This is a genomic window from Psychrobacter sp. Arc9, from assembly GCF_041431295.1.
In the GTDB taxonomy this organism is placed as follows: domain Bacteria; phylum Pseudomonadota; class Gammaproteobacteria; order Pseudomonadales; family Moraxellaceae; genus Psychrobacter.
In genome coordinates this window covers 173015-288357 of sequence record NZ_JASMRK010000001.1, presented here as the reverse complement: position 1 = coordinate 288357, position 115343 = coordinate 173015, and the positions used below count along the sequence as shown (strand labels likewise).

Annotated in this window: 89 protein-coding genes and 1 tRNA gene (2 of these 90 running past the window's edge); 45 read left to right on the top strand and 45 right to left on the bottom strand. The window is 42.4% G+C overall.

Going from position 1 to position 115343, the window contains the following annotated elements; genetic code table 11:
- Nucleotides 1-938, top strand: partial view of an outer membrane protein transport protein gene (locus tag QO187_RS01145; protein WP_102094927.1) — the 3' portion only. Its footprint begins 418 nt before the window's first position; only the last 938 of its 1356 coding nucleotides appear in the window; its start codon lies off the left edge, out of view; its stop codon occupies nt 936-938.
- 558 nt (nt 939-1496) lie between these two features.
- Here the strand turns inward: QO187_RS01145 and putP are convergent.
- Both putP and QO187_RS01135 read right to left on the bottom strand, forming a co-directional pair.
- A complete protein-coding gene (gene putP, locus QO187_RS01140; RefSeq protein ID WP_298807952.1) occupies nt 1497-2996 on the bottom strand; it encodes a sodium/proline symporter PutP in 1500 nt (499 codons plus the stop codon).
- A 457-nt stretch (nt 2997-3453) separates the two neighbouring features.
- Nucleotides 3454-4326: a LysR family transcriptional regulator gene (locus tag QO187_RS01135; RefSeq protein WP_101205469.1), complete on the bottom strand. Its 873-nt coding sequence runs from the start codon at nt 4324-4326 to the stop codon at nt 3454-3456.
- A 374-nt stretch (nt 4327-4700) separates the two neighbouring features.
- Here QO187_RS01135 and leuC point away from each other — a divergent pair, with 374 nt between their 5' ends.
- The 5 genes from leuC (at nt 4701) to QO187_RS01110 (ending at nt 10435) form a co-directional block, all read left to right on the top strand.
- Nucleotides 4701-6119, top strand: a complete 1419-nt coding sequence (gene leuC, locus QO187_RS01130) for a 3-isopropylmalate dehydratase large subunit (protein ID WP_057759320.1) — start codon at nt 4701-4703, stop codon at nt 6117-6119.
- Nucleotides 6120-6261: 142 nt separating this feature from the next.
- The gene (leuD, locus tag QO187_RS01125; protein ID WP_102094926.1) at nt 6262-6912 is read left to right on the top strand and encodes a 3-isopropylmalate dehydratase small subunit; all 651 of its coding nucleotides are present in this window, start codon (nt 6262-6264) and stop codon (nt 6910-6912) included.
- Between the two features lie 136 nt (nt 6913-7048).
- Nucleotides 7049-7768, top strand: a complete 720-nt coding sequence (locus tag QO187_RS01120) for a hypothetical protein (protein ID WP_102094925.1) — start codon at nt 7049-7051, stop codon at nt 7766-7768.
- A 62-nt stretch (nt 7769-7830) separates the two neighbouring features.
- Nucleotides 7831-8934, top strand: coding sequence for a 3-isopropylmalate dehydrogenase (leuB, locus tag QO187_RS01115; RefSeq protein ID WP_102094924.1), 1104 nt, complete (start codon nt 7831-7833; stop codon nt 8932-8934).
- 379 nt (nt 8935-9313) lie between these two features.
- On the top strand, nt 9314-10435 hold the full coding sequence (locus tag QO187_RS01110; RefSeq protein ID WP_102094923.1) for a L,D-transpeptidase family protein: 1122 nt from the start codon (nt 9314-9316) through the stop codon (nt 10433-10435).
- Nucleotides 10436-10695: 260 nt separating this feature from the next.
- Here the strand turns inward: QO187_RS01110 and infA are convergent, their stop codons facing one another.
- From infA to dinB, 7 genes are all read right to left on the bottom strand, one after another.
- Nucleotides 10696-10917, bottom strand: a complete 222-nt coding sequence (infA, locus tag QO187_RS01105) for a translation initiation factor IF-1 (RefSeq protein WP_021814850.1) — start codon at nt 10915-10917, stop codon at nt 10696-10698.
- A 121-nt stretch (nt 10918-11038) separates the two neighbouring features.
- Complete coding sequence (gene truA, locus QO187_RS01100; RefSeq protein WP_102094922.1) at nt 11039-11872, bottom strand: tRNA pseudouridine(38-40) synthase TruA; 834 nt, start codon at nt 11870-11872, stop codon at nt 11039-11041.
- Between the two features lie 43 nt (nt 11873-11915).
- Nucleotides 11916-13016, bottom strand: coding sequence for an asparaginase (locus QO187_RS01095; protein WP_228153260.1), 1101 nt, complete (start codon nt 13014-13016; stop codon nt 11916-11918).
- A 163-nt stretch (nt 13017-13179) separates the two neighbouring features.
- Complete coding sequence (locus tag QO187_RS01090) at nt 13180-14856, bottom strand: FimV/HubP family polar landmark protein (protein ID WP_102094920.1); 1677 nt, start codon at nt 14854-14856, stop codon at nt 13180-13182.
- Between the two features lie 51 nt (nt 14857-14907).
- Entirely contained in the window at nt 14908-16665 is a 1758-nt protein-coding gene (locus QO187_RS01085; RefSeq protein ID WP_102094919.1) for a FimV family protein, read from the bottom strand.
- Nucleotides 16666-16775: 110 nt separating this feature from the next.
- Nucleotides 16776-17978 (bottom strand): tRNA preQ1(34) S-adenosylmethionine ribosyltransferase-isomerase QueA, encoded by a 1203-nt coding sequence (gene queA, locus QO187_RS01080; protein ID WP_102094918.1) that lies wholly within the window; start codon nt 17976-17978, stop codon nt 16776-16778.
- Between the two features lie 170 nt (nt 17979-18148).
- Nucleotides 18149-19234: a DNA polymerase IV gene (gene dinB / locus QO187_RS01075; protein WP_102094917.1), complete on the bottom strand. Its 1086-nt coding sequence runs from the start codon at nt 19232-19234 to the stop codon at nt 18149-18151.
- A gap of 506 nt (nt 19235-19740) precedes the next feature.
- On the opposite strand from dinB, the gene QO187_RS01070 reads away from it, so the two are divergent.
- Nucleotides 19741-19986, top strand: coding sequence for a hypothetical protein (locus QO187_RS01070; RefSeq protein ID WP_057759343.1), 246 nt, complete (start codon nt 19741-19743; stop codon nt 19984-19986).
- A gap of 85 nt (nt 19987-20071) precedes the next feature.
- On the opposite strand, the gene QO187_RS01065 is transcribed toward QO187_RS01070, so the two are convergent.
- Together QO187_RS01065 and QO187_RS01060 are read right to left on the bottom strand one after the other, a co-directional pair.
- Nucleotides 20072-20157: transfer RNA gene (locus QO187_RS01065), tRNA-Leu, on the bottom strand.
- Nucleotides 20158-20296: 139 nt separating this feature from the next.
- Nucleotides 20297-21070, bottom strand: coding sequence for a ferredoxin--NADP reductase (locus QO187_RS01060; protein WP_025650828.1), 774 nt, complete (start codon nt 21068-21070; stop codon nt 20297-20299).
- A 456-nt stretch (nt 21071-21526) separates the two neighbouring features.
- Between QO187_RS01060 and tsaA the strand changes: the two genes are divergently transcribed.
- Both tsaA and QO187_RS01050 read left to right on the top strand, forming a co-directional pair.
- The gene (gene tsaA / locus QO187_RS01055; protein ID WP_102094916.1) at nt 21527-22411 is read left to right on the top strand and encodes a tRNA (N6-threonylcarbamoyladenosine(37)-N6)-methyltransferase TrmO; all 885 of its coding nucleotides are present in this window, start codon (nt 21527-21529) and stop codon (nt 22409-22411) included.
- 104 nt (nt 22412-22515) lie between these two features.
- Nucleotides 22516-24315: a GspE/PulE family protein gene (locus tag QO187_RS01050; protein WP_102094915.1), complete on the top strand. Its 1800-nt coding sequence runs from the start codon at nt 22516-22518 to the stop codon at nt 24313-24315.
- A 21-nt stretch (nt 24316-24336) separates the two neighbouring features.
- Here the strand turns inward: QO187_RS01050 and QO187_RS01045 are convergent, their stop codons facing one another.
- Nucleotides 24337-25002 (bottom strand): acyltransferase, encoded by a 666-nt coding sequence (locus QO187_RS01045; RefSeq protein ID WP_102094914.1) that lies wholly within the window; start codon nt 25000-25002, stop codon nt 24337-24339.
- A gap of 253 nt (nt 25003-25255) precedes the next feature.
- Between QO187_RS01045 and QO187_RS01040 the strand changes: the two genes are divergently transcribed.
- The 6 genes from QO187_RS01040 to gspK all read left to right on the top strand — a co-directional run bounded on the left by QO187_RS01040 (nt 25256) and on the right by gspK (nt 30482).
- Complete coding sequence (locus tag QO187_RS01040; RefSeq protein ID WP_102094913.1) at nt 25256-26044, top strand: TatD family hydrolase; 789 nt, start codon at nt 25256-25258, stop codon at nt 26042-26044.
- A 233-nt stretch (nt 26045-26277) separates the two neighbouring features.
- Nucleotides 26278-26961 (top strand): TetR/AcrR family transcriptional regulator, encoded by a 684-nt coding sequence (locus QO187_RS01035; protein ID WP_057759351.1) that lies wholly within the window; start codon nt 26278-26280, stop codon nt 26959-26961.
- A 409-nt stretch (nt 26962-27370) separates the two neighbouring features.
- Complete coding sequence (locus tag QO187_RS01030) at nt 27371-27997, top strand: prepilin-type cleavage/methylation domain-containing protein (protein ID WP_371546707.1); 627 nt, start codon at nt 27371-27373, stop codon at nt 27995-27997.
- 38 nt (nt 27998-28035) lie between these two features.
- Nucleotides 28036-28506: a type II secretion system minor pseudopilin GspI gene (gspI, locus tag QO187_RS01025; protein WP_371546706.1), complete on the top strand. Its 471-nt coding sequence runs from the start codon at nt 28036-28038 to the stop codon at nt 28504-28506.
- Entirely contained in the window at nt 28503-29366 is an 864-nt protein-coding gene (gene gspJ / locus QO187_RS01020; protein WP_102094911.1) for a type II secretion system minor pseudopilin GspJ, read from the top strand. The genes gspI and gspJ overlap by 4 nt, the downstream gene beginning before the upstream one ends.
- Before the next feature lie 48 nt (nt 29367-29414).
- On the top strand, nt 29415-30482 hold the full coding sequence (gene gspK, locus QO187_RS01015) for a type II secretion system minor pseudopilin GspK (RefSeq protein ID WP_228153259.1): 1068 nt from the start codon (nt 29415-29417) through the stop codon (nt 30480-30482).
- A gap of 22 nt (nt 30483-30504) precedes the next feature.
- On the opposite strand, the gene QO187_RS01010 is transcribed toward gspK, so the two are convergent.
- From QO187_RS01010 to ychF, 4 genes are all read right to left on the bottom strand, one after another.
- The gene (locus tag QO187_RS01010; RefSeq protein ID WP_102094910.1) at nt 30505-31185 is read right to left on the bottom strand and encodes a TetR family transcriptional regulator; all 681 of its coding nucleotides are present in this window, start codon (nt 31183-31185) and stop codon (nt 30505-30507) included.
- A 104-nt stretch (nt 31186-31289) separates the two neighbouring features.
- Entirely contained in the window at nt 31290-32705 is a 1416-nt protein-coding gene (locus QO187_RS01005; RefSeq protein WP_102094909.1) for a deoxyguanosinetriphosphate triphosphohydrolase, read from the bottom strand.
- A 273-nt stretch (nt 32706-32978) separates the two neighbouring features.
- Nucleotides 32979-33587 (bottom strand): hypothetical protein, encoded by a 609-nt coding sequence (locus QO187_RS01000; RefSeq protein WP_102094908.1) that lies wholly within the window; start codon nt 33585-33587, stop codon nt 32979-32981.
- A gap of 128 nt (nt 33588-33715) precedes the next feature.
- On the bottom strand, nt 33716-34807 hold the full coding sequence (gene ychF / locus QO187_RS00995; protein WP_102094907.1) for a redox-regulated ATPase YchF: 1092 nt from the start codon (nt 34805-34807) through the stop codon (nt 33716-33718).
- A 409-nt stretch (nt 34808-35216) separates the two neighbouring features.
- Here ychF and QO187_RS00990 point away from each other — a divergent pair, with 409 nt between their 5' ends.
- From QO187_RS00990 to QO187_RS00980, 3 genes are all read left to right on the top strand, one after another.
- Nucleotides 35217-37415, top strand: coding sequence for an ATP-dependent helicase (locus QO187_RS00990; RefSeq protein ID WP_102094906.1), 2199 nt, complete (start codon nt 35217-35219; stop codon nt 37413-37415).
- 263 nt (nt 37416-37678) lie between these two features.
- A complete protein-coding gene (locus QO187_RS00985; RefSeq protein ID WP_102094905.1) occupies nt 37679-38926 on the top strand; it encodes an FAD-binding oxidoreductase in 1248 nt (415 codons plus the stop codon).
- Between the two features lie 163 nt (nt 38927-39089).
- The gene (locus QO187_RS00980; RefSeq protein WP_055124581.1) at nt 39090-39428 is read left to right on the top strand and encodes a RidA family protein; all 339 of its coding nucleotides are present in this window, start codon (nt 39090-39092) and stop codon (nt 39426-39428) included.
- Nucleotides 39429-39617: 189 nt separating this feature from the next.
- Here the strand turns inward: QO187_RS00980 and QO187_RS00975 are convergent, their stop codons facing one another.
- On the bottom strand, nt 39618-40430 hold the full coding sequence (locus QO187_RS00975) for an enoyl-CoA hydratase (protein ID WP_102094904.1): 813 nt from the start codon (nt 40428-40430) through the stop codon (nt 39618-39620).
- Nucleotides 40431-40767: 337 nt separating this feature from the next.
- Entirely contained in the window at nt 40768-41268 is a 501-nt protein-coding gene (locus QO187_RS00970; RefSeq protein ID WP_102094903.1) for a lactoylglutathione lyase family protein, read from the bottom strand.
- A gap of 107 nt (nt 41269-41375) precedes the next feature.
- Here QO187_RS00970 and QO187_RS00965 point away from each other — a divergent pair, with 107 nt between their 5' ends.
- On the top strand, nt 41376-42245 hold the full coding sequence (locus tag QO187_RS00965) for a LysR family transcriptional regulator (protein ID WP_102094902.1): 870 nt from the start codon (nt 41376-41378) through the stop codon (nt 42243-42245).
- 111 nt (nt 42246-42356) lie between these two features.
- On the opposite strand, the gene QO187_RS00960 is transcribed toward QO187_RS00965, so the two are convergent.
- From QO187_RS00960 to ppsA, 8 genes are all read right to left on the bottom strand, one after another.
- Nucleotides 42357-43493 (bottom strand): glycerate kinase, encoded by a 1137-nt coding sequence (locus QO187_RS00960; RefSeq protein WP_102094901.1) that lies wholly within the window; start codon nt 43491-43493, stop codon nt 42357-42359.
- A gap of 112 nt (nt 43494-43605) precedes the next feature.
- Nucleotides 43606-44961, bottom strand: a complete 1356-nt coding sequence (locus QO187_RS00955) for a GntP family permease (protein ID WP_102094900.1) — start codon at nt 44959-44961, stop codon at nt 43606-43608.
- A 469-nt stretch (nt 44962-45430) separates the two neighbouring features.
- The gene (locus QO187_RS00950) at nt 45431-45670 is read right to left on the bottom strand and encodes a hypothetical protein (RefSeq protein ID WP_101205444.1); all 240 of its coding nucleotides are present in this window, start codon (nt 45668-45670) and stop codon (nt 45431-45433) included.
- A 354-nt stretch (nt 45671-46024) separates the two neighbouring features.
- The gene (rplI, locus tag QO187_RS00945; protein WP_102094899.1) at nt 46025-46531 is read right to left on the bottom strand and encodes a 50S ribosomal protein L9; all 507 of its coding nucleotides are present in this window, start codon (nt 46529-46531) and stop codon (nt 46025-46027) included.
- Nucleotides 46532-46551: 20 nt separating this feature from the next.
- Nucleotides 46552-46782, bottom strand: coding sequence for a 30S ribosomal protein S18 (gene rpsR, locus QO187_RS00940; RefSeq protein WP_010198808.1), 231 nt, complete (start codon nt 46780-46782; stop codon nt 46552-46554).
- A 16-nt stretch (nt 46783-46798) separates the two neighbouring features.
- Nucleotides 46799-47203, bottom strand: a complete 405-nt coding sequence (gene rpsF, locus QO187_RS00935) for a 30S ribosomal protein S6 (RefSeq protein WP_101205443.1) — start codon at nt 47201-47203, stop codon at nt 46799-46801.
- A gap of 295 nt (nt 47204-47498) precedes the next feature.
- Nucleotides 47499-48479, bottom strand: coding sequence for an RDD family protein (locus QO187_RS00930; protein WP_102094898.1), 981 nt, complete (start codon nt 48477-48479; stop codon nt 47499-47501).
- 114 nt (nt 48480-48593) lie between these two features.
- Nucleotides 48594-50978: a phosphoenolpyruvate synthase gene (gene ppsA / locus QO187_RS00925; RefSeq protein ID WP_102094897.1), complete on the bottom strand. Its 2385-nt coding sequence runs from the start codon at nt 50976-50978 to the stop codon at nt 48594-48596.
- A 716-nt stretch (nt 50979-51694) separates the two neighbouring features.
- On the opposite strand from ppsA, the gene QO187_RS00920 reads away from it, so the two are divergent.
- The 3 genes from QO187_RS00920 to sthA all read left to right on the top strand — a co-directional run bounded on the left by QO187_RS00920 (nt 51695) and on the right by sthA (nt 54872).
- Nucleotides 51695-52591: a pyruvate, water dikinase regulatory protein gene (locus QO187_RS00920; protein WP_101205440.1), complete on the top strand. Its 897-nt coding sequence runs from the start codon at nt 51695-51697 to the stop codon at nt 52589-52591.
- 129 nt (nt 52592-52720) lie between these two features.
- Nucleotides 52721-53122, top strand: a complete 402-nt coding sequence (locus QO187_RS00915) for a DUF4377 domain-containing protein (protein ID WP_101205439.1) — start codon at nt 52721-52723, stop codon at nt 53120-53122.
- Between the two features lie 100 nt (nt 53123-53222).
- Nucleotides 53223-54872 (top strand): Si-specific NAD(P)(+) transhydrogenase, encoded by a 1650-nt coding sequence (gene sthA / locus QO187_RS00910; protein WP_102094896.1) that lies wholly within the window; start codon nt 53223-53225, stop codon nt 54870-54872.
- A gap of 101 nt (nt 54873-54973) precedes the next feature.
- Here sthA and QO187_RS00905 read toward each other — a convergent pair whose 3' ends face one another.
- The 5 genes from QO187_RS00905 to QO187_RS00885 all read right to left on the bottom strand — a co-directional run bounded on the left by QO187_RS00905 (nt 54974) and on the right by QO187_RS00885 (nt 61350).
- A complete protein-coding gene (locus tag QO187_RS00905) occupies nt 54974-56164 on the bottom strand; it encodes an ABC transporter permease (RefSeq protein WP_102094895.1) in 1191 nt (396 codons plus the stop codon).
- Complete coding sequence (locus tag QO187_RS00900; protein WP_102094894.1) at nt 56164-57471, bottom strand: ABC transporter permease; 1308 nt, start codon at nt 57469-57471, stop codon at nt 56164-56166. Before QO187_RS00900 ends, QO187_RS00905 begins: the two co-directional genes overlap by 1 nt.
- A 3-nt stretch (nt 57472-57474) precedes the next feature.
- Nucleotides 57475-58674: an HlyD family secretion protein gene (locus QO187_RS00895; RefSeq protein WP_102094893.1), complete on the bottom strand. Its 1200-nt coding sequence runs from the start codon at nt 58672-58674 to the stop codon at nt 57475-57477.
- A 48-nt stretch (nt 58675-58722) separates the two neighbouring features.
- Nucleotides 58723-59589, bottom strand: a complete 867-nt coding sequence (locus QO187_RS00890) for a YihY/virulence factor BrkB family protein (protein ID WP_102094892.1) — start codon at nt 59587-59589, stop codon at nt 58723-58725.
- A gap of 102 nt (nt 59590-59691) precedes the next feature.
- Nucleotides 59692-61350, bottom strand: a complete 1659-nt coding sequence (locus tag QO187_RS00885) for a TolC family protein (protein WP_102094891.1) — start codon at nt 61348-61350, stop codon at nt 59692-59694.
- Nucleotides 61351-61857: 507 nt separating this feature from the next.
- On the opposite strand from QO187_RS00885, the gene glpK reads away from it, so the two are divergent.
- From glpK to QO187_RS00865, 4 genes are all read left to right on the top strand, one after another.
- A complete protein-coding gene (gene glpK / locus QO187_RS00880; protein WP_102094890.1) occupies nt 61858-63468 on the top strand; it encodes a glycerol kinase GlpK in 1611 nt (536 codons plus the stop codon).
- Nucleotides 63469-63715: 247 nt separating this feature from the next.
- Complete coding sequence (locus QO187_RS00875; protein ID WP_371546688.1) at nt 63716-64228, top strand: hypothetical protein; 513 nt, start codon at nt 63716-63718, stop codon at nt 64226-64228.
- Nucleotides 64229-64494: 266 nt separating this feature from the next.
- The gene (locus QO187_RS00870; RefSeq protein WP_102094888.1) at nt 64495-65517 is read left to right on the top strand and encodes an endonuclease/exonuclease/phosphatase family protein; all 1023 of its coding nucleotides are present in this window, start codon (nt 64495-64497) and stop codon (nt 65515-65517) included.
- 236 nt (nt 65518-65753) lie between these two features.
- On the top strand, nt 65754-66446 hold the full coding sequence (locus QO187_RS00865) for a TetR/AcrR family transcriptional regulator (RefSeq protein ID WP_057759404.1): 693 nt from the start codon (nt 65754-65756) through the stop codon (nt 66444-66446).
- 115 nt (nt 66447-66561) lie between these two features.
- Here QO187_RS00865 and QO187_RS00860 read toward each other — a convergent pair whose 3' ends face one another.
- The 5 genes from QO187_RS00860 to QO187_RS00840 all read right to left on the bottom strand — a co-directional run bounded on the left by QO187_RS00860 (nt 66562) and on the right by QO187_RS00840 (nt 77750).
- Nucleotides 66562-67338, bottom strand: coding sequence for a hypothetical protein (locus QO187_RS00860; protein ID WP_102094887.1), 777 nt, complete (start codon nt 67336-67338; stop codon nt 66562-66564).
- 155 nt (nt 67339-67493) lie between these two features.
- Nucleotides 67494-72827: an SdrD B-like domain-containing protein gene (locus tag QO187_RS00855; RefSeq protein ID WP_102094886.1), complete on the bottom strand. Its 5334-nt coding sequence runs from the start codon at nt 72825-72827 to the stop codon at nt 67494-67496.
- A 139-nt stretch (nt 72828-72966) separates the two neighbouring features.
- Complete coding sequence (locus tag QO187_RS00850) at nt 72967-75093, bottom strand: hypothetical protein (protein ID WP_371546685.1); 2127 nt, start codon at nt 75091-75093, stop codon at nt 72967-72969.
- A 66-nt stretch (nt 75094-75159) separates the two neighbouring features.
- The gene (locus tag QO187_RS00845) at nt 75160-75624 is read right to left on the bottom strand and encodes a hypothetical protein (RefSeq protein WP_102094733.1); all 465 of its coding nucleotides are present in this window, start codon (nt 75622-75624) and stop codon (nt 75160-75162) included.
- Between the two features lie 269 nt (nt 75625-75893).
- The gene (locus QO187_RS00840) at nt 75894-77750 is read right to left on the bottom strand and encodes a hypothetical protein (RefSeq protein ID WP_371546683.1); all 1857 of its coding nucleotides are present in this window, start codon (nt 77748-77750) and stop codon (nt 75894-75896) included.
- 386 nt (nt 77751-78136) lie between these two features.
- Here QO187_RS00840 and aceE point away from each other — a divergent pair, with 386 nt between their 5' ends.
- Together aceE and QO187_RS00830 are read left to right on the top strand one after the other, a co-directional pair.
- Nucleotides 78137-80947, top strand: coding sequence for a pyruvate dehydrogenase (acetyl-transferring), homodimeric type (gene aceE, locus QO187_RS00835; RefSeq protein WP_102094735.1), 2811 nt, complete (start codon nt 78137-78139; stop codon nt 80945-80947).
- Between the two features lie 28 nt (nt 80948-80975).
- The gene (locus QO187_RS00830) at nt 80976-82694 is read left to right on the top strand and encodes a 2-oxo acid dehydrogenase subunit E2 (RefSeq protein ID WP_102094736.1); all 1719 of its coding nucleotides are present in this window, start codon (nt 80976-80978) and stop codon (nt 82692-82694) included.
- A 197-nt stretch (nt 82695-82891) separates the two neighbouring features.
- Here the strand turns inward: QO187_RS00830 and QO187_RS00825 are convergent, their stop codons facing one another.
- The gene (locus QO187_RS00825; RefSeq protein ID WP_102094737.1) at nt 82892-83524 is read right to left on the bottom strand and encodes an OmpW family protein; all 633 of its coding nucleotides are present in this window, start codon (nt 83522-83524) and stop codon (nt 82892-82894) included.
- Nucleotides 83525-84221: 697 nt separating this feature from the next.
- On the opposite strand from QO187_RS00825, the gene QO187_RS00820 reads away from it, so the two are divergent.
- A complete protein-coding gene (locus tag QO187_RS00820; protein ID WP_102094738.1) occupies nt 84222-85205 on the top strand; it encodes an ion transporter in 984 nt (327 codons plus the stop codon).
- 127 nt (nt 85206-85332) lie between these two features.
- Here the strand turns inward: QO187_RS00820 and QO187_RS00815 are convergent, their stop codons facing one another.
- The 3 genes from QO187_RS00815 to QO187_RS00805 form a co-directional block, all read right to left on the bottom strand.
- Entirely contained in the window at nt 85333-85980 is a 648-nt protein-coding gene (locus QO187_RS00815; RefSeq protein WP_102094739.1) for a TerD family protein, read from the bottom strand.
- Between the two features lie 97 nt (nt 85981-86077).
- On the bottom strand, nt 86078-87220 hold the full coding sequence (locus QO187_RS00810; protein ID WP_102094740.1) for a YafY family protein: 1143 nt from the start codon (nt 87218-87220) through the stop codon (nt 86078-86080).
- Between the two features lie 227 nt (nt 87221-87447).
- Complete coding sequence (locus tag QO187_RS00805; protein WP_102094741.1) at nt 87448-90288, bottom strand: ATP-binding protein; 2841 nt, start codon at nt 90286-90288, stop codon at nt 87448-87450.
- A 357-nt stretch (nt 90289-90645) separates the two neighbouring features.
- Here QO187_RS00805 and rsmG point away from each other — a divergent pair, with 357 nt between their 5' ends.
- The 10 genes from rsmG (at nt 90646) to QO187_RS00755 (ending at nt 100643) form a co-directional block, all read left to right on the top strand.
- Nucleotides 90646-91362, top strand: a complete 717-nt coding sequence (gene rsmG, locus QO187_RS00800) for a 16S rRNA (guanine(527)-N(7))-methyltransferase RsmG (RefSeq protein WP_102094742.1) — start codon at nt 90646-90648, stop codon at nt 91360-91362.
- 238 nt (nt 91363-91600) lie between these two features.
- Nucleotides 91601-92380, top strand: a complete 780-nt coding sequence (locus tag QO187_RS00795; protein WP_102078567.1) for a ParA family protein — start codon at nt 91601-91603, stop codon at nt 92378-92380.
- Nucleotides 92381-92537: 157 nt separating this feature from the next.
- Entirely contained in the window at nt 92538-93707 is a 1170-nt protein-coding gene (locus tag QO187_RS00790; protein ID WP_102094743.1) for a ParB/RepB/Spo0J family partition protein, read from the top strand.
- Between the two features lie 85 nt (nt 93708-93792).
- A complete protein-coding gene (locus QO187_RS00785; RefSeq protein WP_102094744.1) occupies nt 93793-94518 on the top strand; it encodes a MotA/TolQ/ExbB proton channel family protein in 726 nt (241 codons plus the stop codon).
- Nucleotides 94519-94583: 65 nt separating this feature from the next.
- Nucleotides 94584-95015, top strand: a complete 432-nt coding sequence (locus tag QO187_RS00780; RefSeq protein ID WP_102094745.1) for a biopolymer transporter ExbD — start codon at nt 94584-94586, stop codon at nt 95013-95015.
- A gap of 90 nt (nt 95016-95105) precedes the next feature.
- Nucleotides 95106-96890: a lipid A export permease/ATP-binding protein MsbA gene (gene msbA / locus QO187_RS00775; RefSeq protein ID WP_102094746.1), complete on the top strand. Its 1785-nt coding sequence runs from the start codon at nt 95106-95108 to the stop codon at nt 96888-96890.
- Nucleotides 96891-96956: 66 nt separating this feature from the next.
- Nucleotides 96957-98087, top strand: a complete 1131-nt coding sequence (lpxK, locus tag QO187_RS00770) for a tetraacyldisaccharide 4'-kinase (protein WP_102094747.1) — start codon at nt 96957-96959, stop codon at nt 98085-98087.
- Between the two features lie 49 nt (nt 98088-98136).
- Nucleotides 98137-98949 carry a 3-deoxy-manno-octulosonate cytidylyltransferase gene (kdsB, locus tag QO187_RS00765; RefSeq protein WP_102094748.1) on the top strand — a complete coding sequence of 271 codons (813 nt, stop codon included), beginning with the start codon at nt 98137-98139 and terminating at the stop codon, nt 98947-98949.
- 104 nt (nt 98950-99053) lie between these two features.
- Nucleotides 99054-100184, top strand: coding sequence for a DNA polymerase III subunit delta' (locus QO187_RS00760; protein ID WP_102094749.1), 1131 nt, complete (start codon nt 99054-99056; stop codon nt 100182-100184).
- Between the two features lie 111 nt (nt 100185-100295).
- Complete coding sequence (locus QO187_RS00755; protein WP_102094750.1) at nt 100296-100643, top strand: PilZ domain-containing protein; 348 nt, start codon at nt 100296-100298, stop codon at nt 100641-100643.
- A 258-nt stretch (nt 100644-100901) separates the two neighbouring features.
- Here the strand turns inward: QO187_RS00755 and ppk2 are convergent, their stop codons facing one another.
- Together ppk2 and QO187_RS00745 are read right to left on the bottom strand one after the other, a co-directional pair.
- Nucleotides 100902-101981, bottom strand: a complete 1080-nt coding sequence (gene ppk2, locus QO187_RS00750) for a polyphosphate kinase 2 (RefSeq protein WP_228153250.1) — start codon at nt 101979-101981, stop codon at nt 100902-100904.
- Between the two features lie 186 nt (nt 101982-102167).
- Nucleotides 102168-103682 (bottom strand): acetyl-CoA C-acetyltransferase, encoded by a 1515-nt coding sequence (locus tag QO187_RS00745; protein ID WP_102094751.1) that lies wholly within the window; start codon nt 103680-103682, stop codon nt 102168-102170.
- A gap of 548 nt (nt 103683-104230) precedes the next feature.
- Here QO187_RS00745 and QO187_RS00740 point away from each other — a divergent pair.
- The 4 genes from QO187_RS00740 (at nt 104231) to QO187_RS00725 (ending at nt 109140) form a co-directional block, all read left to right on the top strand.
- Nucleotides 104231-105631, top strand: a complete 1401-nt coding sequence (locus QO187_RS00740) for a 3-oxoacyl-ACP reductase (protein ID WP_102090944.1) — start codon at nt 104231-104233, stop codon at nt 105629-105631.
- Between the two features lie 324 nt (nt 105632-105955).
- Nucleotides 105956-106870 carry a MaoC/PaaZ C-terminal domain-containing protein gene (locus QO187_RS00735; RefSeq protein WP_102094752.1) on the top strand — a complete coding sequence of 305 codons (915 nt, stop codon included), beginning with the start codon at nt 105956-105958 and terminating at the stop codon, nt 106868-106870.
- A gap of 58 nt (nt 106871-106928) precedes the next feature.
- A complete protein-coding gene (locus QO187_RS00730) occupies nt 106929-107504 on the top strand; it encodes a serine/threonine protein phosphatase (protein ID WP_371546670.1) in 576 nt (191 codons plus the stop codon).
- 211 nt (nt 107505-107715) lie between these two features.
- Complete coding sequence (locus QO187_RS00725) at nt 107716-109140, top strand: serine hydrolase domain-containing protein (RefSeq protein WP_371546667.1); 1425 nt, start codon at nt 107716-107718, stop codon at nt 109138-109140.
- A gap of 61 nt (nt 109141-109201) precedes the next feature.
- Here QO187_RS00725 and QO187_RS00720 read toward each other — a convergent pair whose 3' ends face one another.
- The 3 genes from QO187_RS00720 to QO187_RS00710 all read right to left on the bottom strand — a co-directional run bounded on the left by QO187_RS00720 (nt 109202) and on the right by QO187_RS00710 (nt 113584).
- A complete protein-coding gene (locus QO187_RS00720; protein ID WP_160020873.1) occupies nt 109202-110443 on the bottom strand; it encodes a sodium:proton antiporter in 1242 nt (413 codons plus the stop codon).
- A gap of 250 nt (nt 110444-110693) precedes the next feature.
- Nucleotides 110694-112580 carry a dihydroxy-acid dehydratase gene (gene ilvD, locus QO187_RS00715; protein WP_057759459.1) on the bottom strand — a complete coding sequence of 629 codons (1887 nt, stop codon included), beginning with the start codon at nt 112578-112580 and terminating at the stop codon, nt 110694-110696.
- 248 nt (nt 112581-112828) lie between these two features.
- The gene (locus QO187_RS00710; protein ID WP_371546665.1) at nt 112829-113584 is read right to left on the bottom strand and encodes a hypothetical protein; all 756 of its coding nucleotides are present in this window, start codon (nt 113582-113584) and stop codon (nt 112829-112831) included.
- Nucleotides 113585-113817: 233 nt separating this feature from the next.
- Here QO187_RS00710 and QO187_RS00705 point away from each other — a divergent pair, with 233 nt between their 5' ends.
- Together QO187_RS00705 and QO187_RS00700 are read left to right on the top strand one after the other, a co-directional pair.
- A complete protein-coding gene (locus QO187_RS00705; RefSeq protein WP_102090949.1) occupies nt 113818-114258 on the top strand; it encodes an HIT family protein in 441 nt (146 codons plus the stop codon).
- Between the two features lie 312 nt (nt 114259-114570).
- A protein-coding gene (locus QO187_RS00700) for a BCCT family transporter (protein WP_191115093.1) crosses the window boundary here: on the top strand, nt 114571-115343 show its beginning. It continues 1273 nt past the right edge of the window; the window shows 773 of its 2046 coding nt (coding positions 1-773); its start codon is at nt 114571-114573; the stop codon falls past the right edge of the window.

Here is a 115343-nt window from a genome sequence, read left to right as displayed (position 1 = left end):
CACAGACTGCAGGTGCCATAGCACTAGCCGAAGCAAGTACTGCAGGTGAAAATACCAATGTAGAAGTTCGTAGCCAAAGCCTAACGGGTATCCTTGGTATGAAGTTCGGCGCGAATAAAAACTTCCAAATTTATGGTGGTCCAGTTGCTCAGCGTATCCAATCTGAAACCAAGCTGCGTGGCTTAGCTTATGGGCCTGCTAGTGGTTATACCTCAAACAGCAATCCTGATATGGATTACGGTTATATAGCAGGTATTGCCTATAGCAAGCCTGAAATTGCTCTAAAAGCAGCGTTGACTTATCGTTCTGAGATTGACCATGATATAGATATCTCTGAGAATTATCCTATAGCAGGTATTTTGGCTCAAGGAGCTGCTTTGCAGCAAGGAGCGACTCCAGCACAGGCAGCGGCTATAGGGGCTGCGGCTGCTAACCGGAACAGTAATTATGAGATTACAACCCCTAAATCAGTCAACTTTGATTTCCAAACAGGTATCAATCCGACTACTTTAGCAACGGCAAAAGTCCGTTGGGTACCATGGAGCGATTTTGCCATCACACCACCATTATATAATGACGTTAGTAAACGTAATTACGGCCCTGATGGTTTGGACTTGGTTGAATACGAAGATGACCAATGGCAAGTGGAGCTTGGTCTTGCCAAGCGTGTCGCGCCTGCACTTGCTATAAGTGGTACTGTGGGTTGGGATAGTGGTGCCGGTGATCCAACAACGTCGTTAGGTCCTGTCGATGGCTATTACAGCGTCGGTCTTGGTGCCAAATACAACGTGACGGAAAACTGGGCAGTGTCTGCTGGTGGTAAATACTTATGGTTCGGTGATGCAAAAGGTCGTCTACCTAGTGGAAAGATCGTTGGTGATTTCCAAGATAATGACGGCTTTATCGCTGGTGTGAAGCTATCTTATCAAGCGAGATAATTTGACTTTATAATAGCAACCTAACAAAGAGCGACCTATCATAGGTCGCTTTTTTATGGGCTTTCTATTACCTATTTGACTGTAAGTTCTCAAATATAGATAGAACAGCAAATATAATCTTTATAGTACTAATTCATATAGCACGACTACATTTTATTTGCCTAGTTTAGCTTAGTGTCCATATACAGCAAATACCCTTGCATTTAAGAACCTATACGCACTCGTACCTTACCGAATGAGTTGTTAATAACGTAGCATACTTGAGGTACACAAGGAAAAGATCTAAATAGATAATCAAATGTGATATTAAGAAAAGAAGTATTGTTGATAAAGGCTTACTTCGTAAAAGTGAGCAGCAGTTGGAATGCCAAATAGGCTAGGACAATCTGGCTTAGTATATCCATCACAGAGCTATCCATACTACTGTCTCATTGATCATAAGTTCTCTTTGTTTAATACTGTAGTAGGTTAAATATACTAAGTCGTCACTCATGAAAAAAACCTCGCCAATAGTGACGAGGTTTTTTTATAGCAATAAACTTAAGATATTACGTAAACTTATTTATTTAAGTTTAGCTCCATCTCTTTGTACTTAGCAGAAACTGAAGGTCTTGGGCCACCAGTCATGATACTAACAGCAAAGATAGCGATAGTACTTAAGATAAAGCCTGGGACGATAGCATATAACCAGCTATTCAATGCCATACCATCTACTTGGAAAGGACCATAAATCCATAGGATAACAGTCAAAGCACCAACAACCATACCGGCAACAGCACCATTACGGTTCATACCACGCCATGTCAGGCTGAAGATAACCAATGGACCAAACGCTGCACCAAATCCTGCCCATGCATTAGAAACTAGGTTCAATACTGAGCTATCTGGATTAGAAGCAAGCATGATAGATACTAGAGCAACCACTACGACAGAAACACGACCAACCAATACCTGGCGAGCTTCTGGTGCATCTTTATCAAAGAATAGTTTGTATACATCTTTGGTTAAAGAGCTTGATACAACCAATAGCTGTGATGAGATAGTACTCATAATTGCTGCTAAAATAGCTGCCAATAGGAAGCCTGAAACCAATGGATGGAACAAGAACTGAGTGAATACTAAGAAGATAGTCTCAGGATCATCCAGCGTCATCGCAGTTTTTTGTACGTAGGCACGACCAGCAAAACCAGTCATTAGTGAACCAATAAGACTCACAACCATCCAGCTCATACCGATATTACGTGCAGTCGGTACATCTCTCACTGAACGAATCGCCATAAAACGTACGATAATATGCGGTTGGCCAAAGTAACCTAAGCCCCATGCCATTAACGAAATAATACCGATAACACTCATACCGCTAGTAACGTCTAAAAGGGTAGGGTCGATGTTTCTAACCGCTTCTGTAGTGGCTGAAATACCACCAAGATCAGTAAAGGCAACGACAGGTACGATTACCATGGCAAACAGCATGATGACGCCCTGTACGAAATCGGTCATAGATACTGCTAAGAAACCACCGAATAGCGTATAAGCCACAACCACACCAGCAGTAACCCATAGGCCAGTACTATACGATAGGTTAAGTGAGCTTTCGAAGAGTTTACCACCACCTACAAGACTTGCAGCGGTATAGACGGTAAAGAATAGAATGATGACCACTGCTGAGATGACGCGTAGCATGTGCGACTTGTCTTCAAAGCGGTTGGCAAAATAATCGGGTAGGGTGATAGCGTTGTCAGCCACTTCAGTATAAACACGAAGGCGAGGTGCTACGATGAGATAGTTTAATAATGCACCTAATGTCAAACCAAGCGCGATCCAAATACTGACCACACCATCGGCAAACATATAACCAGGTAAGCCAAGTAGTAACCAACCTGACATATCTGATGCACCTGCAGAAAGTGCGGTTACTGCTGGGCCTAAGTTACGACCCCCTAACATATAGCCTTCAGTATCATTGGCTTGCTTAAAATAAGCGTAAACACCAATCCCAATCATCACTAAGAAATAGGCGCCGAGTGATATCAGCACGCCACTAGAAACTCCGTTCATATAAATTGTCCTTAACCAACATGGTTGGCTGTAATTATTTTTTAACTATAAAAGTTCTGTCCTACAAGGCGATGTCCAAAACAATATTTAAAGACAAAAAAAGCCATTAATTAAGACATAATGGCTTTTTTCAGTATCTTCTGTAGTTATATATGATTGATGTCGTTCTATGGCTAGCACTCATATAGAGATAGAGAACAATGGGAATTTCGCATTCCACTTATCTATTGTTATTGCTCGCATCTGCTATTTGTATATGAGTATTAGCAACCTATACAATCAATCAAAACCATTAAACCTACTGTTAACCATCATATCTTACTAGAAGTATTCAATATATGACTATCAGTGTCCTTGTGGTAAATTTTTGTTATAAAAACAACGTCAAGCGTATTATAACGCATGAGAGTCACAAATGCGAATAGCTTAATGGTTAGACTGTTATAGCGAGCTCTTTTTATTCAATAGGCGCAAGTAAGTCTAGTAGGGCGGTCACGCTGCTAGATTGAGTTAATTTTGGATTGATAACCACACCTAAATAGCGTTGTAATTCAATATTGTCAGCCATATCGATACGTTCCAAGTCTTGACTGACCATCGTTTGTGGTAGTACTGACCAACCAAGACCAACAGATACCAGCATACGGATAGACTCAAGAGGGTTGGTGCTCATCGTGGCATAAGGCTTCAGATTGTGCTTGGCAAACTCAGCCAAGGTAATTTGACTGGTAAAGGTATTGGCAGAAGGCAAAATGGCAGGGTAGCGCGCTAACTGCTCTAAAGTGACATTTGATTTGGTAGCCAAAGGTGATAGCGTACCCGTCATAAAATAAAGAGGGTCTGACCAGAGCGTGTGATAGGTTAGCCGCTTATCGTAGACAGGTGGAAGCGTAACAAAGGCTAAAGACAAATCACCATCTAGTACTGCTTTATGAGCTTTTTCAGAATCTACAAAGTGTACTTCTAACTGAACAGCTGGATAAGCTTGAATGAAGTGTTTCAGGACAGGTGCTAAATGATGTAGGCCAATATGATGGCTAGTACCAATGACTAATTTGCCAGAGACGATATGCTGAGAATGCTGCAAGTTGATTTTAAAGTTCTCATAGTCTTCTAGCCAACGTTTAGCATGAGGTAGCATTTCACTAGCCGCTTGAGTAGGTACAATCCCACGTCCTACCGTATCAAACAAGGTAATGTTAAACTCGTCTTCTAAGTTTTTGATACGTTTACTGACAGCAGGCTGAGTGATAAACAGCTTTTCTGCGGCACCTGAGATACTGCCAGTGTGCATAACGGTAACGAATGTCGTCAAGTTTGTGGTGTTCAAACGAATGTCCTTAGCTACTCTAGGAGCTATAAATAAAAGTTGGCTGACCCAATCACAACGTATTAGAAAAAAAAGTTTGCGTCTGGTTAAAAATCATCAATTATTATTATAGGATTTGCCTGCTATAATCACAAGACATCGAGGCGTATTGTGACATATTTATCCTAAAAAACTGGCTATTTGCCACTTAAAACGTATTTTAAGCGTTAATTTTAGTCATATGTTGGGTCTCATAAAGAAATAGTATTTAAATCTTAGATATGACAGTAATTATCAAACATTATAGATAGACATAGCATTTACATAGAATCTTTGCTTGGCAATGTGCAAGTAAGTAAAAATTAAGTAATTAGTAACCTATAAAGGATAGCAACATGGCTGGTCAAACGTTATATGACAAACTTTGGAACGCTCACGAAGTCACTAAGCGCGACGATGGTTCGAGCCTGATTTATATCGACCGCCACCTGTTGCACGAAGTGACGAGTCCACAAGCATTTGAAGGGTTGGAATTGGCAAATAGAGCGCCATGGCGTTTATCGGCTAACATTGCCAGTCCAGATCATAATGTGCCGACCGTCACTAAAGAGCGCTTAGAAGGGGTGCCTGGGATTAAAGACAAGGTATCACGCTTGCAGGTTGTCACTTTGGACGATAATTGCACCAAGTTTGATATTGCTGAATTTACTATCAATGATGCCCGTCAAGGAATTTTGCACGTGGTCGGTCCTGAGCAAGGTTTGGTCTTGCCAGGTATGACGGTTGTTTGCGGTGACTCGCATACAGCGACTCACGGAGCACTTGGTTGCTTGGCTCATGGTATCGGAACCTCTGAAGTTGAGCATGTATTGGCCACACAGTGTTTGATTCAAAAGAAATCAAAAAATATGCAAATCCGTGTCACTGGTCAACTTGGTGCTGGCGTCACTTCAAAAGATGTGGTATTAGCTATTATTGCGAAGATTGGTACAGCAGGTGGAACAGGACACGCGATTGAATTTGCAGGTCAAGTGTTCGAAGACATGAGTATGGAAGGCCGTATGACCGTCTGTAACATGGCGATTGAAGCAGGTGCACGTGTTGGTATGGTTGCGGTCGATGACACGACAATTGATTATGTCAAAGGTCGTCCATATGCGCCAAGCGAAGCACAATGGGAACAAGCGGAAGCCTACTGGCGTACACTATATTCAGACGATGACGCGGTATTTGATACTGTAGTGGAAATCGACGGTAGTCAGATTGCACCGCAAGTATCTTGGGGTACATCGCCTGAGATGGTGGTAGATATCACGCAATCTGTACCGACACCAGATCAAGCTATTGATGAAGCTCAAGAAGAAGGCTGGTTACGCGCTTATACTTATATGGGGCTAGAAGCTGGTCAGAAAATTACGGATATCCAACTTGATCGTATATTTATTGGTTCATGTACCAATTCACGTATCGAAGATTTACGTGATGCGGCAGCGGTAATCAAAGGTCGCAAAGTTGCTGATAACGTAAAAGAAGCGATCGTTGTTGCAGGCTCTGGACAAGTGAAACTGCAAGCAGAGGCTGAAGGCTTGGATACGTTATTTACTGAAGCTGGTTTTGAATGGCGTGAGCCGGGCTGCTCGATGTGTCTTGCGATGAATGCAGACAAGCTTGAGCCGCAAGAGCACTGCGCTTCAACGTCTAATCGTAATTTTGAAGGTCGTCAGGGTAATGGTGGTCGTACGCATTTGGTAAGCCCAGCAATGGCAGCTGCCGCCGCGTTGGCAGGTCATTTTGTAGACGTTCGTACGTTTTAAGTCTGATAATAAGTAGCTGACATCATGCTTGTATTAACGATAAATATATGAGCATGCTGTCAAAGATGGTAAAAACTTATTTACTATTTAACATGCTTATCAAGATCATCAGCCAGCAAAAATACAATTGATAGGAAATTTTATGCAAGCTTATAACACCCAAACAGGTATCGTTTGCCCGTTAGATCGCGCAAACGTCGATACCGACCAAATTATCGCAAAACAGTTTTTAAAGTCTATTAAACGTACAGGTTTTGGCGTAAATCTATTTGACGATTGGCGCTATCTTGACGAAGGCTATCCTGGTCAAGACAACAGCACACGAGTCATCAATCCAGATTTTGTATTAAACAAACCACGTTATCAAGGTGCTACTATCTTACTAGCACGTAGAAACTTTGGCTGTGGCTCTAGTCGTGAGCATGCACCTTGGGCACTTTCAGAGTATGGTTTCCGTACGGTAATTGCGCCTAGTTTTGCAGATATCTTTTACAATAACTGTTTCAAAAATGGCATGTTGCCGATTGTGTTGGATGAAGCGATTGTCGATACGTTAATGAAGGCGACTTTTGAGAACGAAGGCTATGAATTGACCGCTGATCTTGAGCGTCAAGTCGTTATTACACCAACTGGTGAAGAGTATGCCTTTGAAGTAGATGCTTTTCGCAAACATTGCTTGTTAAACGGACTTGATGATATTGGTTTAACCTTGCAACAAAGTGATGCTATCAAAGATTATGAGCAACAAATGATGCAAAAAACACCGTGGATATTTAACGACGTACGAGCGTAGAAGGTCATTCTATAATCTATTGCTAATAAAATATGAGTAGTCGCAACGCAGCGTTGAGTTATGGCGGTGAACTGTCTAAAATGAAGGATAGTTTTTCACTACATTTTATTATCTCTCTTGAATAGTAGCCGCCATTATGAATACAAAACGTTATGCTCTATGGACAAGTACAATTGTTGCTGCAAGCTTATTATTGTCAGGCTGTCAGCTATTGACGGGCTATCAAAAAATAAATGAGGCAGAGAGTGCTGAAGCATGGGTAGGTAAGATCCAACCCGTTACTGGCGAAGTAAATATTGCCTGTGTGGGTACATATCATTGCGAAATTGTGCAGATAGATAAAACACTCATTATCGCGCCCAACAGTCACGAGCCAATCAATCCTCAGATTATGACATCCTTACCACGTCAAGAAGGTATGGCGAAAACATCGATGAACATGGATATGACGCCACTGGTCAATAAAAATGACATAAAAGTTGTGTCGTTAGCGCCTTCAAGTATGCCAGGATTGACTAACTACTATGCACGGGTCATGCCTGCCAAACACGAAGTACATGTTAATTTTTATCCAGAGAATAACATGGGCTATGTTGAGCGTTTTGCGATGATTCATGATTTTACTGAAGCGGGTACCTATCAGTTACGTGCTTATCAAAAGAAGAGCAGCGAAAAATCAGGCAGTCTATTGGACACAGCATCACCTGAGCCTTTATGTATTGAGCTATTGCAAGGTACTCAAGTACAGCGCCGATTCTGTAAGCAACTAGACGCTGAGCATCAAGGTGAGTTTGTAGAGACTGGTATGGCCAAAGCAGTAACATCAGCACCTATAGCCAAAAAAATCGCAGCATAAAATATGAGTATAAAAAGCTCAAAAATATAACCAACCAATAAAAATATTTCAAAAGGATCAGTATGGCAACGATTTTAACATTAGCGGGTGATGGTATTGGCCCTGAAATCATGACCCAAGCCGTTGACGTGCTCAAAGCTGTCAATGATAAGTTTTCACTTGACTTAACGCTTGAGTCCGGATTAATTGGCGGTGTGGCTATTGATGCAACTGGTGAGCCTTTGCCAGATGAGACATTGGCTCGTGCTCGCGCCGCAGATGCCGTATTGCTAGGAGCAGTTGGTGGTCCTAAATGGGATACAATCGAGCGTAGTAAACGTCCTGAGCGCGGTCTATTGAAAATCCGCGGTGAGCTTGGTTTATTTGCCAACCTACGCGTAGCCAAGCTATATCCACAGTTGGCTAATGCCTCAAGTATCAAACCTGAAATTATCTCAGGTCTAGATCTATTGATCGTTCGTGAACTGACAGGCGGTATCTATTTCGGTGAGCCTCGTGGTATTCGCACACTAGAAAACGGCGAGCAACAAGGCTATAACACGATGGTGTATAGTACAAGTGAGATTCAGCGTATTGGTAAAGTTGCCTTTGAATTGGCAAAAACGCGTGCGCAAGCAGCGGGCACAGCAGCTAAGGTATGTTCAGTTGATAAAGCCAATGTATTAGAAGTCACCGAGCTGTGGAAACAGACGATGATCGAAGTGCAACAAGCTGACTATAGCGATGTGGCGTTATCACATATGTATGCCGACAATGCTTGCATGCAGTTGATTAAAGATCCTAAGCAGTTCGATGTCATGGTGACGGGAAATATGTTTGGCGATATCCTATCTGATGAAGCTGCAATGTTGACAGGCTCTATCGGTATGTTGCCATCAGCGAGCTTAGATGAGTCAGGTAAGGGTATGTATGAGCCGTGTCATGGTTCTGCGCCTGACATCGCAGGACAAGATAAAGCCAACCCATTAGCGACTATCTTATCTGTTGCTATGATGCTGCGTTATACCTTTAAACAGGAAGATGCGGCACAAGCAATTGAACAGGCAGTTAGTGATGTGCTTGATGATGGTCTACGTACGTTAGATATTTTAGATAGCAGCGAAGCTGGACTTAAGCAGGTAGGCTGTAAGGAAATGGGTCAGGCGGTCTTGGCCAAACTGATATAAGTTAATTTGCGTTTAAAGGCTATTCCTATATAGCATTTTCTGCAAGCTCATTTTGCATGTTATATACCCATAAGCTATTAAGTGGCTTATGGGTTTTTTATCGTTTATCGTTTACCGTTTATCTATTAGCAAAGCTTATTTATAAGCGCCTTATTAACAGAGACGCTGTACAACAAAGCTCCTTTTAACACAAAGCTGTTATATGCTCACAAGGTAATATGACAATATTGATGACTCGTAAAAGACTTAAAATCTTTTGCTTTTAGCAGAAGCATAAGAGTAAACGTAAGATTAACGAAATCAAGTTATATAGAATTTAAAGACTGTAGTATTTGAAAACTGAAAATAAAAATAGAATTTATTAAATGAGGAGTGTTACATGTATCAACTAACAAGAATCAGTAAAGCATTGACAGTGCTTAGTCTCTCTAGCTTACTACTGATGGGACAAAGCATTGCAGCAGAGACAACGGATAGTGTGAACGCAAATAATAGCGTTAAGGCTCCGGCAGAAGTCAGTCCAGTGACTAATGGCGTAAGTCAAAAGTTAACAGGAGATAGTAAAGCCGCGATTTCATTGAATAAGCTACTACCTACGATTAAATACACAACTGAGAACCTATCTGACAATGCAAAAAAGATAAACAATGTCACTTGGACGGCAGATGCAGATATTGATCGTAATATAGGAACGAAGCTGCAGGCTCTATTAAACTGGCATCACAATGGAGTAGGGCCTGTCGATGGCTACTGGGGCAAAAATACTCGCAAAGCCATGCAGGCATTTCAAAAAGCAAATGGCTTAGACGTAACCGATACGTTGAACAACGAGACGTGGCAAGCGCTGACCAAGAATGAGAAGCTTACGGCTCAACCAGTACTAGTCAGTTATCAGCTTACTGAAGCAGACGTGAATGTCAAAACCACAACCATACCTGCTGATTCTGTTGCCAAATCCAAGCTTGAGGGAATGTACTACGAAAGCATTACTGAGGCGTTGGCAGAGAAGTTTCATATTAGTGAAAAGTACTTAAAATCGCTTAATCCTGATGCCAGTTTTACTGCCGGTGAAATCATTACGGTATACAACCCTGGTAATCCTAATACCAAGCCTGTGCATCGCGTTGTCGCTGATAAAGCCACTGAAACACTTTACGCTTATGATGAGAACAATAATTTGATCGCTAGCTATCCGACGACAGTGGGCAGTACAGCGACACCATCACCAACAGGTACTCATACTGTCAAGGTAAAGGTGCACGAGCCCAACTACACTTATACGGCCAATGATGGTAGCAAGTCTATCATTCCACCAGGTCCTAACAATCCAGTTGGCTCGGTATGGATTGGACTTAGTAAACCAACTTATGGCATTCACGGATCGCCAGATCCTGCTCGTATCAGTCGTCAGGCATCAGCAGGCTGTGTGCGTTTGACCAATTGGGACGCGCTTAGTTTGCTAGGAGTCATAAAAAACGGCGCAACTGTCGAGTTTAGTTAGACACGGCAGTACTAAATCATAAAAAATGGACAAAAAAATACCGCTAAAATCTAGCGGTATTTTTTGTGGTAAGTATAAACAGTCAATACTAAATAACTAAAATATTGATAGGCAATAATGAGCAGATTAGCATTTTCATTATTATTATCAGTTTCACTACCCAAGCGTCATATCAGCTATCAGCGATAACGTAGCTATTCAGTTATTAGCTGTATCTTACCAATGCTAATACTTTCATAACCATATTGGTCAGTCAGTATTTAGTTTTTACCACGGTAGGTGATACGGCCTTTAGATAGGTCATAAGGTGTCATTTCAACTTTAACCTTATCACCTGTCAAGATACGAATATAATGCTTACGCATCTTACCAGAGATATGCGCGATGATTTCGTGCCCGTTTTCTAAACGAACTTTGAACAAAGTATTAGGAAGGGTATCAATGACTTCGCCTTCAAATTCAATAATATCGTCTTTTGCCATAATTTGTATCAATCAATTAAAAAATAAGCCCATATTATACGTAAGTTAGCGGATTAAAGCAATACGAACCTGCTTTTGACTTGACAGCATGTAAGTGATATGTATGCCAAATGATATTGATTTAATCAGGTAGATTTAACCAGACAGGCGTTAATGGCGCATCTGGCAATAAACTTTGGAAACGTTCAGGATAATAGGCATTGATAAAATACAATCCATCACCTGAAGCCGTAGGTGGTGCAATCGTTCGATCCTTTTTATGCAAAATATTCAAAAAGTCTGCTGGCTCTAGCTCATGTCTACCAATGGCATACAATGTACCCATCAAATTGCGAACCATGTGATGTAAAAACCCATCTGCTTGTATATCAAAAACGATAAATTGGCCATGAGCAAAAAGGTTGGCATGGCTAACCGTGCGCACTGGCTGATTGGACTGACAGGCCGCAGCACGGTAACTGCTAAAATCATGTGTACCGACGATATCAGCTGCTGCTTGCTGCATGGCTCCCAAATCAAGCGGTTCGTAGATATGAGTTACTTGGTGATTTAGTATCGCAGGGCGCTGTGCTTGGTTGAGCGTAATATAACGATAGCGACGAGCAATAGCACCAAAACGCGCATGAAAGTCAACTGGCATGGGTTGTATCCAGCGTAAAGCAATATCATCAGGGAGTAGGCTGTTCACACCGCGTAACCAGTTATGAGTAGGGCGATACGCATGAGTTGTAAAATGGGCAATCATATTACTCGCATGGACGCTGGCATCAGTACGCCCAGCTGCGATGACTTCTACAGGCTCGTTAGCCACTTTGCCGATAGCTGTCTCTAAGGCTTCTTGTACACCCAAAACCTCTCGTTGCCGTTGCCAGCCATGATAATGCGTTCCTAAGAACTCAATGGCAATCGCTAAAGTATAGGTTGGTTCAGTTTCGATAATTTCAGTCTCAGACATTAGGGTTTCTAAACTTATAAAATTGGAATTAATTTAAAGTCGCTTATCGCTTTTTGATGCTAGTGCTGGTTTGATTGACATTATTCAACCAACGCTGTCTGCGTCTGGCAGGACTGTCATAGCGAAGTAGCAACCATAGTAATCGGGCATAAATAGCAGGTGTGGTCAAACGTCCACCAGCAATGACATGATGCTCGTACTGCCAACTACCTGCCGCATAGCTATCGCTGACGCCACCAAACGGACATTGACTGGCTGATATCACCATATGTCCACGCTCATGAGCAAGGGTCAGTGTCTCTGCTAGTGCAGCTGAGTAAGGGATGTTACCGGCGCCAAATCCCAATAGAATGATGCCACATGGTGGCTGCGACAATAAAGCTTGTAGCTGGTTGTTTATCATTGAGACGTCGTTAGGTAGGCAATATAGCGCATGAACACTCGCGTTTTCAGCGCGTGTTTGAATACTGGATAGCAAGTCTTGTTGGTCATCAAGCCAATGTTGCCTACGCGTGTCAGGTAGGTTTTTTATATAGCTATTGGCTGGATAAGCAGCGCGAGAATGACCAGTAAATGCCATCAGATCATGGCTGTGAATTTTTTGTACCGTTTGAGCAGGCCATGCTTCCCCGCCAAAACTAACCTTCACGCCTGATTCACCAGCAGCGGCTAGTTTTAATGAGTCGGTGAGATTGCCCCAAGCATCGCTATGTTCATCGATGTTATAGGAGTGCAATATTTCACTGTCTAATAATGGGCGCATACTTGCGGTCAGAACAATACAAATATCACTACCTGCAAACGCTTCTGCTAAAAATGCGCCTAAGTAACTCAACGTATCCGTGCCAGTGATGAGTACAAAGCATCTATCACCTTTGGTATAAGCATTTAGTAGTAGTTGATAGAAATGGATAAAGTCGCTAGGAGTAAGTTGGCTGCTGTCTTTGATCAGGGCGTTTTCTAACCATGAGACGGTCGGTAAATTATTCGTACTGTCTTGTGCAGATAAAAGTTTTTGTAGAGTAGGCAAAAATATTTCTGCTGATAATGGCGCTAAAGGTCTGCCATAGCTACCAAAGGTACCACCAGCATAAATCAGTTGAATAGGATCGGATAGATTTTTGAGCATAACAGAAGATGACATAGTATCAACACAGTAAACAAGTATGGAAGAAAAGAGGCGCTAGAGGATTGAGCAACGATGGCTGAAGGGTTCAATAATAGATAGTATTAGAGTTAAATGCAAAAAAAATCAGCAAGCATCCCGTGATTAGGAAATACTTGCTGATGAGAGACTAGACGATTAACTACGCAGTACGTTCAAGTAGTAACTGTGCTTGCTGTTTCTGTTCACTATTACCTTGAGCTATCACCTCATTGAGTAGACGCTTTGCACTGTCATATTCACCCAGCTGCAAATATTGATCTGCCAAGTCTAACGTCACTTGATTACTGTCTAGTGACTTTACGAAATCAAAATCTGCTGCGAACCGTGATGAGAAATCTTCTGCTGACTCAGTCTCTTGAGGCGTAATAGGAGTGTCACTCTCAACTGGTGCAGCTGTAGAGACTGGGGTAGTGGTCGACGGAGTGTCAAATAGAGAATCAGCATCGTCAATATTAAAATCATCGTCTATCAGTGTATTGTCGTCAAATCTCAATGGTGCAGCAGGTGCGGTATTCGATTCTTCAACATCGCTAACATCATTAACCTCGATATCATCATTGAGTAATGGTTCCTCAAGATTAATATTTGCAAAGTTGTCTTCTTCAAGGGTCATACTCTCAGAAGCATTACTTCCAAAATCAGTATTTTCCAGAATGAAATTGTCAAAATCACTGTCGTTTTCAGTCGTAGATAGGTCGTCATTGGAGACAGTACTGATATCATCTGATGCATCTAGACTGCCCAAAGATAAAGCAAAGTCATCTTCACCGTTTTGGATAGTATCAATAGAGTGTTGTTCTGAATTCGTAGATACGTCATTAGGAACGATATTGTCTTTGTCTGTATCGGCTGCTAAATCATCGAAATCTAAGATAAAATCTTCTTCTAGTGCGGCTTTCTCATTGTCATCATATGAGAGGTTAGTGTCTATAGATGATTCATTCGAAGTATCATTAAATGAATCAAAGTCAAACTCAAAGTCACTAAGATCGTTATCTTTGTTATTACTAATATTATCGTTAGCGGAGCTCTCTAAAACGTCGTTATTTACATTGTCCAATGGTGTGACAGGCGTTTCACTTGTCGTATTAGGCGCATCGAAATCATTCTCTAGATCGCTGAGAGTCAGATCAAAGCTATCATTCGGATTTTCGGTAATAGAACTAACATTGTCGACTTTATCTGATAACTCTAAGCTGTCGATAGAATCATTTATTGCAATCTCATTTAGTGCAGTATCGTTATTACTTTCTTCAATTGGCTGATGAGCTACTGCATTAGTACTATCATTCTGACTAATAGGTAAATCGAAGTCGATAGCGACAAAATCGTCTTTGGTATTGTCTGTGGCTAGCGTTTGCACAGCGGCAGGTTCTAATTCCTCAAAAGATAGACTTCTTATCTCGTCTGCTTGAGCGATAGTCTGACTATCGTTATGAGCTCTTATAGACTCATAAATATGGTTGAAATCTTCTGGCTGGTTTATCGTCGCGTATATGCTGAGTAGTTTAAGAGACAATGCACTGTTATGAGGTTTTTCACTTAGACCACGTTTAATGGTTTCGATCGCCTTGTCATAGCGCTGCTGATCCATAAAGCGTTGAGCAATAGTGATATGGTCAAATTTATGGCTATTGCTGACATTAGTGTGGGTAGGAGTATCATAGTCTACTTTTGGTGATGGAGTAGGCGTATCTTTTCTTGCATTAATAGGCGAAGGTGATGACGATTTCTGCGCCTTATTTTTGCGCAAGAATAAAGCAGCCACTAACAGAATAAGCGCCAATCCGGCGATGATATATAGCATATTGTCCATAGTTATTCCTACGCCTGTGATCACAATCTAATGTATGAATCAGTTAGGCAATTATTGATTGCGTAATTTTTCGAGACGAGCCTGTAGCTCAGCCAATTTTTGGTTTTGTAATTGAATTTTTTTAGTATAGCTACTAAGAGTGCTACTTGTACTTGATAATCGTTGAGCCTGTGATGCTGCCTGCTGCCGCGATGCTTTAAGTGTCTCTAATATATCTGTACTCAAACCATTCCCTGTACTTGATGCTGCTTTTGCTTGAGTGCCATCTGCATTGCCATCTCGCCCAGGCGCAAGCACAGAAAATTGTGCTTTTGATAAGGTCTGTGTTTTAGTTGTCGTGGCTTTCTCAGGGCGTTTGACCGCTTGCGTACTTATAGAAGGTTTTTTAAAAGGTCTCTGAGCTGCTTTTTGCATCGCCGCTGTATTTGCTCTACGAATATATTGTCTTTGTGTATCGATAGCCGCTTCTAAGTTTTTCTGTGATGGTATAACATCGTAACTAGGCAAAATAAGCTTAGCATCTGCTTTTAATTGATCTGCGTCTTTATTGATAAAGGCATCAGGGTTTTGTGACTGAATTTGCTTCATCACAATGGAAGTATCTAGATTATTTTCTTGCGCAATCTGTTGAGCAATAATCCATAGGCTATCGTTACGTTGTACTTGGTATTGATTGATTGTCGAGCTATCTGTTGCTCTATCATTTGAAGGTACATTATTAATAGTGCTATTAGGGGGTTTCGACGTTGCATTGCCAATAGAAGCTGCCACGACGCTAGTAGCATTTTTCTCAGTATTGCTTGCGATGATACTAGGAATCAGAGTAGGTACGGGTGAGGCGTCAGCGTCTGTTTTTTTACGACTCGGTTGTATCTGCCGTGTGACTTGAATATTTAGAGTATCGAGTGGTTTATCGATCAACACTTTATCTAAGATAGGAGTGTTTTTAACACTTGCCTTAGCGCTGTCATTGATGACAGCTTTCGTAGTTTCAGTATCGTTATTTGCATTTAAGGAACTGCTATCTAAACGGTTCGCTGAACTAAGTCCGTTATCAGTATTCTTTGCATTACTGATAGTATTTTTTATATTAGAGTCGCTATTTAAGCGCCCATTATCAAGTCGACTAGGCGCGTAAGTAAAGTTGCTAGTCTGCGAAGTAGCTGTCACTGTTGGAGCTTGTATCTTAGACACTGATCTGGAAATGAAAGAATCAACTGATGCTATGTTTGCTAGAGCTGGTTTATTTGCAGCAGCGTTAGATACCGATATTAGTGGCGGCGGTGCACCTTTTCTTACGGTTAACGGTTTTGCAGCGCTTGCAGAAACATTTGGTAAATTGAGTTTCTGAGTGCCTTTAACACTGTTCTTGGAAGCATTATTAATCGGTAGACTATCGCTTAACGGCATTAATAATGTTTTTGGTACGACATTTTGCTGCCCATTATCATTGATCGATAACACCAAATCAGCAAAAGGCTTGGACACAGGCTGTGATGTGCTGATTAATACTTGACCGCTAGTCGCTGAAGTTGCTTGAAAGCGCACCTGCATTGAATCAGTCGGCGTCAAGCCCATCTGCTGATAGATAACTGGATTGGCCAAGCTCGCTGAAAAATCAGCCGCTCGTATGTCGGTAACCACGATACTTGCGCTCAAAGGTTCATGCTGAGCTGAACTAACGACTGTCTTACCGATAGTCGCGGCTTGCGCGCTTGGAATAATAGCGGCCAAACCTACAGAATAAAGTAATGCCATCGATACCGCGCGATGTACAGGAGTCAAGCGACGAGATAAATGACAAGACATGAGCAGTCCTTTACAAAATAAGTTATCTTTGCTGTTATAACAAAGTACGGTTTAGTTTACCAGTTTATTTCACAACTGTTGCGTCCAATGCATAAATGTTTAATTAATGTTCAGCTTGTTTTCTTGTCAAGTAACATCGCATCGCCATAGCTAAAGAATCGATATTCGTTTTCAATAGCATGTTGATATGCCTGTTCAATCGATGCTTTGCCAGAAAAAGCTGATACCAACATTAGCAACGTCGATTTGGGTAAATGAAAGTTTGTTAACAGTCGATCAATGACACCGAATTTAAACCCTGGATAAATAAAAATGTCCGTGTCCCCTGACCAGCTAGAAAGTGCTTGCCCATTGATAGCTGTTTTTTGATACACCGTTTCAAGGACGCGAGTCACCGTGGTACCAATAGCAATAACCTTATTGCCATTTGCATGCGTCTGATTAATCAGCTCAGCAGTTGCTTGTGGCAGATGTGCATACTCACTGTGCATAGTATGATTGAGTAGATTGTCTGTTTTAACTGGCGCAAAGGTACCAGCGCCAACATGCAATGTCACAAAAGCAGTACTGATGCCTTTTTCCACCAGCTTATTGAGCACCAAGTCATCGAAATGCAAACTTGCTGTCGGTGCAGCGACACTTGCAAGCTTAGCGGGATCATGAAACACCGTTTGATAACGAGTATTATCAGTATCGTCAGCATGACGTTCAAAGTAAGGCGGGATAGGTAGCTCGCCGTAAAGTTCTAAATCAGGCAAAATTGGCGCATCAAAGGCTAAAATAAACAAGTTGTCCTGACGACCAATCATCGCGCCACTCATATGACTATCGGCCAGTTGAAAACGTTGACCAAGTTTCAGTGCTTTGCTGGCTTTTACATGGCAAAGGGCAATATGTCCTTGGTTGACTGATTCATTATTTGAATCTTCTAAATGCAGTGTCGTTATATCTAAGTCTGAGACAGTAACCAATCGCTCAATCAAAACCTCAAGTTTACCGCCAGTATCTTTTTGACCAAATAGGCGTGCCTTCATCACCTTTGTATCATTAAATACAATCAGGTCTCCAGCATCTAATAAATCAGGCAACTTAGAAAACAAACAGTCTTCTACAGGCGTAGCATTTGTGTCAGTGTGAGCAGGCAAGTACAAAAGTCTTGAAGCAGAACGCTGCGCTAATGGATATCGCGCAATCAAACGATCTGGTAGGTCATAGTCGTAATCTTCCACGCTTAGATAATCTAAGACGTCACTATTGTTATTGGTATTAAGCGAGGCATTAGAATCGGAAGATGCAGTGTGAGTGTTGGTCATAATCAGTCTTTAAATGGATAGAAATTTTGGCATAATTGTAGCAGAAATACTGCTATAAAAGGTTGCTTTACTAAGTAGTCAAAGTGCACAAAACATATTTGAACTACTTAAATAGCCTAAGCAATGAATTTTAACTGTCCTAATGTTTATTACGTTAGTCTTTGTTTATTTTACTCAAATAAATTTAATTGAGGCAATAGTTGGGCTGCAGGTGTCAATGACGAAAAAGTAACCCCGACTAATCGGATAGGGAGCTGGCGCGGAATATCTAAGAATAATTTGTCTAACCAGTAATGAGCAGATTCAGCACTACTAAAAGCGGTAGTCAGCGTGTGCGTACGGGTAATCTGAGTAAAGTCGGCATACTTAACCTTGAGCGTTATAGTATGAGCGATGAGATTTTTTTTGTGCAGTTGCGCGAAGGCATCCGCATTTTGTTCATAGATTTGTACACGTAACGCCGTGTCATCGTTTAGGTTTTCTCTAAAAGTAGTCTCCGAACCAACAGACTTATGCAGGCGCTCAGACTTGACAGCGCGTTCATCGCGACCATGAGCGATATCATGATAAAACTGTCCTCGCTTACCAAACTCATTAATCAATACTTCGGCTGACATACGGCGTAGATCAGCACCGTTAGTCACGCCCATCGCATGTAATCGTCTTGCCGTTGCTTTACCTATCCCATGAAATCGTTCAATAGGCAGTGTACTAATAAAAGCATCAGCGTCTTCTGGTGTGATAATAGCGGTGCCGTTAGGCTTATTGATGTCAGAGGCAATCTTGGCCAACATTTTGTTGAAGGACACGCCAGCAGAAGCAGTCAATCCTGTATGTTGCAATATTTGTGTTCTTAACCAATTGGCCATCAATGTCGCTGAGCCTTTATGTACCGTGAGACCAGTGACATCAAGATAAGCCTCATCTAGCGATAATGGCTCAACATGAGGCGTTAAGCTGTACATGATATTGCGAATATCGCTGCTAACAGCTCGATATACTTCAAAACGTGGTCTGACAAATATGACTTCTGGACAACGTTTGCGAGCCTCATAACAAGACATAGCTGAGCGCACCCCAAACTGACGTACCTCATAGCTAGCTGCTGCTACAACACCGCGACCATTTGGATCTCCACCAACAACTAATGGCTTGCCCCGTAACTCTGGGAAGTCACGTTGTTCTACACTGGCATAAAACGCATCCATATCTATATGAATGATTTTACGTGGATTGGATGCTGTAAGAGTTTTCATTATTAATATTTTACATCACTCAATACTTTTATTTCAGTATCGATTATTAAACGGTAAAGGGGTTTTTCGAATATAGAACCATAAAAATATGGCAATATGCGAATAATTCATATATCAATAATTAAATATAGTGTAAAGTTAATAGTCAGATATATATGGCGTTAAAATACTAATAAATTAAATATAGTTAACATATGTTTACTAATAGATGTTCTGTATGGTACATACCTTAAGTTTTTCAGATTTTCCATACCGCCTGTCTGAATATTATCGCCTTCCATCATGAATATTATAGTTGTATGTTACAGTTCTAATGCTATCGTTTTACAATATATTAACCACGATAATCAATAGTTATGAAAGTAATAAATGGTCTTTTATAGGAATTGTATTTACCTGATAAGACATTGTTTATAGCTCATACCAAACTTATGAATTGAGTACTGGCAAATTAACTTTCTAAAAAAATAGTAATGAGAAAGTTCAAGATAATTAAGGAGCTGATGATGAGTCATGAATTAAAAGGGAGCGATTTGACACGAGCAATGCTAGCGCGGGGTGATGAAAATATATGGTGTGCGGTGTGTGATGAAAGCGATGAACAAGCGATGATGGATCAGTGTGGTAATGATTTTACCGCTTATATTGTGTCATTTAATGATGGATATTTTTATTGTAGTGCTGGCATGCCATGGAGTTATGCGGTACCGATTAAGATAAGCGCTGTCATGCCATTTGAAGTATCGATATAAACAAGCTAGGAATTTATTAAAACACAAATATAAATAATAAGCACAAAAAAACCTCCGATAAAGGAGGCTAATTTGTACTAAATAATGGTACCAGTGGTCGGACTCGAACCGACACGCTTTATAGGCAACGGATTTTGAATCCGTCATGTCTACCAATTCCATCACACTGGCATGTTAGGTGATAAAGTCTATTGTGCGAAACCTTATCGAATTGGGCTACAGTGTTCTCTGTATAGGCTGCGTATTATAGCAGCCTATTTTTTAGCGTCAAGAATTATTTATAATAATTGTGCTTTTAATCACATTAATCTTAACCGACAAAGGCGCGCTCAACCGCATAGTCCGCTTGCACGCCCATGCGTGGCGACACAGTGAGACCAAAACCATCTAAAATCTCAGAGACTTCCGCATTGAATGGCATGCTGCCACAGATCATGACACGGTCATCGTCTTTATTCATCGGTGGCAAACCAATATCTTCAAAAAGTTTGCCTGATTTCATTAAGTCGGTAACACGGCCTTGATTTCTAAATTCTTCGCGAGTAACCGTTGGATAGTAGATAAACTTCTCGCGGAACCATTCGCCAAAGATTTCATCGTTGGGTAGCTCATTTTCGAACATGTCACGATACGCCAAATCATCTGCATAACGAACGCCATGCACCAAGATGATTTTATCAAAGCGCTCATAAACCTCAGGGTCACGTGCCAAGGCCAAAAATGGCGCAAGCCCCGTACCAGTGGACAACATATAAAGGTGTTTACCGGGTAGTAGATCGTCTAAGACTAGCGTGCCGGTGGGCTTTTTGCTGACCAATAGCTCATCGCCGACTTTGATATGTTGTAGGCGTGAGGTCAAAGGGCCGTCTTGAACCTTGATAGAAAAGAACTCTAGATGGTCTTCATAGTTAGGGCTAGCAATCGAATAAGCGCGTAGCAGTGGTCTGCCATCGACAGCGAGACCAATCATCGCAAACTCGCCATTGCGAAAGCGTAAGCCATCGTCACGTGTGGTTTTGATGCTAAATAAGGCATCATTCCAATGATGAACCTCTGTAACCGTTTCGGTGCGAAGTTTTGACATAAAGTCCTCGTTAATAAGTCGCTATTTTTATCGTTAAGTGTAAATGAGTATGAAATTAGAATTTTCAATGATAGCTGTTGGACGCTAACCATATATAAGCGGGTAATTATTATTAAAATATTAAAATGACTATAAATGCTCATGCTTTGAAATATTTTTTAGCCAAAAACCAATAATATTGTGAATGTATGAAGCAAGTTACAAAGCATTTTTTTTACATTTATACAAGGAATCGTAGGCTAGTCATAAGGTTTTTGTCCTCATAAGCACTATAGGTATTGTATGAATGCAAGCCATTCTCAATAAATTTCACGCTCATAATACCAAACTTTAAAATAAAAATCTGTCTAGCAGCCACGATGTACCATGATAAAATGGAATATCGTTAGTGAGTAATTTTGTATGCTTGAGCCAATTGGCTCGATAAAGACCGTTTGTTATCAGTGGAGTGACCATATGTCTGGCGATAATGCCTTGTTGAATGACCAGCATCGAGCACCAATCATTGGCTACCATCGTGCGCCGCTCTCACAGAAGTTTGGTGCGCCAAGACAACCGAATTTGGTGGCGCTGACTAGTGTAATTGAGATGCTAGCGCCTTACGATACGCCAGCGGCATTCATTGGCTTAGACACTTTTAGCCATATTTGGATCAGCTGGCAGTTTCATCACAACTATTTATATAAAGACAATCAGAATCACAAAAACGAACAGAAACATCAAAACGACCAACTTGATATCACAGGTAGCGGTTTTCGACCACAAGTTCGACCGCCAAGGCTTGGTGGTAATCAAAAAATAGGCGTGTTTGCCAGTCGTAGTATGTATCGACCATCCGCTTTGGGATTGTCTGTGGTGAAACTTGAGCGTATTGAGGTGATACAAGGTCGGGTATTAATTATCATCAGCGGTGCTGATATGATAGATGGTACGCCCATTATCGATATCAAACCTTATGTGGCTTATAGTGATGCATTGAGTCATGCAAAAAGTGGTTTTGCGCAAACTGCGCCGCACTTGTTGGATGTGACGATTATCGAGCTGGCTTATGAGCAGTTTTTGCAAATTGTCGCCAATCAAAGTGCGCAAAATGCAGCGGTAGAAAATGCTCAAAATAAGCAATCATCAGTTAAAGCAGTCATTGATAAAACTCAAAAACAGTTAATGATGGCTGATCTAGACACTATCAAAGCCTTAATCGCCCAAGATCCACGTCCTGCCTATCGGCGCACCGAGTTAAATAAGCGTTTTACCATGCGCTATAAGTCTGTTGATGTCAGCTTTCAGCTGATAGAATCGGGACAGTTGCAAATAACGGCCGTTGTAGCAGTGACTCCTTAGCATGAAATTGGCGCACTGTATTTATGCTTTATCAAAGCCATGAAAGTGAAAGCTATAAACTGCTGATTTGTGAAATATTTATTGACCAATAAAAGAAGAAAAATATGTCTGCTCAAAAATATTCGATCGTGATTGATTTACGTTGGTGTCTTGATGAATTACTAGCAGATAGAGTAATTGATCAGCGCGGCTATAATCTGGTGATAACCAGTCGCCGTGACAAGGCGCAGCATCCGCTTCTGACGATTAGTGAGTTTGGGTTGCCTAATGGTCATGCGGATGATCATGCGCTTGATAGTCATGCTGAGAGTAAATTAACGATAGCATGGCTCAATCAATGGCTAGCGGCCAAAGCAGACATGCCACTTGTGCGTATTGATCCACTGAAAGTTGATGTGCCAGCCGTCACGCAGCTGATGTCGTTCGAATATGCGCGCTCGCAGCATATTTTACCGATTGAGGTCGCTGTAGACGAAGTGGTTATCGGAACGGATCAGCCTTTTTATACTGACTGGCACTCAAGTATTGAAAAGTTAATCAAATCAAAAAGCTATCGTACGGTCTATATCAATCCTGAGCAGATTAAACGCTATCGGCAAGAGTTCTATCAAGTCACCCAAGCGATTGCAGGCGCAAACAGTGTCCATAAACGTGCAGCTGCCGATGTGACCAATGTCGAAGCATTATTACAATTGGGTGACAATACCAACCCTGATGCCAATGACCAGCATATTGTCAGAGTCGTTGATTGGCTGTTGCAATATGCCTTTGAGCAACGAGCTAGTGATATCCATTTAGAGCCACGTCGTGAGACAGGTAAGGTTCGCTTCCGAATTGATGGTGTACTCCATACGGTGTATGAGATGCCATTGGCAATCATCGTCGCGGTGACCGCACGTATCAAAATTCTAGGACGGCTAAATGTTGCAGAAAAGCGTAAACCGCAAGATGGTCGTTTAAAGACGCGAACGCCAAAGGGGCTAGAGACAGAACTTCGTTTGTCGACTATGCCAACCGCTTTCGGTGAAAAGTTGGTCATGCGGGTATTCGATCCTGAAGTGCTGGTGCGTTCCTTCGCTCAGCTTGGTTTATCGGGTAAGCAGCTTGAAACGTGGCATGAGTTGACTGCTCATCCAAATGGGATTATTTTGGTCACCGGGCCTACAGGTTCAGGTAAGACCACGACCTTGTATAGTACTCTCAAGCAGCTAGCGACTGAACAAGTTAATGTCTGTACCATCGAAGATCCTATTGAGATGATTGAACCTGCATTTAACCAGATGCAAGTGAATCCAGGTGTCGATTTAAACTTTGCTGACGGCATTCGCTCTTTGATGCGTCAAGATCCTGATATTATTATGGTGGGGGAGATTCGTGATGCTGAAACAGCCAATATGGCAGTACAAGCCTCATTAACAGGGCATTTGGTGCTCTCGACACTACATACCAACGATGCGCCAAGTTCAATCACTCGCTTGCATGATTTGGGTATTCAGCCATTTTTGACATCAGCGACTATATTGGGCGTAATGGCACAGCGGTTGTTACGTACGCTATGCCCGCATTGCAAAAAAGCGGTAGACGTTGTGCCAGACAGTGAGATTGCCATTCAATGGCAGGAGTTGGTACAACCTTGGCGCGCACCTGCCCCAGCACAAATTTATATGGCTCAAGGCTGCGAGCATTGTCGACATACTGGTTATCAGGGACGAGTCGGCCTATACGAGATTATGCCATTGTCTAACGAATTAAAAAAACTGGTCGCAGCCGATACAAACTTAGATGTACTCAAACAACAAGCCTATCGTGAAGGTCTACAGCCATTGCGTTTATCAGGGGCAAAACGTATTAGTGAAGGCGTGACAACCATAGAAGAGGTGATGCGAGTCGTGCCTCTTAATTAACTATTGTATTTGAAGTCGTGTTTAGCGTTCCCAACGTACGTTTTGGCGAATAATTTTTGCTGGTGTGCCTGCTACCATACAGTTTGGTATAGTGACTGGTTTATTGACGAAGGCACCTGCTGCGATGATACATCCATCAGCGATAGAGACGTTTTTTGAAATAGTCACATTAGCCGCAATCCAAATATGATCTCCTAGAATGACATCAGAATGTGCTTTGTTCACTCGTACGTTAGTATCTATATCGTAGACCTTGTGCACATCGGTAGCGCGAATTTCAATACCACGCGATATCATGCAAGACTTACCAATGGTTACACTCTTGTCACGTGCCAAGATATAGCAATCAATGGCAGTGGTATGCTCACCAATATGAATGCGTAAATGATTACCAACGACTAATAATTGACCAGAGAATTTAACATGTTCTGCGATAGTGACTTGATTGTGATTACCATTAATGTCGATTTTTAATTTATTAAGTTTCCCATGACTACCAATGGTAATTCGATTGTTATCACCTTTACGAATGGTAATTGTGGAGTTGCCAATGATACGTACGTCGTTAGCTATTTCAATGTAATTACTATGGCCTTTATCTTGTAGTAAAAACCGTTGTCTATAGAGTTGCTTCGGTAACAATGTTTTGAATATATGCGGTAAAGTGATAGTTTTTTTATGATTCATATTATGGCACTTATGAGAGGTAATAAAGGTTTTAAAGCTTCGGTTTTTAAAAGACTGTTATGACGTATCGACTAAGCTCGTATCATCCATTTATTTAGAATAAATTCTATTTAGAGTATTTTTGATAGCTATTAATGTAGTGTACCGTTAAACGATACTTGAAAACAGATTCCTTCACAGCAACCAATGCAAATAAGATTTAAATTTTAATTCCCATACTTTTAATTAATAAGTTATAAAAACGAGATTATTTATGTTTACAGATACTCATTGTCACCTTAACCGTTTAGATTTGACGAAATACGATGGTAAATTATCTGGCGCGATTGACGCCATGAAAACTGCTAATGTTACCCGTGCGATGGCGATCATGTGTGATTTTGCAGAATATGATGAGATTGCCAATATTGTGAGCACCTATGGTGACGAGACATTAAATCTAGGGATGAGTGTAGGGATTCATCCTTGTGAAGATATTGATGTACTGAAATCAGCGACGGTTGAGCGTTTAGTAGAGACTGCTGATAAAGATCATGTATGGGCAATAGGCGAGACGGGGCTAGATTACTACTGGTCTACAGAAAATAAAAAAGAGCAGCAAGCCAGTCTTGCACGTCATATCCATGCCAGTCAGCAACTAAAAAAACCGCTGGTCATACACATGCGTGACGCAAAAGAAGATACGATCGATATCTTAAAAAGTGAAGGCGCTGAGCATGGTATTATTCATTGCTTTACTGAAGACTGGGAGACCGCAAAACGTGCTTTAGATTTAGGATTTTATATCTCCTTCTCAGGTATTGTCAGTTTTAAAAGTGCCCAAAATATCCAAGATGCTGCAAGGCACATGCCTAGAGACAGAATCTTGATTGAGACCGACAGTCCATATTTGGCGCCTGTGCCTAAGCGTGGTCGTCCCAATGAGCCTGCCTACGTACCCTACGTCGCGAGCTTTATCGCAGATATGTATGGTTGTGATAGTAACGAGGTCGGAGCATTAACCGCAAAAAACTTTGAAAATTTACTGGCACAGTATCGCTAAAATGGTTATGCTATGACCAGTCAGTCATTTATGTGATAGTCGTATAGCTCAATCCCCCTTAGTATCTGATTTACTAAATGTAACTATATGATTATCAATGACTATTTGTAAATATAAGCATATCCCTTTTATGGTATTTCAGCAGTTCTTGTATAGTTTTATACGCTCATTGCCAAATGTACGCACATAATTGATGGTCATATGCTTAATCTTGTCATGTTTTAGGAGAGATTATGAGTCGTCAGCACCAGTTCAAGGCACGAGAAGAGAACATCTTAGCGATGGCAGAACAATTGCTACTTGAGTCAGGCGATGGTGATATCACTTTAGACAGTTTGGCAGATCAGCTCGATTTGGCTAAAGGCACCCTGTACAAGCATTTCTCCAGTAAAGATGAGCTTTATCTGCGTATTATTATTCGTTACGAAGAGCAATTGTTTGAGATTAACCGTATTGATGACTGCCCCTCGGCAGGCGTTGCCCGTATGATTTTTCAGCAGTTATTCAACCCGCAAAAAGCCATGCTATTGAACCAAATCGAAGAGCGTCTGGCAGCATCAGTGACTGGGCTCAATCGTTTGTTTGGTGAGTTATATGATATCCGTCGCCAGCGTATGAAGCGTTTGATTGATATTATTAGCGCATACCTAAAAGATGAGCACAGTAATTTGAGTACTCGTGATTATCTATCGTCTATTTGGGCGATTGGTCAGGGCGGTGCAGGGCTCTTAAACTCAAGCTTTTACCAACGCTACTTAGGTCGCCGTGATACGCTGCGTTATGCCTTTGTTCAGCAAGTGCTAGAGTTGCCAAGCCATTATCCTGCTGATGATGAAGAGGTCATGGATGAAGATATGCAAGAGCTGGTAGAGCAAATCGATACTGAATCAGAAGAGCACCGTAATACCAACTATTAAATTAGTTATCGGTAAAGTATCTCTTAGCAAAGTAACTATTAATAAAGTAGCAAGTAATTTTTGGGTTATGAACCTTTTTCGGCTTTGATAAATCGTGTTGTAATGCTTACCATTGCAGCACGATTTGTATTATGAATTTATATATCTTCTAATATTCTTCAAACCCCCTTTCTCATTCTGCGACAATTAAAATTGGGCTTATAGGTGCAATATGCCGGTCAGTGTTAAGACGCAGTCCAGTTCAGCGGCTACTTGCTCTTTTACTCTAATTAGTCAAACGTCTCAGTCAAGCTGCTTAGATACAAGACCTACAGACCATTGTCGCAGCTGCGTCTCCATATCAAGTGATGCTTATCACTTATCATCATTCTCATCAATAAACAGTCGGCCACAGGCTGGTTTTACATTGGTGGAAATCGTGGTGGTAGTGGCTATCTTGTCTATATTTGCTGGCATAATGAGTTTGTCTGTCGGTAGCAGTGAATCCCGCAAAAACCGCGCTTTTTATGAGCATCTGACCGATTCATTGAGTTACGTTCGCCTATTGTCGGCTGAACGTATGCAGCCGATGGGTTTGCGTATGCAGGCAGATAAGCAGGGGCAGGTAGAGCCGGTCATCGTTACATTATCAAATCCATATGTCGCGTACCAGACAACAGAGATGATGTCAGATAGCGCCGACAGTCAGCCTAAGAATGCTATGGAGCTGTCGGCAGAGGTTGCTGGTCTATCAGGCTCTACTGATGAGCAAAAACCAACGCCAAGTTGGGAAGTCGAGTCGGATATCAATTTGCCTGAACTGCCCACTGGCGTGAGTATTAGAGTTCAAAGTTTGGATTCTAGCGGTTTACAGAGTACGGGACGAACCCAAACGTTACAGCCTTGGTTTAGCGATCAAAATGTACCGCAGGTATTGTGGTTTGGTACAGGACAAGCAACGCCCGTCACCATTGAAGTGCTTCACGATTCGCGTTTAGTGGGCGAGGTGATTACGATAATGCCAGATGGTAGCATGCGAATCGGACAGGGGTTATAGTGGCTAGATTATATAAACCTCCTATGACAAGCCAGCCTGTGTCACCAAGATCTATATCACTCAAGTGTGGACGCGAGAGCGGCTTTACCCTTATCGAAGTGATGGTTGCTTTGGCTATTTTGGCAGTGGTAGCAGTCGCGGCGAGCCGTGCCAGTAGTGCATATCTGAGCTCAGTTGATATATTGCGTACTCGTACGCTTGCTCACTTCGTCGCTCAAAATGCCGCCGCTGATTTGCGTATTCAAGAGACGTGGCTGACAGCCAACCGCACCCAAACCGTGAACGCTCAAGGGCGTGATTGGCAAATATCAATGACAGTCGGCGACGCCATCACACCTGCCCTAAAAGAAGTAAATATCGCAGTTGCGCCTATTATAGATGGACAGACACGCACATCGGTCACTGATATCACTGTGATGCTAAGTAATGCTGAGCAAGATACGGGCAGTTTGGATTTAAGTGGTCTAAGCACAACAGGTGATAGCGGGCAAGCAGAGGGCGGTCTGTGAGGCATCAGCGTGGTTTCACATTACTTGAGCTAATGGTTGCCATGGCAATATTTGCGATGCTAGCTGTTGCATGCTGGCAAGTATTTGATGGGGTCAACCGTGCTCGTGAGCGCGCGCAATTTCATGCTGACAATCTGGCTGTCTTGCAGTACGCCTATTTGCAATTACAGCAAGACATGGGTCAAATTATCCCTTATCAAGCGGCTACTACTCAAAGTGTCAGTGCGACGAATAACAGTCCAAGCGATAGTACTAACGCGAACACTAGCTCCCAATCAAGCGAGCAAATGAACAAAATTGCGCCTGAGCCCTTTATGAGCTTAGATGGCGAGCATATCAGCTTTGTACGCTTTGCCGATCCTGATCCAAGATATCAGAGTAGCAATAGCCTCCAACGTATCGAATATATTTTTGCGGATGAACGTTTGATACGTCGCCAATATACCAGTATGGAAGGCGGGCGTGATAGCGTCAGCTTGGACAGCGTATTGCTCGAAGGTGTCACAGCAGGGAGCTGGCAAGCCTATCTACCAGAGCTAAGTACCAGATTTCCGAGCGATGACATTAACAGTGGCAGTAGTGCAAGCGTAGCAGTAGTACAATCAGCGAATACAGCGAATTCCAAGCCAACAGCTGTTTTATTACCGAAAGGAGTCGCGGTTAGCTTTACATACCAAGACATGCCAATCACTTGGCAATGGGCACTTGCCCCGCAACCGATATCGCATAGCAATAGTCAAAGCATCGCCAATAATACAGAGGGTGGTAGCAATGATAATGCCAATAATGACAACAGCGGTAATGATGGTAGTGACAATAATAGCAGTGCGGATGATAGCAATGTAGGAACGAATAATTGAGAAGGTAGTAGTTAAAATGCATCAATTGCTCAACAACAAAGGCTATGTATGTCGATGACTGCGAACTCTCAACGCGGTGTTGCACTGCTGACTATCTTATTATTGGTAGTGAGTATTACTGTGGTTGCAGGATCAATGCTTGCTAGCCAAAAAATTGCGATTAGGCGTAGTGGTCTGTTATTCGATCAAAATCAGTTGCTGCAAGATATCGATGCAGGTCAACAGTTGGCTGTGACGATGATTCGCGCTGATAGCAACCTCAATGATACGGATAGTGCGCAAGATATCTGGGCGCAGCCTATACCACCTTATACATTGGCTAGTCACAGTGTCAGCATCGAGCTACGCGATGAGTCTGGTCGTTTTAACATTAATAACTTGTATCAAGATGGGACGGCCAATACCACTGCTTTAGCAGTATTCCAACGACTACTCACGCAACTAAATCTAGAGCCTGATATCGCTATTGCTATACTTGATTGGCAAGATGCAGACGGCGAGGTATATCAAGATGGCGGTGATGAAAGTACGGTATATGCGCAGCAGTCAAACGCTGTAGCAACAGATGCTCTGCCAAATCAGCCTTTTGTCAGTATCGATCAGCTACTAGAAGTGAAAGGGGTAAGCGCTGAGACATTAGCAGTATTACGGCCTTATCTTACCGCAGTGCCTTATTATGTGCCGATTAATATCAATACTGCCAGTCCTGTATTGTTAGCAGCACTAATTGAGGGTGCTAACAGCCAACAGATGCAATCACTGGTAGATATGCGCGCACAGCAGGCGCTGACGTCTATTGATACAGTATGGCAATTACCGATATTCGGCAGTCTAAATGATGAGCAACGAAAAGCACTAACACCAATGCTTGCCGTTGACAGCCAAGCATTTATGGCGCTTATCACAGCGATTGATAATGCAACTGTCGGACAGGCGAGAGAGCGTTTTGCCACTGTTTTGATTAGTAAAACTGTCGTTGATAATAATCAAGTAGTTAATAGTAGTGAGGCTGCTAATAATAATCAGGCGAGTAACAGTAGTGAGGCAAACGGTAAAATGCCCAAGGCAGTCAAAGTAGTGACACAGCGACTATGGGCATTTCGTCCGAGCTTTTAGCAGAGAGTATTGGGATCGACATTTAGTCTTTTAGGCGTGTTTCTTCGCTAGATTTCCAATTATAAGCCCCGTAAAAAAGCATCTGTGCTTGACGAGTACAGTTATGTAGCATCAGCTGTTTGTTCTCTTCGATTTCATTTAGATCAATCTCATCATCATGATCTTCCGTATAGGTCAGCTCTAGCCAATCAACAATCCAAGAGAAAAACATATTCACACCAGCTTCAGCCAATAGACGACGGTCATAAGCGTTGATATGGGTAAACGCTGGCTGCAACGCTAAGTCGTCGGCCAACCCTTGAGCATGTATCTTAATCAACTCATTGATGGCTTTGCGTACTGCTTCTGATCCACCATAACGCTCACTGACCAAGAACTGCCAGTAATAAGGCTGATCGCTGACCATATACAAGAATAGCTGAATACTTTTTGCGATTTGACGATCAAAGCTACGTTTGCGGCCAATCTGCAGGCTATCACTTAACGTGGCTAACGTACCGCCCAATTCCTCAATGACCAAAGCGCGCCCGAGTGACTCCATATCATCAAAATGGCGATAAAACGCCGTCGGCACAACGCCAACCTCGCGTGTTACTTGTCTGAGACTGATAGAGCTAAAAGATTGCCCTGTCATACATAAATCGAGCACAGCATTAAAAAAGGCGTGCCGAGTTTGAAGTTTTTTTTGTTCGCGACTGCTCATAATATTTCAAAATTGTCCGGTAGGTGTTTATCATACTCATTTCAACGCATAAATACGACTGAAATACGCCATTCGTGTTAATTTACTAAACCTGTATTGGTCTTTTAAACCACTGTGCCCCAATGACCCTGCAACTCTTGCGCCAGTCGATAAGCTTCATGATCATTCATACCTGTAATAAAATCCAAAATATTTAAGACATTATGATAGATATCGTCAGACAAGATGCGGCGATGTTCGTCAAGATGAGGCTGTAGTAATCTTAACAGACGTTGCTGCTCAAAAGACATCGGCGGCTGCATAGTAGCAGATTGAGACCCTGTCCAAGCGAGTGGCATAAAGGCATTCAATAGGCTATGCAAGCACTGATTGGCCATCAGCTCCATTCTTACTTTGCTCGGATGGTTAAATATTTTTTCGCGTGCCAGCTGCTTAGCTTGATTGATACCATTCTGCACACTGGTATCGCAATGGGCAAATAGGCTGCCTTGCAGCGTTCCAGTTAGCAATGCATCACTATTGGCTACAAAGGCATCGGTGACGGTATTGACCAAACGCATCATGGCTCGTGCCCGCAGTGAGGCAAGACTTTGTCTGACAGACATATGCGCTGGCAAGTTTACGCTGCTTGGACGCTCACCAATCAGCTCATAAAATATCGTGGCAACTTCGGCATAGGTTAGCATATTCAGATTGATGCCATCTTCTAAATCGATTAGCGCATAACAGATGTCATCTGCCGCTTCTAGCAAGTAAGCCAATGGATGGCGCGCAAAGCCATCGTGTTGCTCTGAGCGCGGTAAGTGCAAACACGCAGCTAACTCTTCTAACTGAGAAGCCTCGCTATAAAAGCAGCCAAATTTTTGCACGTTATAATGGTTGTCATTGACATCGTTACTGTGAGTTGCCAACCACGGATACTTCATAAAGGCGCCTAGCGTGGCACAGGTGAGCCGCATACCACCCTTGTCAGGGTGATGCTCATTACGTGCCAATAGGCGAAACCCTTGAGCATTACCCTCGTATGCCAGTAAGTCCAGTCGCTCGTTGCTGCTTAAATTTTGCAAAATTGCTTGCGGTTCAGGCTGCTTAAACCAATCACGAATCGCATACTCTCCTGCATGTCCAAAAGGCGGGTTGCCAATATCATGAGCGAGGCAGGCGGCTTGTACAATAACGCCGACATCCGCAGGCGAGATACCCGCTGGTAAACCATTGCCTAATTTATCATGTAACTTCTCTGCTGCCATCATTGCTAAAGAGCGTCCAATACAGGAGACCTCAAGCGAATGCGTCAGGCGAGTATGAATGCCGAGCTGATTGGTCAACGGATGAACTTGGGTTTTTTGATTGAGCTGACGAAAGGAGTGCGAAAACACCAGTCTGTCATAGTCTTTATGAAATTGAGAGCGAGTGCTTGTATTGGCGTTGAACTTCTTGGAAGCACCAAGACGCTGCGAGTTGAGCAGATGAGACCATTGTGTGGTAGGAGACGGCAAAGAAGTTGGTGTACTTAGCATATTAAACATCCGAAACCAAGGGAGCCTCTAGCATAGCAAAATAGCGCCCTTGGTACAGATATATAGTCAGAGAACTACTAAACGACTACGGTGTTCCCCTCCTTAAAGGTGCTATTTGTACAATCTGTAGTCGGCTGCCTTGTACTCATTTTAGACTTCTTTGACTAGAGTTAATGCCCTATAAATTGTATACGGTGCCAGTTTCGCTTAGCCTACTATTTGTAGTAATTTCACTCGCCTTGCTTGTATCCAAATTATATTGAAACGACTATATTAAGACTTTTGACAGTTAAAAAGTACGTCTTCTTTGTCGATAGCTACATCGCTGTCCAGTGTCTTCTTGAGCAATGTCGCTTTGTCTCCATTTACTCGCCATATGATGCCGTGGGTATCGTCTAATCCAATATCGCTGGTATAGATGCCCTTATCAGCATCAGTTTCACTATTAGCAGTAGCCGTTAAATCGTATTCGATACCATCGATGAGCAAATGCGCTGTCTGTGGTGTACTGTCGCTATGATAAGAAACGCCGATAGTAGCAGTAGGCTCACAAGAGAAAGGAGTGCTGTTGCTGGCATGAGCTGCATGATCGTGACCTGCGTGCGCATGTTCCTCGTGGCTATGACTTTCATGATCGTGTCCTTCATCATCGGGCCCTTCATGGTCATGTTCCATATCACTATGCTCTTCGTGGTCGTGCTCTTCATACTCTTTATCATCATGCATCTCATGATCTTGTTCATGCTCGACGTGATTATCTACTGGTGCTTCTTCAGATACCACTGCATCGGTATCGTTGTTCGGCTGACAGCCCAGTAAAGAGCCAGCCATCACACTACCTAGTATAGTAATACCTGCAAGTTTAGAAAAATAAGCCGCCATAATATAATTCCTCAAATAAGCAAAATAAAGATATGTTATAATATAACAATATAATGACAAAATAAAGCCGATGATGGAGAATATCCAACATCGGCTAATTAACTTTAAACAAGCTATACTATTTAAAGTTACACGTTAAATCTAAAGTGCATCACGTCGCCATCTTGCACGATGTAAGTTTTACCTTCTAAACGCGATTTACCAGCAGCAGCAGCGCCTTTTTCACCGTTGTATTCGATAAAGTCGTCATAGGCAATGACCTCAGCACGAATGAATCCGCGCTCAAAATCAGTATGAATTACGCCAGCTGCTTGCGGCGCTGTCGCACCAATAGCGACAGTCCAAGCACGTACTTCTTTTACGCCAGCGGTAAAGTAAGTCTGCATATCAAGTAAGTCATAGCCACCACGGATTACTTGGTCAAGACCGGCTTCTTCCATGTCCATTTCAGCTAGGAAGTCTTTTTTATCATCTTCATCGAGCTGTGCAATTTCAGATTCGATCTGATTGCATAGCGCGATTACGATAGAGTCTTCACCAGTGGCATAGTCACGAACAGCGTCAAGATATGGGTTGTTTTCAAAACCATCTTCAGAGACGTTAGCGATATACATGGTCGGCTTTAGCGTGATTAAACCATAGCTTCTGATCAGTTTTTTCTCATCAGCGTCTAGGTTAGCAGCACGAGCCGCTTTGCCTTCTGCTAGTAATGGCTCAATCTTTTTGAACACATCAAGCATGGCACCAGCGTCTTTATCGCCGCCTTTTGCTTTTTTGGTCAAGTTAAATACCGCACGTTCAACAGCTTCTAAATCTGCAAGTGCCAGTTCAGTGTTGATGGTTTCGATATCATCAATCGGGCTAACGCGGCCATCAACGTGTACGACGTTGTCATCATCGAAACAGCGTACAACGTGAGCAATTGCATCGGTCTCACGGATGTTCGCTAGGAACTGGTTACCCATGCCTTCGCCTTTCGATGCCCCTGCAACCAAACCTGCGATATCGACAAACTCCATCGTCGTTGGTAATACGCGTTCAGGATTGACGATATCAGCCAGTTGCTTTAGGCGTGGGTCTGGTACTGGCACGATACCCGTGTTGGGATCTTTGGTACAAAATGGAAAGTTTTCAGCGGCGATACCCGCTTTGGTCAACGCATTAAACAAGGTGGATTTGCCCACGTTTGGTAGGCCGACGATGCCGCAATTAAAACCCATAACATTCTCTCAATGTATTAATAAAATCAGTTGGTATAAAGTTTGGTTAAATGATAAATCAAAATTGGGCACATTGTAGCAAATTTACCTGAATAGGGGTGAGGTTGTTACGGTATATGCTCAGGTTTTTACTCGATGATAATACGCAGCTTTATGATAAAAGTAGGTCATATTTGAGGCTTGAAAATGAACAAGGCGAATCAATAGGAGTGACACATAGCTTATGTGGGCTGATAAACCCTATTTTTTAATATGGTAAACTGTCACGCACAGATAAGGGCTTAAAGTTCACGTAAATTCAGCACATATATTCTGCTACTTTTAGCAAATCATACTTATTCTAAAGTTATAAACAGTCAGACATACGCTGATAATATCGCCAAAATAAAATGTAAGGCAATTTTAGACAATGACAACCTCGATTTTTGACACACGCCACTATAAATACCCGCAAAACTTCCTTGAGATGAAGCCTAAACTGTCTCGACTTGAGCAGGCCATCAAAAAGTTAGAGGCAAACCTCATTGATGCTAATGATCAAGCAAACACGAAGTTGTTGACGCAAAGATTGGATAGTTATTTAGGATTAAAAGTAGATTATGCCAGTGAGCTCAATCCCGATCAGCTCATGGCTGCCACTACTATCGAAGGTAAAGTATTGGTGATTGCGGGGGCAGGATCGGGAAAAACCAAAACCTTGACTTACCGTACCAGTTATCTATTAGAAAATGGCGTGTCGCCTAAAGAGATATTATTACTGACCTTTACGCGCAAAGCGGCAAATGAAATCAAAGATCGCGCTAAATCTTTGCTGGCAAGTAGTCCTTCAAATCAAGAGCTATCTGATGATGCATTGGCTGAAGATAAGCTGCCAACCGACAAGGCCTTAAACAGTATCACCAGTGGCACCTTTCACTCATTTTGCAATATGCTGCTGCGTCAATACTCGGGCCTGCTCGGTATCAATCCACGATTTACGATTTTAGATACTGGCGATAGTGAGGATGCTATTGACTTGGTACACAAAGAAAAAAAGTACCCTGCCCAAACCAAAACCCAAGCCTTCCCGCGCAAAAAAACGCTGCAAAATATCATATCGACGTCTAGAAACAGACGGATTCATATTCGTGATTTAATAGAGACTAATTATCCTGATATTGCGGTACACATTCCTATCATCGAGCAATTGGCAATCGATTTTCATGAGTATAAGCGCGCCAATCACTTATATGATTTTGATGACATAATTAGCCAAGTAGTGCGTCATTTAAAAACCAATGACACCTTTCGACAGCTGCTGCAAAGCCAATATCGTTACATTATGGTTGACGAATATCAAGACACCAATATTCCGCAAAAGCAGCTAATTGACTTAATATGTGAGCCTGAGTCAGTATCGCTAATGGTCGTTGGCGATGACAATCAAAGCATCTACGCCTTTCGCGGCGCCAATTACGAAAATATTTTGCTCTTTGGTGAGACATATCCCAATGCCAAACTTATCAAGCTTGAACAAAATTATCGTAGCTCGCCGTCAGTTTTAACATATATCAATGCGTTGTCAGCACAAATCACGCTAGGCTATCAAAAGCAGCTTTACTCTGACGCACCGATAGAAGGGGAGAAGCCAATATTCCGACGACTCAGCGACGAGACAAAAGAAGCCAGCTATATAACTGACAAGATCATCACGCTAAAGCCAGAGTATGACTACAACGACTTTGCTGTATTATGCCGCACGTCTTTCCAGTCCAACTATGTGCAGCTAGAATTTATGGCGCGCAATATTCCCTTTATCGTGGTAGGCGGTATTAAGTTCATTGAAAGACGCCACATCAAAGACGTGTTAGCATTTGTCAAAATCCTCTATAATCCAAATGATACGATTGCTTGGCACCGCATCTTGACCTTGTTCAAAGGAGTAGGCGCAGTCACCGCGACACGGTTGACCCAAGCCATTACTGCTGACAATAATGCGTTTGAGCCGTTACTAGCAGCGCCGTTTGCCAAAAAAAGCGATCAGCTAAAGCCTCTATACCACACGCTCACCAATGCACAGCAAGCAGAGACGGTCGAGACAGCCATTGAGCATATTCTTGAGTTTTATATTCCAGTCTTGAAGCTGATTGAAGACAATTGGCGTGAGCGTACCGAAGACTTTCGCGTGCTAAAGAATTTAGCGACAGAGCACACGAGCCTCGATAGCTTTTTAGAAAATCTCGCGCTCGACCCACCTAATGATTCTGTCGCGGTCATGGGAAGCTCTGACGATGGACAAAGTAATGATAAAGTCACGATCTCAACCATTCATAGTGCTAAGGGGCTTGAGTGGCCAGTGGTATTCGTTAACTCGTTGGTCGATGGCATTACGCCGCATCATCGCTCGCTGGATGACTTTGAAGCATTAGAAGAAGAGCGCAAGCTGTTTTATGTGGCCTGTAGTCGTGCAAAGACGCAGTTATATTTGACCGCGCCGAATTATTTTTCCAGCTATTCTGGATACTTTGACATGGCCTCACGCTTTATCGCGGAGCTATCTGCTGATGAAGTAACAGTCGAAACAACCAAGCTGCCTGTCATAGATAACGATGATCCAATGTGGTGGTGATTTTTCATTGTCATTGACGAATGTTTTTGCTTCAAATGTCAGATAATATTGTCTTGTATTTATCACCAAATCATGGCTTCATACGCCAACTATTCCTTTTGAAAATGACCTGCAAATAAAGGTATAGCCAAAAGTATTTAATAGTAAAAATATTTCTCAGATAAGGGTTTCAAATTTATCCTAATGCGTTACTATTACCACCTAATTTGGTTAGACCCTTATATTTGATACTCTGTATTAACACCCTAAGAAAAGGATAGGTTATGCGCTATGAAGTTATCGTTATCGGTGCAGGTATGGTTGGCACGTCAATCGCGTGGCATCTACAAAAAAATAACTCAAATGTATTACTCTTAGACAAGAAATTGCCAGGGTCAGAGACCTCATATGGTAATGCCGGTTTGATTCAGCGCGAAGCGATTCATACGCATCCTTTTCCTCGTCAGCTGACAGAGATGATCCGAGTATTGCCGAACCAAGGTACTGATATTCGTTATCGTATTCCAGCCATTCTGCGTTATCATCAAGCGCTACTGCAATACTGGAAATATTCGACCCCAGCGTCTGTCAAAAAAATCGAGTCAGAGTGGCAGACGTTGATTGAGCATTGCACCAGTGAGCACCAAACCATGATTAGCGCTTCTGGTGCTGATGAGCTCATTACTCGTGATGGTTGGTTACAGCTACATCGCTCAGAAGAGACATTCAAAGAAGCACAAGCATCAGCCATTGATGCGCGTAACCAAGGTGTTGAGCATAACGTACTGAACCTTGAAGAGCTAAAAGCAATGGAGCCTCGTGCCAATTTTGAAGGTTTCGTTGGTGCGATTCATTGGTTAAATTCATGGCAAGTATCAAACCCAAGCTCACTCGTGAAAGCTTATGCAAAAAACTTCCAAGACATGCAGGGTACGATCAAAGAAAATGATGTAAAAGAAATCGTTCAAGATGGCGAAGGCTGGAAAGTTATCACTGATAACGATACCTACTATAGTGACAAATTGGTTATCGCAGCAGGCCCATGGTCTAATGATTTGATCAGACCACTTGGCTATAACTTGCCATTGTTCCCAATGCGCGGCTATCATCAGCATTTCAAAGTGACAGAAAAGAACACCATCAATCACAGTATGTTTGATATGGACAAAGGCTTTGTGATGGGGCCAATGCAGCAGGGTATCCGTATCACCACTGGTGCTGAGATGACCACGATGAATGCGCCAAAGAACTTTGGTCAGTTAAAAACCGTATTGAAGCTTGCTAAAAAAATCTTGCCATTAGAAGATGCGGTTGAGAGTGAAGCATGGGCGGGCTCTCGTCCTTGTATGCCTGATATGAAGCCAGTAATCGGTCCTGCTGACAAGCATGACAAACTATGGTTCGCATTTGGTCACAGTCATCAAGGCTTTACCTTAGGGCCAATGACAGGTCGTCTGATTGAAGAGATGATTCACGATAAACCTACATTGGTCGATCTTGCACCATTTAGTGCCCAGCGTTTTTCTAACTAAGCGCGCATCTGATATATAGTTGGTCCAGTTTAAGAGCGGTACAAGGCAACCGAGTGCAGATGTATATGTCATACTTCAAGCGAGGTTAACGCTGTAACGCTTTTATAGTGGATTGACTGTAATTAGCACAGACTTAAATTAATAAATGAAAGGTATAGACATGATTAAGAAACTACACAGCAATCAACGTATGAGCAAAACCGTAATCCATAACCAAACTATCTATTTGTGTGGTCAGGTAGGTAATGCAGAAGACGATATCAAAGCGCAAACATTGACTTGTCTAGAAAAAATCCAAACGTTGCTAGAAGAGGTAGGCAGTGACAAATCAAAGCTACTATCAGTAACAGTTTGGATCAAAGACATGGCTGACTTTGCTGCCATGAATGAAGTCTATGACCAGTGGTTTGAAGGTATTCAGCCACCAGCTCGCGCTTGTGGTGAGTCAGCTTTAGCACGTCCTGAGCTATTGGTTGAGATGATCGCTATCGCTGCTGAGTAAAGACTGCTCATAGTACCTATAGTACCTGTATTAAATAGAAATAATAAAGGCCATGATAGCGATATCGTGGCCTTTTTTATGCTTGGCAATAAGCAAGTTTAATTATCGAAAAGGAAAATGCTCGTTTTATAAACCAAGCATATTCTGTATGACGTTAGCTAAGTAATACAATGATTAGTATTATAGGAATTAGCACCCTTTCCATACCGCTTGGCGTTTCTCAATAAATGCATCAATCCCTTCACCCACATCGTCTGCCATCATATTGCCCGTCATTACTTCACTGGCATAGTCATAAGCATCTTCAACGCTCATACCCAGCTGCTTATAAAACATATCTTTGCCAGTTTTTACTGCCACCGGAGACTTGGCAGTGATTGCTGTTATCAGTGACTGTAGTGTTTGATCGAGTTGCTCTGCTGGTGCGACTCGATTGATCAAGCCATATTGCAAGGCAGTATGCGCATCGATAAATTCACCTGTGATTAGCATTTCAAACGCTTGCTTACGAGGTAGATTACGGCTGACAGCAACGGCAGGCGTGGAGCAGAAAAGTCCAACGTTTATCCCAGAAGTGGCAAATTTTGCATTATCAGCGGCAACGGCCAAGTCACAAGCGGCGACCAGCTGACATCCTGCAGCGGTAGCAATGCCTTGTACTTTTGCAATGACGACTTGCGGCATACGGTTGATGGTAAGCATCATTTTGCTACATTGCTGAAATAGAGCGCGGTGAAATGCTTCATCGTCGTGTGCGCGCATTTGTTTTAGATTATGACCCGCACAGAACGCCTTGCCCGTCGCTTGAATAACCACAACTCTGATCGTATCGTCTTGAGCGATATTGTCCAGCTCTGCTTGCATGGCAGACAGTACTTCAACGGACAACGCATTGAATTGCTTGGGTTGGTTTAAGGCGAGCGTGACGACGCCACTGTCTTTAGTGTCTTCTCTAATAACCAAAAGGTCGTCTAGGTCTAGAGTAATGTCAGATTGAGTCATTTATCATCCTTGATAATCGATTGTTTGATTTGGCAAATGCTGCTATCTATGAATTTATATCAAGCGTTTTAAATAGTAGCATGGCTCATATTCTATACAATAGATGGAGCACATAGAAAGCGCACGAAAAAAATAGCGCACTCAGATGATGAGTACGCTATTGGTTTTTCAGTCAGATATATAGTCAGTTCAATATAATTTCGATACAAGGAAACCGAGTGCAAGTTATACATTAGTATGCTTAGCGAGGATGACGCTGTAGCGGATTTATATAGACTTGACTATAAGCTAACTCTATACTAACTTAAATTTATACTAAGCTGTATTTATACTGAACCTAGTATGCGCCTTCGCTATAGATAAGCTCGTAGCTATGGCTATAAATTTCAACAATGTTACCAAACGGGTCTTCCATATAAATCATGCGATATGGCTTTTCACCAGGGTAGTAGTAACGTGGTTTTTCCATACGCTTTTTACCGCCTGCTGCAACCATACGCTCAGCCAGTTCTTCAACGTTTGGATCTTGAACACAAAAGTGGAAGATGCCAGTTTTCCAGTATTCAAAGTTGTTTTCAGGGTTTTCTTGATTTTTGAATTCAAAAATCTCAACACCGATACGGTCACCAGTAGATAGGTGAGCGATACGAAAGCTGCCCCAACCAGCACCGAATACTTCAGTACACATCTCACCGATCGGGCTATCATCTTCGATAATCTCAGTTGGTTCCATGATGGTGTACCACCCCATCACCTCAGTATAAAATTTTACGGCGGCATCTAAGTCAGGTACTGACAGACCGATGTGCGAAAAGCTTCTTGGATAAACGTTGTTCATAGTTTGTGCTCCTGTTTGCTGTATTCTTGTTTAACGTGAGGCCAGTATACAAACGCATATTCATTATGTAAAATTATCAAATATTATATAAATAATTATGAAAAGTAATGATAAATATCACATGGTTACGCACCTTTTGCACGCTTGCTGAAGTTGGGCACTTTACCCGCACAGCTGAACGTCTATATATGACGCAGTCTGGTGTGAGCCAACACATAAGTAAGTTAGAAGAGCAACTAGATACGGACTTGTTGATTCGTCAAGGAAAGCAGTTTTCATTGACCAATGCAGGTGAGCAGCTTTATAAAGAAGCAGGCGAGATATTGCAGCGATTATCAAATTTAGAACAGCGCATCGGTGAAGATCCACCTTACGAAGGATTGGTACGGTTGATGTCACCGGGTAGTGTGGGACTTAAACTATATTCGCAGCTTTTGTCTTTACAGCAGCAGCACCCAAAACTAGTGATTGATTATCGTTTTGCTCCAAATTCTGATATAGAGCGGGCACTGGCAAATCACGAGATTGATATTGGCTTTATGACGGATATCTCAGACGATGAAACAGTTAGCTGCAGGCCTATGGCACAAGAAGCATTGATACTAGTAACCCCTGCGGCTACAGTAGAGCCTAGCTGGGAGCAGCTTATCGAACTTGGATTTATCGATCATCCAGATGGTGCCCATCATGCAGGCATGCTACTGACTGCCAATTATGAGCAATTTCAGCATATCAATGACTTTGAGAAAAAAGGATTTTCGAATCAGATAGGGTTAATCTTAGAGCCCGTCAGCAGGGGAATAGGTTTTACTGTTTTGCCAGCACATGCCGTGGCTGCTTATCCAAAGCCTGAACTGATTAACAGTCATCATTTACCAGTTGCCGTTAGCGAAACGCTATATCTGGCAGTCAGAAGACAGCAGGCACTCTCTAATAGAATGCAGACGGTCATTGATGAAGTAAAAAAATGGCTATAGATATGTTGAGAATGATAAATGCACAGCTAACGAAGGGTTAATCAAAAGTTCAATAGCTGTGCGTTTAACAGAAGAGGTTTATTGGTAGATTGCGACTATGAAAGATTGCGTCTATTTTAAAGTCTGCCCAAGTTTGATACTTGCAGCGATATTAGCAGCAGTAGTTTCAATATTGTTATAAGCAGAGCCTAACACGTTATCAATCGTGTCTACTTTTTGGATACTCGGCATAACTACATCGAACTGACTGGTCTGGGCAGGTTTTAGTCCATCGACGCTGCCGCAGATAGCGATGACAGGTGTACGGCTAGCCTTAGCGATTTGGCTGATACCGCCTGCCACTTTACCCATGGCTGTTTGCGCATCGAGCTTGCCTTCACCAGTGATGACAAGATCTGTCTCTGCGATATACTGTGACAGGTGAGCCACTTCGGCAACCGTATCAAAGCCTGACTTTAGCTGAGCTTGAAAGAAAGTCATCATCGCATAGCCAAGACCGCCTGCCGCGCCAGCACCTTCAACATATTGACAGTCTTCATAGCCCTGCTGTCCACATATAGTAGCAAAGTGACTAAGTGCCTTGTCCAAAGTATTAACCTGCTCTGGACAAGCGCCTTTTTGTGGGCCAAATACTGCACTTGCACCCAGCAGACCGCATAATGGATTGGTCACATCACAAGCAACTTCAAATACCGTGTCTGATATCTTTGCATGCAGGCTAGTATTATCGAGCTTATGTAGGCTGGCAAGTGCGCCGCCCCCATGAGTGAGCAAGCTATCATTGATGTCATGAAATGTTATGCCCAACGCCATTAGCATGCCAAGGCCTGCATCATTGGTTGCGCTACCACCTAGACCAATAACGATACGCTTAGCACCTTCTTCTAACGCATCTTCGATCAGCTCCCCAACACCATAACTACTCGCAATAACGGGATTACGCTCATCAGCTGTCAGTAGATGCAATCCGCACGCTTGAGCCACTTCGATAACAGCGGTCGCGTCAGGCAATAACAGATACTTTGCCATAATCGGTCTCATCAATGGGTCATGTACTCTGACTTCTTTCCAGCGCCCGCCCAATACATAAGACAATACCGCAGAGGTACCTTCACCGCCATCGGCCATTGGCAACAGCTTATAGTCAGCATCTGGAAACACTTGGCTAAAACCAGATTGAATGGCGTGGCACACGTCCAGTGCTTCTAAACTTTCTTTAAACGAGTCAGGGGCGATCAAAATTTTCATACGGCTCTCTTTGAATATCTTAATGACACGATCATTGCGATAGTGTCATGTTTTAAAACGTTTACTTAGTAATAATCAAATAAACGTCTGTATAAATACCCAATCTCATGAACTAGATAAATACTAGGGTCAACAACCAGATAAATACGATGCTAGTCACACCTTGGATACCAGTGGCCATTGAATGAGCTTTGTACGCTTGTGCCACGCTCATACGACTAAACTGGCTAACAATCCAAAAGAAGCTGTCATTGGCATGTGAGATGGTCATGGCACCAGCACCAATTGCCATCACGCAGAACACGCGTCCAAGCTCACTGTCTAGGCCGATCTGACTCAATAGTGGGGCAACCATAGCAGAAGTAGTAACCAATGCGACTGTGGTTGAGCCTTGTGCTGTTTTTAGCGCAGCAGAGACGATAAATGGCATGAAGATACCTAAACCCAAAGCAGATAGCGTCGAACCTAGGTAGTCACCGATCGGCGTAACTTTTAGCATCGCACCAAACGCGCCACCAGCACCAGTGATCAATAGGATAGGGGCAGCTACTACCAAACCTTGCGAGATACTATCGCTGATTTCTTGCGTTTTTTTGCTTGATTTAATTAAGAAAAATGATAAGAATAAACCGATAAGTAACGCAGTCAATGGGTTACCAATGAATATCAAAATCTCCGCTACCATGCTACTGCCAAATGGTGCGCTTGGGAAATTAGCAACCGAAGACAGGCAGATTAATATGATAGGAACGATAATCGGTAGGAAAGCCATTGTCGCTGAAGGCAAGTGACTGTAATCATCACGAGTTTTCATTCCTTCAGGCATTGCTGCTGGAGCATCTACCGCATTGATATTATCAGGAGTAGCGTTAAGAAAGCGATTAGACCACCACCAACCAGCCAGTACAGCAACTGCTGTCACCACCACACCGACCATAATGACCAAGCCTAAGTTTGACTCTAGACCTAAGTTACCTGCCGCTGCGATTGGGCCTGGCGTAGGCGGGACAAAGGTATGGGTAGCGTATAGACCAGTGGCCAAAGCAATACTCATCGCGACACTTGATACATGTAGGCGCTCAGCCAAAGACTCTTTTAGAGAGTTCAAGATAATATAGCCAGAATCACAAAATACAGGTATAGAAACGACTGCACCGACGATAGACATGGTCAAAGTAGGGAAGCGTGGCCCCAATACTTTGATAACTGACTCTGCCATTACGATAGCAGCACCCGTTTTTTCAAGGATTAAGCCAATAATCGTACCAAATACAATCACAAGACCGATATAGCCTAAGATACCACCGAAACCATCAGAGATCGTTTTGGCGACCGTGTTAAGTGGTACTTGATAAAATAGCGCAACCAAGAAAGCGGACAAGATTAATACTAAAAAAGGATGCCACTTTAATTTTGCGGTAGCGAAAATAATAAAAAGAATGGTCAGCACAAGCCAAAATACAATCATCACTGTCTCAATATGGTTTATATCTTAATCGATTACCAATGCAATACAGCCAATTATATCGAGATTAAACACGGTATATAGCTTGCTAATTCTACTTTGCGTAGTGCTTGTAAGTGCTTTTACCATATCTACATTTAAACGATATTGGACCAACTATCTGCATCACTAACGATACGAAATTTTAAAGGGGCATATTTTATAGCAAATAGACGCCGCTAGGAAATAGATTCGTTAAATAGTTGGCGCTGTTGACAAAAAATTGAGAGATACTTAATTTTAAAATGACGGAAATCAGTAAGAAAACGTCGAAGACGTGTGTGGAAATACTTGTATAACTAGCAATTGCTAATACTTCAAACCAAAAAAAACTGGCCATCTATAATGACCAGTTTTTGTCTAAACAATATTTACCTACCTGAGTAATGATTATTTTTAGAATAGGTATTCTAAGGAGTGCCCTGATTGACAGTTAGGCAATCTTATCAAAAAAAGCTTTGTTATTGGTAGCAGTTGCAGTATCAAAGCTGACGTAAATGCCTTGATCATCCAACGTGGCATACCAATGATCATCATTGCCACTGGTCAGCAGCTGAAAGTATTTGTCATTGACTATTCTGCCAACTGTATACACCTCACCTTCGGAGTAGTATGCATTACCTTGAGTACAGATAAGCTTGTCATTGGTATGAATGTTATGATTTTCTTTCATATTCTTGCGCCCAATTAGTACATTAGATAGCAGTAGATTATCAATTCTGCTAATAGTAATAAAGATGATTATATAGGCAGTATCTTGTTGTTTGGTATAGCGTTTTTAAGGCAATTGTTGCATTTAGTTACTACAATATTGCATAGATAACACCGCTATCATAGCAATAGATTTTTTGAGAATCCTAAGCTGTTTAGGAATATATAAAATCCTAATTTGTCGAGATAAAGGAGTGCAAGTTAGCGTTATAAATTGTCTAAATATATAAACTCTAATGTCAAAAAGGACGCACGTAAAAAAGCCAGCAACCTAAGTTGCTGGCTTTTTGCAGACTGAGTCTAACTATATAGAAGATTACTCTTCAGAATAGTCTTCTTCAGCAGCTTCTTCTTCAGCTGAATCTTCGTTGTTACCATCTTCAGAAAGAATAGTAACTAAGATGCTAGCAGTAACGTCATGGTGTAGCTGAATATCAACATTGTATTCGCCAACTTGACGTAGAGTGCCTTCAGGTAGCTTGATTTCAGCACGGTCTACTTCTAGACCTGAGTTAGTCAATGCTTCAGCGATATCGCGAGTACCGATAGAGCCGAATAGCTTGCCTTCGTCACCTGATTTAGCACGCATGATAACATTAACGTCAGTCAATGCATCAGCACGCTCTTGAGCAACAGCGATCTCTTTTGCTTCTTCAGCTTCAAGTTCAGCACGACGTGCTTCGAACTTTTCGATGTTAGCTTTAGTCGCAGGTAACGCTTTGCCCTGAGGGATAAGAAAGTTACGTCCGTAACCTGGTTTTACATCGACAGTTTCACCGAGTTTACCAAGGTTGACGATACGCTGTAACAAAATAATTTGCATGAGTCATTCCTAGTTAGCGGTTAACCTTGATGGTTATCAGTGTATGGAAGTAGCGATAAGTAACGAGCTTGCTTGATAGCAGTCGCTAATTGACGCTGATATTTAGTAGATGTACCAGTAATACGGCTTGGTACGATTTTACCATTATCACTAATGTACTGTTTTAGCAATTCAACATCTTTATAGTCGATGTGAGTGATGCCTTCAGCAGTGAAACGGCAGAATTTGCGACGGCGATAGAAACGTGCCATGAGTATTCTCCTTTAATTAGTCTTCACTGTTGTCGTTGTCGTCATTATCGTTTTCACGATTGTCTGGACGACGAGTAGTTGCTTTGCGTGCGCGTTTTTCATCGGCATTCTTGGCTAACTGCGACTCTTCAGTGACAGCTTCGTCACGGCGCATAACTAGACTACGAATGATCGCGTCGTTATAACGGAATAATTCTTCAAGTTCAGCTAAAGTTTCACCGTCAGTTTCAATGTTGAAAAGAACGTAATGAGCTTTGTGAATCTTGTTGATTGGATAAGCCAGTTGACGACGGCCCCAATCTTCTAGACGATGGATAACACCGTTGTTGTCTTGAACTAACTTGATGTAGCGCTCAACCATGCCGACCACTTGGTCGCTTTGGTCTGGGTGTACAAGTAACACCAGTTCGTAATGTCGCATTATGACTCCTTACGGATTAGTAGCTATTAACCCTATGTTAATAGCAAGGAGATTTATAAGGTAAGCCCAATTCTAGTCATATTTTATAAAAAACAATCAAGAATAAGCTTAGTTTATAAAGCGCCGTATTATAACAGTACTCGGCAACTAACACAAAGGTTAATCACCAAGCTACTGCCAATAAAATATAAAAAGAGGCTAAATAAGCTTTGCTAAATAAAAAAGCCGCGATAGTACGCAGCTTTTTTAAGTATAACGAGCTATAAAACCAATAACTAAATTAAAATACTGTTATTCATTCAGGTTTTGATTTTTTTACCAATTGGCTACTGTCTGCTTTGACCACTAAGGTTTTGGCAAGTTTGTCATGCCAACCAATGTTTTCAGGGCTTTTAGATGCCATGTAATAATGGATAGCAATAATCACAAAGCCTAAAAAGCTGGTAAACGAAAACAGTAAGTTATAGATAATAAATAACAATAACGTACGTGTACCGATCAATTTAATGAACGAAGGCAGTCGATGCGTGGTTTGATCTACAACACGAATACCAGTGATCAGCTTGCCTAGCGATTGACCACGCATGGTAATAAATACCAATTGTAAGGCAAATAGCCCAAAGACCATCACCTGTGACATCATCAATGTGCTACTAGGAAGACTTTCCATGAGCGTCATTGAATATTGATAGGCGGCGTCCATGTCTTGAATGTTTTGGAACTTGGTATAGTCCACATCCATCTTAGTCAATGCCATTACTAGCGGCAGTATAGCCAATATATAAAGTAGGCCATTCAATGCAGTCGCCAATACGCGTGACATGATTGGCGCAAGTACCACGTTGCCGACGACTTTATCATTGTCTGCAACAGCCTTTTTGAGAGTAGACTTGTTTAATGAAACATTGTTGTGCGGCGTTTGATGACGATTGGTCGTCATGTCAGCTTTCACGTTTTTAGGACGTTCAGGCTTGCCATATAGTCTGTCTAACGATACTGACTTATCATCTTTCGCTTTATTGGTACCTTCAGGGAAGACGGTCACGTTATTGATGATAGAGTCGTTTACTTCAGGCGTGTTAGCACTGGTCGGGCGATACACCGTTTGGTTATTGGTAAGATCACCTACGCGCTGCCACTGAGCTAAGCCTTCATGCCACATCAAATCATCAAGCAATACTTCGCCAGATGCCAGCATGATGTTCAGCTGCTCCAACTGATATGGGCCAGCTTGTACGTTATTTCGAGCAAGGAAAATCTGCATAATTGCCTGCATAGTTAGTCATGTCTTAGGACATTATATTAGGGTCTATTTGAAAAAATCAAATAGACCCTAATAGTGGTATCTTTAATGACTGTGTGAATGACCGCTGTGACTAAACGTAGCGGTTTACTTCGCTTCTTCACCAGCTAAGAAGAACCAAGTATCTAATACTGAGTCAGGGTTCAATGACACTGAGCTGATACCTTGCTCCATTAGCCAGAACGCTAGATCTGGATGGTCTGATGGACCTTGACCACAGATGCCGACGTATTTGTTTTGTTTACGGCAGGCTTCGATAGCCATAGATAATAGTTTCTTAACAGCAGGATCACGCTCATCAAATAGATGTGAGACGATACCTGAATCACGGTCAAGACCAAGCGTTAACTGAGTCAAATCGTTAGAACCGATTGAGAAACCATCAAAGTACTCTAGGAATTCTTCTGCTAATAAGGCGTTGGTTGGTAGTTCACACATCATGATGACGCGTAGACCATTCTCGCCACGTTTTAGACCATTTTTCTCAAGTAATTCGATCACTTGTGCCGCTTCGCCAGTGGTGCGGACGAATGGAATCATAATCTCAACGTTGGTCAAGCCCATCTCATCACGAACACGTTTTAGCGCTTTACACTCAAGCTCAAAACAGTCACGGAAGTTATCAGACACATAACGGCTAGCGCCGCGGAAACCAAGCATTGGGTTCTCTTCTGATGGCTCGTACAGCTTACCACCAAGCAGGTTAGCGTATTCGTTTGATTTGAAATCTGACATACGAACGATAACAGGCTGATCCATAAAGGCAACAGCTAGCGTTGAGATACCTTCGACCAATTTATCAACATAGAAGTCAACAGGTGATGCATAGCCTGCGATACGCTCTTGGATTGCTTGCGCAATTTCACGTGGCAAGCTGTTCATGTTTAGCAAGGCTTTTGGATGCACACCAATCATACGGTTGATGATGAACTCTAGACGTGCAAGACCAATACCTTCGTTTGGCATTTGGGTAAATGAGAATGCGCGATCTGGGTTACCAACGTTCATCATCACTTTGAATGCTAGCTCTGGCATAGATTCAACAGAGTTAGTCTGTACTTCAAAATCAATCTGGCTTTCGTAGATGAAACCAGTGTCGCCTTCAGCACAAGAAGCAGTTACGTCTTGACCATCAACCAATAGCTCAGTTGCGTTACCACAACCAACGATAGCTGGCACACCTAGCTCACGCGCGATAATAGCAGCGTGACAGGTACGACCACCACGGTTGGTGATGATAGCAGAAGCGCGCTTCATAACTGGTTCCCAATCCGGATCAGTCATGTCTGATACGAGTACGTCGCCTTCTTCTACTTTGTCCATCTCGTTTAGGTTGCTAACGATACGCACTTTACCTGAACCGATACGCTGACCGATTGAACGACCTTCACATAATACTTTTGCGCCAGTCGTGTCGATGACATAACGCTCCATTACGTTGCTGTCTTGACGGCTCTTAACAGTCTCAGGACGTGCTTGAACGATAAAGATTTCGTTAGTATCGCCGTCTTTTGCCCACTCGATGTCCATCGCTTGGCCATAATGCTGTTCGATCGTTACCGCTTGTTTGGCAAGTGAGGTTAGCTCTTCAGTAGATAGAGAGAACTGCATACGATCTTGTTTTTCAACGTCGACAGTTTTAACTGATTTAGCGGTACTACCTTCATCACCATAAACCATTTTCTTATGCTTGCTACCTAGGTTACGACGAATAACTGACGGTTTGCCATTGGCTAGTAATTTTTTAGAGATATAGAACTCATCTGGGTTAACTGCACCCTGTACAACCATTTCACCTAGGCCGTAGCTTGAGGTGATGAATACCACTTGATCAAAGCCACTTTCGGTATCTAGCGTGAACATAACACCAGCAGCACCAGTCTCTGAACGTACCATACGCTGTACGGCAGCAGATAGTGCAACGCCTTCGTGCTCAAAACCTTTGTGTACACGGTAAGAGATTGCACGGTCGTTGTATAGAGAGGCAAATACTTCTTTAATAGCAATTAGGACGTTATCAATACCGCGAATGTTCAAGAAGGTTTCTTGTTGACCGGCAAATGACGCATCTGGCAAATCTTCAGCAGTAGCAGAAGAACGTACAGCAACAGCGATGTCTTCGCCGCCACTCATGGTTTCAAATGATTGACGTACTTTTTGCTCAAGATCTTTTGGCAGTTCTTGCTCAATAATCCAAGTACGAATCTTTTTACCAGTTTCTGCAAGTTTTTTTACATCATCAACATCTAATGTTTTTAGTTCATTGTTGATTTTGTCAAGCAAGCCGGTTTCAGTCAAAAAGCGGTTGAATGCATTTGAAGTGGTGGCAAAGCCGCCTGGAACACTAACGCCTAAATCAGAAAGATGGCTGATCATTTCGCCAAGCGAAGCGTTCTTACCACCAACCATTTCGATGTCGTCTTTTCCTAGCTGATCAAGATTGATTACAAGTGCTGTAGATTGCGCTGCCATGATAACTCCAGAAAATAAGGTTATTTAGTAAAGATTATAACGGTGAATTATACCGCCATATTAGGACAATTTCGAGGGTTTTCACCAAAAAACTTGTTAAAAATATACAAATTGTGGGGTTTGCTACATAAATTAGGGCCAGTCCAATCAAGTTTCTTATTTACTCAGATGAAAAATATCATTGTTAGTGATGATGTTATGCGCTTTCAACAGCCAATTACTACATAAAATAGATGCATTCAAATAAGCCATATTTAGAGTATTTCCATCATTTATGTTTCAATCTTATGTATCTGTATAAACAAAGCATAATAGAAGAAGCATAAAAAAATACCTCAATGAAAGGTGAATTAGCTATGACAATGAGATAAAAAACAATGTTGGTGCTAAGTATACGCCTGTAACATTGATTTCTATTAAGAGGCTAATATGCGTATAATGTAGCGCATAGATAGTTGATGCACATTGCATGGTAAATGTGCAGTATAGGTACTGAAAAAGGCTCGTTTTAAGAAGGCGGTTATAAAACTTAGTTATACGAGTTATAAAGGTAACTGTAAAAATCTAAGTAAAAGCCACACTATTAATGATAGTCAAAGTAATGCTATTAATAGTCAATAACTGCTAAACATTTACCAAGTCTGAATTATTACTAAGATCTATACCAAAAACTAAATGAAGGTCATTATTGAGTTTTCAACCGAGGTGTCAACGATATGTACTCAAGCAATCCATCTGAACAAGTTAAGTCCACTATCCAAAATCGCCATGCGCTAAACTTGGACAGCTCACAGGCGATTAGAACGGCGTTTTTTATCTCAGATGGCACAGCGATTACGGCTGAGACACTTGGACGCGCTATTTTGAGTCAGTTTGCCTCAGTTCCCTTTGAAACAAGAGTATTGCCATACGTCGATAGCTTAGAGCGTGCAGAAGATGCGGTTGAACAAATCAATATGGCCTATCAGCGCGATGGGTCGTTGCCATTAGTGTTCGATACGATCGTTAATCCTGAGATTCGTGAAAAGATCAACTCAGCACATAGCTGTAACTTAGATATGTATGAAGGTTTGATTGGCCGTGTTGCAGAAGAGACTGGCGTAGAGCCAGATGGTCATTCAGGGCATGCACATGATGATGTCGATTCTGAAACTTATAAAGAGCGTATCGATGCAGTGCATTTTGCGTTAGACAATGACGATGGTGCGCGTACTCGTCACTATAATGCAGCCGATATTATTTTGGTGGGTGTGTCGCGCTCTGGTAAGACGCCGACTTCTTTATACTTAGCATTACAATTCGGTATTCGAGCGGCTAACTATCCTTTAACCGAAGATGACTTGTACGACAATCAGTTGCCAAAAGCATTACGTGAGCACAAAGACAAGCTGTTTGGTTTGCTCATCGATACTGATCGCTTAGTAAAAATCCGTCAAGAGCGCCGTGCAGGCAGTCGTTATTCTAGCTATCAGCAATGCCAGCAAGAGCAGCGCGCGATTCAGGGTATTTATATCACGCACGGTATCCCAAGCTTAGATGTATCAGAGATGTCTGTTGAAGAGATTGCCACGCGTATTTTGCAGATGACAGGTCTCAAACGCCGTATTGGATAATGAATGTCAGCTTAAACAGTATCTGTTCAATCGGTATTAATAAGTGTTCAGGCAGCTTTAATAAATGCGCAAAAAACACTAATAAACATACATCATTTCATCCTAGATAATTATCATATAGAGAATATTATGATTTCAGCCTATCAATCTATAAAGCCATCGTTGTTGCTGGCAGGTTTAATCAGTGCAGCGACTTTACTGAGTGCTTGTCAAACATCACCATTTGCAAAGGATCCAGTACCTGAGCCGCGCTATATTCCAAGTATCGTATTGGGTGAAGCACAGACACTGACCGTCATGCCAAACCGTGTGGCCTGTGCCTCAGAACTGCCAATGCAGTGCCTGCTTGCTAAATCTAAAGACGGTAGCGTGTTTCAGATTCCTTACGACTGGATCGATGACTTCAAACCAACCCTTGGTACAGAGTACATTATTAGCGCCCGCCCACAGATTGATGAAGGGCAACAGAGCGCCACTGGTCATTGGACATTGCAAAACATATTGTCACAACGTATGGTGGGCATGCCTTAGTAGGGCGGTATTCATTTATCTACATGATACTAACTCAGCTATATATTGATTCATTTATATCTCAAACATTTACTCGATAAATAAATATAAAGAGGACATCATGGTAAGTAAAAGTGCAAGCGACGAGACCAATGATACTGGTAAAGATATTCATACCGAAGTATCAAATAAATCTAGCGGACACGTGCCAAGCCCTGAACATACCGAAGGTAAGAACAAAAAAGAAAAGATAGAGCAGACTCACGAGCAAGTGACTGATGATGTCATGCATCATCCTGACTTAGTGAATCCGCTCGATGACACACGAATCGATATTAAGTCTGGCTTTACCAAAGACTCTCGTCGTCTAAAAAGTGACGACCATGAGTATGAGTATGATGCCGTTGTTTTAGGGGCGGGGCCTGCTGGTGAAGCCGCTGCTATGAAGCTGACTAAATCTGGTAAAAGAGTTGTCGTCGTCGATCCACGTGATCAAGTAGGGGGTAACTCTACTCACGTCGGTACGATTCCAAGTAAAGCACTACGCCAATCTGTATTTAACTTGATTAACTTCCGCCGCGATCCAATGTTTACCAAGGCGATGGAATATAAGCAAGTACCGCTAAATGAAGTATTGGCCAAGGCGCGTCAAGTTATCCGTCGTCAAGTCAGTACCCATACACGTTTTTATGAGCGCAACCGTATTGAAGTCATTCAAGGTTGGGCAAGTTTTATTGACGCACATACGCTACGTATTGAAGTCGATGAAAATGTGTACGAAACCATCACTTTCAATAAAGCCATCATTACTGTCGGTAGTCGTCCTTACCGTCCTGAGATTTTAGACTTTAACCATCCACGCGTTTTTGACTCTGACAAAATCTTGCAAATGGATTATGTAGTCAAAAAAATCATCATTTATGGTGCAGGGGTGATTGGCTGTGAGTATGCATCTATCTTTACTGGTCTTGGCTACAAAGTTGATCTAATCAATAACCAAAATCAGTTGCTCAATTACTTAGACAGCGAAATCAGTGATGCCATCGCGCATGACTTTAGACAGTTCGGTGTACTTATCCGTAGTAACGAAGAGATTGATCATCTAGAAACTCATGATGATTATGTAGTCTTGCACCTAAAGAGCGGCAAGCGCATCAAATCTGATGCCATTCTTTGGTCAAATGGTCGCTCAGGTAACACCGAAGGCTTGAACTTAGAAGCCATTGGGTTAAAAGCAAACGGCCGCGGTCAGCTAAAAGTAGATGATACTTACTGTACGGACGTCGACAATATCTATGCTGCTGGTGACGTAATCGGTTGGCCATCACTAGCCTCTGCTGCCTACGACCAAGGTCGCTGTGCTGCCGCATTTATGGTTGGTGATAGTGATGCTGAGCCAGTATCTAGTGTACCGACGGGTATCTATACGATTCCTGAAATCTCTTGTATCGGTAAGACAGAGCAAGAGCTCACGGATGAAAAAGTCCCATATGAAGTGGGTCAGGCGTTCTTTAAACATCTGGCACGTGCCCAAATTATCGGTGAACGTTCGGGCGTATTAAAAATATTGTTCCATCGTGATACGTTAGAAATTCTAGGTATCCATTGCTACGGTAACCATGCTTCAGAGATTATTCATATCGGTCAAGCAGTGATGAAGTGCAAGAGCAACAATACACTTGAGTACTTTGTAAATACGACTTTCAACTATCCAACGATGGCAGAAGCGTATCGTGTGGCAGCATTGAACGGTTTGAACCGAGTCTTTTAAACCACCGCTATTTATATCGTATAAATAAAAAAGCGCCTGCACTATTAATAATATAGTAGCAGGCGCTTTTTTATGCTCATAGATTTAATTAATTTGAGGATTTATAAATAGGCTTTTCTTTGCGGAGTACGCTTTCGTAAAAATAGCAATAAAACAAAATAGAGCAACCATAAGCCAGCTAATGCGTAATATCCTATAGCGACTTGAGAGACACTGGCACCCATTTGATTAAGCTGCACAGAGGTATTGATTGCAGGCGTGGTCGGTACCAGCCAACGTATTACTTGTAATACTTGAGGCAATTGGTCTGCTGGCCAAGGGTAGCCGCTTAAGAAGAATATTGGTAAGGAGATAAAAATTAATATTTGCATACTGCGCTCACGCTGCCGGAACCATAATCCGAGCACGCAGCCGAGCGTTGCGACTGTCGGACAAAATAGTGCCAAAAATAGCAGCGTACCAAGCATGTTTTGTCCGCGTGGATAATGATGTAGCTCAAACGCCCACCCATAATAAAAGCAGCCAACGATAAAACTAAGTGAGCTCAAAGCCCCAATACGTCCCAACCAGCCACGTACACTCGTACTGTGACGGCGCTGCTCATACCATGTGCCAATCAGCATCGCAGTCGCCATCAAAAGTGTCTGCTGTAAAATAATAACAGAGACAGCAGGTACGACATAAGCACCATAGCCCTCGGTTTGGTTATACAGTGGCATAATTCGTAATGGCACAGCTTGTGTATTCTGTGCTGCAGTCGGTGCATAGGCGCCCTTAGCAATGCTTTTCTTTACCTTGATGCCTGCGGATACCGTACCTACTGCTTGAGAAAATCCCAATTGGACGTTTTTATTTAAAATAAAATAACCGCCATTACCCAGTACGCTAACGTGTGCTTGTTCTCCGGACTGAACTTGTTCTTCGAGACCAGCTGGAATCACCATATAGCCTGCAATTTGATCTGACCATATGGCTTCTTTGGCCGCCTGCTCATTGATAAATCGTTCAGTATCTAGGTATGGACTAGCACTCGCATAGCGAACAAGAGTACGCGATAAGTTGCTGTTGTCATGATCAATGATACCTACTGGCACATGATTGACCACCTCAGACGAGTAAGGCCAAGGATAGAAAAACCCATAGATAATAGGGGCAATAATCAACATCAAAAGTACGCCTTTATCGCCAAAGACGTCTTTGAAAGTTTGAATAAAGCTGCTCCAAAAACTGTGTGATGCCGGAGTGTCGGTTGATGTAGCTTTTGAGTGTGTATTATTTGATTGTGCAGACATTAGCGTGCTCCCCAACGTTCAGGATGCGCCAATGCGCGTTTGGTTAATAGTGCCGCAAGTATTAGCGCTATTATGGCTGCAAGCATGAGGCCATAGACGATAGGTAGCGATATGGCGATCGGTGCTTGCATTTGTAACTGTGCAATATGGAGTTTGAGATAATGCGTTAGCGGCAGGGCATTTGACCAATATTGCGCGCTATCACTAATCGCAATATAAGGAAAAGTAACACCGGCAAAGGCGTAAGAAGGCGCTGAAATAAATCCAGTAGTCGATAGACCCATACGTAATGAAAAAGAATTCAAAGTAAAAATAGCACCCAGCCAAAACGACAATACCATTAGGCACAGAAACCCAGCATAGACTGCCATAAGAGACATGATGTTGATATTCTGATTGGACGTTGCTAGCCACAATATCAACGCTGACCACAAGCTATATGCCAGTATAGGCCAAAAATATTTACCCAATAAACCAAATACTAAAACTGATAGGCTGACCGAATTGGGCATTTTTGCATTCGATGATGCTTTGTTATAGCTGCTATTTTGTTTGGTTGATAGCGAAGCTGTCGTTTTTGAGGCTTTAGATAAAGTTAGACTAGGTTTGCCTGTATCAATAAAACGGTACCAGCGACCGATATTCTTATCACGTAACTCGCGGCCAATCGTGGTCGCGCCAATGACCATTGCCAATATATGTAACAAGGCAGGTATGACGGTCGATGCCAAAAACTGCTGATAATTGGTTGCAGCATTGAATAAGCTAATACGCTGCACACTGATAGGCGCATAAGCCGTCATCGCTTGTGATGGCGCTACGCCTTGTTTGATCAATCGCTTAATCTCTACACCTGCGGATAATGTACTAGCGACTGCTTGGACACCTGCCTGAATAATACCAGAGTGCGTACCGTACTGTGCATTGACTTGTAAAGTCAACGGAGCAGGCTGGCTCGATAATATATTACGAGAAAAATCCTCTGGGATAATGACCACAGCATAAATATCGCGCTGTAAAATGGCAGCCTCTGCATCCGCTTGGGAGTAATACAGCTGTCTGACTGTCAAAGTAGGACTGGCCTCTAAGTAACGGACGGCAGTATTGGCAACAGCGCTGTTGTCTTGATCGATGACTCCGATAGGCAAATCGGTAATTTGAGTCTGTGAAAATATCCACCATATTAGCAGCACCGTTGCCAGTGGTATCCATACCACCATGCTAAAGTCCCAGTGATTTTTTGCCAAAAAACGGCGCTCATAGGCTGCACTGCGTAAAAAAGCCTCACTTAACTTAGTCAAGTGCATGGCTTACTCTTGGTTCTGATTGACAGGAGTAGGGTTGATACGTACGACCACGCTCATACCTGAGCGGATACGAGCATCGGGCTTAGATGGTCGTGCCTTTACCTCAAAAGTACGCACATCAAAACCATCATCGTTATTGGTCGGACGCCAAGTGGCAAAGTCTGATAGGGTCGATGTCGCATAGACGGTAAACTGTTTTGTATAAGGTTTATCCGCTGATGACAGCGCTGGGATAGTACCGGTAAATGTCTGACCAATAGCAAATTGATTTAAATAAGACTCAGTGACGTTAAGTACTACCCATTGGTCAGTGGTATCCACCAACGTCAGGAGCGGAACCCCTTGACCGATGACTTCTCCAGCACTCACAATGACATTATCGACGATACCAGCAATAGGACTTCTTAGGTTCGCTTCCTCTTTTGCTACTAGCGCTTCATCGAGTTTTGCATCGACCTGTGCGACTTGTGCAGTGGCCGCTGACTTATCTTCAGTACGTGCGCCTTCTAGCGCCAAATCATATTGTAAGCGGGCTGCTTCGGTTTGGTCTTGAGTAGCAAGATATTGAGCATACGCCTCATCGCGCTTTTGTCGCGCCATCAACCCTTCTTCGTAAAGGCGATTGACACGTTGATAGGTGTTTTCTGCCAAGTCAGACGCGGCTTTATTGGCTTGCCAAGCGGCTTTTGCTTGGGCGATTTCTTGCGGGCGAGCACCATTTTCTGCTTTGTCTAATTGGCTTTGCGCGATTTGCTTACCAGCACGTGCTTGATTAATCTTGGCATTAATCTCAGGCGAATCCATCTCAACCAATTGCTGACCTGCTGTTACCGTATCACCTTCTGTTACCATAATTTGAGCAATACGCCCTGGTACTTTTGCAGCGATCGACGTTTGCTGCATTTGCATTTGCCCTTGTAGCGTAATAACTTCTGGCTCGCTATGCGCATTACTTTTGTATAAGCCGTACGCAATCGTACCAAGGACAATCAGTATGAATAGGGCAAGTAGTGCTTTTTTCATACGCGCAGATTTGTCAGTTTTAGAGGCCCTACGATTATAAGTAGGTGTCGGTTGCTCTGGTTCAATATCAGACACGTCTTCTACAGGATCGACTGAGTTTTGTGTATCTTGAGAAGTCACTGACTCGGTTGCATCAGCTGATTTATTTGAGTCGTCTGATTCGCGTGGTAATTCTGTCATGACAATGAGATTCCTAAAGCAACAAAGTTGAAAATAAAGGGTTTATTACTAGTACACTCGAAACGCATAAGGCTTGGCGTTGTCTATGGCTTCAGAATTGAAAATAGCACCAAGAGCGACGATAAATGCTGAATAATAGAGCCATAGCATAATGACCACAGCAGCTGAAAGCGCGCCAAACTCAGCACTATAGTTATTAAAATTTTGCACATAAATTGAAAATAAGATGGACAATATAATCCATAAAACCGTTGCCAGCGCAGCGCCCGGCATTAGTTTTTTGAGGGCAACAGCATCACGATTTGGGGCTAGACGATAAAGACCCAAAAAGCTTAAGAATATGATACCTGTCAATATGGGCCACCTGCTCCAAAGCGCAATCGTCTTTGCTATCTGAGGGAAAGGGAAGTAGGCGGCTCCCAAGGGAATAATCGCGATAGAAGAGACTGCGATAATCAATACGACTACTGCTGCAAAGGTCAAACCAACTGCGCGAATCGTGCTTTGTACAAAACTACGCTCTTGAGTGATATGAAACGCAAGATTAATAAGAATAATTAAAGATTTGATACCTTTGGAGCCCGCATAAAGTGCGAGCAAGGACGATATAAGCAAGCTGAAAGTCAGGGCAGACGTGGTTGTAGAAACCAACTCGCTCAGACGGGAGTTGAGCACTTCATATACTGTATCAGGTATAAACTGACTCAAAAGCGCGATTTGCTCTTGCATCTCAGCAGGAGAAAACGCAAGACCATAAAGCAGGACAAACACAGCCATTACGGGAAAAATTGATAAGAATCCAAAGAAACCTACACTTGCACAATGCGCCCAAACATTAGAGTTATTGGCAATACGCCACGTTTCTAGTAACGTCTGTAGCCAGTTTTTTATCGATTTAGAGGTCAATTTTTTCATAAAAGCAGCTGTTCGTAATAGGGTTGGTAATAGTATTTTCGATATCGGCTTTATGGTAATACAAAGCGTTTATCAGCACGACTTATGGTTTCTCACATCAAATCATTGCTCAGTATATAAAGTAGGCAATTGAATGTCAGCGGCATTGAGATAAGCATTAAAAGCAAGTGGCGTACCACAGCTTTGCATAAGGGCAGCCAGTGACTGTACATAGTCATTAGCAGCCTGTGCTTGCTCGGTACGTGCCTTCAGCGATTGCGTTTGTGCTTGCACTACGTCAACGGTGGTATTTACACCTTCTTGTAATCCTAAGCGTCGTAGTCGTAATACTTCTGCTGCCAAATCAACATTACTTTGTAATGCTTGATAGCGTGATTGAGCATTATTGACATCGTGCCAGTTTTTTTCTACCAGTAGCAATAAATTGTCACTAACTTCAATCTCAGAGAGATCGGCCTGACGTATTTTGGCACTACTGGATGCTAGCGATGCGGCTTTATCGAGTCCGCCCCATAGTTTCCAACTGGCAGATATACCAGCGACCCAGCTTGGATCTTTCTCTACCTGACCATAACCGTATAGTAATACCGTAGGTTTGTAGCCCGTATCTGATAGCGCATGTAACTGCTGAGCCTGTGCCCGCTTGGCTGCAACTTTTTGCAGTCCGGGATGGTTGTTTAGTGCCAAGTCCTGAAAATAGCTCACATCTGGTAGAGGGCGACTAGAGACAAACAATGGCGTGGTCGGTTTAATACGGTAGTCGGTACGTAGTAGACGCTGTAGCGCAATCATGGCTAGGCGCGCGTCATTATTCGCATTGACGGATTCACTCTTGGCATCCGCAAGCGCTGACTGTGCTTCTAGTCTATCGACACGTGAGATAAAACCTTCTTCAAACAGACGCTCGGCCATATGGTCGGTCTGTTGCAATGTATCGTAAGCGTCTTCTCGTAAGTAAGCAGCGATAATCGCTAGCTGTGCCTTAAAATAACGCTCAATTAACGTATTATAAAGCTCATTTTTATCCAGTACGCTATCAGCCATCGCTTCTTGTGTACGTGCATCCGAGGCGCCAGTCAATGCGTCTGTACGCCCAGCAGTATAAATAGGCCAAACGACACCAAGACCTGCACCCGACGTAGAGCCTGAGCGCTTGAAGTTATAAGAGTCGGGAATACGCTCACCGACCAGCTCACCAAAGTCTGGTAGGTCTGCTGTAGGAGGGACTATGTTATCTACGCCATTGTTTACTTCGTTGACGATACCGCTTCTGAGAGAAGATAAATCTATATCCTCATCTAAATGATAGGCACTGGCAGATACTCGAGCAAATACGAGCGGATTGTCGATAGTTCTGAGCGCGTCAGTTTGGTATTCGCTAGCAGCAATCGCTGCTTGATTGGCAGCAATTTTAGGTGATACTTGTACCAGCAGCTTTTGCGCTTGCTCTAAACTCAAAAAGCTTGAGACGTCTAGTGCGTAGCTGTTATCGACTGTTTTATGTGTAATAGGGTCCACAAGCGTAGACAGTGCCTGCGACTCAACGTTTTGAGGGTTTGGTACTGTATGAAAAGGCGCGACAGCTGGTTTATCATTCTCAGTCAGACTATTAGCATCTATGATTTGTGTCACAGCCACTGGTGTAACATCATCTGACACTTCTATACTGTCAGCGTCAGTGCTTGCGTAAGTCATGACAGGCACGCTCATGACTGCAACTGTCATCATAGCAGTCGGTAGCGCTGATAAAATGAATTTCATAAGTCACATAAGCCATTAATTAGAATGTAAGGTATTATAAAATAAGGAACAGCACCGATAGGTTTCATTGCTCAGGATATAAAGTTGCTGAACTATTATAGACTATTTGCTAGCTAGCGAAAGAATGATGCTTAAATAAATCATTCATATTCTAATATAAAAATACGTCTATATTAAAAGTGCTAACAAGCGGTTATTCGTCATAAGAGGTACACTGTAGAGCCACAATGGTGACGGGTCAATGCTCAGTATTTTGCCGTTTTCTATTGTGCGACCAGTAGCGGTATGATAGAGGATTGATTTAATTTTTAAATATCTGTTTATAAGTAACAACATAGCCAACAAGACGTTTTCAATTCAAGCAATTTATTTTTAGTTAGATTTTGTTTTTAATCTCATTATGAAAAATTTAGGCAGTAATTAACAAATAGAAAATGCTCAATCAGTCAATGAATAGTCACTAAATGGCTATCAAACAGAATAAACAATATTAGCAGAGGATGTGTCATGGCAGGGTATATTTTAGCGTTGGATCAAGGGACCACATCGAGTCGAGCGATATTGTACGATGATCATGCGCGTCCTATCAAAATGGTACAACAGCCAACGACGCTGCAAACACCAAGAGCTGGATTCGTTGAACAAGATGCACAGCAGATCTGGCAAACTCAGATTAGCTGTGCACATGATGTTATTAATCGGGCAGGGTTGCTTGCCACTGACGTTACCAGTATCGCGATTACCAATCAGCGTGAGTCGATTGTGATGTGGGATAAGCAAACTGGTAAGCCACTGGCTCCCGCCATCATTTGGCAAGATAGGCGTACCGCAAATTACTGTAAGACGCTTGCTGCTGAAAGCGCTAGCAATAGTATGAATGACCCTGTGCATCAGAGCATTGAGAGCGTCAACATGGCACATGAAGTTCAGCGTATTACAGGCCTGCGTTTAGACCCGTATTTTAGTGCCAGTAAGATCGCTTGGTTGCTCGAAAACAATCCGAAACTTAGTGTACGAGCCAGCAAAGGTGAGATAGCGGTCGGTACCATTGATAGTTGGCTGATTTATAAGCTCACAGGCGGGGAGCATGTCATCGATGTGACCAATGCTTCTCGTACATTGTTATTCGATATCCATAAGCTGGCATGGTCAGAGACACTTTGTGACCGATTTACTATACCTATGAATATATTGCCTAAAGTACTATCGTCCGACGGTGATTTTGGCAAAACCAAAAAAGGTCTGTTTGCAAAGCAAATACCCATTCAAGCAGTATTGGGTGATCAGCAAGCAGCGCTCTTTGGGCAAGGTTGTCTTGATGCAGGCATGGCTAAGAACACTTACGGTACAGGCTGTTTTATGCTGATGAATATTGGCCAACAGCCAAAATTGAGTGAGCATAAACTGCTAACCACCATCGCATGGCAACGTAAAACCTCACCAATTCGTCCAGACAATTTGTCATTTGATCAAATCGTACAGTCAGGCAAACGCATGCTACAACCGCCCAAAAAGGAAGTCACTTATGCTCTAGAGGGCAGTGTCTTTATGGCAGGGGCTATCGTTCAATGGCTACGTGATAATTTGGGTATGATTCAGCAGAGTAGTGACGTCGAGGACCTAGCCCGTCAAGTAAACAGTAGCGAAGATGTTGTTCTATTACCTGCTTTTACTGGATTGGGCGCGCCTTACTGGCGTTCGGATATTAGCGCTAGCATCACTGGTATGAGCCGCGGCACTACTAAGGCCCATATTGCTCGCGCTGCATTGGAGGCCGTTGCCTATCAAACCTATGATGTACTTATCGCTATGCAAAAGGACAGCCCTCATCCTTTGACTGAGCTGAGAGTAGATGGTGGCGCTGCAAATAATGATTTACTCATGCAGTTCCAAGCAGATTTGTTGGGTGTTCCGGTATTACGTCCTAGAGATACAGAGATTACGGCAAAGGGCGCGGCACTACTCGCAGGTCTGAAAACTGGGCTATATGATGAATCGACAATGAAAGCTTCATGGCAGGTAGATCGCGTGTTTGAACCAAGTATGTCGGCTGATACTCGTGAGCGACATCTTGCTAAATGGCAACAAGCTATCAAAAGGTCTCTAATGCCGTTATAAGATTGATTTACTTAGTAAATTTATTGTGATAGTACATTTATAATTACTCAAAGTATGAGGCTGCCGTACACAAATGTGATAAAGATACAGGCTGTAACGCAAGATAATCGCAATACGGACACAGTTTACAAAATCGGCCTATCTGTCCTTACCTATAAATTTCTATACTTCAATTGGATTTAGTAAGACCGCTAATAATTAGCAAATAAATAATTCAATAAATAATAAATAATTTAAGGACAATACTATGAGTAACCATGATGCTATCGATCGCAGTGAAGTAAAACATATGTCAAAAGAGACAAAAGAAGATTTAAACGCAGACATCATTACCGGTGAGCCAGGTTCACATCCAGTAGGGACAGGTATTGGCGGTGTAGGCGGTGCAGCGGCAGGTGCAGCTATCGGCACAATGGCAGGTCCATTAGGTACGCTAATTGGTGGTGCTATTGGTGCTATCGTTGGTGGCGGCGCAGGTCATGCAGCAGCAGAAGCTATTGATCCAACGCATGAAGAAGCGTACTGGCGTGCAGAATACGCGAACGCCGATTACTTTAAAGAAGGGTATGACTTCGATCGCGATATGCACCCAGCTTATGCAGTAGGTTACGCAAACCGTGCTCGTTATCCAGTAGATGCACGTTTTGAAGATCATGAGGCAGATTTAGAGCGCTCATGGCACGAAGTGAAGGGTGAGTCTCGTATGGAATGGAACGAAGCGCGTCAAGCATCACGTGATGCATGGCACCGTGTATCATAATAAACGATAGGTAGTACATGGAGCTGTATGTTAGATATCCTAGTAAACGTGCGGATTAGTAATTGGCTAGTATATGAGATTACTATTTTATTGCACAATACAGCTCGATTGTTTTCTCGGCTCTATTAATAGAGTTACCTATCTACATATATGTTATTTTAAAACTTCCAAAGTTTAGCTTTGGGAGTTTTTTTAGGCATAAAATTTGCAACGTATACATATACGTGAATATTATGTACTATAATAATGAGAACGATGGGGAATATATGAGTAATAACACTGAAGGTCATAAACAGTTTTATATCGCAACGGCAAACCTGCTGAACCTTGCGAACCCTAATCGAACTTATTATGAAAATGTGCCAGCTTATAATGATAGAACCTACGAACATAAGCTGCGAGGTCTTACAGATTTATTGGCTAAAGCGCATGCTGACATTATCGCAGTACAAGAGGTTTGGGATAGTGATGCATTAGAGGCGCTGGCTGTTTCACTAGGTTTCAAGCCCGAGCATGCGGTCATTCCACTTGCAAGTAATGATAGCGCGAGTATATATACCAAAGGCATGGGTGCACAGAATACACCTGCTGTCGGTATTATCAGCAGATTTGAGCAGTTAGAAACCAGTTTGCTAGAAGATATAGCACCAAAAGCCATTATTGATGTACCTGATATCGGTCCCTATCAACGCTTCAACCGTCCTCCATTAGTGTTACGTGTTGACGCCTACGGGCAGCCCATTACAATTATTACAGCGCACCTAAAAAGCAAACGTGCTTTTTTCTTACGCGACGAAAATGGTGACCTATTAGAAGACATGGACGATCCAAATATTCGAGTTCGCGCCAAGCTTCGTAGTTTATGTATGCGCGCGGCAGAAGCGGCCTCTATCCGTATGTCTATTATAGAGCGATTGCAACATACCCGTGAACCATTGATCCTATTGGGCGATATGAATGATGTTACAGGTAGCGTGACTACTCAGTTGATGACAGAAACTGGGGAAGTTAATTATGATAAAAGTATGCGTGATGTCGCACTTTTTGATGCTGCTCGTATTCAAGCACGATATGGCTGGATGAAGGATGTTGCCTATACCCATATATATCAAGGTATGCCAGAAGTTATTGACCAGTTGTTTGTCTCAGAAGAGTTCTTGCCTGATAGTAAGTTTTCGCTCGGTTATGTCGAACGAGTTGATTATTTTAATGATCATTTGAAGTGGGACTATGCCGATAGAGTCACTGATCATGGTATTATAAGGGCGAAAATAAAACTCAATGATTAACTTTATAAAATTAGACGGTTAGCTCTATTAAATTGCTGATCGTAGTATTGTTTTTTAACCTATTCATGTCCCTTGCTTGATAATGTACAAGCGTTTATGATGCCTTTGCATTGAACATAGTAGTGACCATACAGGCTTTATATTTTAGCTGACAGTCATCATCCTTTATTTGAGGATAAATACTATTCAATGAAGATTATATTTATAAAATAGGGCGCAACATTAAGAGATTCACAATGAGTGATAACAAAGACGAAAAGATTGAAGATGTGTTGGTAGATTCGGAATTGGCAAAAAAGCTTGTACCTAATAAGTTTAAGTTTACTAGCCAACAAGGCCGTGCACGTCGTCAAAAACTATTGGCTGGTGCCAAAAAATTGAGCGAAACGCATGCTATTAACGATATTACGTTAGCAGCTGTGTGTGAAGAAGCGGGCATACCAAGAGCTTCTGCTTACCATTTTTTCCCTAATATTGAAGCAATCTTTTTAGCATTGCGTTTTTTGAATGCGATTGAAATATTAGAGATGGTAGAGACCGTCGATATTGGTAACTATGATAGATGGCAAGGGTATCTAACGGCGCTTATCGATCGTTGTATTACCATATTCCATAACGATGAGACAAAAGCCAAGCTTATCTATGACACCAATACACCTGATTTTGAAGGTGACAGTTTTGGTGAAGATATGGATCATCAAATTGTTGATCTGGTCTATAAGCGTTTGTCAGAGCGTTATGAGATGCCAAACTTCCATGATATCCAAGATACCTTGTTGATTGCTTATAGCATCGTAAATGCTATCTTTACGTTGTCTTATCGCCGTCATCAGAGTATTACTGAAGAGTATATCCAAGAAGCAAATACAGCATTTATTGCTTATTTACGTTGTTACCTACCAGAAAAGCTACCACGTAAAAACCGCTAATTGAGCTTACTTTAAACATAAAAAAGCCGACAAATATGTCGGCTTTTTCTCGTCTAATTTTTAGCATAAGATTAGAAATAATAGAGATTAATATCTCTAATAAAACAGCTATTTTTTAACGATTAGATGTCAAATCTTGTCCACGGCAAATATCATCGCTCGCGTCTAAAGGCGAGTACTGCTTATGATAACTGACTATTGACTTCTCTAGCGCTACATTGGTCTGTGAGTCATTTGCATTGACGTAAGCTTCGCGAGCTTGTTCAATCCAGCGATCAGCCATGCGAAAATGCATACCAGATTCGCGCCAGCCTCGAGCGCATTGATTGGTTGCAGCCCAAATTAAAGCCACTTCACTAAATGCCATCTCACGTGGTGCTGACGCTATGCCATCACCATCTTTAAGTGCGCTTAAAGTTGCCCATAGATCAGGACGCATTAGAGCAGAGGTAGACGGAATATCTTGATGCAAGCCCAAGTCTTGTACCGTGTCATTATCTAGCGCTTGCAATATAGGCTCTGCCATTTCTAACGCAACTTGACCCGCGGATGAGCGGCTATTCATACTGTCTTGATGAATAGCATAGTTCAACCACGCTTGCGCTTTATATGCGAAATACTGTTGAGCTACTGTCTTGTCTTTTTGTTGATAAGGTTTTAACTGCGTTACCATACAATTTAATAGGCGCTGCTGTTCGCTTTGATATCTATAAGAGCGTGTTTGAGTCTGACTATCATCGCGGCAATATTCACCCATGCTAGTTGAGTTAGCTACTTGGACAGTCTCACTCTTAGCTAAAGCTGGCTGCATAAAGGTTAACGAAAATAAAGCTGACAGTGTAACGCATACTGAGCGCTTGAAAGGTGCTGCTTTGATGGCTGAATCAAACATGGTGTAAACCTTATGTTAAGGTAATAAACGTTGGTATTATTTACCATTACTAGGGCTGACTTAATTGTTTACTGAATGACAAAATAATTTGTCATAAGACAATCATGATACTGTCATAAGATTGTACTTACGACAGTGTCATTAGTATCAATCAATTAAAATGCAGAATTGCTGCTCAGACGTTGGTTCTTACGTGGGTCTTCACGTTTGAATAAGTCTTCATCAAACTTAAAGCGCAATCTAAAGTAAGCACCTTGCTGAGTACTGTCGTCATAAGCAATATCTTCATCTTCAAAGCCCATGAAGTTATAACCAAGTGATAACCAAAGATTGGTCATTGGGCTATAACCCACTTCTGCACCAAGCATATAAGCCAAGTCATTTGCTTGATCATTCCAATAAGTACCTGCTTGTAAACCAATATCCCAGCGCTCACTGATGTCATAAAGACCGCGGCCATAAACAGCGTGAGCCGTATTATTACTAGTTAAGCTATCTGCTTCGTATTCTGTATACTTACCAGCATACCGTCCAGACAACGTCAACGGACGCGTAGGATGGTAATTACCATTCCATGACCAAATCATGGTGTCTTTTTGGTAAGCGTCATCGCCAGTATTATTATCATCCAAACGATATTCGAATTTTGCAAGCATATCTAACTGATTGCTATCGTAGTCACGATATGCAGCACCTAGCTGAAAACGATTGATAGTGCGATCGCCATCACTATAGTCAGTGCGTGAGTAGATGTCTTTGGCTAAGAAGGTAACCTCATCAGTATAGCGATAGGCGATACCAGCACTACCAAGTAGCGTATCACTTGTTTCACCCCAACGTTTTTCAAAACGTCCTGATGCTTTATAATTCTCTTTTGCAAGATATTCAACACCGATACCTGCCGCTGTTGCAGTGTTACTTTCTTCACCTTCCAGAGATTCAACACGCTCAAATAAAGTGTTTAAGGTTAAACCTTCTTGAACATACCACTTGTTTTTTAGACCAATAGCTGCTTCTGCCTCACGTGCACTAATGGCATCGCGCATGCGGTATTCGCTATAAACCTTACCATCTTTCATGTAAGTCGCGTCAAAACCAATAGTGGTACGTTGGCGCTCATCTGTATCATCAAGACCATAAGTACCAGACAGGCTATTAATCAAATCATGACGAGCATATAGACGACCCAAGTCCCCAAGTGCTGTCTCACCGCCGATAGAAGTCGCATTACGTGAGCTGTTTTCGATATCTTGCTCATACTCTGCAAATACCAAGCTATTATTCAACTTAGGTAGACGAGAGGTAATACGAGCGCGAACAGTCGTGCCTTCAATATCTTCTTCAGCGTTACTAACGCTGCTTAATGCTGACTGATTGATGATGTCATCATTAAACAAAGTGTCGTCTGTAATATCTACAACGTCTGTCGCGGCTTGAGTATTACGTGAGGCAGCAGTCGCGTCTTGTTTGTAATAACGAACCCCAATTTCACCAACGATGTTTTCGCTTAAACGATGCTCAACGCTTGCTTGCACGCCTTCGCGGCTAGCGTCAGTAGTATGCTCTTCTGTGCGTATGCCTTCTAACTTAAGAGCAGTCTGCTTATCATTTAGAGTATGAGTAACCTCTACACCAGATTCAGTACGTCCAGCAGTAAGCGGTGATGCACCAGTGGCAAAACCTTCATCAGCATCATTATAATAAGCTTTGGCAAGCGTATTTTTCTTATTATCAAAATCAAGCTCAATACGTAGTGCGTTACCTTCAACATCACTATCAGTCAATTCTGTCGCGTTGATTTGATTACTTGACTGAAAATTTGGGTTCTCAGCTTTGTTCATCGCATATTCTGCGACCAGCTTTAGCTTATTATTGAATTTAACAACACTATTAACACTAGCCAACTCTTCTTTGTTCAATGGGTCATCGCTATTCACATAGCTACCACCGATGGCGACTTTATCCGTTAGTTGCTGCTTCGCGGCAATACCACCGACCAAATAATCTTCACCGCCTTCATCAACTTCTACAGTGACACGGATATAGATAGGATTGCCTTCGATATCCTGACTAGCAATTGGTGCCGTCAAGAATAAGCTACGGCTGATAGGGTCGATCTCATAATCAGCAAAGCGAGTAAGCGTCTCACGATTGATAATCAACCCAGGGTTGTTGGCATCACGAGTAATAACTTCAACCGTTTCAGAGTTTTCTAATACCGCATCGAAGTTCTCAGCCAATGGATATGGGCCTGAAATGCCCAAACCGCGAGTCTCATTTACACGTTGGCTAGTACTGGTCTCTGCTAAAAAGGCAGTAACACGAGTATTGCTATCTTCAAATTGAGCTTTTAGACCAGTTAATGTACGGTTGTATTGACCAAGTTTGATACCTTCGTCATCATCAATCTGAGTTTTCAAATCACCATACATAGCGAACGAGCGACCTTTATCAAGGCGCACGTAAAGCTTGCTAGTAGATTGCGCATCGAAGCCTTTGGCTGATGAATCGCCATAGACAGGGTAATATTCGCCCGGCTCGATATCACGGAACAAACGCTCGCCTTTTTTATCACTATCATATGCAAGCGTTAGCAGATAGTCGCCGCGTACTTTTCCTTTGAGGAACATCGCAGCACGACCAGAAGCTGTGTAATCATCATTACCAGCAAAGTCATTTAGCTCTTGCTCAAATGCACCTTGAGCATCGGTGATGCTGCTGCCGTCAAAGTCTTTTAGTGAAATAGCACCTTCTACAATACCAACAGCAAGTAGTGGACGTAGTTGAGCAGTAAACTGTAACGGAATGATTTGTTTGCTGCTACCTGTGTCAATTACTAGCTCGCCCTTACCTGGTACGCTAGGTGCAGTTACGGGTATTAACAGCTCACCACCAGAAACAGTAATTTGAGTGCCGGCCTTGTCTTGGCTACCATCCTTTAGGTTGATACGGCCGATATTGGTATCGATAGTAATCGGCGTAGAGGCGACATAAGGACGACCATCACGATCCTTTAGGCTGATGACGATTTGATATTCACTCATGCCATCGGCTGGGACTAAGCTATCTTGAGTACGATAGTCAATCGCTTGCAAGCTATCTGGCGTCAAGACGTTGATCGTCTGTTCAGAGATGACTTTGCCATTGACGTCAGTTGCCACACCGCGCAAGGTGTTCTTGCCGCGCTGTAAATCAACAGCATAGTAATCGAAAGCTACAACACTCTGCTTTTTCTGCTCAGCAGTTTTACCGATTTGCTGCTCTGATACGGCTTTGCCATTAGCATAAAGGGTAAAGCTGCTGCCTAGTGGTGCCTGAACTTGGACCATTTGTTTATAAGTGCTAAGCTGCTGACCTTCATTTAAGTTAATGAAGGTAACATCGTTATTAGCCACTTCTTTTAAGTATTCTTCAAGCTCTTTTTCTACTGGTGGAGCAACAGTGGTTACCGTCATATCAACACGATTGGCGGCTGGATTGATTATCTCATTGACGATAGCAGAGTCACAGTTGCTACCCAGATCTAAGTCGCCATTGATGTTGCAGCCACTGGCGTCTACATTATCATCGTAGTCACGATTGTAGTCAGGATCTAGGGTTAGCTCGGTTTTTACTGCTTGCTCAAGGCTACCATTCTTAGCGCTTACTGATTTGCTACGAGCGACAAGCTCCGTATTCAAACGCTCAGTGCTATCGCCCATACCGACCACGATACCGAAATCGGCACGATGTAATTCGCCATATTTTAAGTCAACGAAACGGCTGCCAGCATCACCAGCATTGCGATTACTTTGGGTGACCATCTCGGTTGAGTGAGGGATGGTGGTGCGGTCAACTTTTAAGACGTGAGTTTTGGCACTGACACCATAGAAGTTATACTTACCTTCAGGATCAGTCACGACAAAGTTACCGTTTTCCATGTAGATACGCACGCCTGCAACGCCAAGTTCGCCATCTTCTTTTTGTTGAATGCCGTCACGGTTGATATCGTGGTAGACCTTACCGATGATGATGCCATCAGTATTCATGACGCCGCGCTCTACTTCAATCTTCCACTGTGCTTCTCTTGAAACTAAGCTTTTACCTTGTTCATTGCTAGCAACGGCAGTCGCGCGGTTGATGCCATCACCGCCTAATGATGAAGCACCGATTAAGACACGATACGTGATTTTTTTACTTTCGCCATTTGCCATATTACCTAAATTTAGCACCTGATATTTACCATCAGCTTTAAACTCAGTGGTTTGCGCTTGGTCGATATTGATATCAGTAGTTTGGTTGACACGTACACTACCATCTACATAAGCAAAACCACGTGGTAGGGCGTCTTTTAGTTGCACATCGTAAGCGGTAGAGTTGCCACTATTGGTGATATTAATGGTGTAGCTAACATAATCACCAAATTCAGCGCTTTTAACGTCGCTTTCTTTGGTGACGACTAAGCTTGGGCTATCATCGACGATATTGATTTGTGTATCTAAGTCATCGATACGTACGGTGAAGTCACCTTCGCTTGGTAGCTGCTCAGCGCCAGTGCCGACAGAAGGCGCGATACAGGCGTCTAGACTTGCAGTCAACGTATCATTTGCTAGAGTCTGAATAAATTTGTCATTGACAGCGTTGGCATTGTTTTGTGTTGGTGCTGATAGCTGATATTTACCAGTACTATTGCCCGTCTCAATCGCTTTCAATGCGTATTTGTCACCCGTCAACAAAGAGGTAATCGTGACCCATACTTGATCTGGCTTATCTAGTTGAACGTTACACTGCGCATAGCTGGCATCGATATAGACATTTTCATCGATTTGCGAGGTGGTTTTGTTTTCGTCAAACTTAAGCGTTGTAAATTTGATTTCAGGCTCAACGATGATCAGTCTATCAATCGCGTTGACACTCGATACGGATGGGTCTTCTAGAACGACAGCGCCAATTTTAATATCTGCAGTATCGCCACTTTTGCCGTTAACATCTGATAAGGCTTGCACGATAAACTGGATACTTTCACTGTGTCCAAGTTTGATTTGTGCGCTTAAATTATCGAAAATAACTTCAGTATCACCACTATCAACGACGCCGTTTTTATTTAAATCTTGATAGACTTTTAAGTTTGAGAGCGTTGGCGATACAGCCAATGTTAGCTCAACAGTCTGGTTGCTATAGCTGGTATTGCTTAGGACGTTTACCCAGTTGACCAAGGCGTTAGGCATAACGGTGAGTAACGGCTGTTGAGTGAGTTTAATACCGTATTCAGGAAGGTCTGAGGCTTTGACTTGTACTTGGTTTGAGGTGCTAGATATTGTGACGTCAGTCTGGTTATTGACGTTATAATTAGCATTTGCAGTATTGTTAATGATTTGCAGATTAGGGTTTGCTGCATCAGCTGCAATCGCGATATTTGATTGCATAAGCAACATTGCCAATGACAGCGCAGAGATCTTTGCTGAACACAATGCAGTACGATTAGACGGTGTCATGGTAGATAGAGTCATATGTCGCTTATCCAATAAAATATCAGTGAGGGTAAGGGTAGAGATTCTCTAGCTTGTCTAATTTAAAATAACTAGGTCAAGCTAGAGGAGTCCTACAAGCATCGTTTGATGCTTGTAGAATTTGGAATTCCTTATAAGATTAATTAGGTGTTACTGTCGCAGCATTAGGTTTGATACGAATTGAAAACTGTAAAGTTGCTGTACCTTTAGGAGTTAGCGGATTGACAGTAGTTGTAACGAAGCCACCTGAGGTTGTAGCTGTTGTTGTTATAGTGCCACCAGTAGTAGTGGTTACAGCATCATCTTTATAAATAGCGTTACCTGTGAACTTAGCTAGTTCATCTGAAATAATTAGATCTGTAATACTAAAGCCTAAGCCTGTCGGTGTTGCTGAAGAAGATGAATTATTTTCCGCTACGATTTGATAGATGACACATTGCCCAGGAATTGCTGATATTTGGGTATTTACTAATGTTTCACCACTATCCACTGCGCCGTTACAGTTTGTGTCTATGACTTGTTTTTTACTCAACAGTAGTCCTCTTACATAAGTATTGTCAGTTACTACTCGAGCACCTTCTGTTGGCACACTATTATCATTACCTGGTGCAAGTGGTACTAACGTTACGATAGTAGTTTCACTTGGCGTATTGTTAGTAGTATTGATAATGGCATTTGAAGAGACAACGTTGTACTTTATCGTTGCTGTGCCGTTAGCAGGTATGCCAGCAGGGAAAGCGCTGAAAATATCATATGTATTGCCGCCTACTGTGGTAGGAGAAATGTCTTTTGTGACAGTACCTATCGTTACGGTTACATCTCTGACTTGAGTATTTGCACGTTTACCAATGTTTACGTCTGTATCAGTAGTATCTCCAGTGATAGTGAACGTTAGCTCACCTGATACATCGCCTTCAACCTGATCGCCAGAGTTAGTAATAACTGACTCGTAGTTGGCTCGAGTTGTTCCATTTGTGGTTACTGGAATTTCTTTGGTAGCTGATCCCTCAATCTTTAATCCACGCTTAGTGGTTATTAAAGATTGTGCATAGTCACTACCAACAGTAGTTGGCACAGTACCATTTAAAGTCTCTGAATCACTACCACTAGGATAGTATGTGCCAGTAGTCTGAGCAGGATCGTCTTGAGTGCCAGCAGGGCTAGCATTAGTACTATCTATCACTTTACTAGTGTTAGTTGTATTTGCAGTATCGTCTAAGAGGTCTTCAACTCGGACATGGTTGACTGTAGAAGCAGCTAATACCGTCGTTGCATCAATTCTTTGGACTTTGAAAACGATAGTAATGGTGCTACCAACTTTCAAATTCGCACCGTCAATTGTAAAACCATTAGGAACTGAGCTTGAAGTACTAGTCGTAGTTGTAGTACCTACAGAATCACTACTTGTGGAGTTAGTGACAGTAATTGGTTGTAAGGTACTACCGTTTGCTGTTGCTAGTTTCAATCCAGCGGGTAAAATATCTACGATTTTGATATTTTTAGCATCAGATGCATAAGTTGCGCTACCGTCATTTTTTACAGTAATAGTATATTCTGCTGTATCGTTAATATTGTTAAGATCTAAAGAGTTTGTTACTCTCTTTACGATACTGAATACTGGTAGTTTAGTAATTGAATCATCGTTGTTAGTGATTTTCTCGTTACCAGTAACTTTGTCTTTAGATAAGTAATCACTAGTAGCAGATAGGGTTAAATCTGTAGTAGCACCACCCTTATTACCTGAAGTTTTTTCACTGATTACAATTGAAGATACATCACCAGCTTTAAGGATAATAGTGGCATTGGCAAAATCAGCACCTGACTGATTGGTTACTGTGACTAAGTCGCCAGCAGTATTACGCGTTTGGTAAGTAACTGTTATATTGGCAAGCTGTGTAGCATCTACACTACCTAAGTCCATATCATAACTATCAGTAAAGTTACCACCATTGGTCAAAGTATGATTATAGGTAATAGTACCGTTAGGAATAACAGCTATGCCTTTATTAGTATTAACGTCATTATCGCCATCAATATTAGTAGCCACTAATGAGAATTTAACTGTTTCAGTAATACTAATTACTACTGGGTTTGAATCAACTTTCTGCTGCTCTTGACCTCCAACAAAGTAGGTTGCTGAGGCAACGTTCGTAATAGAAGCAGAGCCTGCAGTAGATTGTTCACCTGCGATAGCACCCGTAGATACGCCCATCAGCGCAGCCACACCGACAGCAAGCAAACTATAATTAAAAGTATTTGATTTCATGTAATGCTCCAGAATTAAGATTAGAAATTGAAACGTTAAAAGGGTGAAGGTTTAATATCTGTTGAACTAATTAACGGTAGTATTGAGAGCAACAGCCGCTGCTTTCTTCGCTGGTAAGAGTCTGATATTCCAACGTAGCGTACGGTATTCAGAATATGGAACCTTGACCATCTTGCCATCGACATTTCTCATCAAAGGCATGTCAGCGTAGTTCTTACCATCAGTGCTAGCTTGTGCGCTCGCAGGCATCGCATCACCGGTAAATGTCATGTTTGCAGGGATAGGTAGCGTTACCATCAAGTCGTTAATATCTTTATTAACGGTATTGGTATAATTCGCTTTATACTGAATCACAGTACCTGCTGGTGCAGTACGTACTGGCGTATAGACTACTTTACCTTCTGCATTCTTTATGACTTGATTAGCTGTTAGCTCCATTTTTAGAGCATCATCAGCATGCGCTATGTTTAGTAAGCAAGTAGAAGCTACGGTTGCTAATAAAACACTACGTAAAATCTTGAAACGTTTCATATAAAATCCTTTCTTAGAGCATTACTATCATTAGGGTTTTGATGTTTTGGGTTGTAGTAAAACTGTCTACAATTTGATATGAGTATTATTTGTAGAAAGCACATATTTTTTCATTAATCTATTGTCACGCAACCAATACAATTATTCATTACAAAGACGACAAATGGCAATTCAAGGTAGCCAAACGGTAAAAGCCCTGTCTGGGTAGACAGGGCTTTTTAAGGTCAAAGAGAAAGTTAGTGATAATTCAAAGTTGCAAGAGAGAATAGCTACTGATCGTTTACAGTAGTGCCATATTTGGTATTGAAATATAGCGTGGCTTTGGTAGGGGTTGATCCAATAGGTTTATTTAAGTTAAACAGCTCAGAAGTAATAGTACCTGTTGGTAGAGTTGTGCCAGTATAGAGAGAAGTAGGATCTCCCTTAGGAACTGGCAAGGCGAAAACAGAGGTTACCAAGTTGGTTTGCGACTTTACCTGTAATTGATCGTTTATTTGAATCTCCTTTAAATCAACATGACCTCGGTTATAAGCTTCTATTCTATAAGCGATACACTTACCAGGTTCCACATCACTAGTGGGTGACTTAATACTGAAACCATTTATTGGGTTATCTGGCTGAGGGTTTGCGACAACGGTTGAGAAGTTCAGGGCATTATTACAAGTATGAACATACTGCGACTTAATAAGCACTAAAGAGGCGTTATTCGCCTGCACTTCACCAAAGTCTAAGTTGTTATAGGCATAAATATTGGTTGTTAGCGAAACTTCTTTATTATCTGAAGTCGTATCTATAATGTAGTCCCATATACTTGGCTCGCTCTCTATCAAACAAACCTTGGTTCTATTCTCTAGCTTACTAGCAGCTACTGTGAAGCTATACTTACCTCTGGAGGATGAGCTGTCAGAAACAGTTTGCGGATTTGGTGAAATAGTTGAAATACTATTACCATTACAGTCTGTTAAAAGTATATTTAACTTACTATCATATATTCCTAGCTCATCGGAGCTGTCATAAATCCCGTTAAAGTATTTACTATTACCTACAAACTTACTAGTAATATCTTGCTTAGTACCTGCATCAGCAGCGATGCCTCCATTATCATTGAATACAATGCCTGAGAAAATAGAGTTAGGCGTATGGCAATAGTTCTCTAAGCGTACATCGATGACCTGTCCGGATGGGTTAGTAATTGTGCTTGCGTTGCTGTAGCGCAATGTAACTGACTTAACAGGATCACTAAAATAAATAGAACCTTGACAACTTGTATCAAGTGCGTCTGTACAGTTGAAAGTATTAGTACTGTCAGCAGGTAGTCTTAACCCTTTGAAAGTATCAGATCCTATACTAGAGGTGTTGAACTCTATACTAGAACCACCTATGGTCTGAAACGTACTATTAATTGCCCCATTTTTTGTGATACCAGTAACTTTGACGTAGTCGTTCCAACCATTACTTGAGGAACTAGAACTAGTAATAGCTTTATCAATATCGAAGATGCTAAGTGCAACATTATTTAAAAATAGAGCTTCACCAGTTTCACTGTTTTGAAAATTAAATGTTATGTCACTATATGAAGTTGAATTAGGAAAATCCCTGACAAACCGGATTGCTTGATTGGCAGTAGTTCCTGATAAGCTAGTAGATGCAACTGTAGTATTGCTAGATTCCTTCGTGCTTAATTGTATTTGAAGAGGTATATTCGCAGAGCCATCGGTAGTCATATAACTACCATTACTTGCTAACAGTCTTGCATAGTCAAGATTAGATAAGCTACCTTTAGTTGTATTATTGGAGCAAGTATCTTTAGCAATAGGATGTATTACGAAGGCAAAAGATGTATTACTAACTAATAGACAAGTAGCAGTAAATATCAGTATTGCTGCTTGGTGTATATATTTATCGAATAAGTTCGAAGCTACTAAGTTTAAAAAGCGTTGAATTTGAAGCATATTACTTATCCTATAAACTAAAAACCAAGATGCATACTTATTTATATGCCAATTTTCTACTATTGATATAAATGTATATATTACGTATCTCAATATAGTAATCAATGTTCTTATAAAAATCATATTAAATAGATGAATGGCGTTTTTGTCATGACCAGTTACCGTATGTTGCATAGTCAAGTAATCATATTCCACAAAGCTATCAATTAATAATATTTACCTAACAACTAATCATTATTTATTTAAAAAATACTTGTTATTTCATCATTTCTCTACAGCCATAAACAACTTAACCGTAAAAGCTTATAATGGAATGTCATAGTCAAATAATGATTAAACGAATAGCTATAGCATTATGACGGTTTGGCAGATGTGTTGATTTGATGCATTTGTCGATATGAATAATACTATTTTTATAATAAAGCTGTATATCATCGCACAAAACAATGGAATGCTTGGACGTAGCAAGGATGTCGTAAGTAAACCAATCTCTCATCATGCATTTTTCAATGAAGCCCTGCCATTAGGTAGGTATGACTGATATAAAAGGATTAACAAGAATGAATTATTATAAGGATGCTGATAGCACCGAAACTCAGGAATGGCTGGCAGCCTTTGAGTCTGTGGTTAAACACGCAGACAAGGACCGTGCTCAGTTCCTCCTAAAAGCCTTATACAATATGGCAGTTCAAGAAGGACTGCCGTTCAACAGACTAGACACTGCGTACGTCAATAGTATCGCTGTTGAAGACGAGCCAATGTACCCAGGCGATCTAGGCATGGAGCGTAAGATACGTGCGCTAATTCGTTATAACGCACTCGCCATGGTCATGCGTGCCAATAAAAACGACGATGATCTAGGTGGTCACTTAGCGACATTCGCCTCTAGTGCGACACTTTATGAAACGGGTTTTAACCATTTTTTCCGCGCCGCTAGCGATCACTTCGGTGGTGACATGATCTATTATCAAGGTCACTCAGCACCAGGTATCTATGCACGCTCTTATCTAGAAGGTCGTTTGACCGAAGATCAGCTTGATAATTTCCGTCGTGAAGTAGGCGGCAAAGGTCTATCAAGCTATCCGCATCCATATCTAATGCCGGATTACTGGCAGTTCCCAACGGTATCGATGGGACTTGGCCCAATCATGTCTATCTATCACGCCCATGTACATCGCTATATGGAAAATCGTGGCTTGCTAGAAAAAGAAGGTCGTAAGATTTGGACATTCTTGGGTGATGGTGAAACGGATGAGCCAGAAAGCTTAGGGGCTATTTCTCTTGCTGGTCGTGAGAAGCTGGACAACCTAATCTGGGTAGTCAACTGTAACTTGCAGCGTCTTGATGGTCCAGTTCGTGGTAACGGTAAGATTATTCAAGAACTAGAATCAGTATTCCGCGGCGCAGGCTGGCGTGTGATTAAAGTTATTTGGGGTGGTAACTGGGATTCACTACTTGGTAAAGATCATACGGGTGTGCTCAAACAACGTATGGAAGAAGTGGTAGATGGTGAGTATCAGTTATATGAGGCGCGTACGCCTGAATTTACTCGCAAAGAGTTCTTTGGTAAATATCCAGAGCTAGAAGAAATGGCAGATGCGTTGACTGACGAAGAAATCTCACGTCTGAACCGCGGTGGCCATGATCCTGTTAAAGTTTACGCTGCCTTTAGCGAAGCTATGAAAACCAAAGGCCAGCCAACGGTTATTTTGGTTAAAACTGTCAAAGGTTATGGTTTGTCTACCCAAACGCAAGCAGTCAACAAATCGCATCAGGTGAAGAAGCTTGATCAAGAAGCGTTGATGTATTTCCGTGATCGTTTTGATTTGCCATTTACTGATGAGCAGTTAGAGACTCTACCGTTCTACCGCCCTGAAGAAGGTTCGGCGGAGATGAAGTATCTTAAAGGTCGTCGTGAGTCGTTAGGTGGTCATCTGCCAAACCGTCGTAGTGGTCATATCCCACTGAATATCCCTGAACTATCAATGTTTGATCGGGTATTAAAAGGCAGCAATGGTAAAGAACAATCTACGACCATGGTATTTGTGCGCTTGCTATCTGCGATGCTTAAAAACAAAGACATCCAAGATCGCGTCGTACCAATTGTACCTGACGAAGCACGTACTTTCGGTCTAGAAGGTATGTTCCGTCAGTTAGGTATCTACTCAGCTGTTGGTCAAAAATATACGCCAGAAGACAGTGAAGCGTTGATGGGCTATAAAGAAGCTATCGATGGTCACATGTTAGAAGAAGGTATCAACGAAGCAGGCGCAATGAGTACTTGGATTGCATTAGCAACCAGTTATTCTGTGAACGCATTACCGATGATTCCGATGTATATCTATTACTCAATGTTTGGTTTCCAACGTGTGGGCGATTTGGCTTGGGCGGCAGGTGATTGTCAAGCACAGGGCTTCTTGTTAGGTGCTACTGCTGGTCGTACGACACTTAATGGCGAAGGCTTACAGCATCAAGATGGTCATTCACAGATTCTATTCAATGTCGTGCCAAACTGTGTCAGCTATGATCCTTGCTTTGGTTATGAGCTAGCTGTGGTTATGCATGACGGTCTACGCCGTATGTATGGTGAAGGTGAGCGTGTCTATTATTACTTGACGTTGATGAATGAAAACTACGAGCAACCTGCTATGCCAGAAGGTGCCGAAGAAGGTATCAAACGTGGTATGTACTTGCTTGAAGACAATGGTTCAACACAAGTACAGCTATTAGGTTCTGGTGTTATCTTACGCGAAGTACAAAAAGCATCACAGATATTAAAAGACGAGTTCAATATTACGTCTAACGTCTGGAGTGTAACCAGCTTTAATGAGTTGACTCGTGATGGCATGGTTTGTGATGACTACAATCGTCTACATCCAATGGATGAAGAGAAAGTGCCTTGGGTTACTGAGCAATTAGCACCACACGAAGGTATTGTGGTCGCAGCGACAGATTATATGCGTAACTATTCAGAGCAAATCCGTGCTTGGTTACCAGATAACCGTCCTTATACGACTCTGGGTACCGATGGTTATGGCCGTTCTGATACGCGCGAAAACCTACGTAGTTTCTTCAACGTTGATGCGGCGCATATTGTTGTGGCAACGCTTAAACGTCTAGCCGATGAAGGCGAAGTTGAGATGCGTTTGGTTAAAGACGCGATTTCAAGCTTAGGTATCGATGTGGATCATCCACCTGCATGGCAACAGCAGTCTTACTATGATCAGTCTCCAGATGCACCAGCGCCAGGTAACGTAAATCCAAATCCTGTACCTGAATTTATCGCTGAAGACGATGATGAAATCAGTAATGAAGGCCGTGCTGAAGATCAAGCAGATGCAAACGTACTTGATGATAAAGATGTCAAATAATAATAACCATAAGACGAGGAAATAAATCATGGACATTAAAGCCCCCGATTTAGGTGTGGATAGCGCCGAAGTCAGCGAGATTATGGTAGAAGTTGGTGATGTCATTGCAAAAGACGACAACATTGTATTATTAGAATCTGACAAAGCATCGGTTGAAGTACCAAGCTCTGCTGCTGGTAAAGTAACTAAGATTAGCGTTGCTATCGGTGATCAAGTTAGCGAAGGTATGGTGCTGATTGAGCTTGAAAGTGCAGAGGATAGCGCAGAAAGCAACGATGACAATGCCGCTGAAAAGCAAGAAGCGAACAGCCCAGACGATACTAAACCAGAATCAAAACCTGAACCTGCTGCAACTGAATCAAAGCAATCAGAGTCTGCTGCCAAGCCAGACGCTAATGCTGGTAAAGCAACTACTCATGCGCTACCTGATTTAGGTGTTGATGAGGCACAAGTTTCTGAAATCATGGTGAGCGTTGGTGATACTGTTAGCGCTGAACAGTCGATTTTGCTAATCGAATCAGACAAAGCTTCGGTTGAAGTACCAGCACCAGTTGCCGGTAAGATTGAAAAAATCTTGGTTGAAGCAGGTGATATGGTTGCTAATGGTCAGGACTTTATCGTCATCATGGCAAGTGGTGCAGATGATGCTAGTGATAGTGAATATGAAGCTCCTAAGCTACAAGAGTCAGCACCAGCTAAAACAGAAGATAAATCAGCTGCTAAAACTACTGGTGAGCCAAAACAAGCTGCCAAAACGACTAATACTAATACAGCTGCTAGCAAAACAGAGGGTAAATTAACTGAAGCACAGGTCAATGAAAAATTGGTTGATGTGTATGCAGGTCCTGCTGTTCGCAAGCTAGCGCGTCAGTTAGGTGTGGATATCACACAAGTGAATGGTTCAGCTCTAAATGATCGCATTCTAAAAGAAGACTTGTTTGCACATGTTAAAAACAGTCTAACCAAGCAAAAAGCGGCACCTGTGAGCAGTAATCCTGTTAGCTCAGGTCTACCGAAGCTGCCTGACATGAGTAATGCTGAGATCTGGGGTGAAACAGAAACACAAGACCTCAGCCGCTTGCAGAAAGTCTCGATACCACAGCTCAACTACAATACTTTGCTACCGCAAGTAACGCAGTTCGATCTGTCTGATATCACTGAGACCGAAAAACTACGCGGTGAGTTAAAAGGTGGCATGAAAGCTGAAGGTGTTGGCTTTACTATCTTGGCCTTTGTGGTTAAAGCAACTGCTTACGCGTTGACCCAGCATCCACGATTCAACAGTCATTTGAGCGATGACAATACTCAGGTTATATTGCGTAAAAGTGTCAATATGGGTATTGCTGTGGCAACAGATGATGGTCTTATTGTACCGGTTATCAAAAACGTACAAGATAAAGGCCTGAAGCAAATTGCGATTGAGATCGGCGAGCTTGCAGTAAAAGCTCGTGATAAGAAGCTCAGCACCAAAGATTTGCAAGGGGCAAGCTTTACCATATCGAGCCAAGGTAATCTAGGTGGTACGGCATTTACGCCACTAGTTAATTGGCCACAAGTTGGTATTTTAGGTGTCTCTGAAGCAAGTATGCAGCCACGTTGGGATGCTAAGACACAAAGCTTTGAGCCACGTTTGATGCTCCCACTGTCTTTGTCTTATGACCACCGTGTGATCAATGGCGCAGACGCTGCTGTATTTACTCGTTATATCGCAACGCTATTAGCGGACCCACGTCGTATCTTAATCTAAAGCTAGCTAGCAATAAAAAAAGACTGCCCACGGGTGGTCTTTTTTTATGGAGATTACTTTTTTCTTGTAGGTTATTAGCTGTTTTTATAAATAATTGCTTAATAGTTAGAGTAGACAAACGGCAGTAGCCGTAATTAATAAGCACAAAAAAGCCAGCTATCAAGCTGGCTCTTATTACGCATGGTATCTTTACTAATTTAGAACTGTTTAACGAATGCTACGCCATATACCCAAGGGCTAATGTCGATTTCACCAATATCATTATCATCTAAAGTAGCATCGGTTTTGATGTCCTTGTAGCGCGCATCGATACGGAAGTATTCTGTTGGCGCAAAAGGAATATCAAGACCAACATGACCAGCCACGCCAACACTATCATCAAGTTCTAAATCACCGCCAGTAGAGACTCTTTCTTTAAAGAAAGTCGTGTAGTTCACACCAACACCAATGAAAGGCTTGATATTCATTGGCATATTTTCATAGTCAAAGTGATACTGTACGGAAAGCGTCGGTGGTAAATGCTGAGTTTTACCTGTAAGTTCAGTACCAGCAGCATCAGTTAATGTAAAATCATGATGGAAGGGAAGGGCCGCTAGTAGTTCGACACCAACGTTGTTAGCGATAAAGTATTCACCACTGATAGTAGGACGTACATCACCGTCAACATCAACAGAGTAATCAGTACCACCTGCATTGACCGTGCCATTATCACTTTTCGGATCAACATAGTGCGCACCGGCAGCAATTGACCAAGTGCCAGCAGGGACTGCAAAAGCAGTTGTCATTGTAAGTGCAGCAGCAGTAGCTAAAACTAGGGATTGTAGTTTCATCATTTCATTCCTTAACGTAATAAAAAATTATCAGCAGTTTGCTAATGAGGGATGGCATTAGCTACTGATACATAATGTCATGATTAAAGTTTAATCTGTAACATTTAATCTCTATTATAATACGAAAATCATTATTGTTGGTAAGGTTTTAAATATAAATTAGCAATGTTTCTGCAATAAATTACATTTACGTGTAATTCAATTGTCTACAGTCTATAATTAAACACAACAAAAGCTGCTTTTTAAGTAAGTGTCATTGACGTAAGTCGGTATCTCTTATTTACGATTCAACAAGAGGTGCAATATATTATGCTTGGCTATTGCAGTAACTCCCCTCTACGCTGTACGAATGCGCGTACGATGAAAATACTGAATCAGGTAGACTCTTGTTGTCCTGAATGTCACTTGTTTTTGATACCTGCGCAGGATATAAGTCAGCAGCTTCGTAGTTACGAGCAATTCTTAAGGTTCTCTATGCTATTGATTGTGTTTATACTGTTGGTATCAATCTATATTTATTATTTATATTTTGTTTAGTCAGCTGATGATATCAATACCCAACACCCAACACACCAGTTTTTATCAGAAAACCTATTAAGTGAGAATGCGGATTATTGTGAATAAGCCTTGCAAGTAGTTTATGATAGTTGCTTAATTTTATTAATACTAAATCGGTATACCACTATATAGGGCTGGCATGTTATTCCAATCTATACGGCGCTTGCGTCATTTTGTTTATGATATTTTACAAAATGAAGAACATGACACGTTATTTAGCCGTTACGTTGATTATTTTCTTATATTTCTAATTATGACTAACGTAGCGGCTGTGATAGCAGAGTCTGTCGATCAGTGGTACTACCCTTATCAAGATTACTTCACCTTATTCGAAAACTTCTCTATCATTGTTTTCTCTATTGAGTACTTACTACGTCTGTGGAGTGTGGCTGAAGCAAAGCCCGATAATACAACATGGAAACAGCGATGGGATTGGCTCAGAAGTCCATCCGCATTGATTGATTTAGTAGCCATCGTGCCCGCCTTTTTGAATTTCTTTGTCAACATTGATTTGCGTTTCTTACGTATTTTACGTTTATTTCGAATTCTAAAATTGACTCGTTATTTTGCCTCAATGCGCATCTTGCTAGTCGTTATTAGTAAGGAGCGAGGCTCATTTCAGGCTGTTATCTTTATTCTCATTATTATGATTGTGACCGCCTCTAGCGGCATTTATCTGGTAGAGAATCACGCACAGCCAGACGAGTTTGAGTCCATACCTAAAGCGATGTGGTGGGCTGTGGTGACACTGACAACCGTAGGCTACGGAGATGTCACGCCAATTACTAATGCTGGCAAAATATTGGGTGCTATCATTACGATATTGGGTGTGGGTCTTGCCGCACTACCGGCTGGTATTCTAGCGACAGGATTAGCGAATGAACTGGCTCAGCGCCGTGAAGAGCTTGAACAGCATTTTCGTGAGCAGCTCATTGATAGTGACTTTGATTTGGTACAGAATCAGATGATGATTGATAAAATTCGTCGAGAGCTAGGTTTAGATAAAGAGCAGGCACAAAATATTGTTTTACAGGTACTTCGAGAGCAAGAGCTTGAACGGCGTGAGAAGGAAGTTGAAACGCGCCAAAAGAACTTCTGTCCGCATTGCGGTGAAGTTTTATAGCGAAGTATGAGATGATTTAGAATAGATAGGTTTTTAGTAGTTAATTACAGCTAATGCTTTACTCATAAAAAGAGGTCTTGTGTTTACATAGCACAAGACCTCTTTTATATGCGATTACTAACTGCTCTTATATTCCCTGAGGGATAGGCAATGCACGTGCTAACTCATGAGCCACTTCTTGTGCTGCATTTGCTAGACCCTCTGCAGTGAGTGGTAAGTTTTGCAATGTTAAGTGCCAGTCGTCAACAGATCGACGCAAATGCGCTACCCATAACGTCGTGCAGTCGCGTGGGAGCTGCTTAAGGTTTACCTCAAAACAACGGTTTCCTTCATCGTCACTCAGATGAATTTCGCCTTTTTTCACCCTAGAGAACGAATGACCGTGGTATGAGTTGGCGATTAAACCAATATGAGTAATATGAGCAGGAATTTTTTCGAGTTCCAATCTGATTTGCTCTTGATCAAGCGGGGCAAGATACATGGCTTGTTCACCGCGATCCTTACCATTTAAGCTGTCACCTTGATGCTTGACCGACTCAGCTTTATCTCGTAATTGCTTAAACCAAACGATGTCACTGATGACGCAATTGTCATCATATAACACACAAGCCAAATCAATATCCATCGCGCTTTGATTTTTCTTAAAACGCTTAAACATGCCTTTTGGCTCAATTTTGGTAAATTCATAATTGAGTGCAAAGAACAACGTTCCTGCGTCTAGTCCCAGTCCTCGTAAACTATCTGACAACAGTGGTGATGGGGCAGTGGTCAACATAACTTTCCTTTTTTATTCTTAGTTTTTAACCGTTATCTAGATTTGGTGTTTGCTTACTTAAGGCGTGCGGATGTTAGCCTATCTCAGGTCAGTGATGTCACTCACTGATTGCTGTCGAAGACTTATCTAATACTGCTTGATAAAGTAGTTCAGGCTTAGCATCTAATAACCCACTACCAAATCCACGTAGCCACCAGACCAGCTGTGAGGTTAAATTAACAGTAGCCTTTACAGTAAGGGTGTTATCCTCATTTAGCGTCACGGTTTGATCGTCATTAAGCTTACTTTCGGTCAGACTCTTACCAGCTTGCCTAGTGAATCTAAGCTCAACAGCGGTATTCTTGCCACGCTCGTCCAATTCGCCAAACAGTGGGTGACTAAAGCCCATGCTACCTTCATCCAAATAGGTATCGAGTTGAAAGTTCTCTGGTGTTTTTGCAGCGGTTTCGAGAATCTCAACACTATCAAAACGATGTAAAGCAAAGGTGCGAATGATGGCTTCTGGATCGTCAGTACGAGTTGCCAGCAGATAGATAATCACGCCGCGCTGGATAATTGCGATTGGATTTAGGATATATTCGCTGGCTTGTAATTTGTTGCTACGAGTATAACAAGCATGGATTTGCAGCTGATAAAATAGCGCGTGGTAAATATTGTCTTTACTGTCCAAATCTATATCTGGTGCGATGAGTGGCTGTGTGGCAGGCTCAATACGCACTCTGTCTATCCAAGAGTGGGTCACTTTGCTGTTCTTGAGCTGTCGCCGTGCTAAGTCAAACCAAGGAAATAATTCATCTAAGATAACAGGTGGCAGTAACTGGGTCAGATTGGCCTCGACCATATTAAAAGCAACCGCTTGTGATAAGTTCATATGCGGCAAGCTTTGCAATGGGGCGTCTTCTTTCCAGCGCCAACCCTGAGGATTGGCATTGTTTTTTTCGATAGGGAAGCGTTTGGCAAGGGCGTTCAAATCGCGTTGGACAGTACGTAGGCTGATATCGAAGCCTGCCATCATCAGCTGCTCATAAATATGCGTGGTGCCTACCCAGCGATTGCGCTGCAGCTGTGATAGTACCTGCCATTGCCGAGCAGTCGTTGCCGCACCATGTCGATTGTCACTGATATTGGCAGCATTGGCCTCTTTTGAGGTACCAGTGTCTACAGCTGCAAGCGCACCTGCCTGCTCACTAGGATTGGACTGAGCTTGGATGTTATCAGCATCAGTAGGATGTACAGTCATTAAGAGATACCCTTTATGAAGTTACAAGTCGGTTTCTGGCACGATATTGCTCGATCAGGAACCGTTAATCATCGCAGAAAAGCAGCGTAGCGTCTAGCGACGTTCATGCATGCGTATGTTTATTTGATGGTTGCTATTCGATGATAGCTGCTCGATCTAGCTGTAGATACAACGATAAATCTAGTCGAACAGCAATGTGCGTGCGTATCGGCAGTACCGTTCAAATTTTAATTGCCATCCTCATCGACAGCTGTTGTCTCGCTATCGTTTAGGGTGTCATCAATAGGCTTAGCATCGCTTTGCTTGCTACTTTCTTCACTGCTTTTCTCATTGATTCTCTCACCTTTACGCTTTTCTTTTATTCTCTTATTTTCTTTCTTTTGACGTTTTTCTTTACGATTTTTCTTCGCTTTCTTTTTGGACTTTTCATCATCGAGGTCGTCAGTGCTTTCCTGGTTTTCATCCCACAGCATCAGACGGCTTAATACTTTACCAAATAAAGTATCTTTACGATAACGGCCTTTTTTATTCATGGTGTCGATGGGCAAACCAGTCATCAGCGTCAGGGCCTCACTTAGAGTATAGACGCCATAGATATGAAATTTGCCTCTATTTACCACATCGATAATGTCGTCACGTAGCATCAGTTGTTTGACATTGGCCATCGGAATGACAACGCCTTGATCGCCTGTTAGCTCTTGCTCGCGGCAAGCGTCGAAGAAACCTGCGATTTTAGCATTGATGCCACCAACCGCTTGTACTTCGCCTAACTGGTTCATAGATCCAGTAATCGCAAGAGACTGATTGATGGGGACGTTTGCTAACGCGGATAGCAATGCACAGCCTTCGCTAACGGTAGCACTATCGCCATCGATTTGTGCGTAGCTTTGCTCGAATGCCAGTGAGGCACTAAAGTTAAGCGCATGATGTTGACTAAACAACGCGCGCAAATAGCTGGTCATAATCAGCATACCTTTGGCGTGTAAACTACCGCCCAAGTCTACATCACGCTCAATATCAAGAATTTCACCTGTGCCAATATTGGGCTGAATGACCGCAGTAAGCCGTGCTGGCATGCCAAACTCACTATCGGCATAACTAACCACGGTTAATGCATTAACTTGTCCGATAGCATCGCCTTGCGTTTGGATCAGCTGCTGGCCGTTTTTAAGCTCGTCCCAGTATAGATCGCGCAAATATCCTGAACGCTCATCCATGTCATCGATTGCTTGAGTGACATGATCTGCCGTCACCATAGCCTCATTATTTAATCGAGCATGCCGGTTTGATTCATGCAATAGTTTAATCAATAAGTCACTGTGTAGGCTTAAACGATCTTGTTCTTCAGCTTGCAAGCTTAAATGCTCAAGTAACGTAGCTTGCGCACTGCTATTAAACGGATAAAGGTCTGCATAGTCGATGATATCGGCCATTTTTGCGACCAATGCCAATTCATGCTCAGTGGTACGAGGCACATCGTCATGAAAATCAGCTCGGACTTTGAATACGGCATCAAATTCAGGCTCAAGCTCTAGCAGCTCGTAATATAAATCTGCTTCACCTAACAAGATAACCTTGATATCTAAATCAATAGGCGCTGGTGACAGAGACAAGCTACCGGTCAGCGTCAGCATTTGCTCTAGACTTGATAGTTTGATTTTTCGTGATTGTAATGCGCGCTTTAAGCCTTGCCATGCATAAGGATGCTCAAGGACGTGGCTAGCTTCTAACAGTAAATAGCCGCCATTGGCGCGATGTAGCGCACCTGCACGAATCATACTCACGTCAGTGGTTACTGTGCCTAATTGGGTGATTTGCTCGACATGCCCTAACAAATTGAGATGGGTTGGCAAATCCTCAAAGACCACGGGCGCGCCACTGTCAGGTGTGTGACTGACAATAACATTTACTGCATAACGACTGGGCGTCGTAGCCAATACTGCTGTCACAAACTCCTCATCATCGCCATTGACGATACGCTCTACGTGAGTGACCATGTCATCAAATACAGCCTTGAGATATGCTACGACAAGTGGATGAGTCGCAAATTGCTCATAAATAGGAGTAAATAATGGCTGTAAAGCACGTTGGGCAATACTACGATGTAACGACTCGATCTCATCGTTGGCTTCGTCTTCTAGTTGCTCTAAAGCGATGGTCAATTGACTCAGACGCTTTTGCATATGGTTTTTTTGTACAAAGTTATTCAGCTCAGCTTCATACTCATTATTGCCATATGTAGAGTCTTGGTTTTCTTTACTCTCATTATCTTTATTGCTCAAGATATTAACTTTTTCGCTATCATTGAGCCTTTCTGAATCTTTACGATTGCTAGGTATTTTTATTTGCTTGTCATCATCGCTGTTGCTTTCTGTAGGCAGCTGACTAGGATGAACAAATACGGCTTTATTATCGAACGAGCGAAACGTCAATGCTAGGTCATATTGTTTGCCTTCAGCATTAAGCGCGTCATAGGCATGACTTTCTTTTTGATGGGTACTGTTTTTGATGGCTTCAATTTTGCTCTGGTATTGATCACTACGAAAGCGTTGGCTTAAACGCTTTTTTGCTTGCTGCCATAAATTATTAACTTGCTGTTGTAATAGCGAGGCTTGACCAGCTGGTAGACGTAGCGCCAATGGTGTGCGTGGATCGGTAAAATTATGCACATATACCCAATCATCTGGCGTCGGTGCCTCGGCAGCAATACGCGCTAACAGACGACTAATCACGGTACGCTTACCTAAACCGTTCTCACCAGCGGCAAATACATGGTAGCCACTGGCTTTAATATCTAGCGCTGTATGCAATGCTTTAAGCGCGCGTTGTTGGCCGAAACCAACATCTAAGTCAGGCGCAGTACGTGTATCTGTAGGCAACTCATCAGGGTCGCTATAGCGTTTTAATTGCTCAGCGGAAATGCGACAATTTTGCTGAACTTCTATGAAGATAGGGTTTAGGGTATCAGGTGCTGTTTGCTTAGTGTTTTTTGTATCGGTAGCAGGTACTACCATATTGTTAGCGTCTTTTGATACTTGCGATATAGGGGTGTAGGGTTGTTCTGTCATAGGCGTTTGAAAAATCATCTTAAAAAGTATTAAAGGGATATGAGAAGTGATTGGTTTTATCTGTTCAGGCGTATTCTGAGTTTTTTATAATCAATCATGACATCTTACAAGATATAGTCACCTATTAGCGAAGTCATTAAGCGCAGTTTTGTATCATATTTAGACAAATGCCTGAGTAAAACTGGTAAAAAACGAATGAATTAATCAACGAATTGAAGGCAATCAAAGCAGAATAACGCCTCATGATAAGCGTAGATAGTATAAGATGTCCCACATTGGCGCAATCTGCAACTATTCAATGGGCAGACTGCATGATAAAATAAACGGTTCACAAGTCAAAACTGGATAACTCGTTGTATGTCAGCTTCCGCTAAAAACTCTTCATCGTCTGCTAGTATGGGTAATACTAATATTGATCCGGCTGGTTTCGTAAAGCTTGGTTCGCAATTGCCAAAGCTGGCTAATATCTTGGCGCAAGCGATAAATGAGCTAGGTCTGCCGTTAAGTGAAACGCAGCAGCGCACGTTATTATTGTACTTAGACCAGCTTTTATTATGGAATAAAGCGTATAATCTGACCGCGATCACTGATCCAGAAGAAGCGCTGATCAAGCATGTGATAGATTGTCTGTCTATTATAACGCATTTACCCGCCGGATCGTTGCTAGATATCGGCACGGGAGCAGGGTTGCCGGCAGTTATTATTGCCATTTGTCAGCCTGAGCGCCAGTGTACTGCGCTTGACAGCAATCAGAAGAAAATTCGTTTTATTAAGCAAATCAGCAGCGAGCTTGGTTTGAGTAATATGCAGCCGATCGCATCGCGTATTGAAGCGCATGAAGCAAGCTATGCGGTGGTGACATCGCGAGCGTTTGCCAGTTTGATAGATTTTGTAGAAGTAGCGCAGCCAAGATTAGCAGATGGCGGCTTCTTATGTGCTATGAAAGGTAAAGTGCCGAGTGAAGAAGAGCTGCAAGCACTTGATAGTGATTGGCATATCAAAACTATTAAACTGACGGTGCCACGTTTACACGACAGTCGTCATTTAATTGAAATGTCTGCCAAAGATAGCTAAGCCATAAATACTTCGCAGTCATGAAACAGGTACGGTTTTTTGTGAAACACAGTTTACGTCTGTATCTAAATGACATAGTATTTAAAAGCATTTAAAATACTCGACCGTAAACTGAGTATTTTAGACCATGAATTGCTTGTTTTTAAATACTGAGCGAGTGTCGCTGTACAAGATTGAACAAAAATAATCGTACCAACCGAGTCAAAAGTAATAGACCCTAATAAAATTGAGTGAGTGTATGGAAATCATAGCAATTGCGAATCAAAAAGGCGGTGTGGGTAAAACCACAACGGCAGTAAATTTGACCGCCAGCTTGGCTGCTAAACGCAAGCATGTACTGCTGATTGACTTAGACCCACAAGGTAATGCGACCAGTGGTACAGGTGTTGACAAAAATGAGTTAGATCTTACCATAGCGGACGTTTTGCTAGATGGCGTCGCGTTGTCTGAAGCAATTGTTACCAGTCCTGCTGGATTCGATGTCATCGGTGCCAATCGCGATTTGGCTGGCATGGATATTACCTTAATGAGCAAGACCGATAGTCATGAGCTGTTCAAAACTGCGATGGCCGAATTGGTTAACGATCAGGTATCCACACAAAAACAGCCATACGATTATGTGATTATCGATTGTGCGCCTAGTTTGAATCTATTGACGATTAATGCGTTGGTGGCTACGGACAGTGTGATTATCCCTATGCAGTGTGAGTATTATGCACTAGAAGGGTTGGCTGACTTATCACAAACGATTGAACGTCTTACAGAGTTGAACCCTAAGCTGTATATTCGCGGTGTGGTCAGAACGCTATTTGATGCGCGTAATACGCTTGCTCGTGATGTCTCTACTGAGCTAGAAGCGCATTTTGGCGATATCATGTACAAGACTCATATTCCAAGGAATATTCGCTTGGCAGAAGCCCCTGCGCACGGCTTACCAGTTATTGCGTATGAGAGATGGTCAAAAGGCGCGCGCGCGTATCAAAAGTTGGCCGCTGAAGTGATGAAGCAAAGCAGCTAGTTTTTATCTAAAGTTCTTACAAAGAATTTTTAGATAAAAAGCGTCACTGATCAAGACAGTGAATGAATAGTATAAGTATAGAATACTTAACATTGTATTTAGTAAGCCGCATCATTAATCAATTGGCTTTTATTTTAGCGTTAGAGGATAGGTAATCATGGCGAAGAAAAGAGGGTTGGCTGCTAATCGGGGCTTAGATGCCTTATTAGGGTCAATCAAAAAAGAAAAGCAAATTACCGCCTCTGCCTTGCAAGACGACATGGTGGCGCGTGAAAATGCTGCGCCAGATATTAATGTGCCTGTAGATACTAATGCGCCTATAGATACTGTATCCACAGATATAGCGCCTGATATCACTCCAACAAAAGCCAGTAAAAAATCATCTGCGAAGATTACTGATAACGATACTGCTAGTGAGAATAGCACTCGCGCGCCACGTTCATCTCGTGCTACCAGCAAGGCGTCGCTCAACAAATCGCGCGGCAATAGTGCAGATACGAGCGCAACCGAAGACCAGATTAGCCTTGTGCAGATTGATGTCACACGTTTGCAAGCAGGTAAGTACCAGCCTCGTCGAGATATGAGTGAGACGGCACTTGCAGAATTGGCGTCTTCTATCGAGCAGCATGGCGTGATGCAGCCTATCGTTATCCGCCCGCTATTGGCAAACGAAGATAAGAGTGAAGCATTTGTCACTCACGAAATTATCGCTGGTGAACGCCGCTGGCGCGCAGCAAAAATGGCAGGAAAAGCGGTTATCCCTGCGATTGAGCGCGCCTTATCTGATGAGTTGGCAATTGCATTAGCACTGATTGAAAATATTCAGCGCGAAGACTTGTCAGTGATTGAGCAGGCAGCAGCATTGCAGCGTTTTCATACCGAATTTGGTATGAGTCATGCCATGATCGCTGAAGTCGTTGGCAAGGCGCGTACGACAGTATCGAATCTACTTCGTTTAAATCAGCTGCATGATACAGTAAAAGACCATTTAGCCAACAGTGCGCTAGATATGGGTCATGCTCGTACACTTTTAGCATTGTCCTCTGAACAGCAACCTATCATCGCGCAAAAGATTATCGATGGCGGTATGACCGTGCGAGAAGCAGAAAAATTGGTCAAATCCATCTTGCAGCCAGCGCCCAAAATCAATCGTGCTGAACAAGCGCAATCTCGTGATGTAGAGCGTTTAACCCAGAGATTAACAGACATGCTTGGTGCTGAAGTCAAACTAAAGCATAAAAAAGATGGTCAAGGTAGTGTTGAGATATTTTTCCACAATCAAGATCAATTGGCTGCGTTGATTAAACATATAGAAGCTCAAGCTTAATAACATTTGCGAGTTAGCCATATCTATTCAAATGCTAAGTCGCCTCTGAACAACTATTTTTGCAAAAATACGGAAGAGAGTAGATATGTGGGAGTTGGTAAAAGCAGGTGGCTGGCTAATGACACCTATCGTGGTCTGTTCTATATTGGCATTAGTTATCATTATTGAACGTAGCCATACGCTACAGTTTAACAAAGTCGCTCCTAGCAGGTTGCGCGAACAGCTAATAACTCGTTTACGTGAAAATGGCGATATTGGCCGCACACAATTGATGAATGTAAAAGAAAAGACGGCGCTTGGCGATATCTTGGCAACGGGTTTGCTTTACCGTCAGCACGGGCTAGAGTCGATGACGATGCACATGCAAAATCGTGCCAGTGTACAAGTTCATCAATTAGAAAAAAACATCAATATGTTAGGCACTATCGGTGCGATAGCGCCGTTACTTGGCCTATTAGGTACGGTACTAGGGATCATATCGTCATTTTTGGCGATTACCGATGGCGCCATGCAAGATCCGACGATGCTAGCCGCTGGTGTATCACAGGCACTAATTACTACCGCTGCTGGTATGATTGTTGCTATCCCTGCGCTGGTTGCTTATCGTTATTTTCAGCGCCGTATCATTGATATTAATGCTCAGTTTGAGACTCAAGCAGGTCTTATGATTCAAGAGCTGTATGATTATCACTTGCTTGCTAGTACGCAGCCATCTACATCTTCTAGCCGTACGTCAATAGAAGATAGTATTGTGCAAGAACGTTCATTCGGTGCGTTGGATTCGGATAAGACTAGCATAGCGGCAGTGTAGTCAATGCGGTTGCAAAGAATAAAAGTCTTAAGCCCATAAATGGTAGATGAATTAAAGAGATTGATATGCGTTTTAGAAAACCAACGGTTGAACCGCTTGAAATTAATCTGACACCGATGATTGATTGTTTACTGTTTTTAATTGTTTTTTTATTACTTGCTACCTCATTCAATCACTTTAGTCGTTTAAATATTATTCTTCCTGAAGCTGAAGGTGTCGCGTTGACAGAAAAAAACAACAGCATTGAAGTAGCTGTGCAAGAAGATGGTAGCTATTTGGTCAACGGCATTACACTTGCTAGTAGCAATGAGGCTGAATTGATCAGTATGCTACAGCAAGAAGCAGGTGGTAATCGTGATATGCTATTTGTGATTGCTGCCGATGCTAACGCTACTCATCAGTCTGTTGTGCGAGTAATGGATGTCGCAGGAAAACTAGGGTTTTTGAACCTTAATATCAGTACAGTTGTGCCACTTGGTCAACCATTACCGCAATAATATATGGCTATATTAGTGTCATAAATACTCCTATAAAACTGTGCTTTGAATGCAGTTTATTCATATCATGATACCCAAATTGAGGCTTTTATGAGCCAAACATATCAATCTGACCCAAAAACGTCTGCTAAGAAATCATCAGCGGAACCATCGACTACGCCCAAGCATAAGACTTTACTACGTCTATTAAGGTATTTAAAACCTTACTGGTGGGCATTGCTGTTGACTATTATAGGCTTTGCTATTAATGCATCGACCGAGATTGGGACAGCGAAGTTATTGCAATATATTACTGATGCGATCAAGCAAAGTGATCAGAGTAAAAGGGATTGGTTTCCCGTTCTAATTATTATGCTTTTTTTAGTTCGCGGTGTGGGTAGCTTTTTGGGTAATTACTATTCTGCTTTGATTTCACGAAATCTGGTTTATGAGCTACGAGTAGAAGTTTTTAATAAGCTGCTGCGCTTGCCAAGCTCATTTTATCTTGCCAATCCAGCAGGTACTATCTCATCAAAGCTGATATTCGACGTTGAACAGGTCACAGCGGCCAGTACAGACTCAATGAAAACCTTGTTACGTGATGGCTTGACTGTTATTGGGTTGATTGGTTTCTTGCTTTATAGCAATTGGCGTTTGACATTGATTCTATTCCTCGTACTGCCACCGATACTGTGGCTCATTCGCATAGCATCTAAGCGTTATCTCAGATTATCTAAGGGGATTCAGGAAACAATGGGTGATGTCAGTCACGTGACCAACGAAGTTATTGGTGGCTATCAGGTGGTGAAAAACTATGGTGGACAAGCATACGAAGCTGAACGTTTTGACAAAATATCTAAAAAGAACCTGCGCCAAGGCATGAAAGTGGTCGTGACTAATAGTATCAATACACCAGCAGTACAGCTACTGATGGCGATGGCAATGTCAGTTGTGGTATGGCTTGCCCTGCGTCCAGCAGTGATAGACAATATATCAGCTGGCGAATTTATCGCTTATATCGCAGCCGCAGGATTGCTCAGTAAACCCGTTCGTTCATTAACGGATATTAATCAAAAGCTGCAAAAAGGTATTGCGGCTGGTGAATCGATTTTTGCCCTACTAGATGAGCCAGAAGAAAAAGACACTGGTGTGATCAGCTCAGCCCTAACGGGTGAGATGAAACTCGATAATGTCAGTCTAATCTATCCGGATTCGACAGTGGCACTGCGCGACTTTACGTTAGATATACGTGCAGGAGAAACCGTTGCACTGGTAGGGCGTAGTGGTGCTGGTAAATCATCTTTAGTAAATCTATTGACACGCACCTTATCAACTTCTGCAGGACAAATTACTTTAGATGGTATACCAATCGAAGATATCAAACTAGAGAGCCTACGTGCTCAAATTGCGATGGTCAATCAGCAAGTGGTGCTGTTCAATACGACAGTGTTTAACAACATTGCTTATGGTAGCTTAGCGAATAAAAGTCAGTCCGACGTTGAGCGTGCCGCAAAAGATGCCTTTGCTCATGACTTCATAATGAAGATGCCAAATGGCTACCAGAGTGAAATTGGTGCTGAAGGGTTGCAATTATCAGGCGGTCAGCGTCAGCGATTATCGATTGCTCGCGCGCTACTAAAAGATGCACCGATTCTAATTTTAGATGAAGCCACCAGCGCGCTTGATAATGAGTCTGAGTATTATATCCAGCAAGCGCTCGATAATGTGATGAAAGACCGTACCACATTGGTCATTGCCCATCGCCTGACGACTATCGAATCAGCGGATCGTATTGCTGTGATGGATGGCGGCCAGATTGTTGAGTTAGGAACGCACAATGAGCTAATGCAACTGCAAGGCCACTATGCGCAAATGTATGCTCGAGATTTCGAGTAGTCAGTTTAGAAGTTTTTAGCCAATTTTCACGCAGCCATGAACCAATAAGATAAGCGATATTGATTAATGAGTATTGAGACGATAATCACCCGCGCATGGCAACGTCAAGCTGTTTGGTTGTGGTTGTTGCTGCCTATCAGTTGGTTATACGGTTTCATTACCTTATTGCGTCGTCAAGCTTATAAGGCTGGGCTATTATCAAGCTATCGAGCACCTATTCCCGTGATGGTCATTGGTAATATCAGTGTTGGCGGTAGTGGTAAGACGCCGCTGATTATTGCTCTGGTCAACTACTTACAAAAAAAAGGCGTAGAAGTAGGGGTAATCAGTCGCGGGTATGGCGGTGATACGAGTCAAATGCCTGCATTAGTTAGTGCTACCAGTTTGCCCCATGTAGTAGGGGATGAGCCGTGTTTGATTGCTCATATGACAGGCGCTGCTATGGCAGTGTGTCCCAATCGCCAACAAGCGATTGCTACTCTGTTAAAGGCAGATCCTAATTTGCAATTGATTATTGCAGATGATGGTTTGCAGCATTATGCACTACAGCGTGATATCGAATGGATTGTGGTAGATGCCGCTCGTGGGTTTGGCAATAAGCAGCTATTACCAACAGGTTTTTTGCGTGAGCCGATGTCACGATTAGAGGGTGCAAATGTTATATATCATGAAAAACCAAGTACAGATTTAACTCAGACTTCTAGAAGTGGTAATAAGATACAGTCTGCTGACCGTTTGATCATGCATTTGCAAGCTGATGAGTTGCAACACTTATGGAATTCTACATCGAGTGAAGCTCAACTAAATAGTGTGAAGCCTACTAATAATAGCCGCGTCCATGCTGTTAGTGGTATCGGCTATCCGCAGCGGTTTTTTGATACCTTAGAATCTATTGGCTTTGAGGTCATAGGCCATCCTTACCCTGACCATTATGATTTTAGTTTGGCTGAGCTTTTACAATATGGTGATTATCCTATCATCGTAACCAGTAAAGATGCGGTAAAAATCAGCGCATTATTGGCGGACTATACAGCGACACAAGCACTCAGTGATAAGTATTTAGAACTTGTCAGCAGACTATGGGTGTTGCCAGTGACGGCTGTATTATCTGAGAATAGTTATCATAATCTAGATGCGCAACTAAAGGCACTAGGGGTTCGTATCGACCATGATATGAACACCTCAGCCTCATTATAAATATCAGTTAATATTTTAAATCGCCGTATAATTTTTATAGGAATACGCCATGTCGTTCGCCACCACACCTGCCAAAACCCATATCGTGATTCCTGCACGTTTTAAAAGTACGAGACTACCTGGTAAGCCATTGCTAACTATTCATGGTAAGCCAATGATACTTTGGGTAGCAGAAAAAGCGCAGACAGCAAGTTTTGCTGATGACATGTGTATAGCGACCGATGATGAGCAAATTGCAAAAGTTTGCACCGATGCAGGTTTTGATGTGGTTATGACCAGTAGCGAGCATGCTTCAGGTACGGATCGCTTGGCAGAGGTAGCAGCTATCAAAGGTTGGGCTGAGCATGATATTGTGGTGAACATGCAAGGCGATGAACCCCTTGTACCGCCATTGCTTTTGGAACAAGTACAGGCGCTCTTGGTAGCGGATGATGATAGCGTGATGGCCACACTCTGTGAGCCTATCGATGACTATGATACGTTCCAGCGGCCATCGGTAGTAAAAGTAGTCAGCCAATCTGCTAATAACTTACAGCGTGCGCTCTATTTTAGCCGCGCACCGATTCCTTGTGATCGTGATGTTGTATTGGCTGATAATAACCAGATGCAACCACCAAAGAACGCCTATCGTCATTTGGGTTTATACGCTTATCGTGTCAGTCTATTACAGCAGTTCGTAAACTGGCCACAAACGCCACTTGAGATACTCGAAAGTCTAGAGCAATTACGTGTTTTAGAAAATGGTCAGCATATCGCTATCGCAGAAGCCGCCTGTCAGTTACCAGCGGGTGTCGATACACAAGAAGATTTAGACCGTCTAAACGCGATGAGCTTAGATAACTTTCACAACCCTACTAAGTAATAGTCTGAGCAAAGTTGCATACGATTCTAAGCTTCATACAACGCTAAAGTATTGTTATCATGGCTATACCTAAAGTACCTAATCAATGTGACAGAGCCATAACCATGAATAATTTGACAGGAAATATGGACGCACTAGATAACACAGACCGTATGTATTTTGCGCCACTATTGCCATGGCAAAAAGTATTGTGGTTACAGTTGACCGAGCGCGTACTTAAGCAGCAGTCTTTGCCGCATGCATTGCTCGCTGCTGGTATGCAAGGTATGGGCAAACGCGCCTTTGTATGGCGATTGGTCGCTTGGCTATTATGCCGTGAGCGTGGTACAAACCCACTAGGTGCTTGCGAAGTATGTGAGAGCTGTCAATGGCTCAAGTCGGGAACTCATCCGAGCTTGCAAGTATTACCACTCGTTAGTATGCCTATCAGTGCCGAAAGCGATGCGCTTCAAGAAAAATCAAATAGCGTAAAAGATAAAAAAGGCGCTAAAGCTACTAGCAATAGTGCTCTTAAGATCAAAGTAGATGATATTCGTGCTTTGCAGCCTTTTATTTATCAAGGCGGGCAAGGAATGCGTATCTGTGTGTTAGATCACGCTGAAAAAATGACAGTAGCCGCTGCCAATGCGCTGCTTAAAACATTGGAAGAACCGCAAGCGCAGGTGCATCTGTTTTTGATTAGTGATACGCCTGCTCAGCTATTGCCAACGATTAAGAGTCGTGTGCAACAGTTAGCATTACAGACAATTGAGCAGACTGTTGCTGTCGATTATATGAGGCAGGCACTAGGTCACACGATTAACCGCGAAGCCGTTGGTAACGCTGCGATTGAGCAGTTAATACAACTAGCCAATGGTGCGCCGTTAGCTGCTATCGCCTTAGCGCAAGCACCATGGTATAGCAAGCGCAGCCTATGGTTGACTACATGGCAGGCGCTACGTAGTGGTAAACGTAGTGGTGTGGCTGCAAGTGATTATTGGCAAGGTCAGCTTAATATTAAAGAGTTTATACAGTTATCTGAGCTGATGCTCCTTGATATACGCCGTGTCTGTTTGGGGCTGAGTGAACTACAAAAGGATGTCAATCTATCAACGATATTGGCGACTTATCATCCTACCGATAGCGGGTTAGAGGCATTTGCCAACAGCGTGCAGCAGACCAAAATCGCACTGCAACAAAATGTGCAAGAAAAATTTGCCTATGATAAGCTAATGCAAGAGTTGGCAGGCTTATAGAGCCATGCTTTAACGCTTAGTTAGTGTTCGAAAATTTGCAATTGTTCTTAACTATAAACTATCAATTATTTATATAAACATACTAAACCCAGTTGATGAAGGAAGCTGACTATGGCAATGCCAGGACGTGGCGGGATTTTAACCTGTCATTATGAAAGTATCGAAATGTTATATGCCAGCTATTTGTCATTTGTCAGTAATGGGGCATTATTTATTCCCTCTGACCGCGTGCAAAAGCTGGGCGATGAGGTGTTTATTGCGGTGACTTTGCCCAATTCTAGTGAGCGCTTACCGATGAATGGTAAGGTGGTATGGATTAATTCTAAAGCCCAAAGCGGTCGTCCAGCCGGTTTTGCCGTGCAGATTGGCACTGATATCGCAGGCCAAAGAATTAAAAACGAAGTCGAGCGTTTATTGGCTGGTAAGATTGACAGTTTACAGTCTACTTATACTATGTAGCATGTATATAGTCAGAGCACTTTTAAACCGCTACGGTGTTACCCGCCCTAGATGTACTTAGTGTACTATCTGCGGTCGGTCGCCTTGTAGCGATTCTAAAATTCCTTGACTATATCTATCCGCACGCTTATCTGTTGAAATAATAATGAGTTTCAAAAAAATAATGTGATAAAAAATGCCGCCTTAGATATAAGGTGGCATTTTTTTTGAGTAAGATAGTACTGGATTGAGTACGACTAAGTAAAGCAAAAAGACAGGTTAATAACGCGGTGGTACATACATATCATCTGGAATCGGCTCACGATAATACTCATCGTCGCGCTTACGTTCGGGCAGTTCTACTTCATCGCGCGGCACCTCTTTATAAGGGATCTGCTCAAGCAGATGAGCAATACAGTTTAGCCTCGCACGCTTTTTGTTATTGCCTTCGACCACCCACCATGGCGCTTCAGGGATATGAGTACGCTCGAACATGGTCTCTTTGGCCTTGGTATAATCCTCCCAACGTCGGCGCGACTGTAGGTCCATTGGTGAGAGTTTCCACTGCTTAAGCGGATCATATATTCGGCTCATAAATCGTGCATGTTGCTCATCATCAGTGATAGAAAACCAGTATTTTACTAAGCGAATGCCTGAGCGTACGAGCATACGCTCAAACTCTGGTACTGATTGAAAAAATTCTTCATATTGCGCGTCAGTACAAAACCCCATAACACGCTCAACGCCTCCGCGGTTGTACCAACTACGGTCAAACAATACGATTTCGCCTGCTGCAGGCAAGTGGGCCACGTAACGTTGGAAGTACCACTGCGTTTGCTCACGCTCAGTGGGAGCCGGCAGGGCAGCTACCCTGCACACGCGTGGGTTTAATCGTTGGGTAATGCGTTTAATGGCACCACCTTTACCAGCAGAATCCCGCCCTTCAAAAATAACGACAATACGTTCACCGCGATCAACTACCCAATCTTGTAGTTTTATCAGTTCTCGTTGTAGTCGTACCAACTCTTGAAAGTAGGTGCGTCGATCCAGTTTTTCTTGCTCGCTCATCTCACGTCCGTTAAAACGAAAGTCACGTGCATAGTCATCTATTTCATTTTCTAGTTCTTCATCATACGTATCGATTAAGTCTTGGTGCATTTTTCGACGTAAATCATCATCAAGAATGTCTTTTTCGATGCGTTCAGTAAGAATGGCTTGTTCCTGATGGTACCGATCTAGATCCTCCTCAGACGTTAGAGATTGAAAATCAGCGGTTGCAAGCGGTTCTGTCATCACCAGTTTTTCAGAGCCAAAAATGACTTGCCTCATTTTTCTTAATAAAATTTTTGTCTTACCCATAAATATTACCTTTGTTTTGCGTATCGGCTTTTTTAAGAGGCTACTATCTAGGTCGTTTCTATCATAGCAAAGTACAGACAATAAAAAATGCCCTTTAAATAAATTAAAGGGCATTTTTTTATTGATAGATATGTACTGATTAAAATAATAAGTCAGCGTATCTTTTTCACTTAAAAGTGACCAAGCTTATTTTTCTAGGATACAAGTCACGCCTTGACCACCTGCTGCACAGATAGAAATAAGTGCACGGCCCGAACCTTTTTGATCCAATAATTTAGCAGCAGTGGCTAAAACACGACCACCAGTTGCCGCAAATGGATGACCTGCCGCTAGTGATGAACCGTTTACGTTTAATTTGCTACGATCGATAGAACCTAGCGGGGCATCTAAGCCTAAGCGCTCTTCACAGAATTTCTCATCTTCCCAAGCAGCTAAGGTTGATAGTACTTGTGAAGCAAAGGCTTCATGAATCTCATAAAAATCAAAGTCTTGTAGAGTCAGACCAGCGCGCTCAAGCATACGTGGTACCGCATAAGCTGGTGCCATTAGTAAGCCTTCTGTAGTACCAGATTTACCAATGAAATCTACCGCTGCAGTTTCTTGATGGACGATATAAGCAAGTGGTTTTAGACCGTGCTCTTTTGCCCACTCATCAGTACCTAGTAGTACACAAGAAGCACCATCAGTAAGCGGCGTAGAGTTGGCAGCTGTCATCGTTGGATTGGCATTTTTTCTACCAAAAACTGGCTTTAATTTGCCCAGTTTTTCTAATGTAGTATCTGGACGCAAGTTGTTATCACGAGTCAGGCCTTTGTATGGCGTGATCAAGTCGTCAAAGAAACCTTCGTCATAAGCGCGTGCTAGGTTTTGATGACTGTTAAATGCAAGCTCATCCTGCGCTTCACGGCTGATATTCCACTCAAGCGTGGTAATCGCTTGATGATCGCCCATTGATAGGCCAGTACGTGGCTCACCGTTTTGTGGTGAGTCGATTAAGTCTTTTGGATTGAGACCCATTAGTGCTTTTAGACGTTGCTTGTTGTCTTTTGCTGCACCAAGTTTGATCAGTACTTTACGTAAGCCATCGCCGACAGCGATAGGAGCGTCAGAAGTAGTATCTACACCACCAGTGATTGCCGAATCGATCAGACCAAGTGCAATCTTGTTAGCAGAAGCAAATGTCGCTTGTAAGCCAGTACCGCAAGCTTGTGAGATATCATAAGTTGGCGTATGTGGGTTTAGCGCGGTATTTAATGTGGCTTCACGAGTAAGGTTGATATCACGGCTAAGTTTCATGACTGCGCCAGATACCACTTCACCTACTGTTTCGCCTTGCAGGTTATAACGCTCAACTAAACCGTCCAATGCAGCTGTTAGCATATCTGTGTTGCTAACATCAGCGTATGATCCATTTGAGCGCGCGAATGGAATACGGTTACCACCTAAAATAGCAACACGGTTTAGGTTTGAAGCTGGTTTGCTCGCGCTGGCTTTTTTAGCTGGAGCAGGTTTTTTAGCAGCAGTGGTTTCCACTTTTTCATCGACCACTTTTTTACTAGCAGTTTCTTTAGCGCTAGTATCTTTAGTCGAGGTGCTTTTTGCAGCGTTTTCTTTTTTTGCTGTATCTGATTTTGTATCCGTTGCTTTAACAACTGTACTTTCAACAACAGGGCTATCTGGATGATTGTTTTTATTACTCATAATATTATCCTTAAAAAGTATGGGTAGAAGTAAAAAGTGATAGGTAATAATAAAAAATAGTTAAGTTATTTTATACAAGCAAATATTATCATTTATTACGCAGTACAGCTGTTTATCATAAGGCGTTTTTATTCACTTAATGTATCTCTTTAGCAAACTATGTGACGCTTGTATGAGGTCGGTAGTAGATTCATGACCATGACGCATCGCTCTAATAGACTGGCTAGTAAGAAATATTAGCATTGCATAACAGTACGTTTGATAATATATTGTTATCAATAATTAAGTATGCCATAACCTATAGGTCAGATTTTAACATGTTATAGTGGCGCTTAATGCTGCTAAAAACGACTGGCTTGTATACTGACTTGTTTACAGATTGTTGTAGACATTATCTGTTTTTGGACTTGTTTATAAGGGAAGTGTATAGTTAGGCTAGTTTTGAGGCGATTTACTAAATTTAAATAATTACGATGTCAATGTCTCTATATAATAGATTCATTGCATTTTTTATTATTATACGAATCATTAATTATAAGGATTATATTATGTCAGACCGTTATGGTGATTTTGTTCAATCTTCTATTGGCAAAAAAGTAGCAAAAAACTTAGGTTTGCCGATGCCAACGACGCTTGATCGTTTCGAAAGCGGCGAGCGTTTGGTGCGTGGTAGTGTATTGGTTGGCCGTGCTACTGGTGATGACAAGAGTGTCAGTGAGTCTGTGGCCCGTATCCTGTCAGACGTTCATGCCGAAGTATATGTAAACAGCAGCGATGACATCAAAGACGCACTTGCTGATGCAGGCGTAGAGGCAAAAGCCAACACGGGCGGCGACGATCAATTCAAAGTACTGCTTTTTGATGCCAGTAATATCAGCAATGCTGAACAGCTAAAAGAGCTTTATGAGTTTTTCCATACAGTTGCACGCCGCGTAGAAAAATCAGGCCGTGTGGTTGTGGTTGGTCGTACGCCAGAGAACATCACGGATATTGAATCTGCAATGGCTCAACGCTCGCTTGAAGGTTTTGTGAAGTCAGTGGGCAAAGAGTTTAAACGCGGTATCACAGCGCAGCTGATTTATGTTGAAGAAGGCGCAGAGCAAAACCTAGATTCAACCTTACGCTTTTTTACCTCAGCTCGTTCAGCTTATGTATCAGGACAAGTAGTACGCGTCAGTAAAGGCAGCTCAGTCGATGTTGACTGGAACCAGCCTTTGGGCGGCAAGACTATGCTAGTGACTGGCGCAAGTCGCGGTATTGGCGAAGCTATCGCTCGTGTATTGGCTCGTGAAGGGGCTCATGTTATCTGTCTAGATGTACCACAGCAGCAAGCTGACCTACAAAAAGTTGCTAGCGAAATCAGCGGCTCTGCTTTGACAGTAGATATCACTAGTGAAGATGCTGGGGCAGAAATCGCTGACGCTGCCCAAAAACGTGGTGGCCTAGATTCAATCATCCATAATGCTGGCGTGACTCGTGATAAGACGTTGGCTAAGATGGATGAGAAAAAGTGGAACATGGTCATCGATATCAACTTGGGCAGTATCGCTAGATTGAACCGCTACTTGTTGGACAATGACGTACTGAAAGAAAACGCACGTATCGTATGTGTGTCGTCAATTTCAGGTATCGCTGGCAACATGGGTCAGACCAACTATGCCACTTCTAAAGCTGGTGTGATTGGTTTGGTTAACGCAACTGCCAAGCAATTAGAAGACAATGCTAAAGGCATGACGATCAATGCAGTCGCTCCTGGTTTCATCGAAACCCAAATGACAGAAGCCATTCCATTTGCTATTCGTGAAGCTGGTCGCCGCATGAATTCAATGAGCCAAGGCGGCCTGCCAGTAGATGTGGCTGAAACTATTGCATGGTTCGCTTCACCTGCCTCTGGCGGTCTAAATGGCAACACGGTTCGCGTCTGTGGTCAAAGCTTACTTGGTGCATAATGTTGATTAATTGACAGGTATATGTGAGAAATAAGGTACAGATAGAGACAGTAGTTGTATCACATAAGCTATTATTTCTCGTTTGTATCACATATGCTTACGAAATAATCTTTGATAAAGTGTAATAAAGCTGCCCAAGGGTGGCTTTTTTATGATAAAAACACAAGAACCAATAGCCAAACTATTTTTTGCTATTAAAGATACTCATGAGGTTGATTAAATTTAATGCTTATTAGATGATTTAATAGTAGGCTTTAGTCAATGACTGCAGATTGTCTCTATATACGTTAAAGAACTTGTTCAAGCCACACTTAGGATGTACTTATGTCAGACAAACATTATGATGCGTTGCCAAAAGCGCACACCACTTATGCCAATATTGTCAAAAGCTTATTGCCTATCGGTAATGGTGGCAAGGTCAGTAGAGACCAGTTGCCACAATCTACTTACTATGTAGATGACTTGCATATCGATCAAGAAAATCTAGATGACTATCGCAAAATTTGCGGTTTTGCTGATGATGGTAAAGTGCCAGCGACTTACTTCTCGGTATTGTCACAGACGCTGCAGATGAACATGATGGTCAAAGAGCCGTTCCCATTTGCCATGTTAGGTCTTGTTCACGTTGATAATAGCGTCACCCAGTATCGCCCGATTGGAGAGCGTGAAACGGTAGCAATGTCGGTCACTTTTGATAACCTGCGTGATCATGCTCAAGGTCAGCAGTTTGACTTTGTCACTATCGTAAAGTCAGAAGATGAAGTCATCTGGGAAGGTACATCGACTTATTTATCACGTAGCAAGAAACCTAGCAGTAAAGATAAGAAGAGCGCGCCGCGTCCGGTCATGGTCAAGCCTGAAGTAAACGAAGCAGGTGTTCATAGCATTTTTGAAGTGCCAGAAGATATCGGTCGTCGTTATGCCTTTGTCTCAGGCGACTTTAACTTGATTCATTTGCATCCGCTATCAGCACGTGCGTTTGGTTTCCCTAAAGCGATTGCGCACGGTATGTGGTCAAAAGCTAAGTGTCTTGCTCTGATGGGTGATTTGCCTGATGCTTACACAATTGACGTCTCATTTAAGCTGCCTATCTTTTTGCCAGCTGAAGTAGAGCTGATTGCTGAGCCAGTAGCCCAGCTCAAAAACGTAGATGATACTTGTGAGTTTGGACTGTATAGCTCTAAAAACAATAAACCGCATTTGGCGGGTGTTGTAACCCTAAAGAGTGACAGCAAGTAGCATAAACATCATAAAGCTTCTATTTTAACAGCCATATTTAACGTACATATTTATTATTATGACTTCACAAAACATGCCTTCAGAAGAAAATGCGATAGACGTAGATCAAACAGAGAGCTCGATAGCAACCGATACGGTCGCTGCTAACGATAGCGGCGCTAACATGCATATTATTAGTGCCGATAATGGCATTGATTTGGCCGATATCTTTGAGCCTTATTTTCGTCCAGATGCAAACACTATCGTGTGCGGTGCATTAGATGACGAAAAAGTCGCGGCTTTAGCGAAAGCGGGCGTCGAGCTGGTTATCAACTTGCAGCCTGATGATGAGTTGAGCTTTGATGAGGCATCAGCAGTTGAGCGAGCAGGTATGCACTACGAACAACTGCCTATCAGCGGTGCTAAAGAGCTAAAGCAGCTTAAGATATTGGCGTTTGATAATGTATTACGCCAACATCATGGCAAAAAAATCGCTATGCACTGTGGGTCGGGCAATAGAGTGGGAGCTGCAATAGCGCTGAGGGCAGGATGGTTGCGTGGACGTAAGATGGATACAGCGATGGAACGTGGTCGCAGTCATGGTTTGACCAAGCTTGAACAAGAAGTTCATAACCGTTTGTTAGTACCGCGTTAACTAGATTTGTGGCGTTGAATATTAGTGCTGTCTTAGACGTTGGCAAACTCTAAAAATATCATCGAAATAAATAATAAAAAAGGCGACCAATAGGTGGCCTTTTTTATTGGCTCACAATTCATTTATACTGGTTCAAATATTTTATATAGCTTGTGTATTACTATCATCTTAAAAATAGAATAATTCATATCACTGGAGCAAGGTAATAATAATGGATCATAATACAGAAAATTCTAATATATCTATAAACGCTGACTTTCAAAACAAATTACAGCAATTACTGACAGATTTACAGCTTGATGATGCACCTGCTGGCGGGGCTGTGGCCGTGTATCAAGCAGGCCAGTGTATAGCACAAGCCAGTACAGGTATGGCACGTCCTGATATGCCGTGGCAGCCTGATACGTTAGCGATTAATTTTTCTACTGGTAAAGGGGTATTGGCAACGTTGGTTCATGTGCTAGTTTCGCAGCAACTGATCGAATATGACAAACCTATTGCCCATTACTGGCCAGAGTTTGCTGCAAATGGTAAAGACCAAATTACGTTGCGACAAGTCATGTCACATCAAGCCGATTTGTTTTCGATTCAAAGTATCGATGTCGACAGCGAGACGGTACTCGATTGGGATACGATGCTGCGCCACATTGCAGCGATGTCCATTACCTCTCCCGAAGATGCTACCAAGTATGACAGCGCTTATAGTGCATTAGTCTACGGTTGGGTATTGGGCGGCGTAGTAGATGCGGTCACGAATCTATCATTCGCTGAAGCACTGCGCCAGTATCTAACAGAGCCTCTGGGTATTGCCGACAGCTGCTATTTTGGTGTGCCAGATAGCAAAGTAGATCAGGTGGCAAAATTGGCCAAAGATTTTGAAGAAACAGAGGATACGAGCTCCCAATTAAAATCGAGACGCCAAAAACCAACCTTAAAAGTAGATTCTCAAGAGACTTTACGTACTTATGCAAGCTTACCTAGTTATCATTACTGGCAACAGAAAATGCTAAATGACAAACGTGCAGCTGAGACGCAAAGTAGCCTAGATGACAGCCTAGATAGCTCTGATATTGATAACGTGCAACCTGTATTAAATACGGCGCGTATTAATAGCTTATATTTCAATACCACTCAGCTTAATCTAAAAAACTATAAGGCGGCGCTGATACCTGCTGGCAAACATGCCCTTGATTATCATAAGCGCCAGACGCTACAAGCTGTCATTCCAGCGGCAAATGGTGTCGCTTCCGCTAAAGCACTGGCAACGATTTATGCAATGCTTGCTAATGGCGGTGTATGGCAAGGGAAAACACTGATCGATAGTGCTACTTTTGAGCAGTTATCTACTCCGCAGGTTGAGGGTTTAGATGCGGTTATGCCAGCGGCTATGAAATGGCGATTGGGCTACCATAGATTATTTAGCTTGTATGCTAACAACGATGATACGGATAAGAGAATGAGTTCTGATTTATCAGGATTTGGGCATATGGGATATAACGGATCGGTTGCTTGGTGCGACCCTGAGCGCCAACTGTCATTTGCTTTTATTCATAATTTTGATACCACTATGCTCAATGACGTTCGTCAGTTTGCGCTGACAGAAGCCGTCTTGAGCTGGGTAGAAGAGATACTTTAATAACGCCAACTTCAATCGCGAATTGATTCTGTTTCAAACATAAGCAGCATTAATTTTAATGCTACTTTTTTGGTGTCATTTTAAGCAATCTTGATGCGCTAAGACCATGGATAAAGATAGAAGTCAAAATAACAATCGAACAAACAATCCACAATTTAAGCGCATCTTCATCCGCGAAGAAACCTTGATTGAGCGCATAGGAAAGATAATATAGGGTACCGATACCGCGAATACCCAAAGCCGATATCGCATATTTTTCGGTATGAGGTAAGTTCAATCCTGATAAGGCAATAAATCCACCAATCGGACGTATAAGTAGTAAGAAGGTAAAGCTGACGATATAGACGCGCCATGTCAACTCGACACCTGCCTGCAACCCTTGACCAAGGAACATACCGAAGATAACGAGCACCAATGACATCAGTAAGCCTTCTGATTGCTCAGCGAAATCATGCAGTTTTTGATGATAAGTATGCTCACACTCTGAGCGACGAAACGCAAATGCGGCCACGAATACAGCGATAAAGCCATAACTGTGTACATACTCTGCAAGTCCATAGGCTAGTAGCGTCAATGCAATAACCACATAGCCTTGCGAGATGGTAGTCTCACGGGTATGTTTAGAAAACACGACTTTAGCCAATACTTTACCAACCAATACACCTACCACTACACCTGCGCCAATCTTCCACAAGACGTCATGAGTAAACCACGACCACAGCATCTCGTAAGTAAAGGCTTTGCCTTCACTGAATGCTTCCGCAATTTTAATCGCTAGATACACAAACGGAAAAGCCAGACCATCGTTCAATCCTGCCTCTGACGTTAAAGTAAAGCGTGGTGTGTCTTCTCCTCCTGTATTGGGAGGTCCCACCTGAATGCTCGAAGCTAACACTGGATCAGTAGGCGCTAACACTGCACCTAACAAAATAGCTGCACCAAGGCTCAAACCAAACGCGTAATACCCCAAGACTGCCATCGCAAAAATACCAATAGGCATGGTAATGAGTAGCAGTCTTACTGTTGGTCGCCACAATCGCCAAGACAACTCTGTATCGATTTTAATACCAGCACCAACCAATGAGACCAATACAACAATTTCAGTCAGTTTCTCGATGAGTAAGCCGTTATCAAGTGGGTCTAAAAAGGATAAAGACGTCCACCAGTAGCCCATCATCAGACCGAAGCTGACTTGGAGCATCGGTAAAGAGATAGAGGTGCGCTTAAAAATAACAGGAAACAAGGCCCCGAGTAAAAAGGCAATCCCGCAGATTAATAAGAATAAGTTATATTTTTCAATCATAAGGTTTACGCACGTCGTTATATTTTAAGGGTCGATTTTATGAGGATAATTTTAGATATTGATGACAATTCACAGCAATAGTTGATAGTCAGTCACTGATACCCTTTATCATGACGTCAAAATAAAATAATTACCGCAAAAAATAGTTATCAAAACGACAGCTACGTTGTTTTTTGGTGAAAAAAAAGCCTGCATTGCGCAGGCTTAATACATTTTTATCAGTATGTCTAGAGCGTTGATAGCTTACAGACTAGCGCTCGACTTGGCTCACGTCACGTACGGCGCCAGTATCAGCACTGGTGGTCATAGCCGCATAAGCACGTAATGCTGGCGAGACATGACGATCACGGTTGACAGGTTTCCATGCATCACGTCCACGTGCTTCCATGGCTTCTCGGCGAGCAGCTAGGTCTGCATCACTGACTTGCATGTTGATAGTACGATTTGGGATATCGATATGAATACTATCGCCTTCTTCGACCAAACCAATCGCCCCGCCTTCAGCAGCTTCTGGGCTAGCATGACCAATTGATAGACCTGATGTACCACCAGAGAAACGACCATCGGTGAGTAGGGCGCATTCTTTACCCAATCCTTTTGACTTCAGATAAGTCGTTGGGTACAGCATCTCTTGCATACCAGGGCCGCCTTTAGGGCCTTCGTAGCGAATGATAACGACATCGCCTGCAACGATTTGATCAGCCAATACCGCAGCAACCGCATCATCTTGTGATTCAAATAGACGCGCGCGACCAGTAAAGGTCAAGATGCTTTCGTCAACGCCTGCAGTTTTGACCACACAGCCGCGCTCAGCGATATTGCCATATAGTACGGCTAAGCCGCCATCTGTAGAGTAGGCGTGTTTGGCACTACGGATACAGCCTGACTCACGGTTGACGTCGAGGTTTGACCACTCTTTTGATTGTGAAAACGCTTCTGTGGTACGTACGCCACCAGGAGCAGCAAGGAAGCGAGCGCGTGCCTCATGATTGTCAGGGTTCATGATGTCCCACTTATCGATCGCTTCTTTCATCGTGGCGCTATGGATAGTTGGCACGTCAGTCTTTAATAACTCGGCGCGATCAAGCTCAGCGAGTAATGCAAATACACCGCCAGCACGATGCACATCTTCCATATGGTATTTCTGTGAAGCAGGCGCTACTTTTGCCAGACAAGGCACACCGCGACTTAGACGGTCAATATCAGCCATCTTAAAGTCGATTTCTGCTTCATTGGCCGCAGCAAGTAGATGCAAGATGGTATTGGTTGAGCCGCCCATAGCGATATCTAAGCTCATGGCATTTTCAAAAGCGGCTTTGGTAGCGATAGAGCGTGGTAGCACAGAGTCATCATCTTGCTCATAACGACGCTTAGCAAGCGACACAATGGTACGACCCGCTTCTAAAAATAGCTCGCGGCGCAATGAATGAGTAGCTAGCAGTGAGCCATTACCTGGTAGTGCTAGGCCTAAAGCTTCGGTCAAGCAGTTCATCGAGTTGGCGGTAAACATACCAGAGCACGAACCACAAGTAGGGCAGGCTGAAGCTTCAATAGCAGCGACGTCTTCATCACTGATGCTATCATCAGCAGCGTCCATCATTGCATCGACTAGGTCAAGTTTGCGAACGGCACTGCTGTCACTACTATCCGTATTATGGCTCTTACCAACGGTACTGGCTAAGATTTTGCCTGCTTCCATTGGGCCACCTGAGATAAACACCACTGGAATGTTAAGGCGCATGGCGGCCATCAACATACCCGGAGTGATTTTGTCGCAGTTGGAAATACACACTAGCGCATCTGCACAGTGGGCATTGACCATATACTCGACAGAATCAGCGATCAAATCACGACTTGGTAGCGAGTACAACATACCGCTATGGCCCATCGCAATACCATCATCGACCGCAATGGTATTGAACTCTTTTGCAACGCCGCCTGCTTGCTCAATCTCACGGGCGACCAGTTGTCCAAGGTCTTTTAAATGCACATGGCCGGGTACAAACTGGGTAAAAGAGTTAGCAATCGCAATGATTGGCTTGCCAAAGTCGCCGTCAGTCATGCCGGTTGCACGCCATAATGCGCGCGCGCCTGCCATATTACGACCGCCGGTAGAGGTTTTTGAGCGATAATCCATGTGATATTCCTTACAAATAGGCGGGGTTGTTAAAATGTGCACCCTTAGTTTTAATAGGGATAGTGTGCTTTTTATAGAGAGTGAGTACTAGTGAATAATACTAATTCGTTACCATACCATTAGATATGAATAACTAAAAACAATATGCTAATAACAGTGAATTAATAATAACGAATTAATAATAACGAATTAATAATAACGAATTAATAATCACAAGCGATGAGCGAAAAAACCGTTATTCAAAATATCTATTCAATACGTTCTAATATGGCTTTGTCAAACCAAGGAAGATCAGCTTTGTCTGCTTCTAGTTTTACAATGGCTGCAAGCGCATGAGTAGCTAGTAGCTGCTGATAATCACTACTAGCTTCAATCGTCAACAGCGACTCGGCAGAGAGTGCTGGCGTATTAGGGTTTTGCTCGTCAATACTAATTAATATTTGCTTATTATTTTTATAGAGGACGTCTACACGACCAAAAAACTGCCAGTCTTTAAAAGCGGCAATAATAGCGTCGGCAGCATCTTTAGTATATACCTGCTGCGTCTCTTTACCCGTATTGGTCCAATGTAGTCGTACAGCCAACTGCAATGCCTCACTAAATACCACTAACGAGCCGATAATTTTTACATGCCAAGGACTGGTCAGCAGCTCCTCGTCAATACCAATTAACTTGGCAGCTTGATGAGCTGACATGGGTGTATTGAATTGAAGCAGTAGCTCAGGAGTGAGTGGGTGCGTTTGTTTGATTGCATCATCCAAACTGTCATAGTGATACAAAAAGGGCAGTGGCAAATCTTGCGTGACAGTCTTCTTTATAATTTTGCAATTGTGTATCTGCCAGCTGATGGCTTTATCAATCAATGCTTCTGCTAATATGATAGCGTTCGGATCGATGGTTTGAGTATCACTTTCACTCTCAATATCAGAGTATTCTTCCTGATTATCAAGGGTTATAGCAGTGTTATCCATATCTGGTTCAGTCGGCAAAGTAGGCAAATCCATAAACATAGCGTTGTTAAAATAGAGGGCTAATATAACATTTAAAAGGTATGACTCGCCAATAAATTAGTGAGCTAGCATGGTTGGAATATGGCTTGATATTTTTCAAATTCGGTTGTCATACTGACTTGTACTAAAGTTATATTTCGTCCACTATATGACAGATGCTTTTATCTATTTTGGATAGCTATTGAGCTATTAATTAACTAATAATAAAACTCTTAAAGGAAAAAATAATGACTGAAGTAAATCAAAAGACTGCTTATGACGACAATAATATTTTTGCCAAAATGTTAGATGGTGATATTCCATATCACAAAGTATATGAAGATGATAAAACGCTCGCCTTTATGGATATCATGCCACAAGCAGAAGGCCATGTATTGGTGATACCGAAGCAAAAAGCCGTTGATTTGGCGGATCTTGAGCCTGAATATGCTGCTGCGGTGCTAATGACGTCTAAAAAAGTTATGCAAGCTCAGCGCCAAGTATTTGAGCGTGAAGGCGTTATCCAAATGCAGTTGAATGGCTCACAAGCAGGTCAAACAGTCTTTCATTATCATGTACATCTCATTCCATCAAGTATCCATGAATTGGGTCGTCATGCAGTAACCCAAGCTGATAATAATGATTTGGCAAATATTGCGCAGAAGTTGGCGGCAGTGATTGATGCCTAGATAGGAACTAGATTGCTTCTGTTTAGGTATAACAAATACTGGTATTTACGAATTAGCGAGTGTTTACAGGTTAGAAACTATTAAAATAGAATATATATACAATCAAAAGGCAGCTAGCAAGCTGCCTTTTTTATTTTCTTGGTAATATTCATGTAACATTCGTTAAAGTCGTGTTACGAGTTGAACGCTTGTCTAGGGTTTTGGAAAAGAGTGTGATAATTATTATAACCATTCACACACATTTTCTAATCTTTGCCTTAATTAAAACTTTCTATAAAAAGGCATCGTCAACTTTTGAGGATATTATCTTTCATGAGTAAATTACCTCGTTCGACTATTTTATTACCAGTCTTTGTACCTGCAGCCATTATTATGCTGCTATTGGTCATTGGTACGGCTATCAATCCTGAAGCAGCGGGTGCTCTGTTTAGTGATGTGCTTAGTTTTACGACTGAGACATTCGGCTGGTTTTATATGCTGGCAGTGGCACTGTTTTTGATGTTCATTATTGTACTGGCGTTTTCGTCTTATGGCAGTATCAAGCTGGGCCCTGATCATGCTGAGGCGGAGTACGGATTCCTTGAATGGTTTGCCATGCTGTTTTCGGCAGGTTACGGGATTGCGCTACTGTTTTATGGGGTAGCGGAACCAGTAATGCACTTTTCTAGTCCGCCAATGTCGGATCCGCAGACTATCGCCGCGGCAAAAGAAGCGATGCAAATTGCGTATTTCCATTGGGGCTTTCATATTTGGGCAATTTATGGTGTCGTTGGTTTATCACTAGCTTATTTTGCATTTCGTCATGGTTTACCACTATCAATACGCTCGACGCTATACCCGATTATCGGTGACAGGATTCATGGCCCTATCGGTCATACAGTCGATGTGTTTGCGATATTAGGTACGATGTTTGGTATTGCTACCAGTCTTGGCTTATCAGTGTCGCAAATCAATGCGGGACTCAATTATCTATTGCCAGATATCATTCCAGTGAATACGACCGTACAGGTGATTGCCATTGCATTGGTGACCGCCGCGGCATTGGTATCGGTGTTGGCAGGGATGGATAAGGGTGTAAAACGTTT

Bases quoted from the DNA above. Each gene is read 5' to 3' on its own strand.
- rsmG (WP_102094742.1), top strand. From the start codon at position 90,646: ATGTCAGCTTCCGCTAAAAACTCTTCATCGTCTGCTAGTATGGGTAAT.
- QO187_RS01000 (WP_102094908.1), bottom strand. From the start codon at position 33,587: ATGGCGGCTTATTTTTCTAAACTTGCAGGTATTACTATACTAGGTAGT.
- infA (WP_021814850.1), bottom strand. From the start codon at position 10,917: ATGGCAAAAGACGATATTATTGAATTTGAAGGCGAAGTCATTGATACC.
- QO187_RS00985 (WP_102094905.1), top strand. From the start codon at position 37,679: ATGCGCTATGAAGTTATCGTTATCGGTGCAGGTATGGTTGGCACGTCA.
- ppsA (WP_102094897.1), bottom strand. From the start codon at position 50,978: ATGGCAGCGCAATCTACAGCACTTGTAATCAATCTTGATCAGCTAGGA.
- QO187_RS00730 (WP_371546670.1), top strand. From the start codon at position 106,929: ATGACTTCACAAAACATGCCTTCAGAAGAAAATGCGATAGACGTAGAT.
- QO187_RS01085 (WP_102094919.1), bottom strand. From the start codon at position 16,665: ATGTCTTGTCATTTATCTCGTCGCTTGACTCCTGTACATCGCGCGGTA.
- QO187_RS01045 (WP_102094914.1), bottom strand. From the start codon at position 25,002: ATGAATCATAAAAAAACTATCACTTTACCGCATATATTCAAAACATTG.
- QO187_RS00970 (WP_102094903.1), bottom strand. From the start codon at position 41,268: ATGAACAACGTTTATCCAAGAAGCTTTTCGCACATCGGTCTGTCAGTA.
- glpK (WP_102094890.1), top strand. From the start codon at position 61,858: ATGGCAGGGTATATTTTAGCGTTGGATCAAGGGACCACATCGAGTCGA.
- QO187_RS00905 (WP_102094895.1), bottom strand. From the start codon at position 56,164: ATGTCTGCACAATCAAATAATACACACTCAAAAGCTACATCAACCGAC.
- QO187_RS00930 (WP_102094898.1), bottom strand. From the start codon at position 48,479: ATGCAGGCAATTATGCAGATTTTCCTTGCTCGAAATAACGTACAAGCT.
- msbA (WP_102094746.1), top strand. From the start codon at position 95,106: ATGAGCCAAACATATCAATCTGACCCAAAAACGTCTGCTAAGAAATCA.
- rplI (WP_102094899.1), bottom strand. From the start codon at position 46,531: ATGCAAATTATTTTGTTACAGCGTATCGTCAACCTTGGTAAACTCGGT.
- leuD (WP_102094926.1), top strand. From the start codon at position 6,262: ATGCAAGCTTATAACACCCAAACAGGTATCGTTTGCCCGTTAGATCGC.
- QO187_RS00885 (WP_102094891.1), bottom strand. From the start codon at position 61,350: ATGAAATTCATTTTATCAGCGCTACCGACTGCTATGATGACAGTTGCA.
- QO187_RS00725 (WP_371546667.1), top strand. From the start codon at position 107,716: ATGGATCATAATACAGAAAATTCTAATATATCTATAAACGCTGACTTT.
- QO187_RS00780 (WP_102094745.1), top strand. From the start codon at position 94,584: ATGCGTTTTAGAAAACCAACGGTTGAACCGCTTGAAATTAATCTGACA.
- QO187_RS00860 (WP_102094887.1), bottom strand. From the start codon at position 67,338: ATGTTTGATTCAGCCATCAAAGCAGCACCTTTCAAGCGCTCAGTATGC.
- QO187_RS00740 (WP_102090944.1), top strand. From the start codon at position 104,231: ATGTCAGACCGTTATGGTGATTTTGTTCAATCTTCTATTGGCAAAAAA.
- QO187_RS00805 (WP_102094741.1), bottom strand. From the start codon at position 90,288: ATGACAGAACAACCCTACACCCCTATATCGCAAGTATCAAAAGACGCT.
- QO187_RS00915 (WP_101205439.1), top strand. From the start codon at position 52,721: ATGATTTCAGCCTATCAATCTATAAAGCCATCGTTGTTGCTGGCAGGT.
- QO187_RS01005 (WP_102094909.1), bottom strand. From the start codon at position 32,705: ATGCTAAGTACACCAACTTCTTTGCCGTCTCCTACCACACAATGGTCT.
- QO187_RS01050 (WP_102094915.1), top strand. From the start codon at position 22,516: ATGTCTGCTCAAAAATATTCGATCGTGATTGATTTACGTTGGTGTCTT.
- QO187_RS00840 (WP_371546683.1), bottom strand. From the start codon at position 77,750: ATGCAACATACGGTAACTGGTCATGACAAAAACGCCATTCATCTATTT.
- QO187_RS01095 (WP_228153260.1), bottom strand. From the start codon at position 13,016: ATGTCATCTTCTGTTATGCTCAAAAATCTATCCGATCCTATTCAACTG.
- QO187_RS00810 (WP_102094740.1), bottom strand. From the start codon at position 87,220: ATGACTGTACATCCTACTGATGCTGATAACATCCAAGCTCAGTCCAAT.
- QO187_RS00825 (WP_102094737.1), bottom strand. From the start codon at position 83,524: ATGAAACTACAATCCCTAGTTTTAGCTACTGCTGCTGCACTTACAATG.
- lpxK (WP_102094747.1), top strand. From the start codon at position 96,957: ATGAGTATTGAGACGATAATCACCCGCGCATGGCAACGTCAAGCTGTT.
- QO187_RS01070 (WP_057759343.1), top strand. From the start codon at position 19,741: ATGAGTCATGAATTAAAAGGGAGCGATTTGACACGAGCAATGCTAGCG.
- sthA (WP_102094896.1), top strand. From the start codon at position 53,223: ATGGTAAGTAAAAGTGCAAGCGACGAGACCAATGATACTGGTAAAGAT.
- QO187_RS00795 (WP_102078567.1), top strand. From the start codon at position 91,601: ATGGAAATCATAGCAATTGCGAATCAAAAAGGCGGTGTGGGTAAAACC.
- gspK (WP_228153259.1), top strand. From the start codon at position 29,415: ATGTCGATGACTGCGAACTCTCAACGCGGTGTTGCACTGCTGACTATC.
- QO187_RS01060 (WP_025650828.1), bottom strand. From the start codon at position 21,070: ATGTCAAAACTTCGCACCGAAACGGTTACAGAGGTTCATCATTGGAAT.
- QO187_RS00830 (WP_102094736.1), top strand. From the start codon at position 80,976: ATGGACATTAAAGCCCCCGATTTAGGTGTGGATAGCGCCGAAGTCAGC.
- QO187_RS01040 (WP_102094913.1), top strand. From the start codon at position 25,256: ATGTTTACAGATACTCATTGTCACCTTAACCGTTTAGATTTGACGAAA.
- ychF (WP_102094907.1), bottom strand. From the start codon at position 34,807: ATGGGTTTTAATTGCGGCATCGTCGGCCTACCAAACGTGGGCAAATCC.
- QO187_RS00815 (WP_102094739.1), bottom strand. From the start codon at position 85,980: ATGTTGACCACTGCCCCATCACCACTGTTGTCAGATAGTTTACGAGGA.
- rpsF (WP_101205443.1), bottom strand. From the start codon at position 47,203: ATGCGACATTACGAACTGGTGTTACTTGTACACCCAGACCAAAGCGAC.
- QO187_RS00955 (WP_102094900.1), bottom strand. From the start codon at position 44,961: ATGATTGTATTTTGGCTTGTGCTGACCATTCTTTTTATTATTTTCGCT.
- QO187_RS00870 (WP_102094888.1), top strand. From the start codon at position 64,495: ATGAGTAATAACACTGAAGGTCATAAACAGTTTTATATCGCAACGGCA.
- tsaA (WP_102094916.1), top strand. From the start codon at position 21,527: ATGTCTGGCGATAATGCCTTGTTGAATGACCAGCATCGAGCACCAATC.
- QO187_RS00845 (WP_102094733.1), bottom strand. From the start codon at position 75,624: ATGAAACGTTTCAAGATTTTACGTAGTGTTTTATTAGCAACCGTAGCT.
- QO187_RS00820 (WP_102094738.1), top strand. From the start codon at position 84,222: ATGTTATTCCAATCTATACGGCGCTTGCGTCATTTTGTTTATGATATT.
- ilvD (WP_057759459.1), bottom strand. From the start codon at position 112,580: ATGGATTATCGCTCAAAAACCTCTACCGGCGGTCGTAATATGGCAGGC.
- QO187_RS01035 (WP_057759351.1), top strand. From the start codon at position 26,278: ATGAGTCGTCAGCACCAGTTCAAGGCACGAGAAGAGAACATCTTAGCG.
- QO187_RS00745 (WP_102094751.1), bottom strand. From the start codon at position 103,682: ATGAGTAATAAAAACAATCATCCAGATAGCCCTGTTGTTGAAAGTACA.
- QO187_RS01090 (WP_102094920.1), bottom strand. From the start codon at position 14,856: ATGGACAATATGCTATATATCATCGCCGGATTGGCGCTTATTCTGTTA.
- leuB (WP_102094924.1), top strand. From the start codon at position 7,831: ATGGCAACGATTTTAACATTAGCGGGTGATGGTATTGGCCCTGAAATC.
- dinB (WP_102094917.1), bottom strand. From the start codon at position 19,234: ATGAAAACTCTTACAGCATCCAATCCACGTAAAATCATTCATATAGAT.
- QO187_RS00875 (WP_371546688.1), top strand. From the start codon at position 63,716: ATGAGTAACCATGATGCTATCGATCGCAGTGAAGTAAAACATATGTCA.
- QO187_RS00865 (WP_057759404.1), top strand. From the start codon at position 65,754: ATGAGTGATAACAAAGACGAAAAGATTGAAGATGTGTTGGTAGATTCG.
- QO187_RS00950 (WP_101205444.1), bottom strand. From the start codon at position 45,670: ATGAAAGAAAATCATAACATTCATACCAATGACAAGCTTATCTGTACT.
- QO187_RS01120 (WP_102094925.1), top strand. From the start codon at position 7,049: ATGAATACAAAACGTTATGCTCTATGGACAAGTACAATTGTTGCTGCA.
- QO187_RS00895 (WP_102094893.1), bottom strand. From the start codon at position 58,674: ATGACAGAATTACCACGCGAATCAGACGACTCAAATAAATCAGCTGAT.
- QO187_RS00960 (WP_102094901.1), bottom strand. From the start codon at position 43,493: ATGAAAATTTTGATCGCCCCTGACTCGTTTAAAGAAAGTTTAGAAGCA.
- QO187_RS00760 (WP_102094749.1), top strand. From the start codon at position 99,054: ATGAATAATTTGACAGGAAATATGGACGCACTAGATAACACAGACCGT.
- QO187_RS00975 (WP_102094904.1), bottom strand. From the start codon at position 40,430: ATGACTCAATCTGACATTACTCTAGACCTAGACGACCTTTTGGTTATT.
- kdsB (WP_102094748.1), top strand. From the start codon at position 98,137: ATGTCGTTCGCCACCACACCTGCCAAAACCCATATCGTGATTCCTGCA.
- QO187_RS00850 (WP_371546685.1), bottom strand. From the start codon at position 75,093: ATGAAATCAAATACTTTTAATTATAGTTTGCTTGCTGTCGGTGTGGCT.
- QO187_RS00855 (WP_102094886.1), bottom strand. From the start codon at position 72,827: ATGACTCTATCTACCATGACACCGTCTAATCGTACTGCATTGTGTTCA.
- truA (WP_102094922.1), bottom strand. From the start codon at position 11,872: ATGTCTGAGACTGAAATTATCGAAACTGAACCAACCTATACTTTAGCG.
- QO187_RS00735 (WP_102094752.1), top strand. From the start codon at position 105,956: ATGTCAGACAAACATTATGATGCGTTGCCAAAAGCGCACACCACTTAT.
- QO187_RS00920 (WP_101205440.1), top strand. From the start codon at position 51,695: ATGTACTCAAGCAATCCATCTGAACAAGTTAAGTCCACTATCCAAAAT.
- QO187_RS00990 (WP_102094906.1), top strand. From the start codon at position 35,217: ATGACAACCTCGATTTTTGACACACGCCACTATAAATACCCGCAAAAC.
- QO187_RS00720 (WP_160020873.1), bottom strand. From the start codon at position 110,443: ATGATTGAAAAATATAACTTATTCTTATTAATCTGCGGGATTGCCTTT.
- QO187_RS01010 (WP_102094910.1), bottom strand. From the start codon at position 31,185: ATGAGCAGTCGCGAACAAAAAAAACTTCAAACTCGGCACGCCTTTTTT.
- QO187_RS00900 (WP_102094894.1), bottom strand. From the start codon at position 57,471: ATGCACTTGACTAAGTTAAGTGAGGCTTTTTTACGCAGTGCAGCCTAT.
- aceE (WP_102094735.1), top strand. From the start codon at position 78,137: ATGAATTATTATAAGGATGCTGATAGCACCGAAACTCAGGAATGGCTG.
- QO187_RS00890 (WP_102094892.1), bottom strand. From the start codon at position 59,589: ATGAAAAAATTGACCTCTAAATCGATAAAAAACTGGCTACAGACGTTA.
- queA (WP_102094918.1), bottom strand. From the start codon at position 17,978: ATGACCAACACTCACACTGCATCTTCCGATTCTAATGCCTCGCTTAAT.
- QO187_RS00785 (WP_102094744.1), top strand. From the start codon at position 93,793: ATGTGGGAGTTGGTAAAAGCAGGTGGCTGGCTAATGACACCTATCGTG.
- QO187_RS00755 (WP_102094750.1), top strand. From the start codon at position 100,296: ATGGCAATGCCAGGACGTGGCGGGATTTTAACCTGTCATTATGAAAGT.
- QO187_RS00790 (WP_102094743.1), top strand. From the start codon at position 92,538: ATGGCGAAGAAAAGAGGGTTGGCTGCTAATCGGGGCTTAGATGCCTTA.
- leuC (WP_057759320.1), top strand. From the start codon at position 4,701: ATGGCTGGTCAAACGTTATATGACAAACTTTGGAACGCTCACGAAGTC.
- QO187_RS00710 (WP_371546665.1), bottom strand. From the start codon at position 113,584: ATGGATTTGCCTACTTTGCCGACTGAACCAGATATGGATAACACTGCT.
- putP (WP_298807952.1), bottom strand. From the start codon at position 2,996: ATGAACGGAGTTTCTAGTGGCGTGCTGATATCACTCGGCGCCTATTTC.
- QO187_RS00705 (WP_102090949.1), top strand. From the start codon at position 113,818: ATGACTGAAGTAAATCAAAAGACTGCTTATGACGACAATAATATTTTT.
- QO187_RS00965 (WP_102094902.1), top strand. From the start codon at position 41,376: ATGATAAATATCACATGGTTACGCACCTTTTGCACGCTTGCTGAAGTT.
- rpsR (WP_010198808.1), bottom strand. From the start codon at position 46,782: ATGGCACGTTTCTATCGCCGTCGCAAATTCTGCCGTTTCACTGCTGAA.
- QO187_RS01110 (WP_102094923.1), top strand. From the start codon at position 9,314: ATGTATCAACTAACAAGAATCAGTAAAGCATTGACAGTGCTTAGTCTC.
- ppk2 (WP_228153250.1), bottom strand. From the start codon at position 101,981: ATGGGTAAGACAAAAATTTTATTAAGAAAAATGAGGCAAGTCATTTTT.